112 protein-coding genes, 6 pseudogenes and 1 riboswitch (1 of these 119 cut by a window edge) are annotated in these 110,431 nt (G+C 61.4%); of the genes and pseudogenes, 60 read left to right on the forward strand and 58 right to left on the reverse strand.

Annotated elements, in window-relative coordinates; translation table 11 throughout:
• Nucleotides 1-84 precede the first annotated feature (84 nt).
• Nucleotides 85-1,773 (forward strand): hypothetical protein, encoded by a 1,689-nt coding sequence (locus tag WF331_RS16435; RefSeq protein ID WP_340623109.1) that lies wholly within the window; start codon nt 85-87, stop codon nt 1,771-1,773.
• A 792-nt stretch (nt 1,774-2,565) separates the two neighbouring features.
• Here WF331_RS16435 and WF331_RS16445 read toward each other — a convergent pair.
• Nucleotides 2,566-2,928 carry an HAD family hydrolase gene (locus WF331_RS16445; RefSeq protein WP_338402280.1) on the reverse strand — a complete coding sequence of 121 codons (363 nt, stop codon included), beginning with the start codon at nt 2,926-2,928 and terminating at the stop codon, nt 2,566-2,568.
• Nucleotides 2,843-3,256 carry a hypothetical protein gene (locus tag WF331_RS16450; protein ID WP_308451377.1) on the reverse strand — a complete coding sequence of 138 codons (414 nt, stop codon included), beginning with the start codon at nt 3,254-3,256 and terminating at the stop codon, nt 2,843-2,845. Before WF331_RS16450 ends, WF331_RS16445 begins: the two co-directional genes overlap by 86 nt.
• A gap of 207 nt (nt 3,257-3,463) precedes the next feature.
• On the opposite strand from WF331_RS16450, the gene WF331_RS16455 reads away from it, so the two are divergent.
• Together WF331_RS16455 and WF331_RS16460 are read left to right on the forward strand one after the other, a co-directional pair.
• Nucleotides 3,464-3,673: a hypothetical protein gene (locus WF331_RS16455; RefSeq protein WP_103447337.1), complete on the forward strand. Its 210-nt coding sequence runs from the start codon at nt 3,464-3,466 to the stop codon at nt 3,671-3,673.
• 21 nt (nt 3,674-3,694) lie between these two features.
• Nucleotides 3,695-3,859 (forward strand): annotated as a pseudogene (locus tag WF331_RS16460) (transcriptional regulator); the annotation flags it as partial.
• Nucleotides 3,860-3,913: 54 nt separating this feature from the next.
• Here WF331_RS16460 and WF331_RS16465 read toward each other — a convergent pair.
• Nucleotides 3,914-4,324 (reverse strand): helix-turn-helix domain-containing protein, encoded by a 411-nt coding sequence (locus tag WF331_RS16465; protein WP_103447338.1) that lies wholly within the window; start codon nt 4,322-4,324, stop codon nt 3,914-3,916.
• A 321-nt stretch (nt 4,325-4,645) separates the two neighbouring features.
• Between WF331_RS16465 and WF331_RS16470 the strand changes: the two genes are divergently transcribed.
• The gene (locus WF331_RS16470) at nt 4,646-4,855 is read left to right on the forward strand and encodes a hypothetical protein (RefSeq protein ID WP_103447339.1); all 210 of its coding nucleotides are present in this window, start codon (nt 4,646-4,648) and stop codon (nt 4,853-4,855) included.
• Nucleotides 4,856-5,057: 202 nt separating this feature from the next.
• Here WF331_RS16470 and WF331_RS16475 read toward each other — a convergent pair whose 3' ends face one another.
• Nucleotides 5,058-6,104 carry a hypothetical protein gene (locus WF331_RS16475; RefSeq protein WP_232896491.1) on the reverse strand — a complete coding sequence of 349 codons (1,047 nt, stop codon included), beginning with the start codon at nt 6,102-6,104 and terminating at the stop codon, nt 5,058-5,060.
• Nucleotides 6,105-6,385: 281 nt separating this feature from the next.
• Nucleotides 6,386-6,613: a DUF7693 family protein gene (locus WF331_RS29335; RefSeq protein WP_422121536.1), complete on the reverse strand. Its 228-nt coding sequence runs from the start codon at nt 6,611-6,613 to the stop codon at nt 6,386-6,388.
• Between the two features lie 14 nt (nt 6,614-6,627).
• On the opposite strand from WF331_RS29335, the gene WF331_RS16480 reads away from it, so the two are divergent.
• Both WF331_RS16480 and WF331_RS16485 read left to right on the forward strand, forming a co-directional pair.
• Complete coding sequence (locus tag WF331_RS16480; protein ID WP_103447342.1) at nt 6,628-6,879, forward strand: hypothetical protein; 252 nt, start codon at nt 6,628-6,630, stop codon at nt 6,877-6,879.
• Between the two features lie 151 nt (nt 6,880-7,030).
• Nucleotides 7,031-7,348: a hypothetical protein gene (locus tag WF331_RS16485; RefSeq protein ID WP_103447343.1), complete on the forward strand. Its 318-nt coding sequence runs from the start codon at nt 7,031-7,033 to the stop codon at nt 7,346-7,348.
• Between the two features lie 415 nt (nt 7,349-7,763).
• On the opposite strand, the gene WF331_RS16490 is transcribed toward WF331_RS16485, so the two are convergent.
• Both WF331_RS16490 and WF331_RS16495 read right to left on the reverse strand, forming a co-directional pair.
• Nucleotides 7,764-7,982 carry a hypothetical protein gene (locus WF331_RS16490; protein ID WP_103447344.1) on the reverse strand — a complete coding sequence of 73 codons (219 nt, stop codon included), beginning with the start codon at nt 7,980-7,982 and terminating at the stop codon, nt 7,764-7,766.
• Nucleotides 7,983-8,322: 340 nt separating this feature from the next.
• Entirely contained in the window at nt 8,323-8,793 is a 471-nt protein-coding gene (locus WF331_RS16495; protein ID WP_103447345.1) for a hypothetical protein, read from the reverse strand.
• Between the two features lie 478 nt (nt 8,794-9,271).
• Between WF331_RS16495 and WF331_RS16500 the strand changes: the two genes are divergently transcribed.
• On the forward strand, nt 9,272-10,555 hold the full coding sequence (locus WF331_RS16500) for a hypothetical protein (protein ID WP_103447346.1): 1,284 nt from the start codon (nt 9,272-9,274) through the stop codon (nt 10,553-10,555).
• Between the two features lie 248 nt (nt 10,556-10,803).
• On the opposite strand, the gene WF331_RS16505 is transcribed toward WF331_RS16500, so the two are convergent.
• Complete coding sequence (locus WF331_RS16505; protein ID WP_103447347.1) at nt 10,804-10,998, reverse strand: hypothetical protein; 195 nt, start codon at nt 10,996-10,998, stop codon at nt 10,804-10,806.
• A 984-nt stretch (nt 10,999-11,982) separates the two neighbouring features.
• Between WF331_RS16505 and WF331_RS16510 the strand changes: the two genes are divergently transcribed.
• Both WF331_RS16510 and WF331_RS16515 read left to right on the forward strand, forming a co-directional pair.
• Entirely contained in the window at nt 11,983-12,225 is a 243-nt protein-coding gene (locus WF331_RS16510) for a hypothetical protein (RefSeq protein WP_103447348.1), read from the forward strand.
• Between the two features lie 61 nt (nt 12,226-12,286).
• Complete coding sequence (locus WF331_RS16515; RefSeq protein WP_103447349.1) at nt 12,287-12,676, forward strand: H-NS histone; 390 nt, start codon at nt 12,287-12,289, stop codon at nt 12,674-12,676.
• Between the two features lie 66 nt (nt 12,677-12,742).
• Here the strand turns inward: WF331_RS16515 and WF331_RS16520 are convergent, their stop codons facing one another.
• A complete protein-coding gene (locus WF331_RS16520; protein ID WP_146048979.1) occupies nt 12,743-13,870 on the reverse strand; it encodes a hypothetical protein in 1,128 nt (375 codons plus the stop codon).
• Between the two features lie 431 nt (nt 13,871-14,301).
• Here WF331_RS16520 and rfaD point away from each other — a divergent pair, with 431 nt between their 5' ends.
• The gene (rfaD, locus tag WF331_RS16525; RefSeq protein WP_284362344.1) at nt 14,302-15,333 is read left to right on the forward strand and encodes an ADP-glyceromanno-heptose 6-epimerase; all 1,032 of its coding nucleotides are present in this window, start codon (nt 14,302-14,304) and stop codon (nt 15,331-15,333) included.
• Nucleotides 15,334-15,563: 230 nt separating this feature from the next.
• On the opposite strand, the gene WF331_RS16530 is transcribed toward rfaD, so the two are convergent.
• Nucleotides 15,564-16,451 carry a MerR family transcriptional regulator gene (locus WF331_RS16530; protein WP_284362342.1) on the reverse strand — a complete coding sequence of 296 codons (888 nt, stop codon included), beginning with the start codon at nt 16,449-16,451 and terminating at the stop codon, nt 15,564-15,566.
• Between the two features lie 154 nt (nt 16,452-16,605).
• Here WF331_RS16530 and WF331_RS16535 point away from each other — a divergent pair, with 154 nt between their 5' ends.
• From WF331_RS16535 to WF331_RS16560, 6 genes and pseudogenes are all read left to right on the forward strand, one after another.
• The gene (locus tag WF331_RS16535) at nt 16,606-17,052 is read left to right on the forward strand and encodes a PAS domain S-box protein (RefSeq protein WP_016499701.1); all 447 of its coding nucleotides are present in this window, start codon (nt 16,606-16,608) and stop codon (nt 17,050-17,052) included.
• A 250-nt stretch (nt 17,053-17,302) separates the two neighbouring features.
• Nucleotides 17,303-17,501 (forward strand): annotated as a pseudogene (locus tag WF331_RS16540) (SDR family NAD(P)-dependent oxidoreductase); the annotation flags it as partial.
• Between the two features lie 6 nt (nt 17,502-17,507).
• A complete protein-coding gene (locus tag WF331_RS16545) occupies nt 17,508-18,755 on the forward strand; it encodes an NAD(P)/FAD-dependent oxidoreductase (RefSeq protein WP_340623110.1) in 1,248 nt (415 codons plus the stop codon).
• Nucleotides 18,752-19,561, forward strand: a complete 810-nt coding sequence (locus WF331_RS16550; RefSeq protein ID WP_016499699.1) for a DUF1365 domain-containing protein — start codon at nt 18,752-18,754, stop codon at nt 19,559-19,561. Before WF331_RS16545 ends, WF331_RS16550 begins: the two co-directional genes overlap by 4 nt.
• Entirely contained in the window at nt 19,536-20,798 is a 1,263-nt protein-coding gene (locus WF331_RS16555) for an SAM-dependent methyltransferase (protein WP_016499698.1), read from the forward strand. Before WF331_RS16550 ends, WF331_RS16555 begins: the two co-directional genes overlap by 26 nt.
• On the forward strand, nt 20,798-21,286 hold the full coding sequence (locus WF331_RS16560) for a DUF2878 domain-containing protein (protein ID WP_016499697.1): 489 nt from the start codon (nt 20,798-20,800) through the stop codon (nt 21,284-21,286). The genes WF331_RS16555 and WF331_RS16560 overlap by 1 nt, the downstream gene beginning before the upstream one ends.
• On the opposite strand, the gene WF331_RS16565 is transcribed toward WF331_RS16560, so the two are convergent.
• From WF331_RS16565 to WF331_RS16585, 5 genes are read right to left on the reverse strand one after another with little or no spacing between them, the layout of a single operon-like run.
• A complete protein-coding gene (locus tag WF331_RS16565) occupies nt 21,224-21,406 on the reverse strand; it encodes a DUF2256 domain-containing protein (RefSeq protein ID WP_080642791.1) in 183 nt (60 codons plus the stop codon). The two genes, WF331_RS16560 and WF331_RS16565, sit on opposite strands and share 63 nt — an antisense overlap.
• The gene (locus tag WF331_RS16570; RefSeq protein ID WP_016499696.1) at nt 21,403-22,929 is read right to left on the reverse strand and encodes a cryptochrome/photolyase family protein; all 1,527 of its coding nucleotides are present in this window, start codon (nt 22,927-22,929) and stop codon (nt 21,403-21,405) included. Before WF331_RS16570 ends, WF331_RS16565 begins: the two co-directional genes overlap by 4 nt.
• An 8-nt stretch (nt 22,930-22,937) precedes the next feature.
• Entirely contained in the window at nt 22,938-23,243 is a 306-nt protein-coding gene (locus tag WF331_RS16575; RefSeq protein ID WP_016499695.1) for a DUF6482 family protein, read from the reverse strand.
• Entirely contained in the window at nt 23,240-23,776 is a 537-nt protein-coding gene (locus WF331_RS16580; RefSeq protein WP_016499694.1) for a DUF3833 domain-containing protein, read from the reverse strand. Before WF331_RS16580 ends, WF331_RS16575 begins: the two co-directional genes overlap by 4 nt.
• Nucleotides 23,777-23,786: 10 nt before the next feature.
• Nucleotides 23,787-24,314 (reverse strand): chalcone isomerase family protein, encoded by a 528-nt coding sequence (locus WF331_RS16585; protein WP_340623137.1) that lies wholly within the window; start codon nt 24,312-24,314, stop codon nt 23,787-23,789.
• Nucleotides 24,315-24,473: 159 nt separating this feature from the next.
• Between WF331_RS16585 and chrA the strand changes: the two genes are divergently transcribed.
• The 5 genes and pseudogenes from chrA to WF331_RS16605 all read left to right on the forward strand — a co-directional run bounded on the left by chrA (nt 24,474) and on the right by WF331_RS16605 (nt 27,284).
• The gene (gene chrA / locus WF331_RS16590) at nt 24,474-25,691 is read left to right on the forward strand and encodes a chromate efflux transporter (RefSeq protein ID WP_016499692.1); all 1,218 of its coding nucleotides are present in this window, start codon (nt 24,474-24,476) and stop codon (nt 25,689-25,691) included.
• A 25-nt stretch (nt 25,692-25,716) separates the two neighbouring features.
• Nucleotides 25,717-25,820, forward strand: a pseudogene (locus WF331_RS29340) (phosphoribosyltransferase); the annotation flags it as partial.
• A 27-nt stretch (nt 25,821-25,847) separates the two neighbouring features.
• The gene (locus tag WF331_RS16595; RefSeq protein ID WP_016499691.1) at nt 25,848-26,060 is read left to right on the forward strand and encodes a hypothetical protein; all 213 of its coding nucleotides are present in this window, start codon (nt 25,848-25,850) and stop codon (nt 26,058-26,060) included.
• 28 nt (nt 26,061-26,088) lie between these two features.
• A complete protein-coding gene (locus WF331_RS16600; RefSeq protein WP_016499690.1) occupies nt 26,089-26,514 on the forward strand; it encodes a potassium channel family protein in 426 nt (141 codons plus the stop codon).
• Between the two features lie 200 nt (nt 26,515-26,714).
• Entirely contained in the window at nt 26,715-27,284 is a 570-nt protein-coding gene (locus WF331_RS16605; RefSeq protein WP_016499689.1) for a GNAT family N-acetyltransferase, read from the forward strand.
• A gap of 139 nt (nt 27,285-27,423) precedes the next feature.
• On the opposite strand, the gene WF331_RS16610 is transcribed toward WF331_RS16605, so the two are convergent.
• Entirely contained in the window at nt 27,424-28,791 is a 1,368-nt protein-coding gene (locus tag WF331_RS16610; protein WP_016499688.1) for an MBL fold metallo-hydrolase RNA specificity domain-containing protein, read from the reverse strand.
• Nucleotides 28,782-29,708: a universal stress protein gene (locus tag WF331_RS16615; RefSeq protein WP_016499687.1), complete on the reverse strand. Its 927-nt coding sequence runs from the start codon at nt 29,706-29,708 to the stop codon at nt 28,782-28,784. Before WF331_RS16615 ends, WF331_RS16610 begins: the two co-directional genes overlap by 10 nt.
• Nucleotide 29,709: 1 nt before the next feature.
• Here WF331_RS16615 and WF331_RS16620 point away from each other — a divergent pair, with 1 nt between their 5' ends.
• A complete protein-coding gene (locus WF331_RS16620; protein WP_284362450.1) occupies nt 29,710-30,024 on the forward strand; it encodes a GNAT family N-acetyltransferase in 315 nt (104 codons plus the stop codon).
• On the opposite strand, the gene WF331_RS16625 is transcribed toward WF331_RS16620, so the two are convergent.
• The gene (locus WF331_RS16625; protein WP_284362330.1) at nt 29,942-30,868 is read right to left on the reverse strand and encodes a universal stress protein; all 927 of its coding nucleotides are present in this window, start codon (nt 30,866-30,868) and stop codon (nt 29,942-29,944) included. The genes WF331_RS16620 and WF331_RS16625 overlap by 83 nt on opposite strands.
• A 390-nt stretch (nt 30,869-31,258) precedes the next feature.
• On the opposite strand from WF331_RS16625, the gene WF331_RS16630 reads away from it, so the two are divergent.
• Nucleotides 31,259-32,068 carry a helix-turn-helix domain-containing protein gene (locus tag WF331_RS16630; RefSeq protein ID WP_016499684.1) on the forward strand — a complete coding sequence of 270 codons (810 nt, stop codon included), beginning with the start codon at nt 31,259-31,261 and terminating at the stop codon, nt 32,066-32,068.
• A 64-nt stretch (nt 32,069-32,132) separates the two neighbouring features.
• Here WF331_RS16630 and paaX read toward each other — a convergent pair whose 3' ends face one another.
• Complete coding sequence (gene paaX, locus WF331_RS16635; RefSeq protein WP_016499683.1) at nt 32,133-33,056, reverse strand: phenylacetic acid degradation operon negative regulatory protein PaaX; 924 nt, start codon at nt 33,054-33,056, stop codon at nt 32,133-32,135.
• Nucleotides 33,057-33,133: 77 nt separating this feature from the next.
• Nucleotides 33,134-33,733, reverse strand: a complete 600-nt coding sequence (gene paaY, locus WF331_RS16640; RefSeq protein ID WP_016499682.1) for a phenylacetic acid degradation protein PaaY — start codon at nt 33,731-33,733, stop codon at nt 33,134-33,136.
• A gap of 351 nt (nt 33,734-34,084) precedes the next feature.
• On the opposite strand from paaY, the gene paaF reads away from it, so the two are divergent.
• The 16 genes and pseudogenes from paaF (at nt 34,085) to WF331_RS16720 (ending at nt 50,044) form a co-directional block, all read left to right on the forward strand.
• Nucleotides 34,085-34,858 carry a 2,3-dehydroadipyl-CoA hydratase PaaF gene (paaF, locus tag WF331_RS16645; protein WP_041168025.1) on the forward strand — a complete coding sequence of 258 codons (774 nt, stop codon included), beginning with the start codon at nt 34,085-34,087 and terminating at the stop codon, nt 34,856-34,858.
• Between the two features lie 34 nt (nt 34,859-34,892).
• Nucleotides 34,893-35,684: a 2-(1,2-epoxy-1,2-dihydrophenyl)acetyl-CoA isomerase PaaG gene (gene paaG, locus WF331_RS16650; protein ID WP_049277884.1), complete on the forward strand. Its 792-nt coding sequence runs from the start codon at nt 34,893-34,895 to the stop codon at nt 35,682-35,684.
• A gap of 2 nt (nt 35,685-35,686) precedes the next feature.
• Complete coding sequence (gene paaH, locus WF331_RS16655) at nt 35,687-37,204, forward strand: 3-hydroxyacyl-CoA dehydrogenase PaaH (RefSeq protein ID WP_340623111.1); 1,518 nt, start codon at nt 35,687-35,689, stop codon at nt 37,202-37,204.
• Nucleotides 37,197-37,637 (forward strand): hydroxyphenylacetyl-CoA thioesterase PaaI, encoded by a 441-nt coding sequence (gene paaI / locus WF331_RS16660; RefSeq protein ID WP_016499678.1) that lies wholly within the window; start codon nt 37,197-37,199, stop codon nt 37,635-37,637. Before paaH ends, paaI begins: the two co-directional genes overlap by 8 nt.
• The gene (pcaF, locus tag WF331_RS16665; protein ID WP_016499677.1) at nt 37,630-38,850 is read left to right on the forward strand and encodes a 3-oxoadipyl-CoA thiolase; all 1,221 of its coding nucleotides are present in this window, start codon (nt 37,630-37,632) and stop codon (nt 38,848-38,850) included. Before paaI ends, pcaF begins: the two co-directional genes overlap by 8 nt.
• Before the next feature lie 121 nt (nt 38,851-38,971).
• Nucleotides 38,972-40,291 carry a phenylacetate--CoA ligase PaaK gene (gene paaK, locus WF331_RS16670; protein WP_059394932.1) on the forward strand — a complete coding sequence of 440 codons (1,320 nt, stop codon included), beginning with the start codon at nt 38,972-38,974 and terminating at the stop codon, nt 40,289-40,291.
• A 216-nt stretch (nt 40,292-40,507) separates the two neighbouring features.
• Nucleotides 40,508-41,497, forward strand: a complete 990-nt coding sequence (paaA, locus tag WF331_RS16675; protein WP_049276226.1) for a 1,2-phenylacetyl-CoA epoxidase subunit PaaA — start codon at nt 40,508-40,510, stop codon at nt 41,495-41,497.
• 25 nt (nt 41,498-41,522) lie between these two features.
• Nucleotides 41,523-41,804 (forward strand): 1,2-phenylacetyl-CoA epoxidase subunit PaaB, encoded by a 282-nt coding sequence (paaB, locus tag WF331_RS16680; RefSeq protein WP_004374528.1) that lies wholly within the window; start codon nt 41,523-41,525, stop codon nt 41,802-41,804.
• 8 nt (nt 41,805-41,812) lie between these two features.
• Nucleotides 41,813-42,571: a 1,2-phenylacetyl-CoA epoxidase subunit PaaC gene (gene paaC, locus WF331_RS16685; protein ID WP_284398276.1), complete on the forward strand. Its 759-nt coding sequence runs from the start codon at nt 41,813-41,815 to the stop codon at nt 42,569-42,571.
• Nucleotides 42,558-43,091 carry a 1,2-phenylacetyl-CoA epoxidase subunit PaaD gene (gene paaD / locus WF331_RS16690; protein WP_016499673.1) on the forward strand — a complete coding sequence of 178 codons (534 nt, stop codon included), beginning with the start codon at nt 42,558-42,560 and terminating at the stop codon, nt 43,089-43,091. The genes paaC and paaD overlap by 14 nt, the downstream gene beginning before the upstream one ends.
• Before the next feature lie 15 nt (nt 43,092-43,106).
• Nucleotides 43,107-44,183, forward strand: a complete 1,077-nt coding sequence (paaE, locus tag WF331_RS16695) for a 1,2-phenylacetyl-CoA epoxidase subunit PaaE (protein ID WP_049276231.1) — start codon at nt 43,107-43,109, stop codon at nt 44,181-44,183.
• 169 nt (nt 44,184-44,352) lie between these two features.
• On the forward strand, nt 44,353-44,661 hold the full coding sequence (locus WF331_RS16700; RefSeq protein ID WP_016499671.1) for a DUF485 domain-containing protein: 309 nt from the start codon (nt 44,353-44,355) through the stop codon (nt 44,659-44,661).
• Nucleotides 44,652-46,220 (forward strand): annotated as a pseudogene (locus WF331_RS16705) (cation acetate symporter); the annotation flags it as partial. The gene WF331_RS16700 and the pseudogene WF331_RS16705, both read left to right, overlap by 10 nt.
• 39 nt (nt 46,221-46,259) lie before the next feature.
• Nucleotides 46,260-47,492: an OprD family porin gene (locus WF331_RS16710; protein WP_340623138.1), complete on the forward strand. Its 1,233-nt coding sequence runs from the start codon at nt 46,260-46,262 to the stop codon at nt 47,490-47,492.
• A gap of 37 nt (nt 47,493-47,529) precedes the next feature.
• The gene (gene paaZ / locus WF331_RS16715; protein ID WP_016499668.1) at nt 47,530-49,584 is read left to right on the forward strand and encodes a phenylacetic acid degradation bifunctional protein PaaZ; all 2,055 of its coding nucleotides are present in this window, start codon (nt 47,530-47,532) and stop codon (nt 49,582-49,584) included.
• Between the two features lie 160 nt (nt 49,585-49,744).
• Nucleotides 49,745-50,044, forward strand: a complete 300-nt coding sequence (locus tag WF331_RS16720; RefSeq protein WP_043201192.1) for a hypothetical protein — start codon at nt 49,745-49,747, stop codon at nt 50,042-50,044.
• 32 nt (nt 50,045-50,076) lie between these two features.
• Here the strand turns inward: WF331_RS16720 and WF331_RS16725 are convergent, their stop codons facing one another.
• Nucleotides 50,077-51,699: an ATP-binding response regulator gene (locus WF331_RS16725; protein ID WP_340623113.1), complete on the reverse strand. Its 1,623-nt coding sequence runs from the start codon at nt 51,697-51,699 to the stop codon at nt 50,077-50,079.
• A 116-nt stretch (nt 51,700-51,815) separates the two neighbouring features.
• Between WF331_RS16725 and WF331_RS16730 the strand changes: the two genes are divergently transcribed.
• Nucleotides 51,816-52,430: a LuxR C-terminal-related transcriptional regulator gene (locus WF331_RS16730; protein WP_241800843.1), complete on the forward strand. Its 615-nt coding sequence runs from the start codon at nt 51,816-51,818 to the stop codon at nt 52,428-52,430.
• A gap of 38 nt (nt 52,431-52,468) precedes the next feature.
• Here the strand turns inward: WF331_RS16730 and WF331_RS16735 are convergent, their stop codons facing one another.
• The gene (locus WF331_RS16735) at nt 52,469-52,738 is read right to left on the reverse strand and encodes a DUF6555 family protein (RefSeq protein ID WP_016499664.1); all 270 of its coding nucleotides are present in this window, start codon (nt 52,736-52,738) and stop codon (nt 52,469-52,471) included.
• 177 nt (nt 52,739-52,915) lie between these two features.
• Complete coding sequence (locus WF331_RS16740) at nt 52,916-53,128, reverse strand: con-10 family general stress protein (RefSeq protein ID WP_016499663.1); 213 nt, start codon at nt 53,126-53,128, stop codon at nt 52,916-52,918.
• A gap of 259 nt (nt 53,129-53,387) precedes the next feature.
• Here WF331_RS16740 and WF331_RS16745 point away from each other — a divergent pair, with 259 nt between their 5' ends.
• A complete protein-coding gene (locus tag WF331_RS16745) occupies nt 53,388-53,786 on the forward strand; it encodes an NUDIX hydrolase (RefSeq protein WP_016499662.1) in 399 nt (132 codons plus the stop codon).
• 70 nt (nt 53,787-53,856) lie between these two features.
• Here the strand turns inward: WF331_RS16745 and WF331_RS16750 are convergent, their stop codons facing one another.
• Nucleotides 53,857-54,408 carry an ATP-dependent Clp protease proteolytic subunit gene (locus WF331_RS16750; RefSeq protein ID WP_340623114.1) on the reverse strand — a complete coding sequence of 184 codons (552 nt, stop codon included), beginning with the start codon at nt 54,406-54,408 and terminating at the stop codon, nt 53,857-53,859.
• A 178-nt stretch (nt 54,409-54,586) separates the two neighbouring features.
• On the opposite strand from WF331_RS16750, the pseudogene WF331_RS16755 reads away from it, so the two are divergent.
• Nucleotides 54,587-54,772 (forward strand): annotated as a pseudogene (locus tag WF331_RS16755) (hypothetical protein); the annotation flags it as partial.
• Between the two features lie 137 nt (nt 54,773-54,909).
• On the opposite strand, the gene WF331_RS16760 reads toward WF331_RS16755, so the two are convergent.
• From WF331_RS16760 to WF331_RS16800, 9 genes are all read right to left on the reverse strand, one after another.
• Nucleotides 54,910-55,497 (reverse strand): 5'-methylthioadenosine/S-adenosylhomocysteine nucleosidase family protein, encoded by a 588-nt coding sequence (locus WF331_RS16760; RefSeq protein WP_340623115.1) that lies wholly within the window; start codon nt 55,495-55,497, stop codon nt 54,910-54,912.
• A 56-nt stretch (nt 55,498-55,553) separates the two neighbouring features.
• Nucleotides 55,554-56,660: a carboxylate-amine ligase gene (locus WF331_RS16765; protein WP_016499658.1), complete on the reverse strand. Its 1,107-nt coding sequence runs from the start codon at nt 56,658-56,660 to the stop codon at nt 55,554-55,556.
• A 6-nt stretch (nt 56,661-56,666) separates the two neighbouring features.
• Nucleotides 56,667-57,620 (reverse strand): class I SAM-dependent methyltransferase, encoded by a 954-nt coding sequence (locus WF331_RS16770; protein WP_340623116.1) that lies wholly within the window; start codon nt 57,618-57,620, stop codon nt 56,667-56,669.
• The gene (locus WF331_RS16775) at nt 57,620-58,951 is read right to left on the reverse strand and encodes an iron-containing redox enzyme family protein (RefSeq protein ID WP_340623117.1); all 1,332 of its coding nucleotides are present in this window, start codon (nt 58,949-58,951) and stop codon (nt 57,620-57,622) included. Before WF331_RS16775 ends, WF331_RS16770 begins: the two co-directional genes overlap by 1 nt.
• Before the next feature lie 18 nt (nt 58,952-58,969).
• A complete protein-coding gene (locus WF331_RS16780) occupies nt 58,970-59,167 on the reverse strand; it encodes a hypothetical protein (protein ID WP_016499655.1) in 198 nt (65 codons plus the stop codon).
• A 60-nt stretch (nt 59,168-59,227) separates the two neighbouring features.
• The gene (locus WF331_RS16785) at nt 59,228-59,404 is read right to left on the reverse strand and encodes a con-10 family general stress protein (RefSeq protein ID WP_016499654.1); all 177 of its coding nucleotides are present in this window, start codon (nt 59,402-59,404) and stop codon (nt 59,228-59,230) included.
• Nucleotides 59,405-59,551: 147 nt separating this feature from the next.
• Nucleotides 59,552-60,835 (reverse strand): NTP/NDP exchange transporter, encoded by a 1,284-nt coding sequence (locus tag WF331_RS16790; protein WP_340623139.1) that lies wholly within the window; start codon nt 60,833-60,835, stop codon nt 59,552-59,554.
• A gap of 4 nt (nt 60,836-60,839) precedes the next feature.
• Entirely contained in the window at nt 60,840-61,751 is a 912-nt protein-coding gene (locus tag WF331_RS16795; protein WP_284398266.1) for an aldo/keto reductase, read from the reverse strand.
• 89 nt (nt 61,752-61,840) lie between these two features.
• Complete coding sequence (locus tag WF331_RS16800) at nt 61,841-62,701, reverse strand: Dyp-type peroxidase (RefSeq protein ID WP_229608924.1); 861 nt, start codon at nt 62,699-62,701, stop codon at nt 61,841-61,843.
• Nucleotides 62,702-62,885: 184 nt separating this feature from the next.
• Between WF331_RS16800 and WF331_RS16805 the strand changes: the two genes are divergently transcribed.
• Entirely contained in the window at nt 62,886-63,779 is an 894-nt protein-coding gene (locus WF331_RS16805) for a bile acid:sodium symporter family protein (protein ID WP_016499650.1), read from the forward strand.
• A 51-nt stretch (nt 63,780-63,830) separates the two neighbouring features.
• Here the strand turns inward: WF331_RS16805 and WF331_RS16810 are convergent, their stop codons facing one another.
• The gene (locus WF331_RS16810; protein ID WP_340623118.1) at nt 63,831-64,298 is read right to left on the reverse strand and encodes a beta-carotene hydroxylase; all 468 of its coding nucleotides are present in this window, start codon (nt 64,296-64,298) and stop codon (nt 63,831-63,833) included.
• Nucleotides 64,299-64,695: 397 nt separating this feature from the next.
• On the opposite strand from WF331_RS16810, the gene WF331_RS16815 reads away from it, so the two are divergent.
• The 4 genes from WF331_RS16815 to WF331_RS16830 all read left to right on the forward strand — a co-directional run bounded on the left by WF331_RS16815 (nt 64,696) and on the right by WF331_RS16830 (nt 66,851).
• A complete protein-coding gene (locus WF331_RS16815; RefSeq protein WP_306729641.1) occupies nt 64,696-65,409 on the forward strand; it encodes an MgtC/SapB family protein in 714 nt (237 codons plus the stop codon).
• 17 nt (nt 65,410-65,426) lie between these two features.
• On the forward strand, nt 65,427-65,936 hold the full coding sequence (locus tag WF331_RS16820; RefSeq protein WP_016499647.1) for a GNAT family N-acetyltransferase: 510 nt from the start codon (nt 65,427-65,429) through the stop codon (nt 65,934-65,936).
• 154 nt (nt 65,937-66,090) lie between these two features.
• A complete protein-coding gene (locus WF331_RS16825; RefSeq protein WP_049276250.1) occupies nt 66,091-66,591 on the forward strand; it encodes a DUF4142 domain-containing protein in 501 nt (166 codons plus the stop codon).
• Nucleotides 66,592-66,599: 8 nt separating this feature from the next.
• Nucleotides 66,600-66,851 carry a hypothetical protein gene (locus tag WF331_RS16830; RefSeq protein ID WP_016499645.1) on the forward strand — a complete coding sequence of 84 codons (252 nt, stop codon included), beginning with the start codon at nt 66,600-66,602 and terminating at the stop codon, nt 66,849-66,851.
• A gap of 95 nt (nt 66,852-66,946) precedes the next feature.
• On the opposite strand, the gene WF331_RS16835 is transcribed toward WF331_RS16830, so the two are convergent.
• Both WF331_RS16835 and WF331_RS16840 read right to left on the reverse strand, forming a co-directional pair.
• Nucleotides 66,947-67,111 (reverse strand): DUF6021 family protein, encoded by a 165-nt coding sequence (locus WF331_RS16835; protein WP_284362274.1) that lies wholly within the window; start codon nt 67,109-67,111, stop codon nt 66,947-66,949.
• A 55-nt stretch (nt 67,112-67,166) separates the two neighbouring features.
• Complete coding sequence (locus tag WF331_RS16840; protein ID WP_016499643.1) at nt 67,167-68,153, reverse strand: DNA-binding protein; 987 nt, start codon at nt 68,151-68,153, stop codon at nt 67,167-67,169.
• A 238-nt stretch (nt 68,154-68,391) separates the two neighbouring features.
• Between WF331_RS16840 and WF331_RS16845 the strand changes: the two genes are divergently transcribed.
• The 3 genes from WF331_RS16845 to WF331_RS16855 all read left to right on the forward strand — a co-directional run bounded on the left by WF331_RS16845 (nt 68,392) and on the right by WF331_RS16855 (nt 71,049).
• A complete protein-coding gene (locus WF331_RS16845) occupies nt 68,392-68,997 on the forward strand; it encodes a helix-turn-helix transcriptional regulator (protein WP_284362269.1) in 606 nt (201 codons plus the stop codon).
• Between the two features lie 106 nt (nt 68,998-69,103).
• A complete protein-coding gene (locus tag WF331_RS16850) occupies nt 69,104-70,105 on the forward strand; it encodes a threonine/serine dehydratase (RefSeq protein WP_284362267.1) in 1,002 nt (333 codons plus the stop codon).
• Entirely contained in the window at nt 70,102-71,049 is a 948-nt protein-coding gene (locus WF331_RS16855; RefSeq protein WP_284362264.1) for an ornithine cyclodeaminase family protein, read from the forward strand. Before WF331_RS16850 ends, WF331_RS16855 begins: the two co-directional genes overlap by 4 nt.
• 13 nt (nt 71,050-71,062) lie before the next feature.
• Here the strand turns inward: WF331_RS16855 and codA are convergent, their stop codons facing one another.
• From codA to WF331_RS16880, 5 genes are all read right to left on the reverse strand, one after another.
• Entirely contained in the window at nt 71,063-72,304 is a 1,242-nt protein-coding gene (gene codA / locus WF331_RS16860) for a cytosine deaminase (protein WP_016499639.1), read from the reverse strand.
• Between the two features lie 4 nt (nt 72,305-72,308).
• The gene (locus tag WF331_RS16865) at nt 72,309-73,526 is read right to left on the reverse strand and encodes a PucR family transcriptional regulator (protein WP_016499638.1); all 1,218 of its coding nucleotides are present in this window, start codon (nt 73,524-73,526) and stop codon (nt 72,309-72,311) included.
• Nucleotides 73,523-74,788 carry a cytosine permease gene (codB, locus tag WF331_RS16870; protein ID WP_016499637.1) on the reverse strand — a complete coding sequence of 422 codons (1,266 nt, stop codon included), beginning with the start codon at nt 74,786-74,788 and terminating at the stop codon, nt 73,523-73,525. The genes WF331_RS16865 and codB overlap by 4 nt, the downstream gene beginning before the upstream one ends.
• A 359-nt stretch (nt 74,789-75,147) precedes the next feature.
• Entirely contained in the window at nt 75,148-75,813 is a 666-nt protein-coding gene (gene tenA, locus WF331_RS16875) for a thiaminase II (RefSeq protein ID WP_016499636.1), read from the reverse strand.
• The gene (locus WF331_RS16880) at nt 75,810-76,457 is read right to left on the reverse strand and encodes a TenA family protein (protein ID WP_016499635.1); all 648 of its coding nucleotides are present in this window, start codon (nt 76,455-76,457) and stop codon (nt 75,810-75,812) included. Before WF331_RS16880 ends, tenA begins: the two co-directional genes overlap by 4 nt.
• 78 nt (nt 76,458-76,535) lie before the next feature.
• A riboswitch (TPP riboswitch) is annotated at nt 76,536-76,650 on the reverse strand.
• Between the two features lie 250 nt (nt 76,651-76,900).
• Between WF331_RS16880 and WF331_RS16885 the strand changes: the two genes are divergently transcribed.
• The 4 genes from WF331_RS16885 to WF331_RS16900 all read left to right on the forward strand — a co-directional run bounded on the left by WF331_RS16885 (nt 76,901) and on the right by WF331_RS16900 (nt 84,892).
• Nucleotides 76,901-80,296: an Ig-like domain-containing protein gene (locus WF331_RS16885; protein ID WP_016499634.1), complete on the forward strand. Its 3,396-nt coding sequence runs from the start codon at nt 76,901-76,903 to the stop codon at nt 80,294-80,296.
• Between the two features lie 99 nt (nt 80,297-80,395).
• Nucleotides 80,396-81,379: an SCO family protein gene (locus WF331_RS16890; RefSeq protein WP_016499633.1), complete on the forward strand. Its 984-nt coding sequence runs from the start codon at nt 80,396-80,398 to the stop codon at nt 81,377-81,379.
• 81 nt (nt 81,380-81,460) lie between these two features.
• On the forward strand, nt 81,461-83,785 hold the full coding sequence (locus WF331_RS16895) for a putative bifunctional diguanylate cyclase/phosphodiesterase (RefSeq protein ID WP_340623119.1): 2,325 nt from the start codon (nt 81,461-81,463) through the stop codon (nt 83,783-83,785).
• A gap of 156 nt (nt 83,786-83,941) precedes the next feature.
• Nucleotides 83,942-84,892, forward strand: a complete 951-nt coding sequence (locus WF331_RS16900) for a site-specific integrase (RefSeq protein ID WP_041168023.1) — start codon at nt 83,942-83,944, stop codon at nt 84,890-84,892.
• Here the strand turns inward: WF331_RS16900 and WF331_RS16905 are convergent.
• Both WF331_RS16905 and WF331_RS16910 read right to left on the reverse strand, forming a co-directional pair.
• A complete protein-coding gene (locus WF331_RS16905; RefSeq protein WP_231859030.1) occupies nt 84,882-85,991 on the reverse strand; it encodes an SMP-30/gluconolactonase/LRE family protein in 1,110 nt (369 codons plus the stop codon). The two genes, WF331_RS16900 and WF331_RS16905, sit on opposite strands and share 11 nt — an antisense overlap.
• Before the next feature lie 45 nt (nt 85,992-86,036).
• A pseudogene (locus WF331_RS16910) lies at nt 86,037-86,606 on the reverse strand (SDR family NAD(P)-dependent oxidoreductase); the annotation flags it as partial.
• 126 nt (nt 86,607-86,732) lie between these two features.
• Here WF331_RS16910 and WF331_RS16915 point away from each other — a divergent pair.
• Complete coding sequence (locus tag WF331_RS16915) at nt 86,733-87,632, forward strand: LysR family transcriptional regulator (RefSeq protein WP_016499628.1); 900 nt, start codon at nt 86,733-86,735, stop codon at nt 87,630-87,632.
• Nucleotides 87,633-87,761: 129 nt separating this feature from the next.
• On the opposite strand, the gene WF331_RS16920 is transcribed toward WF331_RS16915, so the two are convergent.
• Together WF331_RS16920 and WF331_RS16925 are read right to left on the reverse strand one after the other, a co-directional pair.
• Nucleotides 87,762-88,901 (reverse strand): glycerate kinase, encoded by a 1,140-nt coding sequence (locus tag WF331_RS16920; RefSeq protein ID WP_340623120.1) that lies wholly within the window; start codon nt 88,899-88,901, stop codon nt 87,762-87,764.
• Between the two features lie 224 nt (nt 88,902-89,125).
• Nucleotides 89,126-90,223, reverse strand: coding sequence for a sugar diacid recognition domain-containing protein (locus WF331_RS16925; protein WP_016499626.1), 1,098 nt, complete (start codon nt 90,221-90,223; stop codon nt 89,126-89,128).
• A 163-nt stretch (nt 90,224-90,386) separates the two neighbouring features.
• On the opposite strand from WF331_RS16925, the gene WF331_RS16930 reads away from it, so the two are divergent.
• The 4 genes from WF331_RS16930 (at nt 90,387) to WF331_RS16945 (ending at nt 95,857) form a co-directional block, all read left to right on the forward strand.
• Nucleotides 90,387-91,715: an MFS transporter gene (locus WF331_RS16930; RefSeq protein ID WP_340623121.1), complete on the forward strand. Its 1,329-nt coding sequence runs from the start codon at nt 90,387-90,389 to the stop codon at nt 91,713-91,715.
• A gap of 196 nt (nt 91,716-91,911) precedes the next feature.
• Nucleotides 91,912-93,432 carry an FAD-dependent oxidoreductase gene (locus WF331_RS16935; protein WP_340623122.1) on the forward strand — a complete coding sequence of 507 codons (1,521 nt, stop codon included), beginning with the start codon at nt 91,912-91,914 and terminating at the stop codon, nt 93,430-93,432.
• A 72-nt stretch (nt 93,433-93,504) separates the two neighbouring features.
• Entirely contained in the window at nt 93,505-94,515 is a 1,011-nt protein-coding gene (locus WF331_RS16940; protein ID WP_340623123.1) for an aldo/keto reductase, read from the forward strand.
• Nucleotides 94,516-94,729: 214 nt separating this feature from the next.
• Complete coding sequence (locus tag WF331_RS16945) at nt 94,730-95,857, forward strand: alkene reductase (RefSeq protein ID WP_016499622.1); 1,128 nt, start codon at nt 94,730-94,732, stop codon at nt 95,855-95,857.
• A gap of 126 nt (nt 95,858-95,983) precedes the next feature.
• Here the strand turns inward: WF331_RS16945 and WF331_RS16950 are convergent, their stop codons facing one another.
• The 13 genes from WF331_RS16950 to WF331_RS17010 form a co-directional block, all read right to left on the reverse strand.
• Entirely contained in the window at nt 95,984-96,196 is a 213-nt protein-coding gene (locus WF331_RS16950) for a cold-shock protein (protein ID WP_016499620.1), read from the reverse strand.
• Nucleotides 96,197-96,394: 198 nt separating this feature from the next.
• Nucleotides 96,395-97,306 carry a LysR family transcriptional regulator gene (locus tag WF331_RS16955; RefSeq protein ID WP_049273818.1) on the reverse strand — a complete coding sequence of 304 codons (912 nt, stop codon included), beginning with the start codon at nt 97,304-97,306 and terminating at the stop codon, nt 96,395-96,397.
• A gap of 77 nt (nt 97,307-97,383) precedes the next feature.
• A complete protein-coding gene (locus tag WF331_RS16960) occupies nt 97,384-98,076 on the reverse strand; it encodes a TraX family protein (RefSeq protein ID WP_284362241.1) in 693 nt (230 codons plus the stop codon).
• A 3-nt stretch (nt 98,077-98,079) separates the two neighbouring features.
• Nucleotides 98,080-99,156 (reverse strand): metal-dependent hydrolase, encoded by a 1,077-nt coding sequence (locus WF331_RS16965; protein ID WP_340623124.1) that lies wholly within the window; start codon nt 99,154-99,156, stop codon nt 98,080-98,082.
• Nucleotides 99,157-99,261: 105 nt separating this feature from the next.
• Complete coding sequence (locus WF331_RS16970) at nt 99,262-100,512, reverse strand: OprD family porin (RefSeq protein WP_016499616.1); 1,251 nt, start codon at nt 100,510-100,512, stop codon at nt 99,262-99,264.
• A 54-nt stretch (nt 100,513-100,566) separates the two neighbouring features.
• On the reverse strand, nt 100,567-101,766 hold the full coding sequence (locus WF331_RS16975; protein ID WP_340623125.1) for a benzoate/H(+) symporter BenE family transporter: 1,200 nt from the start codon (nt 101,764-101,766) through the stop codon (nt 100,567-100,569).
• A 181-nt stretch (nt 101,767-101,947) separates the two neighbouring features.
• Nucleotides 101,948-103,279 (reverse strand): MFS transporter, encoded by a 1,332-nt coding sequence (locus WF331_RS16980; protein ID WP_340623126.1) that lies wholly within the window; start codon nt 103,277-103,279, stop codon nt 101,948-101,950.
• Between the two features lie 56 nt (nt 103,280-103,335).
• A complete protein-coding gene (locus WF331_RS16985) occupies nt 103,336-104,097 on the reverse strand; it encodes a 1,6-dihydroxycyclohexa-2,4-diene-1-carboxylate dehydrogenase (RefSeq protein ID WP_016499613.1) in 762 nt (253 codons plus the stop codon).
• Nucleotides 104,098-104,290: 193 nt separating this feature from the next.
• Nucleotides 104,291-105,301 (reverse strand): benzoate 1,2-dioxygenase electron transfer component BenC, encoded by a 1,011-nt coding sequence (gene benC / locus WF331_RS16990; protein WP_059394918.1) that lies wholly within the window; start codon nt 105,299-105,301, stop codon nt 104,291-104,293.
• A 72-nt stretch (nt 105,302-105,373) separates the two neighbouring features.
• Nucleotides 105,374-105,859: a benzoate 1,2-dioxygenase small subunit gene (gene benB, locus WF331_RS16995; protein ID WP_016499611.1), complete on the reverse strand. Its 486-nt coding sequence runs from the start codon at nt 105,857-105,859 to the stop codon at nt 105,374-105,376.
• Nucleotides 105,856-107,214 (reverse strand): benzoate 1,2-dioxygenase large subunit, encoded by a 1,359-nt coding sequence (gene benA, locus WF331_RS17000; protein WP_340623127.1) that lies wholly within the window; start codon nt 107,212-107,214, stop codon nt 105,856-105,858. Before benA ends, benB begins: the two co-directional genes overlap by 4 nt.
• Nucleotides 107,215-107,413: 199 nt before the next feature.
• Complete coding sequence (gene benR, locus WF331_RS17005) at nt 107,414-108,370, reverse strand: benABC operon transcriptional activator BenR (RefSeq protein ID WP_174370355.1); 957 nt, start codon at nt 108,368-108,370, stop codon at nt 107,414-107,416.
• A 322-nt stretch (nt 108,371-108,692) separates the two neighbouring features.
• Nucleotides 108,693-109,490 carry an RHS repeat-associated core domain-containing protein gene (locus WF331_RS17010; protein WP_340623128.1) on the reverse strand — a complete coding sequence of 266 codons (798 nt, stop codon included), beginning with the start codon at nt 109,488-109,490 and terminating at the stop codon, nt 108,693-108,695.
• Nucleotides 109,491-109,867: 377 nt separating this feature from the next.
• Here WF331_RS17010 and WF331_RS17015 point away from each other — a divergent pair, with 377 nt between their 5' ends.
• Nucleotides 109,868-110,431, forward strand: the 5' portion of a protein-coding gene (locus WF331_RS17015; RefSeq protein WP_284398232.1) for an alpha/beta hydrolase. It continues 321 nt past the right edge of the window; 564 of the gene's 885 nt are visible here — the first part of the coding sequence; the start codon lies at nt 109,868-109,870; its stop codon lies off the right edge, out of view.

The raw sequence follows: 110,431 nt of genomic DNA on the forward strand, positions 1-110,431 counted from the left end.
GTAGAGTATGAGAAACGCTATTTCCTGAGCTTGGAGAGTGTCTAGAAAACCAGGGGCGATTCACCGATCGAGCAACTGTCGATTATGACGGGTACCGTTCTTCGCGATTTACAGAAGTGGGGCAGGTTCGCAGACCTTTCGGCCATCATGCATGAGGAGAAATCCGAGCCAGGCTCTCCACTTGCGGATGCAGGCGGTTTAGGTCAACTCAATAAGCCTAGAGTGATGTTCTTTTTGGCCAACGCCGGCTGGGACGCCAGCGCTAGGCAGGCTATAAATTACGCAATGTCCTACACAAAACGCTTTGCTGTGCAGGGCGACTACCAGGTAACCGAGAACGCCTTCTCCAAGATCTTGGAGATCAACGCTGCATACTGCCAGGCCAAGCTTGGCACCTTCATAGCTACAAATCCTCTTGTCGAGCTTCCTGGAACCACCGACGCTTTTATTAACCATACGCTTGAGCATCAGCGCCAGGCGATGCAGGCTGCATTGATTGATAGTGATGAGCGCTTGGCGCAAAACGCTCTTTGCACCTTGGGCGGACTGCACGCCGTGTACTTGCAGATTGAGTACCCGGGCTTAGCCCCCACAAAGCACCATGCAATGCTTGCTGCCGGGTACCTATCATCCGCAGTGGAGAGTGTCTCAGCACGGGAGTTTCCTGACGTCATGATGGAGGGTATTCGCCAGATGGGACGTGCGGCGAGGGTAGCGATCCACCATACCGATTCCGCAGAGATTGTTAGCTTAGTTCAGAAGATAGGCACGCTGTCGTACGTGGGGGCGCTCAAAACCAGTCACCAACCCGTCACTCGTATCGCCATGGAGCAGCTTTCGCTGATTACCTACGAACTTCTGACTAAAGGCGAACACAACATTGACTACCCCGTTCGTGAGTTGCGTTCAAGTGTCCGTGCCGCAGCGAAGATTTTTCTGCATACCGCTGACTCGCCGCTTGCCGGCGTCCATAGCAGCACTCTGGGCCCTTATTTCTCAGCTACCCAACTCCCGTCTTTCTTAATGCAACTCCAACACCTGGCGAACCAGATCCTGGCGGCGCCAGAGAACGATGAGCTGGCTAATCGGATCATCGACAATATCGAAACCTGGGCTGACCAGCTCTACGACACTCAGAAAGATCTCCTATTGCTTGCAGTGGAAAAGCGATCTCAATTCACCTTCGATGCCATCACTTGGATCATTGAGGTGTCGAATTTACTTAATGCTGTGTCGAACGCACCGGCGTGCTCTGAGGGAGTAGATGAAGATCTGCGAAAGCATGCCGGGTGGCTTGTTTCTACGCTGTCTTGGTTGCCTGAGGACGAAGAGTCCCTGATATTCGTCGAAACCTTTTCGCTGACAGAAAGCTTGTTCAACGCTGCGCTGGAAGGCTACCGACGTGACTGCATCGAGTTCTATCTGGATTGCCAAAATCTGTTACTTGGCTGGGCGAAGAAAGCCGGAAACCATGAGCGCGGCAAAGATATCGTGGCAGGCTCGATTAAAGCGCTTCTGGCGCTGGCGCTCATTGAAGGAACGCCTGAAGCGCTGGATCGCATGAAAAACCGTTTCAGTAAGACGCTTGCGAGCAAAGGGGCACCCACTGAATACATGCGCGTCCAAGCTGCGCAAACCATCAGAGATTCAGCTTATCGATTAGGCCAACACTGGGTCGGTCGAGCATTTGATCACATCCTTCTCAAGCAAGATCACGCAAAGGTGGCAGCATTGCTTGGGGACATTGCAGACATTCTGAACCCTAAAACCTAGTCGCGCTGCTGATTACCCTTCAGATCTGTGTTCATAGACTATGACCTCAGGCGTGCGCCATCCTTAACTGAGGGCAGGGCCCCACCCTTTGCCAGGAGCGAGCATGCCAACTTGCTAATGATCAGCGGCCTGTCCCGTTGCTCAGAGTGATGAGCGTACTCGCTGCCACTCCGTCCAGCACTCTTCCGGGACGATGTCCTCATAACCCCGCTCCTTTTCCAACGCATAGGCGGCACTGAAGGGCACAGCTGTCGCGGTTGCATTGTCTCGAATCTCAAGCACCTCGGTCTCGCTGAGCGGTGCGCCTTTGCAATCCTCGGCCGCCTTAAGCAGGCATACAAGCGAAGGCACAAAAACGAGACATAGTGGATCTGTAGACAAAGGCTTGCCTCTTGGTAGGGATTGGACGCCACATTTTACCTGTCTAAGACTGAGGTGCGAAGCGCATCAATGTCCAAGCGGCGCCGCTCCCCGATGGTTGACTGATTACCAACTGATCGTGACGGCCCATTAACGCAACGATGCGGCGGCGGGGATCGATAGCGGGATCCGCAGAAGAGTCCCTTGAGCCAACGCCCCAGTGTTCCGTACTTACCCAAGCCTGAGTCAGCGGCGCAGCTGCCGCGTCAATGAGCTTCGCCAGACAGCTGGCGGTTTGGGGCGCAATAAGGCCATTCAATTCCGCGGCCTTTCTTGCCAGCTTCTCAGCACTGGCCAAGATGGAAGGCGGGATGATCAGCGAGGGAGGTATACCCCCGTAGTTACCGCTCGTATTTGGAGATGGATGCTGACTCATCGCCCCAGCTCCCTAGGTGTGTTCCATTTGAATGAGCCTGGCAACTGACCGGTCTCTGTAGACTGCGCGACGACCAGCTCCGCAAACTGCACGAGGTTTCGGATGGCTCCGGTACCTGATCGATCAAGATGAAAGCCTTTGATGCCAACACTGCGAGGGCCATCTCGGTCGCAGTGCGGCGAATCGCCGATCATTGCTACTTGTGCCGCATCTCCGAATAGGTGGCCAGGTACGACGCCAAGATCACGGCATACGGCGCGGTAGATTGTAGGGTCAGGCTTGGTGACTCCGAGCTCGTAGCTGAACGCGTAGGCATTGAGATCTGGCAGGAGTCTCTTTACCGCCGGCCCATAGAGCAGCTAGGTTGCTGCAGACGGTAGTGGCGATCCCGTGCTCACGGAGGAGGGTGATTGCATCGAGAGCATCCTGGAAGACCTCGATCGATTCAATCTCGCGTTGAAGTTCAGACTCGATTTCAGCCATGCGCGTCGCTGCGATCTGGATGCTGAGGAGGTCAGCAGCTTCTCGAATCCCAGCATCGAGGGTGAGCAGTTTGTGGGCATCGCCAGAGGTAGGGCGACGGCCAAGCTTTGCACCTTCTCGCAATAACTGGCGATACGGATGCGAGGGGGAGGTGATCCGGAGGGTTGTGCCGAAGGCGTCGAAGATAACTGCTGTGATTGCCATGCCTATCTCCATATCGACTGTCGGTGCGGATTTCTCAGAACTCTGAAGGCCCTGGTTTGCCGGGGCTGTAGCGAAGAAACTGCCGAAAATTTGCAGATTTTTTTGCGGATATTCTTCAGCGCCATCTGGGCTTGGTGTGAACGATCCCTCGGTACATGAGTACACTAAGCACCAACACTAGGATGCCACATCACTGAGGCTCAAGAAGTGAAGAGAACGCTGTTGGGTATGGCTGAAGCCGGCGAGCCACTGTTGAGGCAGGCTCTGGACGCAATTCGAGCTCATAACGAGGCGCAGGCTAGTGCGAGGCCGGCAGCAGAAATTGAACGCCTACGCCTTGAGGCTGACCACCTGTACCAGACGCTCATCGACTATCAACTGCACAAGGCCGGCACCCTTGGTGAGCCGATTCATTAGGTAGAGGGCCCTACTGCGGAGATTCGTCCAATCCGTAACGATGATGATTACCGAGCAGCCCTCAAAAAGGTCTCGCCCCTTTTCGACCACGAACCAGAACTTGGTACCGAACAGGCTAAGGTTTTCGAAGCCATGGTCTTGCTGATCGAAGCATACGAGGCCGAGCATTATCCAGTTGGTTCTCCGGCTTCTCCCTGAGCAATCGTGTCGGTACGTGAGGAGTTGAGCTGGGGCGTACTTTTAGTCCGCGAAAGTGAGCTCTGCCTGCCTAGACTCCCAGACGCCTGCTTGAATCGCCTTTGGAGCATTCAAACGAGGACGGCGAGCAGCCTCAGGTGCTTCCACCTTAATACGAAGGCCTGGCAGCCCACCATCACGCTGCAATTCGGCAAGCTCTTCCGTTAGCTTTGACATCAGGTCTACGGGCGTTCGACCTGTGTCCTCACTGAGTGTCAGGGTGAGGAGCGTCAGTGGGCTCAGTTGGAGACGACTACTGATCTGTTCGAGCTTGTCCAGGGTGATGCTGGATTTACCTAGCTCGAGTTTCGAGAGGTACGTACGACTTGTTGTGTCGGCGAAGTCACGCTGACTGATGTTGCGCTTGCTGCGCAGCGAGCGAAGTACACTGGCGAAAGAGGTCTTAAGAGTCATCAGGCTGGCTCGTCGGCTCGGGCGTGGATGTACATTTCCTTTTACTCCGTTCAAGGAGAAGCGGTCATCTGGAAGGCGCTTTCGATAGCAAGCTATGCATGCCATCAGAGCCTACCATGATTGGAAATTCGAACAACCGACGCGTATGCCTAGATCATGGGACGGTAGAGGGCTCTGTCGTATCCCTCGGAGACGTCGTGAGCAAGGGGCGGATCATCGGATACGAGTTGCTCAACTGGGATACAGTTGAGCTCGACGCACCAGTCTCGAGCCATTGTCTGCGACCGAGCTATCCATACACAAGGCATCGGAGTAATCAAGATGAAGAAGAATCTCAGCAAGGTTTTGCTTCCAGACCATCCGATGTACACCGATGCAGTGGATGCTTTGAAACGGTACCACCAGGCTCAAGCAGATGGTGTGACGGGGGCTGAACTGGAGCGCCTTCGTCTGATGGCGGAGCATCGGTTTCAAGCTGTCACCGACTATCAGTTGCACGCGCTCGGTGGGCCAGCAGAGGCCAGTCACTAGTGATGCCTGCTAGGCGCCGTACGGCTTAGGCCTCGACCGCCGCCTTACGTGGTAAGCGGAATGCAAATGATTGATATAGCGGTGAATCGACTTTGAGCACATGCCCCTGTGACTACACTACAGATGTGTGATGGGTGGGACACCCAGCCCCCCCCCACCTAGCAAAAAAGCTAGATTGCCTGGGCTAGGGGGCAGTGTGAAATCACAATCCAGCTTCAGCCGCTTTGCCATCACGATCGCGGAAAAGCTGGGTAATGTCTTGTGGGGATGGTGGGTTAGCGACTGTCAGTGGTTTGAGCTTGTTCTTAATGGGGGCGCCCATGACGATATGGTTAACGTACATGCGACGCTCATCGCATGGCTCGTCCCCTTTAGCCCATGCGCTCTGGAAGGCCGATTGCATGATGTAGCTATAAGCCGCTTTGCATGACGCTCTATAGCTTCGTTCCTGTTCTTTCCAGAAGTCCTTCTTCTGCAGGCTGGTAACGTCCGAGGGTGTCCAACCCTCTTTGGTCGTCCGCTCAGTCCAGTAGTCGTTGATGCAGCTCCGGATATTGTCTTCGCTGGCCCTTATCGCCGCTTCGAATGCCGACTGCCAGTCGGCATAGACGGGTGCAGGACATACCAGGTCTTGTTCATACTTGACTAGGCCATCTTGGTAGTTCCGCGCCAACAATGCATCCAAGGCTCCCCCGGGAGCCCGGGCTTGTTTGGTAGCCTCAGTCTGCAGTTGGGTTAGGGTAGTCTTCGCAAGGTCGACGGGCTGCAGATCCAAGGATTCTAGCTTTTGAGCTACAGCGCCTGCTTCTTCTTCTTTAAACACATTCAGGCTGTACGTGCTGTCGGTTCTGGTCAGGATTTGAACAATGCTACCTGGCAGTTTCAGATCACCCAAAAGGCTCTGTAGCTTCAACGCATAATGCTGGTTTTGCAGCATGGACAGGGAAGACTCAGCCGTTTTGGCCTCGGCTACAGCCTTGCCGGCCCGGAGCTTTGCGTCACGAGCCGACTTCTCAGCGTCGACTAGTTTCTGGTTTAGCGTCGCGATCTGGCCCTCGATGGCAGAACGCTGATCAGCCAGTTCTTTGTTTCGCGCTTCGCCTGCAGCCAAGGACTCGGTCTGCTTATCCATCTGTTGCTGAAGCTTCCGCTGCTCGATCTGAAGGCGGGCGAGATCCTCGGAAACGACCTCTTTTTGGAAGACGGGCCTGACGGTAAAAATGTAGCCAACAACGACGACGATCAGCATCAGAACCTGGGAAAGGTTGGCTATGACCGCTGTGTACGATAGGGCTTTATCCACCCGTGAGATGCCAGCAACTGGGGTCGGATGCTGCGGTGCATTGCTGTTTGAGCGCCGTTTTCCCAGAAATCGTGCGTATCGGTTACGGGCTGCCACTTTTTTTCCTAATGGGTGTACATATCTGAGGGCTGGCGCTATCGCGCGGCTGGCAAATGGTACGGAAATCTGCGGCCTTTCGCCGATTTTTTAGCACGCCGAAAGCAAGCTACCTCGCCAGGTCAGGTGCTCTAACTGCCGAACCGCCATTCCCCCACATCGACTTCGAAATGACAGGCGTAGAGCTGCTCCCAGAGCTGGCTACCGACCTTGGTCATTGTCCGGCGTCCGAGAACGACTTCTCGCAACACCTGGCAGACTTCCCGAGCTGTCACTGCGCCGGGGGAGTGGGCATCACAGTGGTCTAGAGTCATACGCAGCTTTCCTCGCTCATTCGATCGAGGATAATACCTTTGCATAGAGGGGCGACGTCATGGCTTCAATCGACGAAAGCTTGGATGAGGCTCGCATCATTGAAAGGGCCCTGCTGCGTATCAAAGCCATCGGCTTAGCCAAGGGCGTAGACGAGGTCACGTACAGGTTTGGCCTTGCTACTGGATATATCGCGGCAGCCCTAGACTGCGGGATTTTGAGCAACGATCAGTGGGAGCGGCTTCTGGTTCTTGCGGAACAGACTCAGGAATCACATCCTCGCTCGAACGGTAGCTCTGGCAGGTTCGATTGATGGAAATGCCAGCGGAGTACAAATGTACTCTTAGCGGATGCAGCAGACTCATTGCTGCTCCTCGGCTGGCCTTTCTGCATGGAAGAAAGCCTTTTGCTGCTTCTGGCGCGCATCGGCTGCCAGGAAGGTAACAGCTCACGAGATTTGCGCCATGCATCCAACAACACCAGACGGTCGCTACTTCGTAGTTAAAGGTCAGCTCTGGCGCTGCAGCAATTCCGCGCTGTCTGATGAGGAGCGTCAGCACCTGGTGCATGATCTGATGGAAGCACGGCGAGCCGTGAAGGAAGCCAAAGCACTGGATGACGAAGACAAGCTGCATGCCGCTCGAGCAGCGGTGAATGTGGCGAAAGTGGCGCTAGGGGAGAGGGGCCCGGTATGGTGGGATGACGGTAGCCCGGATTACAACCGCCACAAGGCAATTAACACGCCCTATGCTGAGTGGTACCGCTCTTTGCCCGAGCCATAGCGATCGTATGCGGGGAGCTGATTTAAGGCGTCGTGGCACACAGGCACTAAGGTGGCGCTTGCCGAAGCACCATCTTCCTTTCTGCACCGAGTTCAAGGTGCCCATCAGCGGAGACGATTGCGTCTGCCCTAGGCGTTGACCCGTTTCTTGGTGACGGTCTACCCGGCAGCGAACCGGAACCTGTTGCTCAGAGAAATTATCGCTAGGAGATAATTATTGCTGAGCCATAATTTCAAATAATTTCCCGGCCTCCTGATCGGCCCTCCTGCTTTTGGCTGGTGATCCGATCAGATAGGGACTGAAGCAATCCAATGTGGTGGCGTCATAGCCGGCGTTCAGCCGAATTCTCGAATGGCGTGCTGCAGCTGCATCCTTACGTCTCAGCCCTGCATCGATTGTTCGGGCGGGAGCCCGCCTAAGGCTTTACGCTCGCCGCTACTAGTTCCGCTATGCCTTCGCGCACGGCATCGATGTTGTCGTCCAGGGTGGCAAGGGCTCCATTGACGTTGCCCACAACCGTTGCAGCTCCTCGGTCATCAACCCATTTGGCTAGCTCTTCGACGGCGGCGCGTAAGGCATCCTGGTTATGGCTGAGGCGTTCAAGGACTTCAGCGGCTGTCCGTAGCTCTTTCATGAATGGTGTGTCCTGGTGAGGTTGGCAGCAGACCTTGTATCACGATTTCGCTCAGTGAGTAGTTAGCGGAGCGAGCGTCAGCATCTAGTGCTCAATCTGATGAATGCACAGCGAGCCGTGAAAGAGGCGTAGGCAGCCAGCGATGCAGATCGGTTGCGGACTACTCGCGCGGCGTTGCGTGACACAAAGGTGACCTGAGGAGAGCGGAGCAGCGTGTGATGGGGTGATGCCAGTCCAGACTTTGATCACCACCAGGTAGTGAATGGTACCGCTCATTAGCCATTCAAGATGAACAGCTTCGGCCGAAACCGGGCTGATGAGCCCGGTCGGGTTCAAGTTTTTACGCCGGTAGGGCTGGCTTTCCAGCAGAAGGAGGAACAAGCCCGAGCTCTGCCAGCGCCTTGAGTCCGTTAGCGTCTACCACTTGAGTGATATCCGAGGTTTTCCAACCGGCTATCTCGTTTTTGAAGATCTCCGCCGAGCGGAATGGCAGTGTGGAAACAGCCTCAAGCATGCCAACGCAGCGGTTTTGGTAACGGTCGAAGTCATCTACCTGCAGAAAATAACAGCCGCTGTAAGATGAGAAAACGAGCTTAGCTGAAGTGCGAAGACGCAGCTGCTCCCTTAGAAGTTCGAGGGCGAATCCTGTGCCGCGCACAGCTTCAACGGCAATGATCAAGCGATTCGGGCACAGAGGCAGCTCATGAGTTGCTCCGTCCTGAGGAGCATGCGACGAGTGACGCTCACCAGTATCAGCGACGCCCACCTGAGGTATGCTTGATCCAGACTCATCGACCTGATTGTTTTCCATGTTTCTTCATATCCTGAGTTTGGTAGGTGGCAATCGCTCACAAGTGATCAGGGTATACGTGACTCCACTCGCTGACAACGAAGGGACGTGGGGGTGCGCATGAGACTTCGATCAGCTTTAAGCGGGACTTCTAGCCAGGCAGAGGTCACGGCACACGCCGGAGGCTCGGTTCACGACAGCCGGCTCCGAAAGGGCACAGTCCCGCTTAAAGAAGCCGTGGGTGAGATGGGCCCTCAGCTCCTTCCGGGTAGCAGCGGACAGGTGCCTGGCCGGCATCCGGATCGAAGAAGCGTTTTCATCCATACTCCCTCATCACCGTGATCGAGACGCTTTGACCCATCGGCTCCTAGCGCTCTGCCGTCGCTAGAAGGTTTTCCTGCGGCTGGAGCTCAGTCACTAGAGCAGCAAGCGAAAAGCGGCTACTGTTCGCTGCGCTTCGCAATGCACCTCGTCTGATCGCTCTCGAAATGGATAACGAATGAACATTAACAAGCTGTTGATCTGCGAGACCTGTACCGCAGAAATTCACTGCCGCATTGGCATGTCCAACCGAGCCATCCAGCCACTCTCGTTTCTCTGTCCTGAATGCGGCACCGCAATAGGTCTCGTCATCGGGGGGCATCAAGGACTAGAACTGACGAACGCGTCTGAGGCGGAAGTGGATCACGAGCGAGCCATTGCCGGTGAGTATCTCTTCCAAGACTTGCATCTCGACTTCCCTATCTGGAGCGAGGGCTACGTATTAGGCAACACGCCGTTCCTGACTGCCATGACGATGGTAGATCGTGACAAGCTCATGATCCACGGCACCCACGCTGGCGCGGTGTTCAGGGATCGCCTGGATGTGCTTAACCACTACGGGAGTCGGTTCGAGGAAGTAAAACAGCTGCTGAAATTGTATCCGCGGACAAACAAGGATCTGTTCCGCCGTAGGGCATCAGAATTCCTCGACCGGGCGCAGAATCCTTCTCTTAAGCAGGAAGACCTCAACTTGCTGCTCTACTCAGTGCTATCCAGAGTCACGGCAGCCTTTTTGGAAGAGGAGACAGTAGAGGAGCTCGTGCAGCGCTACCCTGAGATCCTCATGGGGCTTGCTCAAAATGATTGGGATGCATACATCGCCTTCCACAACGAAATTCGAGACTCAGGATTTCTGCACAGCCTGCAGAAGGATTGCCTGAGCCTGTATGGCAAAATCTTTGAGCTTGAGCTTTATATCCGCCCAGCCATTTTTCTGGACTTCTGTACGGGTAAGGAACACCTGAAGACCTCGGCAAAAATCTCGCGCCTGGGCTTCGAGAACTGCAAGGACACCTACAAGGATTTGGCTGAAGTGTTCGCTCGGCAGCTTTCCTTGGTAGCCGGTATCAACAACCTGATGCACCGAGGTGGCCATAATGCGTTTCTGGCAAAGGACGGTGGTGCCTTGTCGAGTCTTGCCAAATTCACGGACAAGAACCTTTCGGAAAAACTTAAATACCTGGACGACTGCTGGTACAAGATCGACTCGAGCGTACTCAACGCCGGCGTACGCAATGCAATCGCCCATTACTCGTTTGAGTACGACGAAACCACCCAGATCATCACATGCTATCCCAAAAAGGAAGGTCTCAAGCGTGAGGACGGTGTCGAGCTCTCATTCCTTGCCTTCATGCGGATGATTCTTGTGCTATTCCGAGAGATGCATTATTTGCATCACCTCATCAAGTCCATCTACTACTTCGAGCACCTCATCATCTCAAAAAAACAGACTCAGACTTGAAAAAGAGGTGGGCGATAGGTGGGAATCACCAGGCTGCCGATCCAATCGCCCGCCCAGCACTCTCTTGGATAAACCTCTCTAGTGAAGATCACGGAGAGGATGCGATCACATACGTTGTAATGCTGCAAGCAGGTGCTAGAGGTTTGTTTAGGAATAGAAATTGGGTGAGTACGCTGAGCCACCGCCATGTACTTGGTTCGCTGGCTAGCTATGACTGGCTTGTTGGGCCAAACCGGCATTCAGGATGATTATCGATCGTAGGTGTTGCCACCAGTGCTGATCTTGTAGATGGTCTCGGAGTAGGGGAGGCGCGCAATGATGGTGGTAGCTTCCACTACACGTACCATCGTCATGCCACGGCAAAGCAGGTTCACACAGCCCTGAATACAGACGCACATCGCATCAGCGCTATCAATGAAATTCGTTTTGTTGAGTCGGAGCATGACGACTGTCCTTCCCTCAGGTACCGCTCCAATTGGGGGTACAGCGAAAATCGTAATCTGGGTCTACACGACCAAGCAGAGTACCAAGTGCAAACGAACGGCTGACATGACTCGTTGACTTCACTCAAGCGGGCCGAAACCCGGACGTTTCCATGGAGGACGGATTCTCGATGAGGTAACCTGCGCGCTAAAATATTCGGCTAGTAATGACATGCGAAAAGTTGGCAGCTTACGGAGTGTCAGCTGTACAAACGCACTTTATTGACAGTAGCGCTTAAAGGAGGACATGAATAGGACGCGTCAAGGTTCTGATTTCACAAGGAACGGTGTTTTGTGAAAAGCGGCCTGAGGTTAGCGGAAATGGACAGGATTTTGATCAAGGTGAAACGGCCTGCGCAGACTTGATCGCAAGCGGAGCGCACAGGCCTGCGACCGGAAGGCGTGAGGCTGGAAGCCCGAAGGGCCGATCCACCAGGGTACTTGGTGGCTTGGCTCACGACAGCCGTCCCCGAGCGGGGCACACAAAAGAATCGCTCCCAACTCGCCTGCAGCGTGAATATCGATTGGCAAGAATTGACAATGCTCAGAGACACCTGCGGTTTGGCGCTGTATTCAGAAAAAGAACTGCCGCCTTGCATTTTGGTCGGGTTTAGAACCGATGCTCTCGAAAATTGACGATCCGAGAGGTTCCGAAAAACTCTTCACGCCCCCAAAACTGCTCGTTTGTAGATTTCACCTGTATTGACAAAATTTCACCGTATCAGCCCTAGGCTTCCAGCGCCAATAGGAAAGACTCATTGGTAAGTCGACAACAATCCACATTAGCATATGCTCCTAAATAGCGGATTTTCGTCGACAAGACACACTAGACTTACCTTACCGGCACCCACCCCAAGAGACATCGGCGATCAATGAAGACTCTCGTGAACTGGGCTTTGCGCTACAATCTAAGATGAGTGTTGGCCGCTGGACAGGGTGATTACCATGACTAGACCCCACATCATGGTCGAAATTAAGAGGGCAGAGCGGCGTCTTGCTCAAGTCATCAATGAGATCGAACAACTGAAAGCTATGCCCGAATATGAGCGTGATCTCAGATTCTACGAGGAGCTGACCACACTTATGAAAGAATTTGGGTACGAGCCAAAAGAGGTGATTGAGATGCTTCACGCCCGTGGATCAATTGGTGATGTACGCGTCTCGGCGGACTTAACGATGCAAAAATAAAACGTCTAAATTGACCTAAACAATTTTAAATTTAGCACGGGCAAGAATGTAGGATTGAGCGATGACCAAATTGTCAAAGATATTCAAAGCCAACCAAAGAGTTGACATGGGATGTGAGGCGGTTACGCGACCCATCCATGATGACGAGGTCGTTCGATCCATCAGCTTCTTGCATAAGCTAGACACCCTTGCGGCTAACTACGATTACACCGTGAAAGAGATTGTCATGCTTCTTGACGCTGACGAGTTCACGACTGAGACAGCCGCGGGCGCGAATGCAAAAGCAGACGCTCCAGTTCACGTTGCGCGTACCAGCCGTAAGCTTCAACCAAAACGCTATCAGAGCCCTTATACCGGTGAAATTTTGGAGACGGCTAGTGCAAAACACAAAACCCTGAAAACTTGGCAGAGCATCTACGGTGTCGCCGAGGTAGAGACCTGGCGTATCTGAGTTTTTGACAGAGTGAATTAACGACAAGGGTAGGGGAGATGCCAATGCCAATCTTCAGATGCCTCTTTACCGATGCCTACATGGAGGCTGCAGTCCCGACCGACGCATCATGCGGTAGCTAAGATCACCAATTTGCGCAGCAATTTTTTGAATCTCTATATCGCAACACTCTCGCGCTGCACTTGATGCAGCACGTCGAAAACGATAGAGATGACGCAAGATGGTATCCGCGTGGTATCCATCACCACCTTCGGGCTTCGGAAACAGCGGTATCGTAGGAAGTTCAGAAATAGGATCGACCCCGATCGACCTCAAGTGCCCATCGAATATTGGGGTGAACGCCATAGGCATGCAAAATGAATTGCCAGTGCCCAACGCTGTATCTGGCGAAAATAGCCATTGGCCATTATTGCTTCGAGTAAACTGGGCAAGAGAGCTTGAACTTTGGTATGTACCGATGACAGTTGCAGGTGGGAAATCAGTCCACCGAGCGAAGCTCATCAGCACCCCAATCTCCAGAGCCTTATCGGACTGTCGGCCATCCTCAAGTGCAAATTTGAATAGCCAGTCCATTTGATGGTCTGTGAAAGTCGGTAGTCCATGATTTTTAGGCAGTTTTGGAGGCGCATGCATTCTTCTACTGACGGGATTCGGCCGAGCACTCATTGTCATTGAATGATAAAAACCAAAGAACTCCCTTGCGCAGTTGATTCTGCGATTGTGAGACGTGGCTACGATTTTTTCCACGCCTCCGGTATCACACACCTTACGCTTGAACGGGCGCCACTCTTGATTAATTGGCCAATCGTAAAACGGAGTATGAGGTGCCTCAGCATACTTTTGATGTGGCGCAGAGCTCGTCCATGACTCGGGCGGTTGAGCGCAAAACATCGCGTATGAATCCACATGGCGCTCATCCCAGTCCAACAGTGAAATCCTTTGAGAGAAGCTCCAGAGCAGCATTGCTTCCAGCGATCGTGTCATAACCGAGTAAACTTGTTCGTCCATATGAACAAATCCACGCCAAGTAAGGTATTCATTGCAGTACCAGGCGCTCATAAACGGTTGCGCACGCGGATCAATGGCTTCCATGTGAACATTCACATACCGGTTTGCAGGAAAGGCCTGTGCGCTGTTAGGAAACCAATGCTTGTAGGGAGGAAAAATAGGAAACACGATGGGTGGGTGTTCCATAGCCGCCACCGTTAGATAAAATCAATAAGAGGATAAACACGTTGACGCTGTAAGGTTAGTCAGATTTTAAGAGCCGTCAAATCTGCAGAATACCGCCCGCAGTAGGTCGGTCATTGCTGAACACCTTGCTAGGATTCCTTGCAGATCCTGGCGCTAACCGATTGATTCGATGACGGTCGGTGATTCGTGAACGGGAAGGTCGGCGAATGGTGAAAGGTTGCACCAGCCAGACACATCTACCTAATATGTGATTTAACATAATATGCATTATCCGAACCTTCGTATTTTACCGCTGCACCGTGGTTGCCCAGATGGTGAGCCTGCTCAAGGCCCTCATGCGTCAAACCCGGTTCATTCGTTGACCCAGGTTAAGGTTGGCCCTTGTTCCCTTGATTAAAATGCGGGCACCGTACCCTCACGGGGAATCTGTCATGACCATCATCGTAACCGGTGCCGCAGGATTCATCGGTAGCAATCTCGTACAGGCGCTCAACCAGCGCAACGAAACCGAGATCATCGCCGTCGACGATCTGACCGATGGCGACAAATTCCGCAACCTGGCCGACAGTGAAATTGCCGACTACCTGGACAAGGACGATTTTCTCGATCGCTTTGCTTGTGGTGAGTTTGGCAACGTGCGTGCTGTGCTGCACCAGGGAGCGTGTTCAAGCACCGTCGAAGCTGATGGACGTTTCATGATGGATAACAATTACCGGTTCAGCCGTGAATTGCTGGCGTCTGCGCAGCAACAACGGGTCCCGCTTTTATATGCGTCATCGGCAGCTGTGTATGGCGCCGGGCAGGATTTTCGCGAAGAACGTGAGTGTGAGCGCCCGCTAAACGTCTATGGCTATTCCAAGTTCCTGTTTGATCAACAGGTACGCCGGCAGTTGATGACAGCCAGGAGCCAGGTCGTCGGCTTGCGTTATTTCAACGTCTACGGGCCCCATGAACAGCATAAAGGTGCGATGGCGTCAGTGGCCCTGCACTGCTTCAACCAGTACCAGTCCCATGGAAAAGTCAGCCTGTTCGGCAGCTATGGTGACTATCCCGGCGGTGGCCATCTGCGTGATTTCGTCTCTGTGGATGATGTGGTCAAGGTCAATATGTTCTTCCTTGAGCGCCCACCGTTGAGCGGTATCTTCAATGTCGGCAGTGGTCGCGCCCAGCCGTTCAATGACGTTGCCTTGGCTGTGATCAATCGGCTGCGTGAGCAACAAGACCAATCGCCCTTGTCACTTGAGATTGCCTTGCTTGAGGGGGTGCTTGAGTACAGCGAATTTCCTGATCATTTGCGTGGCAAGTACCAGTGCTACACCTGTGCTGACCTGGAGCGCTTACGCGCTGCCGGTTACCAGGCGCCCACATTGACCGTCCAGCAAGGCGTGGCCCGCTACTGCGACTGGTTGCAGGGTATCAAAAGCCCGCCGCCTACTCCGTTCAAGCAGACGGCGCAAGCTTGATATTGCTTGCATTAACGGAAAGCCAGTGATTTTATCTCTGTGTTTTTCGTGTTTTTCGTGTTTTTCGTTGTTTGGGCAAGAATTGCTGATAACTACACTAAATAGACATTTAGTGTAGTTATTGACGTGCTGTTCTTCAAAACGCTTACGAGCCATCTGCCCTACTCTTCACGACCTCAAGTTAAACAACCGCTGCGGACGCTCAGCCAGTCTGGGGGCAAGCCCCTCGGTCAAACGTCAAGAGCACCCCGGTGCAAGGCGTTCAGCATGCGCGCGGCGTCGGCGCCCGCCTCGTCCAGCAGGCATAGCGGGATTCCGCTCAGGGCGGGTTGCGAATCGACCAGCCCCTCGCCTATCAGGGCCAGCGGGCACGCGATTTCCATCTGCAACGACCGCAAGCGCTTGGCCAAGCCGGGGCCCACCGGCACCTGGACTTTTATCACCAGTGCCGCAGGCTGCATGGCCGCACAGACGATGGGTAGCTCTTCAAGTGGCTGCCCGCAACCGAGCACGTCGATACGCTGTAGCTCACTGCTCAACAGTAGCCCGGCGCACAACACACTGAGTTCGGCTTGCCCCTCGCTACCGGCTAGCAAAACCTGCGGCGCATCGACCTGGTTGACCTGCAGACGCAGCAGCAAGCGGGCGCGCAGGAAAGTGTCGAGAAACAACCACTGGCTGCGCTGGCCTGGCGCAGTGCCTGAAGCTAGGTCATGCCACACTGGCATCAGCACTTCACGCAGCACGGTGGCCTTGGGCAAGAGTGTGAACAACTGACCATGGATCCCCTCCAGTGCCGGCCGATCGAATGCCTTGGTTGCGCGCACAACGGCCGCTCGCCAATCGTCAAAGGCCGAATGCTGCTGCACAGACGCCTCAGGCTGGGCTGCGAGCAGATCACCGACCTTGCTGACGGACAGGCCGCTTGCTGTCCAGCGCAAGATGTCGCGTATGCGCTGTACATCCCGCGCCGTGTAAAGTCGGTGGCCACCCTCGGTGCGCTGCGGACGTATCAACCCATGGCGCCGCTCCCAGGCACGCAGGGTCACCGGATTGATGCCGGTCAAGCTGACAACATCGCGCATAGGTAGCAAATCGGGTGGGGTAGCGTCAGTCATAACGAGGGGATATCCGAGTGGTAGGCCATTCTAAACCCATATGCACCTTCTGCGGCGAGCCTCCTTGGTCCATCATGCAACAAACAGCGCCGATACCTTCTGCACAGAAGCTACGCTGCGCATATCGCATACAAAACGCCTGTAGGTGGGCCCTATGATCACCGCGAAACTCCTGCAACTGATGGTCGAGCATTCCAACGATGGCATCGTCGTCGCCGAGCAGGAAGGCACTGAAAGCATCCTGATTTACGCCAACCCCGCCTTCGAGCGCCTGACCGGCTATTGCGCCGACGATATCCTCTATCAGGACTGCCGTTTTCTTCAGGGCGAAGATCATGACCAGGCGGGCGTGGCAACCATCCGCGAGGCGATCCGCGAAGGCCGCCCCTGCTGCCAGGTGCTTCGCAACTACCGCAAGGACGGGAGCCTGTTCTGGAATGAGTTGTCCATCACGCCCGTGTACAACGAAGCGGACCAGCTGACGTACTACATCGGTATTCAGCGCGACGTCACCGCGCAGATATGCGCCGAGGAGAAAGTACGCGCGCTGGAGGCTGAAGTGGCTGAATTGCGCCGGCAACTGGGACAGATAGAGCATTGACAAAAACCTATACAAGATCGTCTTTCTGTATAGATTAATGCTTGGCTTTCAGCTATACCTGTACAACAAACAACTTTTGTACAGGATTTCCTGGGGCCCAGCATGCCAGCGTACCTACAGCAATTCGTCGTGCGCCTCGTCAGGTTCGATGGGGCTAACATCGACACGCGGGAAAAACTGTACGACGAGCTAAGACCACGGCAAGGCTACCTGCACTGGACGCTGCAGTTTTGCCACCCACGCCTGGCCTGCGGTCACCCTGGTCAGCCCTGGCTTCGTCGACACGCCACTCATACGTCGCAACGATTTCCCCACGCGGCTGCCCTGCCCCATCCCTGGAAATCAACTGTCCCGGTCTTTTCACATTGGTGTTGCGCCTGTCAGGGGCACTACCCGCGCGCCTGCGTTTGGCACTCGGCCAACGCCTCGCCCGTCATGAACAGGAATGATGATCCATGCGTATCGCAATCATCGGCAGTGGCATCGCGGGGCTGACCTGCGCCCATCTGCTGTCACGCAAGCATGAAGTAACGGTGTTCGAAGCCGAGCAATGGATCGGAGGGCACACGCACACGCTCGATGTGGTCTGGAAGGGCCAGCGTCATGCAATAGATACCGGCTTCATCGTTTTCAACGACTGGACCTACCCCAACTTCATACGCTTGCTCGACCAGCTCCAGGTCACCTCGCAGCCGACCGAAATGAGTTTTTCCGTGCATGATCCGGCCATTGGCCTGGAGTACAACGGTCACGATCTGAACACACTGTTTGCTCAACGCCGTAACCTGGTGTCGCCAGGTTTCTGGGGCATGATAAGGGATATTCTGCGCTTCAACCGCCAGGCGCTGGCCGACCTGGACAACCAGCGAATCGATACAGACACCACCTTGGGCGCCTACCTTCGGACACAGCGCTACGGGCAGCGCTTCATCGACCACTATATCGTGCCGATGGGGTCTGCGATCTGGTCGATGTCCCGCGCCGACATGCTCCATTTTCCCCTTGAGTTCTTCGTCCGTTTCTGTCGCAACCACGGCTTGCTGTCGGTCAACCAACGGCCGCAGTGGCGGGTGGTTGAAGGCGGTTCACGCAGCTATGTCGCGCCGCTGTGCAGACCGTTTGCTGAACGCATACGCCTCAACTGCAAGGTATCCCGGGTCAGCCGCGACGAGGGAGGCGTGACTCTGGTGAGCGCGGCCGGCACCGAACGCTTCGACAATGTGGTGTTCGCCTGCCACAGCGACCAGGCTCTTGCGGTATTGGAAACCCCAACCATGCTGGAGCGCGCTGTACTCAGCGCCATTGGCTACGCCAGCAACGATGTGGTGCTGCACACCGATACCCGCCTGCTGCCACGCCGCAAGAGCGCCTGGGCCAGCTGGAACTACCGCCTGGGCGGCCCCGAGCAGGCTCCCGCCGCGCTGACCTACAACATGAACATCCTGCAAGGAATCCAGGCGCCGACAACCTTCTGCGTAAGCCTCAACCAGACCGCACTGATAGACCCGGCGCAGGTGATCGCGCGCTTCCAGTATGCCCATCCGCAGTACAGCATTGCCGCGTCCGCTGCACAGGCGTGCCAGGCACAACTGCAGGGTCAGCAGCACAGTTACTTCTGTGGCGCTTACTGGGGCAACGGCTTTCATGAGGACGGGGTGGTCAGCGCGCTGAAAGTGGCTGCGCACTTCGGAGAGCAATTGTGAACAGCAGCCTTTGTCTGGGCTGGATCAGTCACCGTCGGCTGACCCCGCGGCGCCATGCTTTCCGTTACCGGATTGGCATGTTCTACGTGGACCTGGACGAACAAGCCTGGCTCATGGGCCTGTCACGCTGGCTGGGGCGCTGGCGCCTGGCACCGCTGTGCTGGCGCGAGACCGACTACCTGCCAGCGCAGACCCGGCACGGCAAAACCCTGGCACAGGCAGCACGCTTGCTGGTGTGTCAGGCCACTGGGCATATGCCCGAAGGCCCGGTACGGCTGCTCACGCAACTGCGTTGCTGGGGGCTGTCGTTCAATCCGGTGAGCTTCTATTTCTGCCACGACCGCGACGGCTGCCTGACGGCAATCCTGATGGAGGTGCGCAACACCCCGTGGCGTGAGCGTTTTCATTACGTACTGCCGGTGCAAGAGAACATTGCCAAGCCGTTCACCGTGGCCAAGGCCTTCCATGTTTCACCGTTCATGCCGGTGGACATGGACTATCACCTGCGCTTTTTCCTGAGCGCAGACCATGTACGCATCCACATGCAGAACTGGCAGGACGGCCACAAGGTGTTCGAGGCCGACCTCGCCCTGCACCGTCAACCACTGGATGGAACTGCACTACGTCGATATGTCATGACCTTCCCATGGATGAGTCTGCGCACTGTCTCGGCCATCTACTGGCAAGCGTTACGCCTGCTACTCAAACGCACCCCCGTGCATGACCACACCACCAGCCAGAATGACCTGGCGCTGGGCCAACCTTGCGAGGACCCTGATGATGTCAAATCCCACACTGAGCGTTAGCAAGTTCGCAGGCCTTGCGCCCTTGCTCGGCGGTCTGGCACGCAGCGCCGTGCTCGCCCAGCTGGGCAAGCTTCGCCACGGCCACCTGCGCCTGCTCTGCCACGGGCAGCAGTGGAGTTTCGGTGATGTCGACAGCCCGTTGCAGGCCGAGGTGGAGATCCTCGATGACGCCTCCTGGAGCCTGATCGCCGGCAATGGTTCGATCGGTGCTGGCGAGGCCTACATCCACGGCTATTGGCGAAGCCCCGACCTGGCGCTGGTGACCCGCCTGTTCGTCGCCAACCTTGAAGTGCTCGACGCGCTCGAGGGTGGCCTGGCCCGTTTCGGCCGCCCTGCCCTGCGCCTTCTGCACCGGCTCAACCGCAACAACAGACGCGGTGCCCGGCGCAATATTCTGGCCCATTACGACTTGGGCAACGCCCTGTTCGAGCGGCTGCTGGACCCCACCATGATGTATTCGGCGGCCCAATTCGAACATGCTGGGCAAACACTGGAGCAAGCCCAGTTGCACAAGCTGGAGCGCATCTGCCAGAAGCTTGAACTGCACCCCGACGATCACCTGCTGGAAATTGGCAGCGGCTGGGGCAGCCTGGCAATCCACGCGGCCACCCGTTACGGCTGCAGGGTCACCACCACAACGCTCTCCGAGGCCCAGTACAGCCATACCCTGGCGCGTGTTCGGGCCTTGGGGCTTGAGCAGCGCGTGAAGGTGCTGCGCGAAGACTACCGCGACCTGCAAGGTACCTTCGACAAACTGGTTTCGATCGAAATGATCGAGGCAGTCGGCCATCGTTACCTGCCTGCGTATTTCCGCCAATGTGCCTCGCTGCTCAAGCCCGACGGCCTGATGCTGCTGCAGGCGATCACCATCCGCGACCAGCGCTATGCCCAGGCGCGGCGCTCTGTCGACTTCATTCAACGCTATATTTTCCCAGGTGGCGCCCTGCCTTCGCTAAGCGTGTTGCTCGACACCGCCAGCCGGCACACCGCACTCAACCTCGTGCACATGGAGGACTTCGGCCAGGACTATGCCCTCACCCTGCAGCACTGGCGTGAAAACCTGCGCCTGGCGCGCACGGCACTGACGGACCTGGGCTACGACGACATGTTCCAGCGCCTGTGGGAGTTCTACCTGTGTTACTGCCAGGGCGGTTTCGAGGAACGCACCATCGGCGTTGCACACCTGCTGTGGGCAGCGCCACTGGCGCGTCGCGCTCCATTGCCTGACGGTGCCTGATGCCGGGGCGCTGGCTCGTCGCCAATGCCGTCTGGTTACAGGCAGGCTGGTGGATCTGCGTGCTAGGCGCCGAACGCCCCTGGCTATTGCTCCTGGTGATTGCAGGTGTGGTGGTGCACCTGCGCCTGTGCCCGGATGTTAACGCTGAGGTCAAGGCGCTGTTGCGCGTCACCTTGGCGGGGTGTGTGCTCGATAGCACGCTGGGGGCGCTGGGCGTGTTCGGTTTCGACGGCTGGCCGCTGCCACTGTGGCTGGCGCTGCTGTGGCTGGTGCTGGCCAGCGGCATGCGCCACAGCCTGGCATGGGCCGGCAGGCACTGGCAGATCGGTGCGCTGATCGGGGCACTCGGCGGCCCCTTGGCCTACGTAGGCGGCGCAAGGGTTACACAGGTCGCCCTGCCGTTGGGCACGCTGGAAACCGGCCTGCTACTGATGCCGATCTGGGCGTTGGCCCTGCCCCTGCTCGCGCGCCTCGCGGCGCGGCGCTGACCTACGGCATCGCTCGGAGCAGTAGCGCACCTGCTCCCAACAGCGTGCCCAGCGCTTGCGCCAGTTGAACGGCCGGCCACACACCACGCAGACCTTGCTGGGCAAAAGACTCTTTTTCATAGCGGCTGCCGCGCATCAAGCTGCGCCAACAGCGCCTGGCCACGCTGCCACACAGCGTCGCGCCGGCTAGCCGTCATGCCATCCAGGCTGCGATACACCAGGGTCAAACGCGGGTTCGTCGACAGCAGCGGACGATGGCGGATAAGAAAATGCCAGTACAGGGCATTGAACGGGCAGGCATCGTCCTCGATTACATGATCGACCTTGTAACTGCAAGCCTTGCAATGATCGGACATGCGCTGGATGTATCGACCACTGGCGCAGTACGGCTTGGACCCCAGGTATCCGCCGTCGGCGTGCATCACCATGCCAAGCGTGTTGGGCAGCTCGACCCAGTCGAAGGCATCCATGTACACCGCCAGGTACCACTCGCAAATCGCGGTGGGCACGATACCGGCCAGCAAAGCGAAGTTGCCGGTCACCATCAGCCGCTGGATATGGTGCGCGTAGCCCAACCGCAGGGTCTGCCCGATGGCTTGCTCCATGCAGCGCATGCGGGTGCGCCCGGTCCAATAGAATTCAGGTAAAGCTCGGTCGTTGCCCAGGTGATTGAGCCCGGCATACTCCGGCATGCGCAGCCAGTAGATACCGTGCACATACTCGCGCCAGCCGATCAACTGGCGAATGAAGCCCTCAGCTGCATTAAGCGGCACCCGCCCCTCGCGCCAGGCCTGGTCGACCTCCTCACACAGGCATCGCACATCCAGAAGCCCGATGTTGAGCGCCGCACTGATGCGCGCATGGAACAGGTATGGCTCGCCCTCGGCCATCGCGTCCTGGTAGTCGCCGAATGCCGCCAGGCCAAAATCCAGAAAATGCTGCCACAGCTGATGTGCCTCGGCATGGGTCACGGGGTAGTCAAAGCCGTCGATGTCCCCGTAGTGGTCGCTGAAGCGCCGACGGACCAGGGCGACCACCGCTGCCGTGATCCCGTCCTGCGCGAAATGCGCAGCGAACGGCCCACGCAACTGGCGAGGTAATGGCTTGCGGTTTTCACCATCAAAGTTCCAGGCCCCACCTGCCGGGCTGCCGTCCGGCTCCATAAGCAGCCCGGTTCGCTTGCGCATGCCACGGTAGAAGTGCTCCATACGCAGTTGACGACGCTCATGGGCCCAGCGCGCAAAAGCTTCGCGGGAGCACAGAAAGCGCGTGTCGCGATGCCACACGAGGGGCAATGCGGCATCATGCAAAGCCTGCTCCAGGCGCCACTCTCCGCACTCGGTCAGGTGAATGTGCGTGGCGCCCAAGGCGTGTTGCCAGCGGTGCAACTCGCCAACGATGCTGCCGCTATTGCCGTCAGCATCGAGCTCGACGTAATGCACCTGCCAACCCCGCTCACGCAGGGCCTGGGCAAAGTGCCGCATGGCGCTGAAGATGAGCACGATCTTGAGCGGATGATGCGGCACATAGCGGGCTTCACCCTCCACCTCCGCCATCAGAACAGCATCGCGGGCGGGGTCAAGGGCAGCCAGGCTCGCCAGGTCGAACGACAGCTGGTCACCCAGCACAAGGCCCAGGCGCATCGTTCAGGCTACCATTGGCTGGTGAGCGTTACCGGTACGCGCAGCGGCGCAATGGGGCCGTCACGTTGCCCGCACATCTCATCATGCACCACCTGCTGTACCAGCATGCACGGCACGGTTGGCAGGTCGGCCAACAGCTGGCGTAGCTCGGTAGTGGAGCGCACGCGAACGGGCTGCCCATGGGCATCGCTCAATGTCACAGGGCCGGCGTCGGTCAACGCACGCAGGAGGTAGAAGCCACCCTCCAGCGACAGCAGTTCAAGTTCCTTTGCTTCGCCGGTCGAGACCAGCTGGGTAAGCGCGATCAGGTTCATGGTGTACCCTCTGGCAGGCGGCGGAAGAACAGGGTGATCTGGCCGATTTCAACGCCCAGCTTGCTCATGCTTGAACGGTTGATCAGGGTGTCGTCATCCATGAGGTACATCCAGTCGTCCAGGTCTACCTGCCAGTGCCGCCCGTCCACTGGCAGGTCCAGCTGGTACCGCCATCGCAGCGCGTTACCCGCCACTTCGCCGCGCGCCTCGCCGATCACGTCCCCCGCGGTACCGCGCCAGCGCCCCGGGCCGTCTGGCACAAGTGTCCATGTACGCTGCTGGCGAGTGCCATCACTGTAGAGAAAATGTTCGTCGAGGATCAGCCGCTCACCCTCGCGGCGGCTGTCGATACGTACGTGGAAGCGCTTGACCACTTCGCCGGAACACTTCTGGAACATCCCCCAGGCCTGCACCGGTCGCGAGAAGAATGCGGCCAGGTCCAGTTTCGGTTGCTCCTGGGCATAGTGCTCAACACCGACATTGCCACAGCTGCCCAGAAGCAGGCACGACACCAGCAACAGCACTTTGTACATGTCATGTTCCTCAGTCGTTACCAGCCAGCCCAAGCAGGCGCTGGCGCAGTTGTGTATCCCGGGCTCCGGGGTCGAGCCAGATGGCAAAAAACGCCTTGGCAAAGACCGGGTCGGCGATTTCGCGGCTGAATTTACCGTCGACGTAAAAGCGGCAGCCCTGCCCCGGCAGGTACAAGCCGGTAATGCGCATGCCGGGGTGCACATCCACGAATGCCTCTTCAAGCCCATGGGTCCACGCCGTGCGTTGTTGCGGCGTTATGCTGCTACCGTTGAGGCGGCGCATTTCCTCAAGGCTGGCCTGTACCAAGGTGCCCCTGGACAAGGAGCGGTGGTAGAGCAGCTCAAGGGCGAATGGCTGGTTCCAATCATGAACTTGCCCTGCCGTCCATAATTGCGCTGTATATAGACGCAGACCAAACCAGGTGAACTTACCACTCCCAAGCCGTTGCGCCCCAGTAAGATCCGCCCTCCAGTCCGCCACCGTCGAAAAGGCAGCCAGTAGCAGACAGAGGCAAGCCCAACGAGCACGGTGCGCCATACTGACCTCGATCACGCGTAAATACTGTACAACGATAGCATCTTGTATAGATATTGCGTTAATACTGCATAGGTTTTTCATGCGCAGCGCCAGATCAGGCCTCATGGCAGGCTGTCCCAACTATAAAAACTACAGCGTCACTAGCCCAAGGAGCCTGCCGTGTCAGAACACACTCAGTGCGGCGTGAAGCCCAGCGACTCTGCCTGGTCGGTGTTTCTGGTGTTCTTGCGCCTGGGGCTGACGTCTTTCGGTGGCCCCATCGCGCATCTGGGTTACTTTCGTGAAGCATTTGTCGCGCGCCGCCGGTGGCTCAGTGAGCGCAGTTATGCCGAGCTGGTCGCCGTGTGCCAATTGCTCCCCGGCCCCGCCAGCAGCCAGGTCGGCATTGCTCTGGGCCTTTCACGGGCGGGGTTCGCGGGCGCTGTCGCCGCGTGGGCAGGGTTCACATTGCCATCGGCCCTCCTGTTGACGCTGTGTGCTCAAGGCCTGGGGGCATGGGGAGGTGGCGCCCCAAGTGGCCTGTTGCATGGCCTGAAAATCGTCGCAGTCGCCGTGGTGGCCCAGGCGGTGTGGGGCATGGCGCGTAGCCTTTGCACCGATGTTGCGCGGGTAACCATCGCCCTGTTCGCTGCCTGTACCGCGCTGCTGTGGCCCAACGCAATCGGGCAGATAGCCGTGATCACAGGGTCGGCCATCACAGGCTTGATCCTGCTCAAGCCTCCGGGCTCCCCTGCAGGGGAAGAGCTGCCGTTTTCAGTCAGCCGAAAGGCCGGGCTGGCTGCGCTGGTAGTGTTCTTTGTCTTGTTGGTCGGCTTGCCGCTATTGACCCGCATCTGGCCCTCGCAAGCACTGGCAATGGTCAACGCCTTTTATAGCGCAGGCTCACTGGTATTCGGCGGCGGGCATGTGGTTCTACCGTTGCTTGAGTCGGCCACAGTAGCCCACGGCTGGGTCGCAAATGACACCTTTCTGGCTGGTTATGGCATGGCGCAGGCCATACCGGGCCCACTCTTCACGTTTGCAGCCTTTCTGGGCGCATCGATGAGCGTGCAGCCATCCGGCTGGGTGGGCGCGACTGTTGGCATTCTCGCCATTTTCACCCCCTCCTTCCTGTTGGTGATCGGTGTGGTTCCCTTCTGGGAAACACTGCGGCGCAGCGCCCGCAGCCAGTCAGCGCTTGCCGGGGTAAACGCCGGCGTGGTCGGGCTTCTGCTGGCTGCCTTGTACCAACCGGTGTGGACGAGCGCCATCGCCAAGCCAGCAGACTTGGCATGGGCGCTGATCGCCTTGATGGCCCTGATGTTCTGGAAGTGGCCTGCATGGGTGGTTGTCCTGGGCTGCGGCGTGTCCGGTTGGCTGCTGAGCGGCACCTTATAGCCGCGCTCTGTTTCCTTTTTCGTCAATGCAGGTCGCGGCGCAGGATATCGTCGAATGCCATGTCCCGCCCTTCGAGGCAGCGTCTGCCTTGAAGTGATACGCCACGGCCGGCGCGACGAAGCACTCTGACTCTGCTGGCAGGCGCAGGCCTGACATTTGTCAACCGCGCAGCGTCTGTTCGCCGAGTTTGACCTTTATCAATCGCCCCGCCCGGTGCAGGGGGTAGAAACAAGGACGCAGGGCACTCCAGCCCCCACTCTCGGTCTGCAAACGGAGCCCATCATGAACGACATCGATTTGCGGGACCTTGTAATCGAAGAGCTGGAATCCAATCCCGATATCAATGGCGCCAGCATCAGCCAGCCGTGACCCTGCAACCCCGTGCCGAGTAACGACGATGTTCACTGTCACTCTGATCAACATGCTGATCGTGATCCTGGTGGTGGTAATTCATTACGAATGCCTGCTGCGCCTGAATGACTGGCTACCGCGCCTCAGGCTGTGGAGCCGGTTCCGTATCGTCGCAGGGGTGTTCGGGGCGTTGCTGGCCCACGCGGTGGAGGTCTGGTGCTTCGCCCTGGCTTATTACCTGATGGCCCATACCGAGGGCTGGGGCACGCTCAGCGGCAATTTCGACGGTAGCTTTCTGGACTGCGTATATTTTTCCTTCACCACCTACACCACCATAGGCTTCGGCGACATCGCCCCCACCGGCCATCTCAAGTACCTCACCGGCCTGCAGGCGCTGACGGGCCTGGTGATGATCACCTGGACCGCTTCGTTCCTGTTCCTGGAAATGCAGAAGTACTGGAAAGCCAAATAGGGCTGATCAACCACTTGGGAATTGAGGACCACATCCAACAGGTCCTCGTTCAGGTTCGCGGCGATCAGAGGCCGAGGCAGCACATCGACCGCCTGCAGGTTTGACAGGTCATGAGTGAAGCATTTGACAACTGTCAAGTCAGGGCAAGGCCCGCTGCCGAAACTGACCTTCCTTGTTCATTCAACACAGAGGACATTGCCATGGCGCCCGCCGAGACTTCCCGTGTGCACACAAACCCTTCGTTTCCCAAACCTTCGGGTGAATACTGGATCGAAGCCCTTGAAAACGGCGTTCACGTGCTGATCAGGCCCCTGCAGGCCAAGGACCGAGAACGCGAAAAAGCCTTCATCGAACGGCTGTCGCCCGAGTCGCGGCATTTCCGCTTCCTGTGCCAGCTCAGAGAGCCCAGCAAAGCCATGCTCGACCAGCTGATGAAGGTCGACCAGGACCGCCAGGCAGCCTACGTCGCTCTCGCCCACGTGGATGGCGAATTGCAGGAAGTGGGCATTTCCCGCTACGCCACCGCCAGCGGCAAGGACGAATGCGAATGCGCCGTTACTGTCATGGACAGCTGGCAGCACCACGGCTTGGGTCGCCTGCTGCTCAACCACCTGATCGACCATGCGCGGGCCAAGGGCTTGCGGCAGATGTATTCGGTTGACCCAGCAGCCAACCAAGCGATGCGCGAGCTGGCCAAAGCGGCGGGGTTCACCACCGTCGCTGACCCAAATGATCCCAGCCAGGTCATCCACCGGCTCTCCCTGATCTGACCCAGGGCCGCCGCACCCTGACAGGTCAAGGCGCGGCGGCGCGACGACGGGAGTTTTCCCCTGAACGGCCCTTCGAATAAATTGATGGAAAAACTGTGCGGCAAGCAGTATCAGGTCGACACTACCTCCCGCGCCGGGTTCAGCGCACCGGGTCGATGGCAACGGTTTCCTGATATTCCGGCACACTCACCTGCCAGCCCAGCTCCAGGCTGATGCGCCGTCGCAAGGTGTCGGCAGCGTGTGGCTCGCCATGAATGACGTAGGTCTGCCGCGGTGGCCGGGTGAAACCACGCAACCACTCCATGATCTCGTCGGCGTCGGCGTGGGCGGAGAGGTTTTCCATGGCGTGCACCTGCGCCCGGATGGGCACGTCTTCGCCCTGCAGGCGTACGCTGTGGGCGCCAGCGACGATATCAGCCCCGCGCGTGCCTCCCGCCTGAAAACCGGAGAACAGGATGCTGTTGCGCGGATTGGGGGCCAGCGCCTTCAGGTGATGCAGCACCCGACCACCGGTGGCCATGCCACTGGCGGCAATGATCACCGCCGGCTCGCGCAGCTGGTCAAGGTGGCGGGACTCATCGACCGTGCGGATGATCCGTGTGCCCTTGCACATCGCCGCACACTCCGCCGCCGGTAGCCGATGTTGATTGCGAAACTGCTGATACAGGGCCGTGGCATCGGTGGCCATCGGGCTGTTCAGGTACACCGGGATATCCGGGATCAGCCGGTCACGCTTGAGCTTGTAGAGGTAATACATCAGCAGCTGGGCGCGCCCGACAGCGAATGAAGGAACCAGGACGATGCCATGGCGCAGGAGTGTCTGGTTGATGACCTGGGCCAGATACTGCTCGGTCGATTCTGTCGGGTGCTTGCGATCACCGTAGGTGGACTCCACAAGCAGCACATCCGCCGTACGGACCAGCTCCGGTGCCCGCATGATCGGGTCTTGCGGCCTGCCCAGGTCACCCGAGAAGACCAAGGTCTGGCCCTGTGCACTGATCTGCACAGTCGCCGCGCCCAGGATATGGCCAGCCGTGCGCAGCAGCAGGTCCATGCCTTCGGCAATCGGCGTTCCCTGATGCAGCTCCACCGGGCGCAATAGTGCCAGCGCCTGTTTGGCATCCTGCTCGGTATAGAGCGGCCGCGCCGGGGTGTGCTTGGAATAACCGTGGCGATTGGCATGTTCGGCCTGCTCCTCCTGCAGCCGCGCGCTGTCGAGCAGGAGCACTTCAGCCAGGGCGCAGGTTGCCGGGGTGGCATAGATCGGTCCGCTATAGCCTTCCCTGGCCAATACTGGAAGGTAGCCACTGTGGTCGAGATGGGCGTGGGTCAGCACGACTGCATCCAGCGCCCGCAGTGCCGAAGGCAAGGGTTCCCAGTTGCGCAGGCGCAATTGCTTGTAGCCCTGGTACAGCCCGCAGTCCACCAGGATCCGCGTGCGGTCGCGGGTCAACAGGAATTTGCTGCCGGTCACCGTCCCGGTGCCGCCGAGAAAGGTCAGTTGCATGGCCAAGGCTCCTGGGTTTCGAACACATGAGGATGGACCGCGAGCACACTGCACGGCGGATGGCCGACCATGCGTTCAGTAGTGTCGCCCAGCAGCTTGTCCAGCCCTTTGGGCTGCACCACGCCCATCACCACGGCGTCGACTTCAAGGGCCACGACCTGTTCGCGAATCACCTGCACCGAGCCGCCCTCCACGAAGTGTCGGCGGTCCGGCGCCACACCTTCTGCCTCTGCCAAGGCGTTGAAGGGTTCCTGCAGCGCCGCGCGCAGCTCGTCAATCCACGCCTCGGTGACGTTCATGTCCGCGGCGAACACACCGGCCAGGTTGTAGGCCGACAGCAGATGCAACGCAGCATCGCACTGCAGTGCCAACGCCTGGGCGACGCGAATCAGCCCTCGATTGAACCGTTCCTGAACCTCTGGCGTCTCGCTGAAACAGGTATCCACGGCGACCAGAACGCGCCGAGGCAATGAAACGGCCGCTTTGGGCACGAAGAGGGTGAGCCCCTTGAAACCTCGCATCAGCGCACTGTCCAGCGGGGTACCGAACAGCCGCGCCAGGGCCGACGCGGATTCGCTGTCCTTGATCACCAGGTCCGGCTGCAGTTCGCTGATGTAGGGGATGGCCTCGCTGCGGATATCGTCGGCGGCAAGGCTGTCGACCGTCAGTGTCACACCGGTGCCGGGGTGCCGTTCGGCCAGCGCCCGCAGTTGCACGCAGTAGTGGTCGTACTGGCGTTTGATATCAGCCTCGTTCAGGCGCTCTTCGCGCAGCAGGTGCTCCTCGCTCGGCTCGAACAACCCCAGCACATGCACGCTGGCACCGCTGACATGCGCCAGCGCCAGCCCACTGCGCAGTGCGGCTGAATGGGGATCGACTTCAGTAAGCAGCACCAGCAATTGTCGAAACTGACCCATGATGAACCTCCGTAGCTTTCGTGAGGACTGGCAGCGCAAAGGCCTGGGTGCGCGCTTGCTGCGGTCCCTGCTCGGCGCGGCCCGGAGCAGTGGCTATGAGTGGATGATTTCCAGGGACCTGGCGAACAATTACGCCATGCACCGGCTGACCAAGGGGCTGGGGTTCAGCTCACGGTACCTGGGCGGCGATGTCAGCGAGATAGTCCACGAACTGGACCTGCGGGCCTTGTACCTCACCCCTGGGAATGCTCGGGGGAAATCACCAGCACACTGCGGGACAAGCGATGCAACACCCGCTCGGCAGTACTGCCGATGAACCAGCCGATGCCATGGTGGTGATAACTGCCCATGACCAGTACGTCGATATCATTGTTGTCCATGAACACGGCCAGGGCTTTGGCCGGGTCGCCGATGCGCATGTGGCGGTGCTCGGCGGCAATGCCATTGCGCTCGGCAAGAGCCTGGAAGGCGTCGCTCTGTGCTTCGTGTAGCGTCCGGGCGAGGTTGGAATCGAACAGGAACGAATGCGCCCGGCTGCCGCCCGCGTCCAGGTACATGGAACCCAGGTCGTAGGCATACAGCAATTCGATCTGCGCGCTGCACTGCAGAGCCAGTTTCAGCGCCTCACTGATGATCTGGTCGTTGAAGCCTTCGAACTGATCCTCGGGCCTGGACAGGTCCACGGCCGCCAGGATCCTGCGCGGTAACGCATGGCTGGCGTTGTGCACCAGATGCAGCGGTATGCGGGTTTCGCGCAGCAGCTGGATATCCAGGTTGGTGAACATGGCACGCGCCCACCAGGGCTCATGCTCGAACTCCTTGATCAGCAGGGCGAACGGCTGTTCGCGCAGGTGCACCAGGATCTCGTTCAAGGGATGCTGCACCCACACCACTTCAGTCGTGACTGTGACGCCGTTGCGCCGCATCGGCTGCGCCTGGTTTTCCAACCACTCCCGGTGTTGCTGCACGTAACCTTCGCGCATCACTGCCAGCGCCTGGTCATTGACCAGGCCCGCCGTGGCAAGCCCTTCCACATAATCGAAAGCCACGATGTGCAGCGCCATGCCCTTGGCCTTGGCCAAGGCTGCGGCTCGGTCGTAGACGGGGGTACGGCGCATCAGGGGCGATGCGATCAACAGCAGTCTTTGCGGGGTTTCCATGGCACACCTCGACGGTTGCGATACGTAACCGAAGCATCGTTTACCCGTGCTTTGCGGACTTGACGTTTGTCAACTGACGCCCCAATGGACCAACGGTATTTCCCACAGCACAAAAACTTGACGAGGATCAACGTATCGCCGATTGCCGGGCGCACGCTACGCGCATATCAACAACAATTTCCAGCCCCGGAGGCGTGCCATGGCCCTAATGAAAGCAGCGGTGTTCGTCGAAAAAGTGGCGATCACCCCCTGGCCCTCGCGCACTGGATGCAGGGACCCCTTTGTTTGCATCGTTCCGCAGTTTTCTTGCCCATGCATGCTCTTGGACTGGTCACCGCGCCCAGTTGCGCAGACTCGGGCTGATTTCCGATGTGCGAAGGAGGCCTGAACATGTCTGGCCAACTGAAAGTCACGCTGCTCGAACAGCCTGCTTCGCCTCCGGTTCACCTGAAACCGCTGGCGACGCTGTGCCGCGATTGTCGGGTCAGCGGCTTGTGCCTGCCCACCGGTTTGCCCCTGCACGACAATAACTGCCTGGGCTCGCTGATCGGGCCACGCATGCGCATCCGCAAAGGCACGGCGCTGTTCAATGCCAATGATCCCTTGACCATGCTCTATGCCGTGCGCTGCGGCAGTTTCAAGACCAGCCTCAACAGCGTCGAGGGCCAGGGTGTCGTGATCAACTTCTGGATGCCGGGCGACGTGCTCGGGCTGGATGCCATCGCTACCGATCACCATGTCTGCGACGCGATCGCCCTGGAAGATAGCGAAGTCTGCCCGGTCCCCTATCGTCGCCTGCAAGCGCTGGCGCGCGACTTTCCGGCCTTGCAGCAAAGCCTGAACCGCTTGATGAGCCGGGAGATCGTACGTGAACACGAGCGCGTGCTGATGTTGTGCAACCTCACCGCCGAACAGCGCCTGGCCAGTTTTCTGATCGGGCTGTCCCGGCGCTTCGTCAACCGTGGCTACTCCGCCCATGGCTTCATGTTACGCATGTCGCGCGAGGACATAGCATCCTACCTGGGCCTGCGCCTGGAGACCGTATGCCGATCGGTCGCCCGCTTGCGTGCGCAAGACGTCGTCAGCCTGCACGGCAGGCTGGTGGAAATACTCGACATGCCAGCATTGATGGCGTTCGAGCAAGGCGGCCTTGACGGTGAACGCAAGCACTCCCTGAAAGCATCATGCTCGACACCCTGAAGCCCTGCCTCCGCCGGGCTGAGAACCTTCGCCATCACCGACCTGCAGGGTGTAGCATTTTTGTTCAGGCCAGCCCGCCAAAGCGCTGGTAGAAGCCCTCGTTCACATCCGGCAAAGGCCCGTCGGCCGTCTCCAGCGCCGCATTCAGCCACTCCTCTGCCTTGGCAAACACCAGCCGATACAGGTTGCGGCACAACTGTCGCGCGGCCCTTCCCTCCCAATCCCCTGGCAGCAGCTCGTCTGGCAGTTGCGGGTCGCGCAACAGCAGGCGGCGGTACTCGTGAATCAGCAGGGTGCGCGCCAGGAAACAATCTTGCGCATCGAGCAGTTGCTGCTCTTTCAGGCTCTGCCACAGCGGCCTGAACAGCTGGATGAACTCGCTGTACTGCTGCCCCAGCTCATCGATACGCCAGCTCTCCCGCACCTGGGCGCGCATGGCCTTGGACGCGAGCACTTCCTGGGTGTGGGTTTCGAAGACGATACTGTCGTCGCTGGCTTCCAGGTCACGCAAGGTTGCGGTCAGATCAGCGCGGTCTGCCCGTGGGCAGCCAAGCAGGTTCGGCGCCATCACGCCAAACCCCTGCCATTCCAGCTCTTCACGCAAGGCCTTGCGCTTGCCGGCCTCAAGCTGCGACAGCAACACCAGCGTCCAGGCGCCATCCCAGGCCGGTTGGCTCGGGCTGTAGACACGTTTGAAGGCTTTTTCGAAACGGCGGCGGCCAGTGCCCGTCAGGCTGTAGTAACTGCGTCGGCCAACTTTTTCAGCGGTGAGCCAACCCTCTTTGGTGAGGCGAAAGATCGATGTGCGGATCAGTCGTTCGTTGATGCCGATCGGCTCCAGCAGGTTGATCAGGCTACCCAGCCAGACGGTCCCCCCATGGGGCTCGATGGCATCGCCGTACAAGGTGATGATCAGTGAGCTGGCGCGGATTGGCGTCTGCTCCTGAAAGCGAGTGATCAGGTTGTTCAGTGGGGCAAGATTGCTCATGGGCGAACTGTGCGCGGATAAAGCACCGACTATACCTGTGCGGCGGGCCGCCTGACCATTGCGTGACGCTACCAGGCTCATGCCGAAGCCTGGCCTTTGGGCCGTACACCGGTATCTTCCATGCGCGGGCGCCCTGGTTCGGCTTCGGCCAATGGCGGGCATTCGACCATGCTGTTCATGCAGCGCTGCGCCAGGTGCTGATACTCCGCAGTACCGCGCTGCTTCCAGGCCAACTCCTGTTCGCTCAAGGGACGTTTGACCTGGGCCGGCGACCCCATCACCAGGCTCTGCGCTTCACATGCGAAGCCGGCTTTGACGAACGCCGTCGCCGCGACGATGCAGCGTGGTGCGACATGGGCGCCATCCATCACCACTGCGTTCATGCCGATCAAGGCGTCCTCGCCCACTTTGCAGCCGTGCAACACCGCGCCATGACCAACATGCCCGTTTCGTTCGACCACCGTGTCGCCACCCGGAAAACCATGCATTACACAGGTGTCCTGCAAGTTGGCGCCCTCTTCCAGCACGATGCGGCCGAAATCGCCCCTGAGCGATGCCAAGGGCCCTATGTAGCAACGTGGGCCGACGATGACGTCGCCAATCAGTACTGCGCTTGGGTGCACGTAGGCTGTGGGGTGAACCACAGGCGTCAAGCCGTCCAGTCGATAGCAAGGCATGAAAGCTCCAGAAATGATTTGAAATGGCACCCGATCTTGTATCAAAAAATATTTCGTCGTCAATCAGCGTAGTCGTGTATCGCTTTCTTGTGGCTAACATCCCCCTGCAAACCTAGCAAAAAAATCAGCAATTTCGCCATTATCAGCGCTGAATACGGCATTTGCACCGCACGACAGCAACACTATCGTTGGCACAACGAGATACACGAAACAATTTTCTATGTTGCATTTCCGTATCACGTAATGCATATACTCACCCCACCTGGTCGTGATCCATCGTCACGCCCCTGCAAACAATTCCAAGAAATGCCGGCCCACGATGTGCCGTGCGTGCAGCCAGAGGAACCCGACATGCCGCGATATCTCGACGTGCAGGCGCCGGAAAAGGGCGTTCAGCTCATTATCCTGCAACGGCCCGAGGCACTGAATGCCCTGTGTACCGAGTTACTGGCAGAGCTGGCCACTGCGCTCGACGCAGCCGCCCGGGATGACCAGATAGGCGTTGTTGTGCTCACCGGCAGCCGCAAGGCGTTCGCCGCAGGCGCTGACATCCGCGAAATGGCCGAGCGCGACCTGGTCGGCATCCTCAACGACCCTCGAGTAGCCCACTGGCAACGCATCGCCGCCTTTGCCAAGCCGCTGATTGCTGCGGTCAACGGCTACGCCCTGGGTGGCGGTTGCGAATTGGCGATGTGTGCCGACATCGTCATCGCCGGCAGCGACGCCCGCTTCGGCCAGCCGGAGATCAACCTCGGCATCATCCCCGGTGCTGGCGGCACACAGCGCCTGTTGCGTGCCGTGGGCAAGCCGCTGGCCATGCAGATGGTGCTGACCGGCGAAGCCATCACCGCCCGTCACGCCCAGCAAGCCGGCCTGGTCAGCGAAATAACCCAGCCCGAATTCACCGTAGAACGCGCCATGCAGATCGCCCGCAACATCGCCGCCAAGGCGCCGCTGGCAGTGCGCCTGGCAAAAGAGGCGCTGCTCAAGGCCGGTGATACCGACCTGGCCAGTGGCCTGCGCTTCGAACGCCATGCATTCACCCTGCTGGCCGGCACCGCCGACCGTGACGAAGGCATTCAGGCCTTTCAGGAAAAGCGCCCGGCGCGCTTCCAAGGCCGCTGATCATTTACCCCTCGACTGACGGAGCGAGTCTGTCATGACTTTCCAGCACATCCTGTTTTCCATCGAGGACGGCGTGGCCTTCCTCTCCTTGAACCGCCCCGAGCAGCTGAACAGCTTCAACGCCGCCATGCACCTTGAAGTGCGCGAAGCCCTCAAGCAAGTTCGCCAGAGCAGTGATGCACGGGTGCTGTTGCTGACGGCTGAGGGCCGCGGCTTTTGCGCCGGCCAGGACCTGTCCGACCGTAACGTCGCCCCAGACGCCGAGGTGCCAGACCTGGGCGAATCGATCGACAAGTTCTACAACCCGTTGGTGCGCACCCTGCGCGACCTGCCGCTTCCGGTGATCTGTGCGGTAAATGGTGTGGCCGCCGGCGCCGGTGCCAACATCCCACTGGCCTGCGACCTGGTGCTGGCTGGGCGATCGGCCAGCTTCATTCAGGCATTTTGCAAGATCGGCCTGGTGCCGGACTCTGGTGGTACCTGGTTGCTGCCGCGCCTGGTCGGCATGGCGCGGGCTAAAGCACTGGCCATGCTGGGCGAGCGGCTTGGTGCCGAACAGGCCCAGCAATGGGGGCTGATCCACCGCGTGGTGGACGATGCCGCACTGCGCGACGAAGCCCTCACCCTCGCTCGCCAGCTCGCCAGCCAGCCCACCTATGGCCTTGCGCTGATCAAGCGCAGCCTCAATGCCAGTTTCGACAACGGCTTCGATGAACAACTGGAACTCGAGCGCGACCTGCAACGCTTGGCCGGGCGCAGCGAGGACTACCGTGAAGGCGTGAGCGCCTTCATGAACAAGCGCACACCCGCATTCAAGGGGCGCTGAACATGGGCGCACTCGCAAGCACAGTGCAAGTAGCGGTGATCGGTGCCGGTGCCATGGGCGCCGGCATCGCCCAGGTCGCCGCCCAGGCCGGTCACCCGGTAAAGCTTTACGACAACCGCCCGGGGGCTGCCGCCCAAGCAGTGGCCGGTATAGACCGGCAACTCGCCCGGCTCGTGGAAAAAGGCAAGCTGCAGGCCGTAGAGCGCGAAATGATCAGCCTTCGGCTATGCCCGGTCGACACGCTCGAAGCATTGGCTGATGCCGGCCTGGTGATCGAAGCCATCGTCGAGAACCTGCAGGTCAAGCAGGCGCTCTTCAGCCAGCTAGAAGCCCTGTGCACGGCTGATTGCATCATTGCCAGCAACACTTCGTCGCTGTCCATTACCAGCCTGGCTGCAGGCCTTGCACGCCCGCAGCAGGTGGTGGGCATGCACTTCTTCAACCCGGCACCGCTGATGGCGCTGGTCGAGGTGGTGTCAGGCCTGGCAACCGAACCGGTCGTGGCCGCGTGTATCTACGACACCGCCCAGGCTTGGGGCAAACAGCCGGTGCACACGCGCTCGACACCGGGCTTTATCGTCAACCGTGTGGCACGGCCTTTCTATGCCGAGAGCCTGCGCCTGCTACAGGAAGGAGCAGCGGACTGCGCCAGCCTTGATGCGCTGCTTCGCGATGCGGGTGGTTTCCGCATGGGGGCGTTCGAGCTTACCGACCTGATCGGCCACGACGTCAACTACGCCGTTACGTGCTCAGTGTTCGATGCGTTCTATGGGGACTTCCGCTTCCAGCCTTCACTGGTGCAAAAAGAGCTGGTGGATGCCGGCCGCCTCGGCCGCAAGACTGGGCAAGGCTTCTATAGCTACGCCGAAGGCGCCGAGCGCCCTGCACCGGTCGAATTGCACAGCTCCACCATGGCCGAAGCCTGCGTTATCGAGGGGCAACTGGGTGTACTTCAGCCACTGGTCGAACGCCTGCGCCAGAACGACATCGTCGTGACCCAGCGTGCCGGTAGCGGCGTGATCCAGGTCGGTGATGCCACCCTGGCATTGTCCGATGGCCGCCTCGCCAGCCAGCGCGCCCGTGAAGATGGGCTGCGCAACCTGGTGCTGCTCGATCTCGCGCTGGACTACAGCACTGCCTCGCGGATTGCCATCAGCTGGTCGGGCGATACCACCGAAAGCGCCCGCGACCAGGCGGTGGCCCTGCTGCAGCGGGCCGGCCTCAAGGTCACTGCGGTCGCCGACCTGCCCGGCCTGGTGGTACTGCGCACCGTGGCAATGCTCGCCAACGAGGCCGCCGATGCAGTGCTGCAGGGCGTCGGCAGCGCCGCCGACATCGACCTGGCCATGCGCGCCGGTGTCAATTACCCCTGCGGCCCGCTGGCCTGGGCGACGAACATCGGTATTGCCCACACCCTGCGCGTGCTCGACAACCTGCAGCGCAGCTATGGCGAGAGCCGCTACCGCCCTTCCCTGTTGTTACGTCGCTGCGAGGCCAAAGGAGGCACCCTGCATGACTGAACTCGAACTGGCACACGCCTGTGCCGACGCCATGTATGCCCGCGACCCGGCCACTCAGGGCCTGGGCATCAGCCTGCTGGATGCCGGCCCGGGCCGGGCAAGCCTGCGTATGACGGTACGCGCCGACATGATCCAGGGCCACGGCACGTGCCATGGCGGGTTCCTCTTCGCCCTGGCCGACTCGGCGTTTGCTTTTGCCTGTAACAGCTATGACCAGGCCACCGTGGCGCTGGGCTGCAGCATTGACTACCTGGCCCCGGCGTTGCGCGATGACGTGCTCACCGCCGACGCCAGCGAGGTCAGCCGCAAAGGCCGCACCGGCCTGTACGACGTGCGCATCCACAACCAGCGCGGTGAGCTGGTGGCGATGTTCCATGGCAAATCCTACAAAGTGCGCGGCACCGTGCTGGCGCAGGAGACACAACATGACTGAACCCACCCTCGCCGATGCCTTGATCATCGACGCCGTGCGCACCCCCATCGGCCGCTATGCCGGGGCCTTGAGCGGCGTACGTGCCGACGACCTCGCCGCCATCCCACTGAAGGCCTTGATCCAGCGCCACCCCGAGCTTGACTGGAAAGCGATCGACGACGTGATCCTCGGCTGTGCCAACCAGGCCGGCGAAGACAACCGCAACGTGGCGCACATGGCCAGCCTGCTGGCCGGGCTGCCGATGGAAGTGCCCGGGACCACGATCAACCGACTGTGTGGGTCGGGCCTGGACGCCATCGGCAACGCGGCCCGCGCCCTGCGCTGCGGTGAAGCCGGGCTGATGCTGGCTGGCGGCGTAGAGTCGATGTCGCGTGCGCCCTTCGTGATGGGTAAGTCGGAGCAGGCGTTCGGCCGCGCAGCGGAGTTGTTCGACACCACCATCGGTTGGCGCTTCGTCAACCCACTGATGAAGGCTGCCTACGGCACCGATTCGATGCCGGAAACCGCCGAGAACGTGGCTGAACAGTTTGGCATTTCCCGCGTCGATCAGGATGCCTTCGCCCTGCGCAGCCAGCACAAGGCGGCTGCAGCTCAGGCCTGCGGCCGGCTGGCGCAAGAAATCGTACCGGTCGAGATCCCGCAGCGTAAAGGACCGGCCAAACGGGTGGAGCACGACGAGCATCCGCGCGGCGACACGACGCTGGAACAACTGGCCCGCCTCGGCACGCCATTCCGTGAGGGCGGTAGCGTCACCGCCGGCAATGCCTCCGGCGTCAACGACGGCGCCTGTGCCCTGCTGCTGGCCAGCAGCGCCGCTGCCCGGCGCCATGGCCTGAAAGCCCGCGGCCGTATCGTCGGCATGGCGGTGGCCGGGGTTGAGCCGCGGCTGATGGGCATCGGCCCGGTACCCGCAACCCGGAAGGTGCTTGAGCTTACGGGATTGTCGTTGGCCGACCTGGACGTCATCGAACTCAACGAAGCGTTCGCCGCCCAGGGCTTGGCAGTGTTGCGCGAGCTGGGCCTGGCCGACGACGACCCCCGGGTCAACCGCAACGGCGGAGCCATCGCCCTCGGCCATCCGCTGGGCATGAGTGGTGCGCGGCTGGTTACAACCGCCCTCCACGAGCTGGAAGCAACCGCCGGGCGCTATGCCCTTTGCACCATGTGCATCGGGGTTGGCCAAGGCATAGCCATGGTCATCGAGCGCCTCTGAGCGGATCAGACCATCAGCCTGTTACCGAACCGAACGCAGCCGTATATGCTGCGCTCATGACACTCACCGCGTGGCTTGCAACCGCTGGCGCGCGGCGTACAAGAACAATTCGAGTGAAGCCATGAACATGTACCATGATGCCGACCGTGCCCTGTTGGACCCGATGGAAACCGCCAGTGTCGACGCCCTGCGCCAGCACCAGCTGGAGCGCCTGCGCTGGAGCCTGAAGCACGCCTACGACAATGTGCCGCTGTACCGCCAGCGCTTTGCCGAATGCGGCGCCCACCCCGACGACCTCACGTGCCTGGAAGACCTGGCGAAGTTCCCCTTCACCGGCAAGAACGACCTGCGCGACAACTACCCCTACGGGATGTTCGCCGTCCCCCAGGAAGAGGTGGTGCGCCTGCATGCTTCCAGCGGCACCACCGGCAAGCCGACGGTGGTCGGGTACACCCAGAATGACATCAACACCTGGGCCAACGTCGTGGCGCGCTCGATCCGTGCGGCCGGCGGGCGCAAGGGTGACAAAGTGCATGTTTCCTACGGCTATGGGCTTTTCACTGGCGGGCTTGGTGCGCACTACGGCGCCGAGCGCCTGGGCTGTACGGTAATCCCGATGTCGGGTGGCCAGACCGAGAAGCAGGTGCAGCTGATCCGCGACTTTCAGCCCGACATCATCATGGTCACACCGTCCTACATGCTCAACCTGGCCGACGAGATCGAGCGCCAGGGCATCGACCCGCATGACCTCAAGCTACGCCTGGGCATTTTCGGTGCCGAACCTTGGACCGATGAACTACGTCGCTCGATCGAGCAGCGCCTGGGCATCAATGCCCTCGACATCTATGGTTTGTCGGAAATCATGGGCCCCGGGGTGGCCATGGAATGCATCGAAACCAAGGACGGCCCGACCATATGGGAAGACCACTTCTACCCCGAAATCATCGACCCGGTCACCGGCGAAGTATTGCCAGACGGTCAGCTGGGCGAACTGGTGTTCACCTCGCTAAGCAAAGAGGCGCTTCCGATGGTGCGCTACCGCACCCGTGACCTTACCCGCCTGCTGCCCGGCACCGCCAGGCCGATGCGGCGGATCGGCAAGATTACCGGGCGCAGTGACGACATGCTGATCATTCGCGGCGTCAACGTGTTCCCGACCCAGATCGAGGAACAGGTGTTAAAAATAAAACAGCTTTCCGAGATGTATGAGATTCATTTGTATCGCAATGGCAACCTGGACAGCGTAGAGGTGCATGTTGAGTTGCGTGCGGAGTGCCAGCACCTCGATGAAGGCCAGCGCAAGCTGGTTATCGGGGAGCTGAGCAAACAGATCAAGACCTACATCGGCATCAGCACCCAGGTGCACCTGCAGGCTTGCGGCACGCTCAAGCGTTCCGAGGGCAAGGCGTGCCACGTGTACGACAAACGGTTGGCCAGCTGATTCATTCGGCTGCCTCTTCGGCCCCGGCATAGTCCGGGGCTTTTTTTTTGCGTTTTATGCGCGCTTGCAGGTGCCGCGCAACCCCTGTGAGAGCGGGTTTACCAGCGAAGGGGCCGAAAAGCGATACACAAATCTTATGTGATACACCTAAAACTGTTTGACGTTGTGTTTTGTATCGCTTACAAATGACTCATGCCTTAGCAGGAGTCGCCGCACATGTACGCACAGCTAGTGGAAACCGGAGTCAAGCGCGTCAAGTCGCTGGAAGAAATGTCCCCCGAGGAACGCAACTTCCAGGAAAAGATCGACGCCGAAATCAAGATCGAAGCCAAGAACTGGATGCCCGAGGCCTACCGCCAGACCTTGATCCGGCAGATTTCCCAGCACGCCCACTCGGAAATCGTCGGCATGCTGCCCGAAGGCAACTGGGTCACCCGCGCGCCTAGCCTCAAGCGCAAGCTGCAACTGATGGCAAAGATCCAGGACGAGGCCGGCCACGGCCTGTACCTGTACAGCGCCATGGAGACCCTGGGCGCCGACCGCGACGAGGAGATCGCCAAGCTGCACAGCGGCAAGGCGAAGTATTCGAGCATCTTCAACTACCCCACCCTCAGCTGGGCCGACATGGGCGCAGTGGGCTGGCTGGTGGATGGCGCCGCAATCGTCAACCAGGTGGTGCTGCAGCGCACCTCCTATGGCCCCTACTCCCGCGCAATGGTCCGTATCTGCAAGGAAGAGAGCTTTCACCAGCGCCAGGGCTACGAAATCCTCCTGACCATGATGCGTCACGGCACACAGGCCCAGCGCGACATGGTCCAGGACGCGATCAATCGCCTGTGGTGGCCATCGCTGATGATGTTCGGCCCCAGCGACGAACACTCCCCGAACAGCGCACAGTCCATGGCCTGGAAGATCAAGCGCCAGACCAACGATGAACTGCGCCAGCGTTTCATCGACCAGACCGTGCCGCAGCTCGAACTGCTCGGCTGCACCGCCCCCGACCCTGAACTGAAGTGGAACGCCGAGCGCGGTCACTACGACTTCGGCGAAATCCAGTGGGACGAGTTCTACGAAGTGATCAAGGGCAACGGCCCGTGCAACCAGGAACGTGTCGCCACCCGCCGCAAGGCCATCGAGGACGGCGCCTGGGTGCGCGAGGCCGCCGTGGCCTACGCGCGCAAGCAACAGAACAAGAACGCCGCCTGAGCGGCGATTGATGCGGAGATCGAAAATGTCTGTCTGGACCCTCTACGAAGTGTTCGTGCGCAGCAAGCACGGCCTTAACCACAAGCATGTCGGCAGCGTGCACGCCGCCGACGCCGCCATGGCCATCGAAAATGCCCGCGAGCTGTACACCCGCCGCAGCGAGGGCGTCAGCCTGTGGGTAGTGCCTTCGGCGCTGATCACCGCCTCCTCCCCCGACGAGAAAGACCCGCTGTTCGCTCCTTCGGACGACAAGGTCTACCGCCATGCCAGCTTCTACGAGCTGCCCGATGAAGTCGGACACATGTGAGGTTGGCCATGCACAACGAAGCCCTGATCCCTTACCTGTTGCTGCTCGGCGACAGTGCCCTGGTCCAAGGCCAGCGCCTCTGCGAATGGTGTGGCCACGCCCCTGCCATCGAAGAAGAGCTGGCCCTGATGAACGTTGGCCTCGACCTGGTCGGCCAGGCCCGCAACTGGCTGGAATACGCAGCCGAACTGCTTGACGACGGTCGCGACGCCGACGCCCTGGCCTTCCGCCGAGACGAGCGCGCCTACCGCAACCTGCTGCTGGTCGAGCAACCCAACGGTGATTTCGCCGTGACCATGACCAAGCAGTTCCTCTACGACGCCTGGCACTTCGCCGTGCTACAGGGCCTGGTCGGGTCCGGCGACGAGCGTATCGCCGGTATCGCCGCCAAGGCACTCAAGGAAGTCACCTACCACCTGCGCCGTTCCAGCGAGTGGGTACAGCGTATGGGGGGCGGTACAGAACAAAGCCGCCAACGCATGCTCGCCGCCATTCCGGCACTGTGGCGCTTCACCGTCGAACTGACGGCCGCCAGCGACAACGAGGTGCGGTTGGCCGAAGCGGGTATTGCCGCTGCCCCGGCAACTGTGGGTGCCGCGTGGCTCAAACAGGTGAGCGAGACTTTCGCTTCGGTCGAGCTGCCGCTGCCCAAGGCTGCCAGCCACTTCTACCTGGACAGTCGCAAAGGCCTGCACACCGAGCACCTGGGCCTGCTGCTGGCCGAGATGCAGTTCCTGCCAAGGGCTTACCCCGATGCAACCTGGTGAGCTGATTGCCGGCGACCGTGGCGCGCGGCCGCCACGCGGCGACGACCTGGCCCGGGCCTGGGAGGTCCTTGCCCAGGTCATGGACCCGGAAGTGCCTGTGGTCAGCGTGGTCGACCTGGGAATAGTCCGCGACCTCGACTGGCGCGCCGGCCACCTGCACCTGGTGGTCACGCCGACCTACTCCGGCTGCCCGGCCACCGAGGTGATCGAGGGTGATATCCGCCAGGCGCTGGAGCAGGCGGGCTTCCCCGCACCGGATCTTGAGCGCCGGTTGACCCCGGCCTGGAGCACCGACTGGATCAGCGAGCTGGGCCGCGAGCGCCTGCGCCTCTACGGCATCGCTCCGCCGCAAGGCAGCGCCAGCAAGCGCAGCCTGCTAGGTGAAACACCCCAGGTGTGCTGCCCGCAGTGCGGCAGCGCCCATACCGAATTGCTCAGCCAGTTCGGCTCCACCGCTTGCAAGGCGCTGTACCGCTGCCGCGAGTGCCTGGAGCCGTTCGACTATTTCAAATGCATTTGAGCCGTGGAGAACGCCATGAGCCAGTTTCACAGCCTGACCATCAAGCAAGTGCGCAACGAAACCCGTGATGCGGTTTCGATTGCCTTCGACGTGCCCGAGCACCTGCAGGCGCAGTTCCGCTTTACCCAGGGCCAGTACCTGGTCATGCGCACGCAGCTGGACAACGAAGAGGTCCGCCGCTCTTACTCTATCTGCAGCGCCGTGCAGGACGGTGAGCTACGCGTGGCCGTCAAGCGCGTGCCAGGCGGGCGTTTCTCGGCGTTTGCCAATGAAGTGCTCAAGGCCGGCCAGCAACTGGAGGTGATGCCGCCAGCGGGCAGCTTCTTCGTGCCGCTGGACGCTGCCCGCCAGGGCAATTACCTGGGCGTGGCCGCTGGTAGCGGCATTACCCCAATCCTGTCGATTATTGGCACTACCCTGGACAGTGAGCCGCACAGCCGCTTCACCTTGCTGTACGGCAACCGCTCCAGCTCTGGCGCGCTGTTCCGCGACAAGCTCGAAGACCTGAAAAACCGCTACCTCGACCGGCTGAACCTGATTTTCGTGTTCAGCCGCGAGCAGCAGGATGTCGACCTGTACAACGGTCGCATCGATGCGGACAAGTGCGGCCAGCTGTTCTCCCGTTGGCTGGATGTGCCAGGCCTGGACGCCGCCTTCATCTGCGGCCCCCAGGCGATGACCGAAACCGTGCGTGACAGCCTGCAGGCCAATGGCCTGGGCAAGGAGCGCATTCATTTCGAGCTGTTCGCCGCCGCCGGCAGCGAAACCCGCCGCGAAGCCCGTGAGGCTGCGCGCCAGGTGGATTCCGCGCTCAGCCACATCACCGTGATCAGCGACGGCCGTGCCCTCACCTTCGACTTGCCACGCAACACCCAGAACGTGCTGGACGCTGGCAATGCCATCGGTGCGGAACTGCCCTACTCGTGCAAGGCCGGCGTGTGCTCGACCTGCAAATGCCGGGTGATCGAGGGGGAAGTGGAAATGGATAGCAACCATGCCTTGGAAGACTACGAAGTGGCAGCCGGGTATGTGCTGTCGTGCCAGACCTACCCGGTGAGCGACAAGGTGGTGCTCGACTTCGACCAGCTTTAAGACCGCCCCGCCTGCTTCGCGGGCGCGCCCGCTCCCACAGGCACCGCACAAAGGCTGAGGGCAACATCCTCCCTGTGGGAGCGGGCATGCCCGCGAAGAGGCCCTTTGCAATACCGCAACACCCGCGTGACCTCAACAAAACAATTACAAAACCAAGAGATCGCTTGCCATGACACCCGAACGCATAGAAAGCATCGCCAACCACCCCGATTTCCAACACCTGGTGCGGCGTAAACGCCGCCTCAACGGCAGCCTGACCCTGGCCATGCTGGTGATCTACTACGGCTTCGTCCTGTTGGTGGCGTTCTCTCCCAGCACGCTTGGCCAATCCCTTAGCGGCGGTGTGACCACAGTCGGCATGCTGGTGGGGGTGCTGATGGTGCTGCTGTCCTTCGCCCTGACCGGCATCTACGTACACCGCGCCAACAATGTGCTCGACCCGCTCAACGAAAAGGTCAAGCAGGAGTGCGCACAATGAACTGGACCGCCATCTCGATGTTCATGGTGTTCGTCTGCTTCACCCTGCTGGTCACCCGCTGGGCGGCCTTGCGCACCCGTTCGGCCAGCGACTTCTATACCGCCGGTGGGGGCCTGACCGGCATGCAGAACGGCCTGGCGATTGCCGGCGACATGATCAGCGCCGCCTCCTTCCTGGGCATTTCCGCGATGATGTTCATGAACGGCTATGACGGCCTGTTGTATGCCCTGGGCGTGCTGGCCGGCTGGCCGATCATTCTGTTCCTGATCGCCGAACGCCTGCGCAACCTGGGCAAGTACACCTTTGCCGACGTAGTCAGTTACCGCCTGGCACAAACCCCGGTGCGCCTGACTTCGGCGTTCGGCACCCTGGTGGTGGCGCTGATGTACCTGGTGGCGCAGATGGTCGGCGCCGGCAAGCTGATCGAGCTGCTGTTCGGCATCAGCTACCTGTACGCCGTGATGCTGGTCGGTGTACTGATGGTTGCCTATGTCACCTTCGGTGGCATGCTCGCCACCACCTGGGTGCAGATCATCAAGGCGGTGATGTTGCTGTCGGGCACCAGCTTCATGGCCTTCATGGTGCTCAAGCACTTCGGCTTCAGCACCGAAGCCATGTTCGCCAGCGCCGTCGCCGTGCATGCCAAGGGCCAGGCCATCATGGCCCCGGGGGGCCTGCTGTCCAACCCGGTGGATGCCATTTCCCTCGGCCTGGGCATGATGTTCGGCACCGCCGGCCTGCCGCATATCCTGATGCGCTTCTTTACCGTCAGTGACGCCAAGGAAGCCCGCAAGAGCGTGTTCTACGCCACTGGTTTTATCGGTTACTTCTACCTGCTGCTGATCGTCATCGGCTTTGGTGCCATCGTGATGGTCGGCACCGAGCCGTCCTACCGCGACGCCACCGGTGCAATCATTGGCGGCGGCAACATGATCGCCGTGCACCTGGCCCAGGCTGTCGGTGGCAACCTGTTCCTTGGCTTCATCTCCGCTGTGGCCTTTGCCACCATCCTGGCCGTGGTCGCCGGCCTGGCGCTGTCCGGCGCATCGGCGGTCTCCCACGACCTGTATGCCTGCGTGATCCGCCAAGGCAAGGCCACCGAGCAGGAAGAAATGCGCGTATCGCGTATCGCCACCCTGCTGATCGGCCTGCTGGCGGTGCTGCTTGGCCTGATGTTCGAGTCGCAGAACATCGCCTTCCTGTCCGGCCTGGTGCTGGCGGTGGCTGCCTCGGTCAACTTCCCGGTACTGCTCCTTTCGATGTTCTGGAAGGGCCTGACCACTCGCGGCGCGGTGTGCGGCAGCATGGCCGGCCTGGCGTCGGCGGTGCTGCTGGTGGTACTGGGCCCGGCAGTGTGGGTCAACGTGCTGCATCACGAGAAAGCGCTGTTCCCGTACAGCAACCCGGCGTTGTTCTCCATGAGCCTGGCATTCCTCAGTGCGTGGGTGTTCTCGGTTACCGATAGCTCCGAACGTGCCAGTAAAGAGCGGGGCCGCTACCTGGCCCAGTTCATCCGCTCCATGACCGGTATCGGCGCTGCCGGCGCCAGCAAGCACTGACCTCAAGGACGAACAACCATGTCGGGTAAAACAACAACAATGAACCGCACTCACTTCATGTCAGCTGCCTGCCTGGCCACCCTTGCGTTGCCAGTGCCGGCGATGGCCGATTTCATCGGTGACAGCCACGCACGCCTGGAGCTGCGCAACCACTACATCAACCGCGACTTTCGCCAGAGCAACGCCCCGCAGGCCAAGGCAGAGGAATGGGGCCAGGGCTTTACCGCCAAGCTGGAGTCCGGCTTCACCGAGGGCCCGGTCGGCTTTGGCGTTGACGCCATGGGCCAGCTGGGTATCAAGCTCGACTCCAGCCGCGACCGCCGCAATACCGGGCTGCTGCCCTTCGGCCCGAACAGCCACGAACCGGTCGATGATTACAGCGAACTGGGCCTGACCGGCAAAATCCGCGTGTCCAAAAGCACCCTGCGCCTGGGCACCTTGCAGCCAATCTTGCCGGTGGTGGTCTACAACGACACCCGCCTGCTGCCGTCCACCTTCCAGGGCGGCCTGCTGACCAGCCAGGATGTCGATGGCCTGACCTTCAACGCCGGCCGCCTGACCAAGGCCAACCTGCGCGACTCCTCGGGCCGCGACGACATCGGCTACGGCGCTGCCAGCAGTGACCACCTGGACTTTGGCGGTGGCAGCTACGCCATCACCCCGCAAACCAGCGTCAGCTACTACTACGCCAAGCTCGAGGACATCTACCGCCAGCAGTTCGTCGGCCTGATCGATACCCGCCCCTTGAGCGAAGGCGTGAGCCTGCGCAGCGACCTGCGCTACTTCGACAGCCGCAACGACGGCGCCGAGCGTGCCGGCAACATCGACAACCGCAACTTCAACGCCATGTTCACCTTGGGCGTGCGCGCGCACAAGTTCACCGCCACCTGGCAACAAATGTCCGGCGACAGTGCCTTCCCGTTCGTCAACGGCGGCGACCCGTTCACCGTCAACCTGGTGACCTACAACACTTTCACCCGCGCCGGGCTGGACTCCTGGCAAGTGCGCTATGACTACGACTTTGTCGCGATGGGCATCCCCGGCCTGAGCTTCATGACCCGCTACACCGACGGCCGCCACGCCGAAACCGCCACTGTCAGCAATGGCCGCGAGCGCGAGCGCGACACCGACATCACCTACGTCATCCAGAGCGGCCCGTTCAAGGACGTGAGCCTGCGCTGGCGCAACGTCACCTTCCGTTCCGGCAATGGCCTGACCAACGCCGTGGACGAAAACCGCCTGATCATCGGCTACACCCTGGCGCTGTGGTAACAGCGCCCCCTTAAATTTGAAAAGCATGGAGAACAGCATGTCTGCCGCCCCTACCCTGCAAAGCTTCATCGCCGGCCGCTGGCTCGGCCAGCACGGCGCCCAGGCCCTGCGCAGCGCCCTTGACGGCCACGTACTGGCCTACAGCCACGAAGAGCGCCCGGACTTCGCCGAAGCCGTCGACTTCGCCCGTGCTCGCGGCCTGGCCAGCCTGATGGCCATGGACTTCCAGCAACGCGCTGCACGCCTGAAAGCGCTGGCCCTGTACCTGGCCGAACGCAAGGAACAGCTGTACACCCTGTCGCACCATAGCGGCGCCACCCGTGCCGACAGCTGGATCGACATCGAAGGCGGCAACGCCACGTTGTTCGCCTATGCCGGCATCGGCAGCCGCGAGCTGCCGTCGGGCAACCTGGTGCACGAGGGCCCGGCCATCCCGCTGGGCAAGCAAGGTCACTTTGCCGGTAGCCACATCCTGGTGCCGCGCGCCGGGGTGGCGGTGCACATCAACGCCTTCAACTTCCCCATCTGGGGCATGCTGGAAAAGTTCGCCCCGACCTTCCTGGCGGGCATGCCGTGCATCGTCAAGCCGGCCACTTCCACCAGCTACCTGACCGAAGCCGTCGTACGCCTGATGAACGCCTCCGGCCTGCTGCCAGAGGGCAGCCTGCAACTGGTGATCGGCAGCACCGGCGACCTGCTCGACCGCCTGCAAGGCCAGGACGTGGTGACCTTCACCGGTTCCGCCGATACCGCCGCCAAATTGCGCGTCACGCCGAACCTGATACGTAATTCGGTACCGTTCACCGCCGAAGCCGACTCGCTGAACTGCGCCATCCTCGGCCCGGACGTAACGCCAGACAGCGAAGAGTTCGACCTGTACATCAAAGAGGTGGTGCGTGAAATGACCACCAAGGCCGGGCAGAAGTGCACCGCCATCCGCCGCGCCATCGTGCCGGCCAAGCACATCGACGCAGTTGCCACGCGCTTGCGCGAGCGGTTGAGCAAGGTGGTAGTGGGTGACCCGTCGCTGGAAGGCGTACGCATGGGCGCCCTGGCCTCTCACGACCAGCAGCACGACGTGGCCGAGCGGGTGCGCAGCCTGCTAAACAGTTGTGATCAGCTGTTCGGCGCCAGCGATGGCTTTGCTCCGCGTGGCGAGGGCGTGGCCGAGGGTGCATTCTTTGCCCCAACCCTGCTGCAGGCCCGCGACCCGCATGCCGAAGGCGGCGCCCACGATATCGAAGCGTTCGGCCCGGTCAGCACGCTGATGGCCTATGACGATCTCGACGAAGCTTTGGCGCTGGCCGCCCGAGGCAAAGGCAGCCTGGTGGCGACACTGGTCACCGCCGACCGCAGCATCGCTGCCAAGGCCATTCCGGTGGCGGCTGCCTGGCATGGCCGCCTGCTGGTCCTCGACAGCGAAGCCGCCAAGGAATCCACCGGCCACGGCTCGCCTCTGCCGCAGCTCAAGCATGGCGGCCCGGGCAGGGCCGGTGGCGGCGAAGAGCTGGGTGGCTTGCGCGCGGTCAAGCACTACCTGCAACGCGCCGCCGTACAGGGCTCGCCAAGCATGCTTACGGCAGTCACCGGCGAATACGTACGCGGTGGTGAAGTGATCGAGACCGAAGTGCACCCGTTCCGCCGCTACTTCGAGCAGCTGCGCATCGGTGAATCCCTGTTAACCCATCGCCGCACCGTCACCGAAGCAGACCTGGTCAACTTCGGCTGCCTATCGGGTGACCACTTCTATATGCACTTCGACGAAATCGCCGCCAAGCAATCGCAGTTCGGTAAACGCATTGCTCACGGCTATTTCGTTCTGTCGGCAGCTGCCGGCCTGTTCGTATCGCCTGGCGCCGGGCCAGTACTGGCCAACTATGGCCTGGACACCCTGCGTTTCATCAACCCGGTGGGCATCGGCGATACCATTCAGGCGCGCCTCACCTGCAAGCGCAAGATCGACCAGGGCAAGACCAGCCCGCTGGGCCAGCCGCAGGGTGTGGTGGCGTGGGATGTAGAGGTAACCAACCAGCTGGGTGAGCTGGTAGCCAGCTATGACATCCTGACCTTGGTGCTGAAACAGCCTGAGTGACTTGTTGACCTCGCGTGCCTCTTCGCGGGTACATCGGACCGCGAAGAGGCACGCACAGGTTACATAAAGGCCAAGGGCCACCTCGTACATCTGCCCTAATCGCCCACCTCGTCCCTCGGCGTTATAGTCCAGCGATAACAACGCCAAGGAAGCTCCCATCATGCACGCCCTCAAGCTCGTCCTCAGTGCCGCCCTCCTTGCCGGCGTCGCCGGCTGCCAGACCATCAAACCCTCCGAAGACACGCTCAAGCAGCGCACCGAGTTCATTCTGAACACCAAGGTTTCCAACGTCGCCGACGTGCGCAGTGACAGCACCATCACCTACTACACCGCCACCACCGCCAAAGGCCGGTACGAGTGCCAGATGCCCAGCGGTGGCATCGTCGCGGTGGCCGGCATGGGCCTGTACGAGCCCACGCCCTCCTGCATGAAGGAAGGCCAGGCGGTCATCCTGCAATAACCCACGCACAACCCCTGCGCCCTTGCGCCGGTCTAAAGCGCCGGCGCCGCAGGCTCCTCGCGCAATGCGCGCAGGGCCGCACGCAGTTCAGCTGGGCGTACCGGCTTGGAAAGCACGGCGATATTGCGCTCATGCACCGCTGCCTGAATCTTCTCCGGGTCGTGCCCGGTCATGATCAACGCGGGTACGTCCCAGCCGCGCTGGGCCCGCAACCGGTCGATGCAGTCGACCCCGGTTGCCTCCTGCCCCAAGTCATAATCGGCAACGATCACTTCACAATCACTGCTCAAACCAGCAGGCGAACTGTGCGCCTCTACTTCACACCCCCAGCGCTGCAGCAGCGCCGAGGTCGCCTGCAGCACATTGTGGTCGTCTTCCACCAGGCATACCCGCAAGCCGCCAAGCAGGCCGGCCGCTGCCGGCGAGCGCTCGCCCACAACCAGGGCTGGCTGAGCGCTGAGGCGCGGCAAGCCTTGCAGGCTGACCGCCGTGCCGTGGCCTGGCCGCGAACGCAGCTTTACTTTCAGGCCCATCAGATGCCCCAGCCGCCGCACAATCGACAAACCCAGGCCCACACCCTCGACATCGTTGTCGCGTACCTGGCGTACCCGGTAGAACTCTTCGAACACCAACCGCTGGTGCGCTTCGTCTATGCCTCGCCCCTGGTCATAAACGACGATGGCAAGGCCTTCGTCGCAGCGCCGTACCGCCAGCAGCAGCGGGCGATGCGCCGCATATTTGAAGCAGTTGGACAGTATGTTCTGCACCATGGTCGTCAGCATGCCGCGGTCGGTGCAGGTCCAGTACGCGCAGGGCCGCAAGCGTATCTCCACCCCGGCCCAGCGGGCGGGCTCGGTGTTCTGACGCACCAGCTCCGCCAGAAATCCGGCCAGGGCGAATGTCTCGCTGCGCGGTTGCACGCGCCCGTTGTCCAGGGTGTAAAGGTCAAGAATCGAGCGAAAAAGCTGCGATACATTGAGCAGCGAGCGGTCGATGCTGTCCACCAGTCGCCGCTCTTCTTCGCCCAGCTGCGCCTCGCGCAGGCATGCCGTGAACAGGCCGATAGAGTGAATCGGTTGGCGCAGGTCGTGGCTGGCCTGCGCCAGGAAGCGGGATTTCTCGCGGTTGGCCGCCGCAGCCTGTTCAGAGGCCTTGCGCGTGCGCTCCAGCAGCAGGTGCGCATACACCGGGATGACCGTGCTGGTGGTAAGCAACATCAACACCATGAACGGGTTGGCCTGCCAGTAAGGCGTGATCTGGTACACCACCAGCAACGCCGCCAGCGCCAGCACCGTGGCAATCGCCAGGTAGCGCGAGCCGAAGCGCATGCCGTTGCCCAGGTTAACCCACACCATCACCGCATAGATCGGCAACGCTGCCTCGCCACCTACCACCAGGCCGAAGCAGGTACCGGTGTAGTCATGCACCATCCCCAGTACCCGTCGCCAAGGGTAATTTCCGGGCCAACGGGCAATGGCCTGGCGCAAACCGATGGACACCAGCACAAAGGTGACGATGTAGTAGATGACCGGCAGATAAGGGGCAGGCGAACTGCCCGGCAGAAAGCCAAGCACGGTCATGTAGACCAGCGCACAGCATGCGACGATCACGCGCAAGTTGGCTTGATCGAGTTCGTTGTTCTTGTCCAGGTCCATGGCCAGCCTCCCTGTGCACGGGGTCGCATTGCTGCCATCCGTAGGCAGCACCCTTTCTCCGAGGCTGCTAAATTAGCATGGCCTTCTACACTTGCGGCTACAGGGAGTTGCCAAGCGTGACGTGTCGCATCATCGTGGCGGATGACCATCCGCTGTTCAGGGAAGCCCTGGCGCGCACCGTAAAGCGCGTGGTTGCGGGTGCATGCATAGAAGAGGCCGGCAACCTGGATGAAGTAATGGCCTTGGCTGATGGCGGGGAGGTACCTGATACCCTGATCCTCGACCTGCGTTTCCCCGGGCTGGTGGACATCCAGTGCCTTGCGCGTTTACGCCAACAGTTTCGACGCACCACGCTGATCATCGTGTCGATGGTCGACGACCCCGCTATCGTCGAGCAGGTGATGGCTACGGGAGTCGAGGGGTTCATCGGCAAAAGCATCGCCGCAGATGAGATAGGGGCGGCAATCCTCGCCATACGCAATGGCGAGGTGCTGGTCAGGTATGCGCCCTCAGGCTTGCTGCCCAACCTCGGTGGCGAATGTGCAGTGGAGCACCTTACCCACCGTCAGCAAGAAGTACTCCGGCTGATTGCCCAGGGCAAGACCAACAAGGAAATTGCCAAGGCCCTGAATATCTCCCCGTTTACCGTGCGCATACATGTTTCGTCGCTGCTCAAGCTGCTTGGGGTCAGCTCGCGTACCGCTGCTGCGGTGAAGTACACCGGCAGCTGACACCCTTGGTCAGGGGCTGCCGGCGCTCGGATGGCGGGTTAGACCGTCGCCGCCGGGTCCCCCACTGACTGGTTCGGCTTGCTCCCCGAAATTCGCCAGCTCACGGCGGTAATCCCGTAGCGCTCGGCCATCGGCCGGCTGATCTTCCTGATCTTCTCACGCCCGAACTTGGGAATGATGCCGATACCCGCATCGCAACTTGCCCAATGCCAGGCCTCGGCATTGTCCAGGCGTTCCAGGCGAATGATGAAACTGCGCGGTTGGCCATGCAGTTGGTAATCGATGATGTAAAGCTGTGGGCTAGGCATCGCAGGGGCCTCCTCTTCTCCATGGATGACTCCCTGATTGATCAGGCCATCGCCAGAAGATTCAATATTTTGTCGAGCAATTGGCACCAGCGGCCGTTACCGGGTGCTAGAGCAGGCCAGGTCATGGGGCGATTCCGGGTCGGCAAACCCGGAATCGCTGCGTGTCAGCAAGGGTGTTCACTGCTGACTGCGACCGCTGCCGTGGCTATTCTGACCACCTTTGCGCCCCGCTTCCGAAGCCCGCTGGCGGTCGTTGGCGAAGTTGCCGCCAGAAGCCTGCCCGCCCTTGTGACCCGCGCGCGAAGCCCGTTCCCGGTCGTTGGCAAAGTTGCCCGGGTTGGTTTCCTTGGTGCCGCCGCGCCGGCTTGTTCGCTCTTGGTCCTGCGCCATTTGGTTTCTCCTTGCGATGGATTGGCTGGTCGCATGAGCATGTGCCCTGCCTTTGTTCCGAGCGGGCTATTGCCAGGTCTGCTCAAAGCTTTTGATTGCAGCTGGACCAGTGGCACGAAAAGGACGCCGACAAAATGTTTGCGTGGGTGCACGATTAAAGGACAAATCCCTGTCTTGACCGTTCGTCGGGTTAAACGCAACGTTTGTTTCTGCCAAGGGCCGAATCCTCATAAAACAAGCGCATCGCTCAGGAGGCCTGATGAAGTTGAACAAGGACCGCGCCACCATCATCTGCCGACATGGCAAGCAAACCCATAAATGGTTATGGGTGAGAAAGTCCAAAGGCGCCTGGACCCTTCCCGGTGGCAAGATTGAACCTGGCGAAACGCCCATGCAGGCAGCTGAGCGTGAATTGCTCGAAGAAACCGGGTTGCAGGCCGATTCCCTGACCTTGTTGATGCGCCACGAAACCTCCGAGCGAATGCACTACGTATTCGAAGCAGAGTTTGCAGACGCACCGCAGCCCAAGGCACGGCATGAAATTGCCGATTACCGCTTCGCCCACCTGGACCAGGCACCCGGGCTCAAGGGTGAGATCAAGTCGCTTATCCGCTCGCTACTGGCTTGCGACAGAACCACTGCGGCGTCAGTCCGGTAAGCCTGCGCGGAATGTTTTCGCCGTACCTCGGGAGCGGGTTTACCTGCGAAGAGGCCCGCCAAGGCAAACGCTAGGCATGCACACTCCACTGAACTGACTCCGGCTCGATCGGCATCTCGTCGACGGCATGGATCATCCCGTTCTCCAGGGCCTCGCGTGGGCTCAGAATCCGCGGGTGGGCCATCAGGTATCGCGGCACATCCAGCACCTGCGCCGCACCCTCGGTCCGTTCGGCAACGATCTGCGCATACAACTCCAGATCGTAATCGAGGCTCATTGCATATTCGGCCATCCGCGCATGGTCAACCGAACCATGCAAGGTCCAGTGAAACGGATGGAACAGGAACTTGCTGAAGCTGCACGCCGTGCGCCGCTCCCCCGCCAGGAACAGGATATTACCCATGGATTCCACCGTGCCCAGGTTGTGGGTATGCACCGCTACCGGCAATGCCCGCAAGAAGTTGTACAGGGTAAACCCGTAACTGCATTCGCCGCCCATGGTGGCGATGTTCAACTGCAGGATCCCGGCGCCCTGTTGCAACGCCCGCGAGCAGGTGTTGATCAGGTTGCCACAGGTCGACGAATTGATCGGCCCGGTGAAATGAATGATATGTCTGGCCATGCTTTCCTCCAGGGTTGGCAGGCATCCGTTGCTCTGGCATCGTCCCCTGCCAAGGCTGACCTTCCAAAAGCCTGATATGCGGTGGAAACGCCAGAGGCTGCAAAGTTCAACCCGGCATCGGTCTATCCGTTGGTCAAGCGCGTTGAACCCCCGCCACTCATCACGACTCGACCGATTCGGGACCGCAATGAGCTGCATCGCGCCCTTGACTCAGGAAGCGCTGGCCAATCCCAAAGCCGTCGGTGGCGACAAGCCGGCTTTGCCCAAGGATGCCCGCGTGATCACCGACTACTACGATACTCCCAGCCTTGGCCAGGCACGAACCGACTGCGAGCGTAACAACGGGGTCTGGCAGACTCATTAAATCTTCTAACCCATGCCTGTCCCACTCGCAGCAACTACCGTGCTCAGCAACTACACGTCAGGGGGTGCGCTGTGGGACCGGTTCTGGCCGCGAACACCGGCAACGCCGGTGCCATCCATCGCGTTTTCGATCAGCGCTCAAACCTGGCTGAACAGCACCCGCTTGAATGCCTCGGCCGCCAGGTGCACCTGCACGGCCCAGTCCCCTGCGGCATCGCTGCCGGCATCATCGGATATGTATTTCAGGCACACAAACGGAATGCCTTCGCCGCGTGCGATCAACGCCAGCACATAGGCTTCCATGTCGACCACGTCATAAGGCGCGTCGGCATGGTTGATTTCGAAGCTGTCACCGCTGCCACAGGTTTCCAGCGGCAGGCCGGGGATTGCTGCGCCATGTTCCAGGACTACCGGGACAGCCGACAAGGGCGTTTCGTAACGGGCAAAGCCCAGCGGTGTCACGTCCATGTCGCGTTGTACGAAACGGTTACAGCACACCACCTGGCCCTTGCCATGGCGCTGGCTGCCCGCCGAGCCAAGGTTGACGATAAGTCTGGGCCTGCGGGTTGCAATTGCCTTGGTCAGTGCGATCGCCGCATTGACTTTGCCAATGCCGGTGAACACGGTGTTCACCTCTGTGAAAACATCGCCAGCCTCGGCCTCGAGGGCGAATACGAACAGCGTGTCATCCAGGGAAATGTCGGGGAATTGCTTGATCAGCATCATGGAGCAGGTGTTTCCGCGTGGCTGCAAGAGGCGCGGCCATTGTCGGCCAACCCCGGCTAATTGCAAGTCCCGGCCGCCACCACGGCCTGCAGCGCCTGTGCCTTGTCGAGCCCGCCCTCGATGGCCTGTGCCAGGCGGTGCAACTGCTGGTCGGCATGGGTGCCGTCGCGCAGCAGGTGCCGGGCATGCTGGCAGGCACGCTCGGCATCCACGCTGTCGACCGGCACCTGCTCTTGCAACTGGCCAAGCCAGCCTTCGGCCGTGACTGGCTGTTGCTCGTGCATACCAATGAATTGTGCATGGCGCCCATAGCGCATGGCGCGCCAATAGTTCTCCTGGGCGATCCAGCGCAGTTCGCGGTTGCTGGGCAACAGGTCATGGCGACCAGTAATGGCGTGCTCCACCAAATGGCGAAACAGCGCGGCGATGCAGAGGGCATCTTCCAGTTGCGGGCAGCCATCGCAGATACGCAACTCCACCGTAGGGAAGCGCCGCGAAGGCCGAATGGCCCACCAGAAGTCGCCATCCGCAGCCAAGGCACCGGTTCGCTGCAAAAAGGCCCGGTAGCGTTCATAGGCGGCCCAGTCCGGCAAGGCTTCGGGCAAGCCCATATGCGGCCACTCCCCGCAAATCACTCGGCGGTAGCTCATGTAGCCGGTACGCTGGCCAGCCCAAAAGGGCGACGAAGTGCTCAGTACCAGCAACAACGGCAGCCAGACCAACACGCGGTTGATCAGTTGCATGCGGTCACAACCTGGAGGAACCCCAACGTGCACATGCAAGCCGTTGAGCAGGCTTCGCCGGGCCACATGCCGGTAGTCATCGAACAGTTGCTGATAATGTGCCGGGGCTGCAGCCTTCTGCCGCAGCCAGGCTGCACTGGGGTGACTGGCCGCACCGTACAGTCCCATCCCCTCCTCGGCCAGCGCCACGCTCAAACGCTGCCGCCTGTGCTGGAAGAACTCACGTGCTTCATGAAGGTTGTTGAACACCGGCGAGGCCAGCTCGATCTGGCTGCGGAACATTTCCTGGGCAAAATATTGGCCCAACGCTTCGCGACAACGCCCTATTACCGCAGGTGACGGTGTTGCAGGGACCTGCCCTGAGTCCAGCCTCACCAGCAGGTATTCCTCCTCGATGCCAAATGTGCAGGCCCGGGCCATGTTGCCTCAGCGATGACGGGTTACCGTGAGCGCCACGGCGGCGATGCGTTCGACCTGCTCATAGCCCGGTTCGGCCAGTTGCTCGCCAAACACGTCAGGGTCGATCTCGCGGTATACCCACGCCCATTGTGGCCCTGCCAGGCGCAAGCGGACAGCTTCGAGCAGGGCGTCGCGGCCATCGACAATGGCCACGCCGGTGTATAGCAGCAAGGTGCCATGGCGGGTCAGGCGTTCGCATGCCTGCTCAACGATGCGCAGCGACAGTTCAGCGCCCAGCGCACCACCGCCGTGGCGATAGGTGCGGGCGCTGCGGTCGAGCATGTAAGGCGGGTTGGCGACAATCAGGTCGAACGTACCGGTGATGCCGTCCAGCAGGTCGCTGGACGCTATCGACACATTACCCACCCCTGCCAGCGCCGCGTTGATCGTGGCGTAGCGCAACGCCAAGGGGTTGATGTCCACGGCGCTGACCTGCGCATGCCGGGCGGCGCGAGCGATCAGCAACGCACCCACCCCGCTGCCGCAGCCGATATCGACTGCATGCTCGACCGGCATGGGGTTGTGCTGCAGGTGCTGGTGGATGACCTGGGCAAAGCGGTAGCTGTCCGGGCCGAAGAACACCGCATCGCTGGCCTCGGTGGGGAACGCTGAATGCACCAGCAGCAGGTCTTCCAGGGTGGACCAGCGCACCGAACTGCCCAGCAGTTCGCCCCTGGGTGCCAGCACCTGCGCGCGTTCGAGCAACTGAAGTTCATCATTTGATAACAAGCCTGGGGCGAAAGGTCGGCTCCAGCCGAACACGTCGCGCAAGCTGCTGGCCTGTCTGTAACCCTCGCGGGCATTGACGCGGCTGTGGGTCGCGGGTGTCACGCAGGTAAATCGGTAGCCGTCGGCGCGTAACCGCTGGCCCAGTTGCAGCAACGCCTGGTCGGCCTCGACTTGTCTGGCATCAAGCATCATCAGCGGGGTTCCTCCTGAAGCAGCCCGGTGGTGCGAATGTATGCCCGGGTCGCCGCCAGGCCCTCAGGTGTGGCATGACGGTTGCCGGCCATTTGCCCTATCAACGCGGCGGGTGCTTCACTGGGCATTTCGCCTTCTGATTCCCCCGGGGATTCGGGCAGGCCCCAGCTACCGGGCGCGACACGGCGGATCGTGGGGCGCCAGGTGTCGGCTATCCAGTCGTGCCACAGTTGTTTCTCGTAACTGTTGAACACACCGAACATAACCGCCGCAGGCCCTTCGATTAGCTTCCACCAGCGGCTGTGGGCCGGGTCCTGGCCCCGCACAATCCAGCCTTGGGCCTGCAACGCGGCAACGAACTCGGGCATGGCGCCCGGTGTGGCCAACCACTGATTGATAGTGCGCTGCTGCAGGCGGCAGCGGTCGGCATGCATGAACTGGCCGTAGATACGCTTGCGTTCCAGGGCTGCGAACAGTTCACCCTGCAGGTTGAACTGGCGGATCAGGTCAGCTGCCGCAGTACCCAGCTCGTTCAGGCGATAACCGTTGCGCACCCTGTCGTAGAACGCTTGCTGGTCGTGCTGGGGGCTGAGCTGGCGCAGGGCCTGAAGCGATAGCTGAGCGTGGCCGCTGGCGGCATTGTCGATCGTCACATGCAACTGGAAGTAGTGGCCGTCGATGCCGAGCTCTGCCAGCTCGTAAGTGGTGATCAGCAGGTGCAGCGGTGGTTGTTCATAGCCGAGGTTATAGCCAATGACCTCAGGCAGGTGAGTGTTGCAATGCTGCCCCAGGGCCAGCTGCAGGCTGCCTTGGAGATACCGTGCATCGTCCAGTGGCATCGCCTCTACACACCCCAGGCGACCCAGCAGACGCTGGTAGATCAGCACATGATTGCAACGCGGGTCACCATTGCCGAGCTCTTCCAGGTAAGTCCGGATCAGCCCGTGAAAACGTGGGTCGCCCCAGTGCTGCAGCGTGCCGTGCAGCCAGGCTCCATCCACCGCCTTGGTCGGTGCAACCTGTTGCAGAAACCACAGCGCATGGGCACGGCAGGTAAAGAAGCGGCGTGGTGCGCCTTGCCGGCGTTGCTCAAGGTACTCGGCGTAGCCGGCGGCTACATCACTAGCGCACCGCGCGCTCCAGGCTGGCAAATTCGAAGGTGAGTCAGGCAGGTCATCCGGCAGGCGTGCAGCACGTGAAAGTTGTTCGTCGAGCCATGCGGCGCTGCCGTCATAGTGGCCTGTCAGCATTGCCTGATAGCGCTGTTGCACGCTGGACCGCTCGGCGGCCATGGGCAAAATTGGAGCGGTGTCGCGGTTCATCACCCTCATGCCGTGCTCCTTGTGGGCCTATTGGCTCGGTTTCTGCCCCGGCATCGGTTCCGGGTCGGGCGCAGGCTGCGGTGCCGGCTTGGTATCGGGTTGCTGCATCTGCAGTGATGGCTTGCTGGGGTCGGCATCCTTGCCCGGGTGGTCATTGTCGCGGTCAAAGCAGCCGCCGACCAAGGTCAGCGAGCCCATGAGGATGATCAGTGGAGTCAGTCGCATGGGTATTCCCCCTTTGGCTGATTGCAGTGCCAGGTCGCCCCGGCACTGCGCGTCGGTCAATTACGAGCGGCCGCCTTTGCGGCCCGACTCGTGCGGCATGTCCTTGCCAGAGGACTGGCCGCCCTTGCGTCCGGCTTCGGAAGCCTTGTCACGATCGTTGGCGAAGTTGCCTGGGTTCTTGTTACCGCCTTGGCTGCCTTGTTGGTTGCCGGTACGGCTGTTGTCTTTAGTGGCCATGGTGTTCAAACCTCGTATGACTTCGGAATGCACGGCAAGCTGCCGTACACAGGTTGGGAGTTCGGCGATATCGCGGGATTCGTTTTATTGCGAAGGGTTCGGACCGGTGGCGTTAAATAAGCGGCAACACCATATTTGGTGCGCCTGTCAGTCGTGCGCCGGGTTATCCAGATGGGCCTGGCGGCGGCCCAGCCAGCTACCGGTTGCAGCCCAGCCCAAGGCAATCACGGCGCCGATCAGCATCGCCAGTTGCGGGTGCTCACCCATTACGTCCAGCGCACGCTTGACCCAGCCGCTGAGGGCATCGCCGCCTCGGTAGACCACCGTGTCGATGAAGTTCTTGGCCTTGTACTTGTCCTCGGCGGGCAGCACGGTGAACAGCATCTCCCGCCCTGGCCGCACCAACGCGTACTCGCCGGCCCGGCGCACCACCATCACCACGACGAATACCGCGAACACCGGGGCCAGTGCCAGCCACAGGAAACCCGCAGCCATTACCAGCGGCACTGCCACCAGCAACACCCCCACACCCAAGCGCCGGGCCAGGCGCCCGGTGAGGAATACCTGAGTGAGGATGGCCAAGGCCTGCACCACCGTATCGATCAGGCCGAAGACCTGGGTTTGCCGGGTGCGATCGGTGAAGGTTTCACTGACGATGCGCGCCTGCTCGAAATACAGGAAGGTGCTGACACTGGCCAGCAACACCACGAACAGGGCGATGCCCAGCAGATACGGGGAGCGCAACACGGCGGTAGCGCCGGCAAACGGGTTGCCACCCAAGGGCCGCGAGCCAGCCCGCTCGGCCTGTTCTGGTAGTGGGTGGCGCAGTCGCCAGCGTTGCAGGAACAGCGCGGCACCGATACTGCCCAGCAGAAACACTGCTGCCAGCACCAGCAGCCCGGAATGGCCCAGCGGGGCCACCAGCAAGGTGCCAAGGATTGGGCCACTGAGCCCGCCCAGGCTGGCCCCGGCGGCCAGCAGGCCGAACAGACGCTTGCCCTGCGCAGTGGAAAACAGGTCGGCGAGCACGCTCCAGGCCAGAGAAATGGTCAGCAGGTTGAAAACCGATAGCCAGATGTAGAAGGCTCTGGCGGTCCAGAGATCGTCCGGGTTGCCGGCAAACAGCGCCGCGAACAGCAACAGGTTGCTGGCAAAGAAACCGTAGGTCCACGGCAGGATATGCCTGCGCTGCACCTTTGCCGCCAGCCAGCCAAACAGCGGCATGCAGGCCAGTGTGGCGATGAAGGTGCCGGTGAATAGCCATTGCAGGTTGTCTACCCCACCGGCGACGCCCATGGTTTCTCGCACCGGGCGCAGCATGAAGTAGCCGGTGAACAGCAGGTAGAACAGCAGCAGGCCGGCGATTACTGCTGGCCCCTCGCCGGGCTGAATGTTCAGCCCTTGGTCCAGGCGCCGCCGCCAGCCATGCATGATGTCAGGCAAACTGCTTGATCAGCGCCTGTTGCTGCGCCTGGGTGAGCATGGGTGCTTGTCCGGCCTTAAGCTGGTCGAGCTGGCGATCGGGCCGGCCGGTGGCGGGGATTACCGTGGTCACTGCCGGGTGGCTGATGGCGAACTTGAGAAACAGCTGCGCCCAGCTGCCAATGCCTGCCTCAGCAGCCCAGCCGGGTAACGGCAGGTCCTTGACCTTGGCGAACAGGCGGCCATCGTCGAAAGCCCGGTTGATGAGCACCGCAACGCCCTTGTCCTGGCACAGCGGCAGCAGTTCGCGGGCAGCGTCGGGGGCATTGACCGAATAGTTGATCTGGATGAAGTCCAGCGGCTCGCTGCGCACGATACGGGCGACTTCGTCTTGCCCGCTGTTCAGGTAATGGGTTATGCCGACATAGCGGGTCTTGCCCTGCCGCTTCAGCTCGCGGGCATAGGGCAGTTGGGTCTGCCAGTCACGCAAGTTATGGATCTGCAGCAAGTCGACCTTGTCGGTGCGCAGGCTCTTCAGGCTGCCGGCCCATTGCGCTTCGGCGTCGGCACGGCTGTCGGCGGCGATTTTGGTGGCAATGAAGCACTGCCTGTGCCAGCCGCCCTCTTCCAGCAACTGCCCCAGGATGCTGTCGGCACCGCCGTAGTTGGGCGAGGTGTCGATCACCCGGCCGCCCCCTTCGAAAAATGCCTTGAGCACCGCTTTGAGCTGCTGATATTGGGCCGAGTCGGCCTGTACCTCAAAACTGCCGGAAGTGCCGGCACCGATCACGGGTAACGCCTCACCGGTGGACGGTACTTTGCGGGTCAGCAAACCCGCCGGGGTGGCGGCGTGCAGCCAGGGGCTGACGGCGGCCAGCACCCCCAGCGTGGCACCCGCGCGTAGGACATCACGACGTGCGTACATGGAAAAGCTCCCGTCATGAATCGGAAACTTTCAATGCTAGCCGCACTATCCCGTGCCGGCAGGTGTTTCTGTATCTGGATGTTTAGTGATCAGGCCAGCAGCAGGCTCAGGTCAACACCCGTCTCGCCCATCGGCGGGCACCAGTAATAGCCACCGGTCAGTGGCCGACTGAAGCGATACAGGCCGTCGATGATGCCATCCTCCAGGCCGCTCATGCGCCGCAGCTGTACTTCAAATGCATCGAAGCTGTGGCCCAGGGCAACGAAGGCAAGGCCGGCGCCACGCTGGTCTGCCCAAGCCACCGAGCGACGGACCATGAATGCTTCGGGCTCAAAGCTTTCCTGAGCGGTGCGTTTGACGTGCGCAGACTCGGGCGCATCGTCCAGCTCTTCGTTGTCGCTCAGGCGGCGGCCGATGATGTTGTCCTGGTCAGCCTGGGGCAGCGACTTGAAGTACTCCAGGTCGTGCTTCCACAGCTGAAACGCCGCAAAGCTGGAGCCGTCGGCAGCAATGGCCGCCTGCACAGCGTCTTCGTCCACCGGGTTTTCGGTGCCGTCTTCATAGCCGGTCAGGTCATGGCCGCCACGGTGCAGGAAGCCGTCAACGCTGTCCGTCAGGCGCAGGGCTGGTGCCAGCGCGTGCTCCAGGGCCTGGGCGCGCAGTAGCAGATCGCCGCGCTCGTTACCGCGCAGCCACAGCCACAGCGCGTGCTGGGTGCTGGGGTTCTCCACGGCGGCGTCCAGCAGCGGGAAAGCTCGCAGGCCAGGCACGGCTCGGCCCAGGGCCTTGGCCAGCGGTGCACCGACACCCAGGATCAGCTGCTCGCCATCGACCTGTGGCAGCAAGGCATCCAGAGCGGCGGGCAGCGCCTCGGGCGATTGCAGGGTGAAAAACAGGTGACGGGCATGGGCCGGCACCGGGGTGGCAAGCAGCCCTTTCTGGAACGGCATGACAGGCTAATCCTCGGATAAAAGCGGAATGCTACTGCGCCTGCAAGCCTGCTGCAATGCGGCATGCAGCCTCGCCAACTGCCGCAGCTGGTAACAAACGGTTACCAATAGCTGGCCCTTTGCGATTAGCTATCAATCAGGCTCGACCTACACTGCTCGAGATCCTTCGCCCGAGAGACTGCCCATGACCGCCTCGCCCTTGCTCACCGCCTTTCTGCCGCTTGCCTTGGGCATCATCATGCTCGGCCTTGGGCTGTCGCTGACCCTGGCCGACTTCGCTCGTGTGGTGAAGTACCCCAAGCCAGTGGTGGTGGGCCTGGCCTGCCAGATTCTGCTGCTGCCGCTGGTGTGCTTCCTGATTGCCAACGGCTTTGGCCTGGAGTCGGCCCTGGCGGTGGGGCTGATGCTCCTGGCCGCTTCGCCGGGTGGCACCACGGCCAACCTGTTCAGCCATCTGGCCCATGGCGATGTGGCGTTGAACATCACGCTCACGGCCGTCAACTCGCTGATCGCGATTTTGACCATGCCGTTGCTGGTGAACTTGTCGCTGAGCTGGTTCATGGCCTCGGACCAGGCCATTCCACTGCAGTTTGCCAAGGTCTTGCAGGTATTTGCGATTGTCCTGCTGCCGGTCGCCCTGGGTATGCTGATTCGCCGTTACGCCCCTGCTTTTGCCACACGCATGCAGAAGCCTATGAAACTGGTGGCGGCACTGTTCCTGGCCTTTACCATTGTCCTGGCGCTGGCCAAGGATTGGCAGACCGTGGTCGAGTACGCACCGGTGGTGGGCCTTGCTGCGCTGTTGTTCAACCTGCTGAGCCTGGCCGTGGGCTACTGGGTGCCGCGTCTGTTGAACATCCCCAAACGTCAGGCAATTGCCATCGGCATGGAGATTGGTATTCACAACGGCACGCTGGCGATTGCCTTGGCACTGAGCCCGTCATTGCTGAACAACCCGACCATGGCGGTGCCGGCGGCACTTTACAGCCTGATCATGTTCTTCACGGCAGCAGGGTTTGGCTGGTGGGTGAGCCGCGGGCATGTGGCCGCGCAGCCCGAGGGTGAAACCGCAAATTGATGGTGCAGACCTGCACTGCCCTTTGTAGGAGCGAGCCAACCGCCCGGGTCGTTATTGCCGGCCGCGCTCGCGCCGAAGCTGCTGCTTCAACGCCTTCAACGGCGGCGCATAGAAAAACCCGAACGACACACTCCCCGTGCGCCCCTTCACCGCGTGGTGCAACTGGTGCGCACGGTGCAGCCGCTTGAGGTAACGGTTGACCGGCCGCGGCGCGCGCGGCCAATGCCGGTGAAAGAACCCGTCGTGGGCCACGACATACAACATGCCGTACCCCGCCACCCCGCCACCAATCCACTGCAAAGGGGCATAACCGCTCTTGCCCAAGGCGACCAGCGCTGTGGCGATCAGCCCCAGCGCCACCAGGTACAGGTCGTTGGTTTCGAGCATGCCCAGGTGTGGCTCATGGTGCGAGCGGTGCAGCCACCAGCCCCAGCCATGCATGATGTACTTGTGAGCCAGCGTGCCAACGCCCTCCATGGCCACCAGGGTGCCGAACAATACGGCGAGATTGAACAGCATGGAACGGTCCGGTGGATGGCAAAGGGAGGCGCAAGGTTACCGGCTGCCCAGGTTTTTTTCCATGCGGGCGTGACCGGTTGCAGGCCACCCACGGATGAAGCCATCGTCATGTTTTCACCCTTGACCTGCTCTGCCACGCGGCGTATGGTCCGCGACGCAATTTTGCCTTCCTCAACAGGAGACCTGCCTTGGACAGTAGCCCCAGTCGCTTGCGACAGGCCCGCGTGGCGCGCTAGCCCGGCAGTGTCCTGCACTGTCTGGCCGCTCTGGCAAGACGGTGGTTTCCTGTAACCCCCGCTTCTTCTCCCCTCCTCGTGGTCCTGCGCATTTTTCTGGTTTTTCAACCACGCCAACTGATGGCGTTCATGCGGGCGTGTGCCTGCGGAAGAGGTTTGCTATGGATTGGAAAGTATTTCTGCTGCGCGTGAGCATTGCCCTGCTACTCGGAGCACTGATCGGCGCCGAACGGCAATTGCGCCAACGCCTGACCGGGCTGCGCACCAATGCGCTGGTAAGTACCGGTGCCTGTCTGTTCGTGCTGATGACCCAGGCGGTGCCAGGCATGGCACCTGCCGATGCGTCGCGCGTCGCCGCCTATGTCGTGTCGGGCATCGGCTTTCTCGGTGGCGGTGTGATCATGCGCGATGGTTTCAACGTGCGCGGCCTGAACACCGCGGCCACCTTGTGGTGCACAGCTGCGGTCGGCGTGCTGTGCAGCTTGGGGCTGTTGCTGGAGGCAGCATTGGGTAGCCTGGTGGTGCTATGCGCCAATATCCTGTTATGTGACATCGCCCAGCGCCTGGACCGACAGGACGTGGTGCCGGCCAGCGAAGTGGAACAGCACTTCGAAGTGCGCATCGTCTGCCGCGCCGAGGACGAAATCCAGGTGCGCAGCCTGATGCTGCATAGCCTGGGCGATCCGCAGCTGCGCTTGCAGTCACTGCAGAGCGAAGACCTGGACACCCCTGCGCGCCTTGAAGTGCGCGCCGAACTGCTGGGCACTGCGCAGGCGCCGGCGCAACTGGAGCGGCTGGTCAGCCGCGTCAGCCTGGAAAAAGGCGTAAGCTCGGTGCGCTGGCAATTACAGCCGCAGGTGTTGGCGGCGGACTAGAACGACAGGAGTGATTCATGCTTATCCGCCCTACCCTTGAACACGATGTTCAATTCCTGCCGGACATCGAGCGTTCCGCAGCCCAGGCATTTGTCGGCTGGCCGGTACTGGCCTGGCTGGCGCAGGGTGATGTGATGGATTGCGCTGCACACAGGGCTTTCGTCGAGGCTGGTGGTAGCTGGGTGGCTGAGGATCCTGCCGGGCGTATTGTGGGATTTGCGTGTGCCCGGCTTGTGGGCCAGGCACTGCACCTGCATGAGATATCGGTGTGCCAGGAGGCCCAAGGGCGGGGTGTCGGGCGCGGATTGCTGCAGCAGGTGGTTAATGCTGCCCGCTGCGCCGGTGTGCGCGAGCTGACGTTGACCACCTTTGTCGATGTGCCCTGGAATGCGCCGTTTTATGCACGGCTCGGGTTTGAGGTGATCGATGAGGGGCTGTCAGGCGAACGGCTTCAGGGCATTCTTGCCAGCGAGCGCGCTCACGGCCTTGAAGGGCGTTGTGCAATGCGCCTCTGCGTTGCGCGTTAGGCGTTGGGGCTGCTTCGCAGCCCATTGCCACAGCCATCCCACCGGGACAAACGCCCGCATCGAAAACGGCGGCAAAAAAGATTAAACCTTTACCGCTCCCTCACCCTCAACCGTACGCGACACTGAGGTCGCGCCACGGTTTAAGGAGTGAAGCATGAGCAATCTCTTCATCAAGCGCGTAGGTTTCTCCATGGTGTTGGGCCTGGCATCGGTGCATGCACTGGCGGCGAGTTCCGATGACTTCGTCGATGCGGCTACCGAAGCCGGCATTGCCGAAGTGGTCACCGGCAATCTGGCCAAGGAAAAAAGCCAGAATGCCGATATCAAGGCATTCGCCCAGCAAATGGTCACTGATCACACCCAGGCTAACCAGAAACTCGGCGACATCGCCCGCAAGCTGGACATTTCCGTTCCGGATGACGCAGCCATGACCGACAAGGTCAAGAAAATGATCCTGGAATGGCGGGATGAATCCTTTGACAAGTCGTACCTCAACAACCAGGTCGATGCGCACGAAAAAGCGGTGGAACTGTTCAAGAAAGAAGCGGCATCGTCCGACAAGGCCGAGCTGAAAGCCTTCGCCAGTGAAACCCTGCCCAAACTCGAGCAGCACCTGGAGCATGCCAAGGCGCTTCAGGCCAAGCACGCCAAGTGAGGTTCGACATGAGTAACGATGCATTGAAAACCGAAGTCCTTACTCGCCTGCTGCATTCGCACCCTGAAGGCCTGGGCAAGGAAGTGCTGGACAACTACCGCGGAGAGAAAGCGGTGGCCGGCATGCTGAAGACACTGCAGGAAGCAGGCCTGATCCACGACGGCAGTGTGGTAGTGGGTAGTGATCACCAGATCAGCGTGCACTACCCGATCAAGCTGTCGGCGTCGGGGGTCGAAGCGGCGCGAAAAGCCGAAGCCTGAATACTCGCCCGTCGGGCTATAAGGCCGCTATTACGGCAAACCTGCTAGCTCAATGAGCTAGCAGGGCGCTGTTGGAGCGCTGGGCATAGCCGCACTCACTTGTCCTTCTCAATGTCTCCGGGCGCCTTGGCCGGCCCTTGCGGGTCCACCTGTGGGTCGTCAACATCCGGGGAATCAGGGTCGAAACCAAGGTCGTCCGGTTTATCCGACTGCTCCGTCGAGTGAGGCCCCTCTTTGCGTACCGGTTCAGAATCATGCATGGTGTTTTCTCCCGTGAGTGTCAAAGGAAGAACACGCCAGCCACGGAAAGTTTGATTAATCTCCAACGGGTGCCAGCTGTGCGCGACATTGCGCCAGCGCCTGGTCCCGTTCCTTCAACTGATCCTCAAAGCGCTGCAATTGCCGCGCTTGTTCGGCGCACAGGTCTCGTCTGGCCTCCAGGCTTTGCGCCTGCACATCCAGCTGCCGGCGCATTTCTTCGCTGGCGCCCTGAGCTTGGGCCAGGATCGTGCGCAAGCCCTGGATCTGCGCATCGCGTTGCTCCAGCAACTCGTCCTGCGCCCGGCACTCGCTGGCCGCCTGGCGGTGTTCGCCCAGCAAGCGCTCGTTGTCGCGGTGCAGGCGGGTCAGTTCATCCTGCTTGACGATCATGCCCTGCTGCAACTGGCGCACTTCCACCTGCATCTGCTGCAACTGCGCTTCGTGGCGGCGCTGCTCCTGCTCGCGCTGCTCACGGCTGGCATTGCGGTAGTGCTCCAGAGCATCGCGGGCATGGCGATGCTTGTCTTCCAGCGATTTGACCTGTTCGTCCTTGTCGGCCAGACGCACCTGCATCTCGCCCAGTGACTGGTTGAGGCTGGCACTGCGCAGCTGTTCGGCCTGCAGGGTGCTTTGTGTGGACAGCAGCTTTTCCGTTTCGGCGGCCAATGCCGCTGCATCGATCTTGTGTTGCTGATGCGCTGCCGCCAGCGCCTGCTGGGCAATCTCCAGCTGCGCTTCAAGCGTTTCCCGCTGTTGGGTGAAGGTGCTTTCGGCCTGCTCAATCGTCAGGTCGGCCTCGTCCTGCAACTGGGTTGCCAGTTGCCCGACCAGGCGGCTCAGCACATCGCTCAGCGCGGCGCCGCCTTCGGAAGCCACGGGCTGCTGGCCGTTCAACTCCTTCAGGTAACGGTGAATGGTGGTCTTGGAGCCGGTATTACCCAGCTCGATACGTATGGCATCGATGCTGGGGTTCTCGCCCCGGGCAATCAGCGCCTGACGCGCCTGCTGCACTACCACCTTGTTGATACCGCCCCGGGCCATGCTTGCTCCTACGATTTTGTACTGTGTTATGTACCATGTAATTACGTACTAATTATGGCGATATCCAATCGCTCCTGCAAACAGTTCCTGACATGGAATAATCACGGCTTATCGCATGTGATAAGCAAAATGTTGTTGTTTTCGACGCTGGCAGCCGTACGGAGGCGCAGGGGCACGACCTTGTGCCGGTTACGCTTTGCCGCCACCATGGGCGTCCAGCACTGATTACCGACAGAAAATGAACCTGGAAAACTACAAGGCAATCGCCGACAGCATCGCCCTGCTGCTGTACCCGCACGCCGAAGTCATCGTCCATGACCTGCGCACCCAGACGGTGGTGCACATCGCCAACAACTTCTCCCAGCGCAAGCTGGGCGATGATTCGGCGATCGATCACGAATTGGGCGACCTCCTTGACGGCGCCAACCTGGGCCCGTACGAGAAGCTCAACTGGAATGGGCAGAAGGTCCGTTCCATCAGTACCGTCCTGCGCAACGCAGAAGGCGAAGCCGAGCACCTGATGTGCATCAATCTGAACGTGTCGGTACTGGAGCAAGCCCGTGTGGCGCTCGATGCGTTCTTCCAGATGGGCCGGCTGGTACCGCAACCTGACTCGTTGTTCCGCAACGATTGGCAGGAACGTATCAACACCTTCCTGCACGCGTGGCTGCAAGCACGCAACCTGTCGCTGCAGACACTGCAGATGAAGGACAAGCGCAGCCTCGTGCAGGCACTGCACGCAGAAGGCGCGTTCGAAGGGCGAAGTGGTGCTGACTATGTCGCCAACGTGCTGAGCATGGGCCGCGCCACCGTGTACAAGTACCTGAAAGAACTGAAGCCCTAGCAGCGCGAAGTTGACCGACAGGAGGTCGCCAAGCGGGCCTGCTCGTACACTTGTCTGGCATGGATAATTATTCTACTGTGGACAGATATTCCATACGGAGCACAGCATGCCAGCCACTACAGCCTCACCGACCTCTGCCGACAGCCTTTACCTCGATGCACTCTACGAATCCATCAAGGAAGCACACAGCGCACTGCGCCCCGCCGTCTGCATTACACCACTCACCTACAGCGCCCGGTTGTCGGCATTGAGCGGCTGCGAAGTCTTGCTGAAATGCGAACACCTGCAGCACACGGGGTCGTTCAAGTTCCGTGGCGCCAGCAACAAGATCCGCCTGCTGCCGACCGAAGCACGCAAGCGCGGTGTAATCGCTGCCTCTTCCGGCAACCACGGGCAGGCACTTGCACTGGCCGGCAAAACGGCTGGCGTGCCAGTGACTGTCTACACCGCCACTTCCGCCTCGCCATACAAACTGGAGGCGATGCGGGCGCTGGGCGCCGAAGTGCTTTGCCTGCCCACGGACCCGCTAAGTGCAGAGCTGGAGGCAGCCAGGCAGGCCAAGGCTCAGGGTGTACCGTTCGTGTCCCCCTACAACGACCTGCAAGTCATTGCCGGCCAGGGCACCATCGGCATGGAGTTGTTCGAGCAGGCACCCGACCTGGACGCGGTATTTGTCGCCGTCGGCGGTGGCGGGATGATTGCCGGCATCGGTGCCGCCCTGCGTGTACTCAAGCCGGGTACCGAGATAATCGGCTGCTGGCCGGCGAATGACCCTGCGCTGGAGCAATCCCTCAAGGCCGGAGTGATTGTCGAGGTGGACGCCCGCGAAACGCTGTCGGACGGCACAGCTGGCGGCGTCGAGCCCGGCGCTGTGACCTTGCCGCTGTGCCAGGCGTTGCTCACCGATACCGTACTGGTCAGCGAAGACGAGATTCGCGCCGCCATGCGCGTTATCGCCAGCACTGAACGCTGGATCATCGAAGGCGCTGCAGCGGTTGCGGTCGCCGGCATGCAAAAGCTCGCCGAGCGCTATCAGGGCAAACGTGTCGCAGTGATCCTGTGCGGCCGTAACATCGTGCTGGAAAAATTCCTCGAGGCCGTGCAATGAAAGTCTTCAGCAAGGCGCAGATCACCGCCAGCTTCAATCCCGAGCTGGCGGTTAGCCTGCTGGAAGAAGGCTTCATCGCCTACTCCAACGGCAAGGTCCAGGTGCCGCCCGTGCAGGCCTTCGCATTTCAAGCGGCGAACGGTGACTGCTGCGTGAAATCGGCCTACATCGAAGGCAGCCCTACCTTCACCGTCAAGCTTTCAACCGGTTTTTATGACAACCCTTCCAAGGGCCTGCCGAGCAACGATGGCCTGATGCTGGTGCTCTCGGCGCTCACCGGGCAGCCGCTGGCACTGCTGCAGGACCAGGGCTGGCTGACCGCCATGCGCACCGCGCTGGCCGGGCGTATCGCTGCCCGGCTGCTGGCACCGGCCGAGGTCAAGGCCATTGGCATCCTCGGCACCGGCATGCAGGCGCAGATGCAGCTTGAACAGCTGCGCGCCGTTACCGATTGCCGCCAGGCCATTGTCTGGGGCCGGCATGAAAACGGGCTTGCGGCCTATGCAGCATTTGCCCGTGAACTGGGCTTCGAGGTCCGCACCACACGGGATGCGGCAGAGGTCGCCGGCGCGGCAAACCTGATTGTCTGCACCACCCCTTCCCGCCAGGCGCTGCTGCACAGCGAGTGGGTCCGACCGGGTACGCATATCACTGCCGTCGGCGCCGATGCACCCGGCAAGCAGGAGCTGGACCCGGCACTGGTGGCCAGGGCAGACCGCATCATCGTCGACTCGGTCGCCCAGTGCAGCCAGTACGGCGAAGTGGCTCACGCGCTCGAGAGCGGTCAGCTACGCGCGAACCGGCTGATCGAGTTGGGTGCGCTGTTGGCCGGGCGCGCCAAAGGGCGCGAGCACGACGGCCAGATCACCCTGGCAGACCTGACCGGCGTGGCTGTGCAGGATGCTCAGGTTGCGAGCTGCGCCCTGGCAGCACTGAGCACCTGAGCCCATAGCGAAGTCAGAGCAACCGCTGCACCTGCGCCGGCGTACGCTGCATCAGCACCTTGCCATTGCGTACCGACACCAGTGCATGCCCCTGGGTACGGACCATTTCGTAATCATCAGGCGCCGACAACAGCAACAGGTTCGCCGGCCGCCCCACCTCGATGCCATAGCGCTCGCCAAGGTTCAAGGTGCGGGCGCTGTTATCGGTGATCAGGTCAAGGCAACGCTGCAGGTCTTCGTAGCCGAGCATGTGGCAGATGTGCAGGCCGGCTTCAAGAATGCGCAGGATGTTGCCATTGCCCAACGGGTACCACGGGTCGACGATGGAATCCTGACCAAAGCACACGTTCATCCCGGCACGGTCGATCTCGGCAACACGGGTGACGCCACGGCGTTTGGGGTAGTTGTCGAAACGCCCTTGCAGGTGAATGCTCTCGGTCGGGCACGACACGAAGTTGATGCCCGACAGCTTTAGCAGGCGGAACAGCTTGTAGCAGTAGGCATTGTCATACGAGCCCATGGCCACGGTATGGCTGGCCGTCACCCGGGCACCCATGCCGCGCACCCGGGCCTCTTCGGCCAACACTTCAAGAAAACGTGATTGCGGGTCATCGGTCTCGTCGCAGTGCACGTCCACCAGGCAACCGGTACGCTCGGCCAGGTCCATCAAGAACTTCACCGACGACACGCCCTGGTCGCGGGTATTCTCGAAATGCGGAATGCCGCCGACCACATCGGCGCCGATGGCCACCGCTTCGGTCATCAGCGCCCGGCCGTTGGCGTAAGACTCGATCCCCTCCTGCGGGAAGGCGACAATCTGCAAATCGACCAGTTCGCGTACTTCGTCACGTACTTCGACCATGGCCTTGAGCGCGGTGAGTTTCGGGTCGGTCACATCGACGTGGGTGCGCACATGCTGGATTCCGTGGTCCACCAGCATGCCGATGGTCTTTTTCGCACGGGTCTTGATGTCTTCATGGGTGGTGATTTCCTTGCGCTCGGCCCAGCATTCGATGCCTTCGAACAGGGTACCGCTCATGTTCCACCGGGGCTCGCCGGCAGTCAGTGTGGCGTCGAGGTGGATATGCGGTTCGACGAAGGGCGCCACCACCAGGTTTTGCCCTGCGTCCAGGTCATGGGCGGCAACGGGCGCCACCACCTCGGCCTGCGGCACGATGGCGGCAATGCGCTCGCCGTTCAGTTCGATGCGGAACAGGCCAGGCTTGCCGCGCAGCCGTGCGTTGATGATGTTCATGCTGTTACTCCTTGCCGTGGGCTTCGCTCATGCGCCATACCAGCATGGCGACCGAAGCATTCATGCGAAAAAGCGGGTCATCAATGGACTGCCCGCTCAGGTGTTCGATGCGCTGGATGCGCTGATTGATGGTGTTGCGGTGCAGCCCTAGCCGCTGTGCAGCCTTGAGGCCGTTGCCGTTTTCCATGAGCAAGGCGTCGAGGGTGTGCACCAGAGCATTGGCCTGCTTGCGGCCAGGGGCGATCAGCGGGCCAAGCGTACGGCTGACGAAATCGTCGATCAGCGAGCGGTCGACGATGCCTTGCAGCAGGCGCAGCACGCCCAGTTCGCTGAAGTTGCAATAGCCGTTGGCTGGGCGCAGGTGCTGGGCGACGTCCAGGGCCTGACGCGCCTCGTTGAGGGCCTGTCGATAGTGCGCGCAATCGTCGGCGACGCTCGACAAACCCATGTGCAAACTCAGTTCACCCGTCGTGGCCTGCAGCTGCCGGTAAAGCGCAGCCAACGTCTCGGGCAGGTCGTGTGTATCGGCCAGCAGCAACACGAACAGATCACCCGGCAGCTGCGCGGTAACGCTGCCTGGCCGTTGGCGGCACCAGGCTTCGAGCTGGTCTTCCAGGGCCTGCCGGCTAGCTTGCCAGGTACGCTCGCCGTGGGCCAGCCCGTGGCGCTCGAACAAACCGTCCACGCCCGCCAGGCGCAAAGCCAGCAAGCGACGCGGCTCGTCCAGTGCCAGCTGTAGGTGCGTTGCGCGCTGCCGGGCAATCGCCAGGCTTGGGTAGTCGCCCGTGAGCAGCTGGCCAAGGATATCGTGACGCGAGCGGCGTACCTGGCTCATCTGCACCAACGCCGTGCCGATCAGGTGGGTAACCACCACCATCTTCAGCGCGTAGGGCTGCTCGATCAGCGGCAGGCCAAGTTGCTCGGCTCGTGCGATGACAGACGCCGGGACGCTCTGGATAAAGCTGCCGCCGGTGAGGATCACCATGCCGGCGATGCCCACGGCGTCGCCGTCTTCCAGCAGGCTCAACAGGTTGGCCTCACCGCGCGGGTGGTTGATGCCGGTAACGAACACCAGTTCACCGCCCATTACCCATTCAGCGATGCCTTCGTTTTCCGCCACATACGGCCAGCGCACCCGCCGCTGAAGGTTACGTGCGCCGGCCAGCACACGCATCTCGTGCAGGCCAGGCAAATGCAGGATCTCGTCCAGCGCCAGGCTCACGGCTCCACACCTGCCTGGCCCGGCGCCCGGCGGCGTGCGCCCAGTTCGAGCATGACGATGTAGCACAGGGCCGAGGCGCCTATACCCACCAGCGGAGCGACCCAGGGCGAGGCGTACGCCAGTACTGCGCCCACGGCATAGGCAAACAGCCCGGTGAGGTTGTAGCGTGGCAGGCTTGCGGTGCCCAGTGCCGGGTATTGGCCGCGGTGTCGGTACCAGAAATCAGCCATTATCACCCCGCCCACCGGGGGAATGATCGACCCCAGCAGCACCAGGAACGGGATCAGCATTTCGTACATACCACCAATCGCCAGCACAATGCCGACCCCGGCCGCCACCAGCGTTGCCGTGCGCCGGCGCTCACTGCGCAACAAATGGCAGGCGGCCGCCGACACGTTGTAGATGGTCGGCCCCTGAATGGTCCACAGGTTCAGGCACAGCATCACTACCGCCGCGAACGACAGGCCCTGCAGCATCATCACTTCGACAATATCGGCCTGCTGGTAAACCATCGCGCACCACGCACCGGCCACCACCATCAGGCCGTTGCCAAGCAAGAATGCCACCACGCTGGCGATCACCGCCACCCGGCCGCTACGCGACAGCCGTGTCCAGTTGGTGGCTTGGGTGGCACCACTGGCGAAGGTGCCGAACACCATGGTCACTGCTGCGGAAAAGGTCATGGTCTCGTGCGGCACTACTGCAGCCAGCCCGGCAAAGCCACCGGCATCGCGGGTAGCGATGTACATCGACACCAACAGCAGCACGAACATCAATGGCACCGACACGCGCGACAGCACATCCAGCCCCTTGAAGCCGATGATGGCAGTAATGCTGAAACCCAGCCCGAAAAGCACCATCAACGGTAAACCGAAGCCTTCCGCCAACCCCAACAGCTTGACCAGCACGATGGCCACCGTGGCCGTACCCCAGGCGTACCAACCCAGCTCAGCGAAACCCAGCAGAAAGTCCGAGAGCCGGCTACCTGCCTCACCGAAACAGAAACGCCCCATCAGTACGGTATTCAGCCCGCTGCGCGAAGCGATGAATGCCAACGCTGCGGCATACATCGCCAGCAGGCTGTTGCCGACGGTGGCCACCCACAACATGTCGACAAAATTGAAAGCCATGCCCAGCTTGCCACCGGCGAACATCGTGCCGGTGAAAAAGGTAAAGCTGAACAAGACCATGGCAATCGGCAGCAGGCCCTTGCGGGCAGACTGCGGGGCTTCGCTGAGGGGAAATTCGCTGGGTGAGCTCATTGCACGGGGCTCCGGGTGGTAGTTGGGAGCTGGAAGAGCAATATGCGGGCCGCTTTTTCGAGGGCCGAAACCCGGAATCAAATCGGGCAGGCAGCCCAGAAGGTGATGTGCACTGTGAACATTAAAGTCGCATTTTGGCTTTATGAAGGTGTGCTGAACGACTTATTTTGAGGCATTCATGCACCAAAGCAGGCTTGGGCTGGGTAGGATTCACCCAGTCGACCAAGCACTTTGGGGCTGCTGCGCAGCCCATCGCCGGCAAGCCGGGCTCCCACAGGTACGGTGCAACCCTTCAAGCATCGCGCGGTCTCTGTGGGAGCCCGGCTTGCCGGCGATGGGGCGCAAAGCGGCCCCGGGGGCTACGCCACCCCGTCCAAACCCATCTGCCAGAAGTCCGCCTCCAGGCTGGAAGCCTGGCCAAAGATCCCCACCAACTCGGCAAACCGCTGCTCGGTCATGCTCCGCGCTGCCAGCTCATCCAGGTGCTTGCGCGCTGCGGCCGCCACCCCTTGGTAGCCTTCACCGGCATACTCGCCAATCCACTCGCGGTACGGGTGGTTGCTCAAGTCGCCAATGCGCTCGGACAAGGTCCGGCCGATCTCCGCATAGCCGATCACACAAGGCGCCAGCGCCACATGCAGTTCCAACAGGTCGCCAGCGGCGCCACAGTCCAGCACGTAACGTGTGTATGCCACCGTGGCCTGGTGCTCTGGCGCGGCCTCGATATCCGCCTGGGTCAGCCCCCAGCGCGCGCACAGGCGCAAGTGCAGGTCGGTTTCATCCAGAATCGCCGCCAACCCGGCCTGCGCCGCGCGGATGTCGGCCGGGCGCCGGCTCTTGTAGGCCGCCAGTGCCCAGGCGCGGGCGAACTGGATGAGGAACAGGTAATCCTGTACCAGGTAGGTCCGGAACGCTTCCTCGCTCAGCGTGCCCTCGCCCATCTGCCGCACAAAGTCATGGTCTACATAGCTGTGCCACTGTTGGGTGGCTGCGGCCTTGAGGCGCTCGAAGATATCCATGCTCATTTGCCCTCCGGGTAGACGGCATCGAAGAAGGCCAGCTCCAGCGCAACGGTGCGCTGGTAGAAATCGCTTGCCAGTGCCGCTTCCTGCGGGCCGACACGGTCCAGCTCAGACTGCAGGAAGGCAACAAAGGCCTGGAATGCCGGGTTGTCGTGCAGGGTGATCCACTCGGCATGGACAAAATTGTCTGGCATCGGCTTGGGTGCCTTGAGCGCCCAGTCGAGGTAAAGGCCTTCGGCAACGTTGAGCACTGCCAGCGCCGCTGCATAGGAGCGGGTCGCTGCCGCTTCACGCATGATCGCCTTGAACCCTGCGGTTGGCACGGTATCAGCGGGTGCGCTGCGTTGTGCGGGGCTCACGTCCAGGGCCTCGAAGGCACGCAGGAAGTAGGTGTTCTCATCGCTGGAAATCATCCCGGCAAAGCGGCCGAAGCGCAGACGCGCCTCGAACGTATCGGCGGTGGCGATGGCCGCACCCAGCAAGGTCAGGAAACTGTCGAGAAAGCGATGGTCCTGCACCAGGTAGTCGACCATGATCGGGTCCGGCAGGCTGCCTTCGCACAATTGGGTCACGAAACGGTGGCCAACGGCCGCCGACCAGGTCGGCTCGCTTTGGCTGCGCAGGGACTGGCTGAAACGTTCGGTCATGTTGCTGTCCTTGATGAAGGTGACAGCGAGACCTTGGCAATTGACATGGACGGGCCTCGCAGTGAGGCCGGCAAAAAGGCAGGTTACAAGCCCCATCCCTTCGCCGGCATGATCCGGATCAGGTTCGAAGGGTCACCGCGCTGCTGCTTGCAGCGGTTTCTCAGCCCTTTGCCGGGCTCCCCTTGGTGGCGAACAGGTATACCCGAGCAGGTCGGGGCTGTCACGCCCCAATCCACCCAATTAGTGGGCATTGGGCCCCCGCTTGTGGGGAGTTATACCCATTCTTGACGCCCCGTTATTTAGCGCACATCAGGCGCCACAAGGATTTGTTTAACAAAGCATTACTGAAACTTTTGTTGGCACAGCCGTTGCTCAAGGCCTTTTACCGGGCAAAACGCCATTGATGGCTATAAGCCATACAGCCGCGAGCGAGGCACAAGGCAATGAAAACACCTGCCGTGATTCACCCTACCAGGCACGCATTCCAGCTGTCTTCGGTCACTGCGCTGATGCTCAGCCTCGGACTGATCACGGCCATGGCGTCCCCCCTGGACGACAACAGCCAGCCGCCGCCGACCGACTCATCGGCCTATACCGACCAGCCGGCTGACCCGACCCCGGCCTTGCTCAACCTGAACACTTTGCCAGAAGCCAACCAAGGCTCACTGGAGCTGATCAATGGTGCGTACGGCGACCGCAATACAGTGCGGATCGACAACGTGCTGCCGCCCGCCTTGCAAACCTCGGACAGGTACCCCACCAACGGCAAACCCAGCCCGTTGTTCGGCGCGCAGCCCTTCACCCAGCAATTGCTGCTGTTCGAAGAGTTCGGACCAGAGAAGCTCGACCCGACCACGCCGGCGCCAGAGCTGACCTTCCCGGTCCCCACCCTCGGCGCGGCCCCCGCGCAAGACCCCAACGTAGTGGCGCGCAGCGGGCCAAGTGGCACCGCACTTGAAGCGTTCCTCAAGCAACCCGGCCTGTACCCCTTCCCGACCCAGTACTCCAACGTGCTGGACCGCAACCCATGGAAGGCGCAGATCGAGATGTTCCTCAACCGCCAGCCGGTCGGTTCGCCTGCTGAAGGCCGGCCACCAGGAAAAGGCTGGTCGCACCAGCGCTGGAATGAGTTCTACCCGCAGGCGGCGTTCAAGACTGCCCAGGCCGGTGCGCGGATCAACCTCGGCCTGCGTGACCGCAAGCAACTGCACAACTATGCGTATGGCGAGTTCGCACCCGGCGGCCTGTACTACCAGACCTCCGACATCCCGACCACGCTGGGCACCACTAAAGGCATCGATACGCGCTTCCACCCGAACATGCCCTTGCAGAACCACAAGTCACTGTGGACTTTCGACGGCACCTTCCCGCCTAAACTGTTGATGGTGCGCTACGGCCAGCCGATCCTGATGCGCCATTACAACGCCCTGCCGATCGACCCCTCGGCCAACGGCGGCTTTGGCCTGCACACCATCTCCACCCACGAGCACAATGGCCACTCCCCGGCCGAGAGCGATGGCTTTGCCAATGCCTACTTCTTCCCGGGCCAGTACTACGACTACCGTTGGCCAGTGCAACTGGCCGGGTACGACACCATCAACACCCGTGCCCAGGACCCGCGTGCCGCCTTCCCCTGCTCACCGGGTGAAACCCTGTTCGTCAACGACGGCACGCCGGGCCTTAAAACCTGCCAGAACGGCAGTATCAAGATTCGCGGTGACTGGCGTGAAACCATGAGCACCCACTGGTTCCACGACCACATGATGGATTTCACGGCGCAGAACGTCTACAAGGGCAACGCCGTGATGATGAACTACTACAGCGCCCTGGACCGCGGTAACGAGGCCCTGCAGGATGGCGTAAACCTGCGTTTCCCCAGCGGCTCGGGCATGCCATGGGGTAACCGCGACTACGACGTCAACCTGGTGATCGCCGACAAGGCGTGGGATGCCAACGGCCAGCTGTGGTTCAACCCGTTCAACACCGACGGCTTCCTCGGTGACCAGATCCTGGTCAACTGGCAGTACCAGCCCAGGCTCAAGGTGCGTGCGCGCAGCTACCGCTTCCGTATCCTCAACGGCTCGGTATCGCGCTACTTCAAGTTTGCCGTGGTGCGGGAAATTGCCGGTACCAGCGGTGAGTTCAAAGGCCCGTCCGGTTCCAACCTGTCGTATGCGCGGGTCCCGTTCCACATGATCGCCAACGACGGCAACATCATGGAACACGCCGTGCCATTCGACGGCACCATGGACCTCAACGGCGACGGCAACCTGCAAGACAACAACGGCATCCTTCCGCTGCAAGGTATCGCCGAGCGCTATGACATCATCATCAACTTCGCCAAGAACGGCATCAAGGCGGGCGACAAGCTGTACTTCGTCAACCTGGAGGAGCACCGCACCGGCAAGGGCCCGGAAGGTACCATTGCGCTGGCCGACGTGCTGTCGGGGAAATACAAGGCGGTGATCAAGCAGACCAGCAAAGGCCCGCAGTGGGACAACGGCGACCCCGCAGTCGGCAAGTTCCTGCAACTGCTGGTGCAGCCCTACACCGGCCAGGACGTGAGCATGGACCCGGTGGCCTATGAACCGGCCAAGCCAGGCAAGGCCGCAGGCCTGAAAATGCTGCCGCTGCCAATTGACCGCGACTCGGCCACCGACCAGGCCAAGATAAAGAACGCCCGCCACCGCGAGTTCATCTTTGGCCGCTCCGACGGCACCGACACCAAGCCGTGGACCATCAAGACCGACGGCGCTTTCGGCTACAGCATGGACCCACGACGCATCAGTGCGGCGCCGCAACTGGCCAACCAGTCCACCGACGGTGGTTTCAGCGGCGACGGCACCCTGGAAGTGTGGAAAATCGTCAACGGCGGCAATGGCTGGAGCCACCCGGTACACGTGCACTTCGAGGAGGGCGTGATTCTCAGCCGCGACGGCAAGGCCCCACCAGAGTGGGAAAAATGGGCGCGTAAAGACGTGTACCGCATCGGGCCGGATGCCGACTCTTCGGAAGAGGTGGAAATGGCCATCCGCTTCCGCGAGTTCGCCGGCACCTACATGGAGCACTGCCACAACACCCAGCACGAGGACTCGTCGATGCTGCTGCGCTGGGACATCGAGCACCCGGGGCAGTTCCAGGTGATGCCGACCCCGCTGCCAGGATGGGATGGCGTGCAATACATGGCTTCGGTGGGCCTGCCGACCTTCCGCACCAAAGGCCATGACGACATCGACGACCCGGCCAACAAGCCACCCGTCGCGGCCAATGACAGTGCAGCCACTACCGCTGGCAAGCCGATCACCCTGAACGTGCTGGCCAACGACACCGACCCGGACGGCAACGTGCCGCTGACCGTGACCGGCCTCAGCCAGCCAGACTCCGGCCAGGGTACCGTCAGCACCGACGGCACCACGGTGACCTACACCCCACCCGCCACGGTCGCCACGCCGTTCACTGCCAGCTTCAACTATACGGCGCGTGATGCCAAGGGTGCCGAGTCGGTGACCCCGGCCACGGTCAGCATCGCCGTAACCGCAGCGGCAGCGGTCGACCAGATCCAGGTCACCAGTGCCACAGTGCAGGTGCGCAGCGGCAACCGCTTCACCTGGGATGTGCAAGGGACCACCACGGTGGCCACGGGCAACAGCATCAGCGTGACAGCGGCAACCACCGGCGGCCCGGTAAGCCTGGGGAACGCCACGCTGACAGCTGCAACCACGGGCGCCCGTTGGCGGGTATCGGTCACCACCACCGGCTTCGGTCCGGCCACGCCAGCGACGGTCACGGTGAAGTCGGCGTTGGGCCAGACGGTGACTGCGCCAGTGAAATATCAGTGAGTGCACCGCTCCCACAGAAATCACGCAGCTGCGGCTCTGTGAAGTTTCTGTGGGAGCGGGCGTGCCCGCGAAGGGCTGCACACCATCGAGGACCCTATCATGCCTGGCTCATGGCGTTTCCTGCTGGTACTCGCGGTATTTGCCGCCAGCATCCCGTTCTGGCCACTGCAGCCGCAACAACCTGTGGCCGAAAAAACCGCAAGCCCATGGGGCGCTGACTACTTTCCCAACATCCCCCTGCTCACCCAGGACGGCGAGAAGCTGCATTTCTTCGACGACCTGATCAAGGACAAGGTGGTCGCCATCAACTTCATCTTCACCGGCTGCACTGACTCATGCCCGGTGGAAACCGCGCGGTTGCGCCAGGTGCAAAAGATTCTGGGTGACCGGGTTGGCAAGGACATATTCCTCTACTCCATCAGCATCGACCCCTACAACGACACCCCCGCCACCCTGAAACGCTACGCCGAAAAGTTCGGCATCGGCCCTGGCTGGACGCTGCTCACCGGCGAGCCCGACGACATCGAGCAATTGCGCCGTAGCCTGGGTTTGTGGATAGACGGCCTGGAAAACGGCCGCTCCAAAGACCACAACCTGAGCCTTATCATCGGCAACCAGGCCACCGGTCGCTGGATGAAGGCCTCGCCCTTCGAAAGCCCGTACATCCTCGCTGACCGGCTGGGCAACAGCTTGCACAACTGGAAGCAGGCCAGCGCCATGAACAATGATTATGCCCAGGCCCCCGAGATACGTTCGCCCAGCAGTGGCGAGCAGATTTTCCGTACGCGTTGTTCTTCCTGCCACACCTTGGGCAACATCGAGCCAGGCCAGCCAGGTATCGGCCCCGACCTGCTGGGCGTAACCCGCCAGCGTGACGCCAACTGGCTGACCCGCTGGCTGAAGGAGCCCGACCAGATGCTGGCCGAGAAAGACCCGCTGGCCATGCTGCTGTATGAGCAATACAACCGCCTGGCCATGCCCAACATGCGCCTGGGCGATGCCGAAGTCAGCGCATTGATGAGTTATATCGAGGAAGAAACCGCGCGCCTGCAAACACCCGTCGCGAATAGGGAAAACCCTTAAAGGCTATTAGCCATTAGTCATCAGCCTGTCATCTCCTTGTCGTATTTTTTGAGCATCACCCAGGGTCGGGAACTGTCAGCAGTGATACGCCGTTCGCTTTCATCCGCCAGCCCCCTGCGGCTGCTGATCCTGATGCTCTGTGCGGCCACCCTGGCCTTTCTCTGGGGGCTGCACATCACGCAGAAAGCCGCCGCCCGCCAGGACGCGTTGTCGGCCAAGGCCGCCGAGCACCTGAACCTGGCCAGCATCGTCGGTGAAAGCCTGCGCCAGCTGGTCGACCGCGCCCAGGCCGTTGGCCGGGTCACCCAGGACGACATGAAGGTGCTACGCCAGGGCAACATCAGCCTGGCGCGGATACTGGCCGTGGACCCGGTGTTCAAGCGCATGAGCCTGTACGACCGGCAAGGCCGGCTGTTGTCAGCCAGCCATACCGACGAAGCTTCCGCACTGCCCGAGGACTGGTTACGCCAGCTGCAACGGCACGTTGCCCGCTATGGTTTCAAGCCCTTTCTGCCCAGCGTGCAGGCGCCGGACCAGCAGGCCACCCTCCCCAACTGGCGCCTGCCGTTTCTGCTGCCGTTGACCGACCTGCCAGGCCGCGAAATCGAAAACATCCTGGTGGTGCAACTGGACATCGGCTACCTCGCGGTACTGTTCCAGCATATCGACCTGGGCAGCAGCGGGCTGGTGCGCCTGCTGCAGGATGACGGGCTGGAGCGGCTGCGCATAGATACCAGCGGCGTGGTGGTGGCCGGCGACGGGTTGCAGCCTGAACTGCCGGATACCGGCAGCGACGCGGGCATGCTGACCCAATACGCGGCCGGCGACGCGTACCAGAGCCTGTACCGACATGTGCCAGAGCGCGGGTTCAGCGTAGTGGTCAGCCAGCGCCAGGATGAAATCCTCGCGCCTTCGACCCTGGCCTATTCCCGGCAATTCTGGTTGAACCTGAGCATGACGCTGATGATCATCGCCAGCCTGCTGTGGACCTTGCGTCTGCTGCGCAAGCGGCAAGAGGCCTTCAGCGCCCTGGAACATGCCCAGCAGGTCAATCAGCAGCTTATCGGCCGCCTTGAGGACGAACACCGGCGCAGCAGCCATGCCGCCGCCACCGATCACCTCAGCGGGCTGCACAACCGCCGCCAGTTCGTCGAGGTGGCCGCCCAGGCGCTGACCCGCCAGCGTGGCAAGCGCCGGTTGATGGCGATTCTGTTCATCGACATGGACCGCTTCAAGTCGATCAACGATTCGCTCGGGCACAAGATCGGCGACCTGCTGCTGCAGGCCGTGGCCGGCCGCATCCAGCGTTTGCTGGAGCTCGGTGACGAGGCTTCGCGCTTTGGCGGCGACGAATTCGTGGTGCTGCTGGCGGGCGAGCGCAGCGAAGACCAGATCAATGCCTGGGTCCGTGAACTGGTCCAACGCTTGTCGGCCACTTATGCCCTTGACGGCCAGGAGGTCAACACCAGCCCGAGTGTGGGCGTAAGCATCTGCCCGCGCGACGGCCAGGACATCGACAGCCTGATCCGCAGTGCCGATGCCGCAATGTATTCGGCCAAGCAGGCCGGCCGGGCCCAGTACCGCTTCTTCGACCCCTCGCTGAACCTGGCCGACATCCAGGCCTTTACCCTTGAACAGGCGTTCGGCAGCGCCTTGGCCGAGCGCCAGTTCGTGCTGCACTACCAGCCGCAGATCCGCCTCGACACCCAGCAGGTACTGGGCTACGAAGCGCTGGTGCGCTGGGACCACCCCGAGTTCGGCCTGCTGTACCCAGACCGCTTCATCGACCTGGCAGAGCGCAGCGGCTTCATTGTCGATCTGGGCTGGGAGGTGTTGCGCCTGGCCTGTGAAGCCTTGGCCGGCTGGGACGTGCAGGGCCGGGAAACGCGGTTGGCCGTGAATGTATCCGCCCTGCAACTGCGCCAAGGGGACTTCGCCATGCGGCTGCTGAACGAACTGCAAAGGTATGCCATCGCCCCGCAGCGGCTGGAGCTGGAAATTACCGAAACCACCATCCTCGACCCCGAAAGTACGGCCGTGGAGCACCTGCATACCCTGCGCGGCGCCGGCCTGGGCATCAGCCTGGATGATTTCGGCCGTGGCTACGCCGGCTTCGCCCATCTGCATTCGCTGCCATTGAGCAAGCTGAAGATCGACCGCTCGCTGATCGCCCCGCTGTCCAACAGCCCTGATGACAGCCCGATCGTGTCCTCCACCATCATCCTGGCCAAGCGCCTGGGCCTGGAAGTGGTTGCCGAAGGCGTGGAAACCCGCGAACAGGTGGTGTGCCTGAAGCTTGCCGGTTGTGATATCGCCCAGGGCTACCACTTCAGTCGGCCACTGTCGCCGGCGCAGTTACGCGAGTACCCGCCGTTCAATGGTGTCGAGGAGAAAGCGTGCGTGTAATGCGAACACTGGCGCTGCCCCACTGCCCCCCAGCTGACAACCTGGGCCCGCTTCGCGCGCCATCGCGACGCAAGGCCGCTCTACAGAGACCGCGCTGGCATGCAATATCCCTTGATTCGGTTTATGGTGTGCCCATTACCCATCGACACCCGTACCATGACCGATATCGAGCGCTACCTTCGCGCCGCCACCCGTGACAACACCCGGCGCAGCTACCAGGCTGCCATCGAGCACTTCGAAACCCACTGGGGCGGTTTTCTCCCTGCCACTGCCGAGAGCATTGCCCGCTACCTGGCCGACCACGCCGACCAGCATGCCGTCAGCACCCTGCGCCAGCGCCTGGCTGCGCTCAGCCAATGGCACGTCGCCCAAGGCTTCCCCGACCCGACCAAGGCGCCTCTGGTGCGGCAGGTGCTCCGCGGTATCCGCACCCTGCACCCGACGCCGCCCAAGCAGGCAGCCCCGCTGTTGTTGCAGCACCTGCAAACTGCGGTGACCTGTTTTGAAGAGGAGGCCCGCCAGGCACGTGAACATCACGACCTGGCCGCCCTGCGCCGGGCCCGCCGTGACAGTGCGCTGCTGTTGCTGGGTTTCTGGCGTGGCTTTCGTGGTGATGAACTGGCGCGCCTGCGCATCGAACATATCAAGGCCGAAGCGGGTGTCGGTATCACGTTGTTCCTGCCGCGCAGCAAGGGCGACCGAGAAGCCCTGGGCGTGCAACATCGCACCCCTGCGCTGAAAGCCTTGTGCCCGGTCACGGCCTACCTGCAATGGCTGGAGGTTGCCGGCATTGCCCATGGGCCGGTGTTCCGCAAGCTCGACCGCTGGGGCAACCTCGGTGACAGCGCGCTCAACAGCAACAGCCTGGTCGGCCTGCTGCGGCGCATGCTGGAGCGTGCCGGGGTACCGGCGGCGCTGTATACCGGCCATTCGCTACGGCGTGGCTTCGCCACCTGGGCAACCGCCAATGGCTGGGAACTGAAATCGCTGATGAGCTACGTGGGTTGGAAAGACGCCAAGTCGGCCTTGCGCTATATCGACTCGGCGCAGCGCTTTGGCGAATTGGCCGTTTTACCGGCCAGCCAGATGCAACGGCTTATTCCTTGAAGCTGAGCCTGGCAACGCCGCCAGTTTCCGGGCGGATGGCATACAGGTCGCCAGCATCGGGGTAATGGTGCAGCTCTTCAGGGCTCATGTCGAAGCGCGCGGTGCTGATGTACAAGGTGTTCAAGCCCGGCCCACCAAAGCAGCAACTGGTGGGGCACGGTACCGGCATCAACACCTGGTCGGTCAGGTGGCCGTGGCGGTCGTAACGCAGCAGGCAGCTGCCATGGTACTGGCACACCCACAGCCCGCCTTCGCGGTCCAGCGCCAGGCCATCCGGCCGCCCCAGCTCGGCAGGGGTTTCGGCAAACAGCGTCACCGCACCCAGTCGGCCTTCGACGAGATACTCGGCGCGGTAGATGGCGCGCGCCGCCGAATCGACGAAGTACACCGTATGGCCGTCCTGCGACCAGGCAAGCCCGGTGGGCAAGGCCATGTCGTCGTGGATCACCTGGTCGTTCAACTGTCCGTCGAAGCGGAACAGCGCCCCGGTATTGCCGCTCAAGGCTTCGTCCATCAGCCCGGTAACGAAGCGTCCTTGCGGGTCGCAAGCGCCGTCGTTGAAGCGGTAGGTTGAACGCGGGTGGACAGATGCAGAATGCTGGAGCACCTTGCGCGCCGGCACATCGAAGATGGCCACGCTGGCATCTTCTGTGAAAATCAGGTTGCCCCGGTCGGTCAGCGCCAAGGCGCCAATGCGCGCGGCTGACGCGTAAAGGCTGTGAACTTCGCCATCCGGCGTCAGGCAGTTGATGCGCCCGCCAGAAATATCGACGAAGTACAACGCGCCGCTGCGCTCATCCCAGACCAGGCTTTCACCCAGGTCCGCGCGCGTGTTGGCGACTTTGACCGGCACGTAGTTGCATTCCTTGATGCGGTTCCAGCGCTCGGCCACTTCGGCCAGGTCGGCGGCCTGCACACGGCCCAGGTCACGGGGGTAGCTGACGCCGCTGTTTTCGTTGAAGCGGGTGGCGGTGAACTGGCCGTTGCTGGCGCGCAAGATGTAGCCGGTGTCATGGCACAGCGCACTGGCCAGGTACAGCACGCCAGGCGTAACCCACTCGGGCTTCAGCTCTTCTGGCGGTTGGCTGATGCCCCACATGCGGGTCTTGGCCACCGGCGATATGGCATTGACCAGGATGCCGTGCTCCTGGCCCTCCATGCTCAGGGCGTTCATGATGCCGACCTGGGCCATCTTGCCGGCGGCATAGGCCACCAGCCCAGGCTGCGCATAGCGCTGGTACATGGCACGGTCCGAGGTGGTCAGCACTACCCGTGGCGCTGCGGAGCGCTTGAGGTGGGGCCAGGCATGCTTGGCCAGCCACACGGGCGCATGCACATTGATGCCCAGCGCGCGTTGCAGGAAGGCGGATTCATGATCTTCGATACGCTGGTAATCGACCCAGCCGGCATTGTGGATGAGGATATCCAGCGCGCCAAACTGCTCGATGGCCAACTCGACCAGTTGCTTGCAGGTGCCCTCGTCCTCCAGTTGCCCGGCGTGCCCAACCACCGCAAAGCCTTTGCCACGCATGGCCGTCAGTGCGTGTTCGAGTGCCGAAGCGTCCTGCCCTTGCCCCGATCGGTCGGTGCCCAGGTCGCTGATGACGACCTGCGCACCACGTTCGGCCAACGCCATGGCATAGGCCAGGCCCAGGCCTTGTGCGGCACCGGTGATGACCGCAACTTTATTGTGAAAAGGGTCTGTAACGGGCATTTCTGGCTACCTTCAATTCTCCTTTTTACGATATCAACAAACAAATCTATGACTTAATATTAAAAGCATGCACCTTTGATATCTCATGGATATCACCGACGAGTAGCCACGCTGCAGGAATAGTGGATGATCGAAACACGTTTGCTCAGGCAGTTCATCGCTGTGGCCGAAGAATTGCACTTTCACAAGGCCGCCGAGCGCCTGCACATGGCGCAACCACCGCTGAGCCAGGCGATCAACCGCCTTGAAGAAAAACTGGGCTTCAGCCTGCTGCTGCGCAACAAGCGCGGGGTGCGCCTGACCGCAGCGGGTGCGGCGTTTCTTGACACGGCCTACCGCACGCTGGCTGAGCTGGAACAGGGGATCGAGTACGCCCGCAGTGTGTCTGCGGGGGTCAGCGGCAAGCTGACCATCACGGCCATTTCCATCGCCTATTACGACTCGCTGCTCAGCAGCTTGCGCCGTTTTCGCGAGACTTATCCGAACGTGCAGTTAACCATCCGCGAGATGCCATCGGCGTCACAGGCCAAGGCTTTGCTGGCCGGTGAGGCAGATATCGGTTTCATGCGCAGGCTGCCGCTGCCGGCTGGCACCCTTGAAGCACGGTTGTTGCTTGATGAACAGATCGTCATGGCCTTGCCCGCCAGCCACGGGAAAGCGCAACAGGGGGAAGTCGACCTGCGCGAGTTTGCCGATGAGGATTTCGTATTCACCCCGCAAGCCTTGGGCGGTGGCTATCACGCGCAGTTGCTTGCGCTGTGTGAGGCGGCGGGTTTTTACCCCCGGGTGGTGCAGGAAGCTGCGCAGATTCACACTTTGCTGGGCCTGGTGGCATGTGGTTTTGGCGTGGCCCTGGTGCCGGCCTCGTTCGTCGGTTCCACTGCGCGTGAGCGGGTGCAGTTTTGCCCGATCCGGCCGATCGATAAGCAACCCGCACCCGGGATCGGCCTGTACATGAAATGGAACGCCCAGAACGCTTCGCCAGCACTGGCCAACTTCATTGCCATGTTCGAGACGCAGGAGTGACGCTTTTGTAAGAGCGGCCTTGTGTCGCGAAAGGGCTGCATAGCAGCCCCAGGATTTCTGCATTGACGCGAATACGCCTGGGTCTGCTACGCAGCCCTTTCGCGACACAAGGCCGCTCCTACCCGATGTTCATGCTCGCTTTGCAGCGCGCCACAGCCGACCAATGTCACAAGCCCGCGCCTGCAGCAACTGCGCAGCATTGGCACAAGCCTGCTCCAGGCTCATCGGCCCGCTGGCCAACGCAAATGCAGCATCGACCCCATGGGCATACAACTGCTGATAACCCTCACCCAAGGTCCCGGCCAGCACCACCACCGGCACGCCATGACGCTTGGCTACCCGGGCCACACCCATCGGTGTCTTGCCACGCAGTGTCTGGGCATCGAAACGGCCTTCACCAGTCACCACCAGATCTGCCCCCTGCACCAATTCATCGAGGCCGGCCAACTCGGCCACTACCTCCACCCCAGGGCGGAACTGTGCGCCCATGAAGGCCCGGGCAGCGAAGCCCATGCCACCGGCAGCGCCGCAACCTGGGTAGTCGCGCACATCCTTAGCCAGCACCTGTGCACAGATATCGGCAAAATGCCCCAGCGCCTGGTCCAGCGCCTGCACTTGCTGCGGGTTGGCCCCCTTCTGCGGGCCGAAGATCGCCGAAGCACCATTGGCGCCACACAGCGGGTTGTCGACGTCAGCCGCCACTTCAAATTGCACTTCGGCGAGCCGTGGGTCGAGGTCGCTGGCGTCGATGCGGGCCAGCTTGGCCAGGGCCAGGCCGCCCTCCTCCAGCGCTTGCCCGTCAGCGTCCAGCAGGCGCAGGCCAAGTGCGCGCAACATGCCGCTGCCGGCATCGTTGGTGGCGCTGCCACCGATGGCCAGTACTACCCGCTGCGCACCGGCGGCCAAGGCGGCTGCAATCAGCTCGCCTGTGCCCCAGGTGCTGCTGCGGCAAGCGTCGCGCTGGCCGGTCGGTACCAGTTGCAGGCCACTGCCCTGGGCCATTTCGATGATTGCCGTACGGCTTTGTGGCAACCAGCCCCACCCGGCCTCCACGCTCTGCCCCAGCGGCCCGCGCACGGTCTGGCGGCGCAATTCGCCGTGGCTGGCGGCAAGGATCGCCTCCATGGTGCCTTCGCCGCCGTCGGCCATCGGGCACTCGACCAGTTCAGCGTCCGGCCACGCCTCGCGCAGGCCCACGGCGATAGCGCGGGCGACACCGGCAGCGTCGAGGCTGTCCTTGAACGAGTCGGGGGCAATGACGATCTTCATGGGGATTCTCCTGTCCTGATGAGCGGCATGCTGACAGCTGTTCGCCAACGGGGCCTCGGTCAAATGCACAAAACGCCGGACGGGTTGTTTGGGCGGATGCCTTCTTGCCTGCACTGGCCCTATCGCCGGCAAGCCAGCTCCCACAGGTGCGACACAGCCCTGAGGGCAGCATGCATCCTGTGGGAGCTGGCTTGCCGGCGATAGGGCCAGTGCAGGTGAATAGTTCAGGCTGCTGGCAACAGCTGTAACCCTAGATACAAGCTAAGCATCCCTTCCATGCGTAGCGGGTCGACCTCGCCCAGTTCGGCAATCCGCTCCAGGCGGTAGCGCAGGCTGTTGCGGTGGATGCCCAGGGCATCGGCACAGGCCTGGCTCTGGCCGTCATGGGCACACCAGGCGCGCAGGGTGGTGAGCAGCTGGCCGCTGTTGTCCCTGGCGCGAATGCGCTGCAGCGGCTCCAGCAGCTCATCCAGCGCATCATCATTGCGGTGGCGCCACAGCAGCGCCGGCAGCCGGTAGCGCTGCAGGCTGAGCAAGCGTTCGGCAGGCAATACCTCGCGGCCATAGGCCAGCAAATCGCGTACCCGGCGGTAACCCCGGCGCAACTGCTCCAGGCTCTGCGCGGCACTGCCCAGGGCCAGCCGCTCCACGTCCCAACCGTGACGTTGCAGGCGCTCCAGCAGGCGCGGTTCATCCAGTGCCACGCTGGCCGGCCGGCACCACAGCAATGACTGGCGTGCCGGGCTGACACACCAGCTGTCCGGGTACCGGCTCATCAACCACGCCGACAACGCCTCGGCGGGTGGCCCCGAGGCCAGTTCAAACAGGCAAGGTACCCGCGGCAGCTGAGGCTTGAGGCCCAATTGCCGGGCTTCGTCGAGCAGCCGAGGTGAATCACCGCTGCCGCCCAGCAACAGTGCCAGCAAATCATCACAGCGCTGCCTTCGCCATTGCTGGTCGGCCTGTAGATGGCGCTGGGCCAACAGCATCTCGGCAGTCATGCGTACCAGCTCACCATAGGTGCGCACCTGCTGCGGGTCCCCGGTCAGGCCCAGTACACCCATCAGCCGGCCATCAAGCATCAGTGGCAGGTTCACCCCGGGCTGCACACCCTTCAGGCACTTGGCCGCGTCAGTGTCCAGTTCGACGATCCGGCCATTGGCCAAAACCAGTTGCGCCCCCTCGTGACGGGTGTTGATGCGCTCCGGCTCGCCGCTGCCCAGGATCAAGCCCTGGCTGTCCATGACATTGACGTTGCACGGCAGAATGGCCATGGCCCGGTCAACGATATCCTGTGCCAGGTCATGGTCGAGTTCGAACATTGCGTGGTCCTTTAGGTGTTAGGCTTTTGGGCTCGGGCACAGCAGCCTGGGCCGAGCGCTGTGCAAAAGCACAAAGACAGGCTAGCCGCAGTCCCCGAGACTCGTCAGGGCGAGCGCCGGAACAGGCGACGCGGCAAAAACCATAACAAAAGAGAACCCGATCATGGCACACAGCCCCGCCCCTGACCAAGGCTCGGACACCACCCGCAACGCGTTGTACCGGCGCATCACCCTGCGGCTGATTCCGTTCATTTTCATCTGCTACCTGTTCAACTACCTGGACCGCGTCAACGTCGGCTTTGCCAAGCTGCAAATGCTCGACGCCCTGAAATTCAGCGAAACGGTGTACGGCCTTGGTGCCGGCATCTTCTTCATCGGTTACGTGCTCTGCGGCCTGCCGAGCAACCTGGCACTCAACCGCTTCGGCCCGCGGCGCTGGATTGCGCTGATGATGATTGCCTGGGGCAGCCTGTCCACCTGCCTGCTGTTCGTCACAACTCCCACCGAGTTCTACGCCCTGCGGCTGCTTACCGGCGCTGCCGAAGCCGGCTTCTTTCCGGGCGTGGTGCTGTACCTTTCGCGCTGGTTCCCGGCCGCCCGTCGCGGCCGCATCATGGCCCTGTTCATGTCGGCAATCCCGGTGTCGGGCCTGCTCGGCGGGCCGTTCTCCGGCTGGATCCTCCAGCACTTCGCCGCTGGCCAGCACGGCCTGGCCGGCTGGCAATGGATGTTCCTGATCCAGGGCCTGCCCACCGTTGCCTTGGGTGTGCTGGCGGTGTTCCTGCTCAGCGACGGTTACCAGAAAGCCGCCTGGCTAACCCCGGCCGAACGCCAGCTGATCGCCAACGACCTCGAAGCCGACGCTGCGGGTAAGCCGAAAACCACGGGCGATGGCGTGCTCGCCGTGTTGACCAACCCGCTTATCTGGACCTTTGGCTTCATCTACTTCTGCATCCAGAGTGGCGTGTACGCGATCAACTTCTGGTTGCCGTCGATCATCAAGAACATGGGCTTCGACAACCCACTGCTGATCGGCTGGCTCAGCGCCATCCCGTACCTGCTGGCCGGTGTGTTCATGATCCTTTGCGGCCGCTCGGCAGACCTGCGCAACGAGCGCCGCTGGCACCTTGTGGTGCCGATGCTGATGGGCGCCGTTGGCCTGCTGATTGCGGTGAACTTCGCCGGCAACCCAGCCATCGCCATTCTGGGCCTGTCGATCGCCACCATGGGCGCGCTGACCGAGCTGCCGATGTTCTGGCCGATGCCAACCGCCCTGCTCAGCGCCGGTACAGCAGTTGCCGGGCTGGCGATCATCAACTCCGTGGGCCAGATGGCCGGTTTCCTCAGCCCGTACCTGGTGGGGTTCATCAAGGACCAGACCGGTTCCACCGATGCCGCGCTGTATTCGCTGGCGGCGTTGATCGTGCTGGGTAGCCTGGTGGCCCTGCGTGTCACGCGGTCGGGTGCGCTGAGTTCTGCACGTGCCAGTTGAGCCTGTTCGCGGGTAAGCCCGCTCCCACAGGCATGCCACAGCCTTCGAGGCTGTGGTGATCCTGTGGGAGCGGTTTCACCCGCGAAGAGGCCCGCCCGGCCACCCTACATTTCCCTCCTCCACCGATCGTCGGTTCAACGCATCCCCTCCCTACCCCAGGCGTCAAATGGTTCCAAAGGCCCCTTTGGAGAACTCCATGACCCAGCACGCCGTGGCCCGTCTGGCCCAGCTCGACGAACATCGCCCCTGGCGCGTCCAGGCCGGCAATGAAGAGCTCATCCTCATTCGCCAGGGCGATCAGGTGCATGCCTACCAAGGCAACTGCCCCCACGCAGGTGCCCCACTGGATGAAGGCCTGGTCTGCGGCGGCCTGCTGGTTTGCCCTTGGCACAAGGCTGCATTTGCCGTCGATGACGGAGTGGTCTGCGAACCCCCGGCGCTGGCTGACCTGCGCCGCTACAAGGCCTGGGTGAAGGACGATGAAGTCTGGGTCGACGACCAACCGCTGCCCGCCATCGCCCCCCCCAGGCACAGCGATGCCCGCTGCTTCGTTGTGGTCGGCGCTGGTGCGGCCGGCAGCGCCGCGGTAGCCACCTTGCTGGCCCATGGCTTCGCTGGCCGGCTGGTGTGGATCGACCAGGAGCGCCAGCCGGCCTACGACCGCACCGCGCTGAGCAAATTCGTGATTGCAGGGCAGATGACGCCCGATGAAGTACCGGCGTTGCTCGAAGCCGACGCCCTGCGCAAGGGCCAGTTGGAGCGCAAGCACGGCAAGGTGCGCACCCTGAACAGCCAGAAACGCCAGATTACGCTGGTCGATGGCCAGCAGATCGGTTACGACGCCTGCCTGCTGGCCAGCGGCGGCAAGGCACTATGCCCTGATATCCCCGGCGCCGACTTGCCCGGCGTGTTCACCTTGCGCTCGCGGGAGGATGCCGCACAGCTGCTCGACGCAGCCGAACCCGGCCAGCCGGCGGTGATCGTAGGCGACGGCTTCATCGGCCTGGAGGCGGCCTCGGCCCTGCGCAGGTACGGCGTTCAGGTGCACGTGGTGACTCGCCATGAAGTCCCGCTTGCCAGGCAGTTAGGTGATCGCATCGGGCGCAGTATCCGCGAACTGCATGAGCGCAAAGGGGTCACCTTCCACGGCCCTACGCAAGTCCAGCGGTTCGAAGGCCGGGACAAGGTCGAAGCGGTGCTGCTGGCCAACGGTGAACGCCTGGAGACGCCACTGGTATTGCTGGGCACCGGCGTGATACCGGCCACCGCCTTCCTGCAGGGCGTGCAGTTGAACGAGGACAAGTCGCTGCGGGTCGATGCAGAAATGCGCGCCGCTGACGGTTTGTGGGCTGCAGGCGACATCGCCACGTTCCCGCTCTCGGGTCGCCCTGTACGCATCGAGCACTGGCGCCTGGCCCAGCAACACGGGGTGATCGCTGCCGCCAACATGCTCGGCGAGCAGCGCCGCTACGCCGATGTGCCATTCTTCTGGACCTACCAGCACGGCCGAACCTATGAAGTGCTCGGCCACGCACGAGAGTGGAACCGGATCGAGTTTGTCGGTGAGCCGGAAAAAGGCGATTTCATTGCCTTTCAGTGTGTGGGTGAACAGGTCGAGGCCGTCATCGCCAAAGGTTACTCCGATGCCATGGCGGCGCTGTCGCAGCGCCTGAAACGCCCATTGAACCTGCAGGAGGCGATCACGCTGCTTGACTGACAGCCGCCTTTAAAAGCGCCCCGGTTGTGTGTAAAACAGGTGGATCAGCCGACTGCAAAAGGACCCACGCGCATGATCTACCGCCCTCTCGGCCACAGTGGCCTGCAGGTTTCCGCCCTTACCCTGGGCAGCATGATGTTCGGCGAGCAGACCAGCACCGAGGACGCCCTGCGCATCATCGACAAGGCCTGGGACCAGGGCATCAACTTCATCGACACCGCCGACGTGTACAACGCCGGGCGCTCGGAAGAAATCGTCGGAGAAGCAGTGGCGCGCCATCGCCAGGACTGGATCGTTGCCAGCAAGGTCGGCTTCGGCCCGGCCGACGGCCTGCCGAACCGCAGCGGGCTGTCACGCAAGCACATCTTCAACGCGCTGGAAGCCACCCTGACGCGCATGGGCATGGACTATCTGGATATCTACTACCTGCACCGCGAAGACCACAAGGTGCCGCTGGAGGAGACCGTCCAGGCCATTGGCGACCTGCTGCGCCAGGGCAAGATCCGCTACTGGGGCGTGTCCAACTTCCGTGGCTGGCGCATTGCCGAGGTCTGCCACGTTGCCGAGCGACTGGGTGTGCCCAAGCCGGTGGTCAGTCAGCCGCTGTACAACATCGTCAACCGCCAGGCCGAACCCGAGCAGCTCGCTGCAGCCGCCGCACACGGTCTGGGCGTGGTGCCATTCAGCCCATTGGCCCGGGGCGTACTCAGTGGCAAGTATGCGCCGGGTGCCGTGCCCGATGCCGGCAGCCGCGCCGGGCGCCAGGACAAGCGCATCATGGAGGTGGAGTGGCGCCAGGAGTCGTTGGCCATCGCCCGGCAGATCCAGGCTTATGTAGAGGCAAAGGGTATAGGCATTGTCGAGTTTGCCACTGCCTGGGTGTTGAACAACCAGTGGGTGAGTTCGGCGATTGTCGGGCCGCGTACCGAGGAACAGTGGGATACCTATGGTGGTGCATTGGCGGTGAAGATCACGACGGAGGATGAAGCGTTCATCGATTCGCTGGTGACGCCGGGGCATGCGTCGACGCCAGGGTTCAATGATGTGGCCCACTATGTGAGCGGGCGGTTGGCCCGTAGCTGATTGTTCCCGTACCGGCCTCTTCGCGGGTAAACCCGCTCCCACAGGATCTGCGATGGTTTCAAGGCAAACACAAGCCCTGTAGGAGCAGCCTTGTGCTGCGAAGAGGCCGGTACTGACAACGCCATTGGGGAGCCCTGCGCCGGGCTTCCGGTCCCCCCTTTCCCCAATCATCTCGGTATCGTGCGCACCATTGGTTTTCACCTCTGGAGCTGCAATGAAACTCTTCCAACCCCTGCAAATCGGCCCGCTCACCTTGGCCAATCGGGTGTTCATGGCCCCCCTCACCCGCCTGCGCAGCCTCGAGCCGGGCGATGTGCCGACCACCATGATGGCCGAGTATTACCGCCAGCGTGCCAGCGCCGGGCTGATCATCACCGAAGCCACCCAGATCTCCTTCCAGGCCAAGGGCTATTCCGGCTCGCCAGGTATTCATAGCGCCGAGCAGATTGCCGCCTGGAGGCACATCAACGAAGGCATTCATGCCGACGGTGGCCACAGCGCCGTGCAGGTGTGGCACACCGGCCGGGTGTCGCACACCTCGTTGCAACCCGGCGGCGAAGCGCCTGTGGCGCCCTCGGCGCTGCCGGCCGGCGCACGTACCACTCTGCGTGACGAGCAAGGCAACCTGGTACGTGTAGAAACCTCCGCACCGCGCGCCCTGAACGAGAACGAAATTGCAGGCATCGTCGCCGACTTCGGCCAGGCAGCGGTGAACGCCCGCGAAGCCGGCTTCGACTTCATCGAACTGCACGCTGCCCACGGGTATTTGCTGCACCAGTTCCTTACCCCGAGCGCCAACCAGCGCGAGGACCGCTACGGCGGTAGCGTCGAAAACCGGGCGCGCATAGTGCTTGAAGCAGTGGACGCGGCAATTGCCAACTGGAGTGCCGAGCGCGTGGGTATCCGCGTGTTCCCGCTGGGCGGGTTCAATGGCGTGGACAATGGCGAAGACCAGGAGGCCGCAGGGCTGTACCTGATCCGCGAACTGGCCAAGCGCAACCTCGCCTACCTGCACCTGTCCGAGCCGGACTGGGCCGGCGGCAAGCCGCTGCGTGACGAGTTCCGCCAGGCGATCCGCGATGCCTATCCGGGGATTATCATTGCTGCGGGTGCCTACACCGCCGAGAAAGGCGAAGACTTGATTGGGCGCGGTTTGATCGATGCCGTAGCGTTCGGGCGCAGTTACATTGCCAACCCGGACCTGGTACAGCGGCTGCGGGTGCAGGCGCCTCTGAACGAACATCGGGCACAGTTCGATTACGCCAATGGGCCCGAAGGCTATACAGATTATCCGTTTCTGCACCAGGCCATGGGCGCTGGTGAAGCTTGGGCTCACCGATAATCAGGGTATTCACCGGGTACAGACGGCCATCCTGCCCCTGGATCTGAAAGACAAAAAACGGAGCCCTCCAGGGGCTCCGTTTTCCAGTGGCCGGGCACGCCTCAGCGTACCAGTCACTCAGGCATGTTACTCGGCGCGCACTTGCGCAGCCTGCATGCCCTTCTGGCCCTTTTCGGCAACGAAAGACACTTTCTGGCCTTCTTTCAGCGACTTGAAGCCGTCCGATTCAATGGCTTTGAAGTGGACGAAAAGGTCGTCGCCACCGCCGTCGGGAGTGATGAAACCGAACCCCTTCTCATCGTTGAACCACTTGACCGTTCCTGATTGTCTGTTGGACATACTCTAAATCCTCTAATGCTGGCTGGTGCGTTTACGTGGGTAGCTGAGCCGCCAGTCGATCGACTGGCATCTTCACACTCCATCTTGGGCGATATGAAGCCAACTAGCCACTCACACTTTTACCAGTACACAAAAAAGTCGCCGATGCCAGCGATAAACCCAGATGCAGGCTCGGCATGGGGGCCTGATAATCCCCAATCAGTGCTCCCAAGGCCCGCCCGATTCCCAGCTGGCGACCAACAAGTCGATGAAACCGCGTACCCGAGGGGACAGGTGGCGCTTGCTCGGGTACACGATGCGAATCGGGTCCGCCGGTGGCCGGTAGGCGTGCAGTACTTCCACCAGGGCGCCAGCGCGCAGGTCGTCACCGGTGATGTAGGTGGGCAGGTGAATCAGCCCGAAGCCGGCCCGGGCGCCGTCGAGCATCGCCTCCGAGCTGTCGATGTTCAACCGGCCAGGGTCTTCGCACAGGTGCAGGCCTGCTTCAGTGTCAAAGCGCCAAGGCATGGCTTTCTCGCCCGCGAGGAAGGCAATCTTGTCGTGACCATAAAGGTCGGCAGGCACCAAGGGAATACCTCGCGCTTCGAGGTACGCGGGCGAAGCGCAGGTGACAAACTGCTGCCAGGCCACCGTGCGGGTCAACAGCTGCGAGTCTTCCTTGGGTGCGCCGATACGCACCGCAACGTCCACGCCTTCCTCGACCAAGTCGACGAAACGGTCGGTGAAGCGGATGTCTGCGCGCAGTTCAGGCCACTGCTTGAGGTACTGATCCAGCACCGGCAGCACATGGCGCTGGCCGAGCGACAGCGGCGCAGTCAGGCGCAAGGTACCGGTGGGCTTGCCGCGGCGCTGGGCCATGGCACTTTCCACCTCGTCCAGGTCATCCAGTATCTGTCGCCAGCGATCGAATGCCACCAGGCCTTCATCGGTCAGGCTCAGCTTGCGCGTGGTGCGATTGAGCAAACGCACCGCCATGCGGGCCTCCAGCCGAGCAATGCTCTTGCCCACCGCCGACCGGGTCAGGCCCAGGCTTGCGGCGGCGGCAGTGAAGCTGCCGGCCTTGGCGGCGCTGACGAAGGCGGCGATATCGCCGAAGCGGTTGGGTTCCATGGACGGTTCCTGAGTGTGATGCGGCCGGTTTAGATGGGTCTGGATCTGTGAATTGCAAGCGCCAGGAACGGCAAGCCTCACGACAAGCCTTTGATCACGAGCAGATGCACGGGATAGAACAGGTATCCCCACCGCCCTACGGCAGGTACCTGCCAAGCATCATGGCGCAACAACAGCCACCCGACAGGCACTGCCAGCACAGCAGCAAACAGCGTCAGCAGGGTAATGGGTGCCAGAAAGTGCTCGCGCAGCCAGTTGTTGGTCAGGTTGCCACCAATGGCCATGAGGCAGGGTAGCAACCAGGCCAATCCGCCCTGCCTGCGTGCCACCAGCCAGGCGCCAGGTAGCAACACCCCCGCCAGCCCGTACATCAATTGATCACTGAACAACCACCCCGCCAGCAGGCCTGCAAGGCCAAGCACTCGCGCCGACCGCAATGGGTGGTGCACACCCCAGGCAACCAGCAATCCCAGTACCAGTGTCGGCATTACACTGAACGTCTGCGAACCACTGTCCAGCCAACGATAGGCAGGCTCCGAGAGCACCGCGAACAGCAGCATCAGCGACAGATAGCGCAGATTGGCGCGGGTATGGAACAGCTCTGCCCTGGCGCGCCCCACATTCACCGCAATGGCCAGGCAAAACAGCGGAAACGCCAGGCGGCCGAGCACGAACAAACCCTCGGCCTCCGGCCATATGAAGCGCAGGTGGTCGGCAACCATGGTCAGCATCGCTGTCCATTTGACCAGGTCCAGCCCGGCCGAACGCATGCCTCAGTGCCCGCGCTCGACCGCACCTGCCCCCAGGTACCGGTCGGTCCAGGCAGCCAGGGGCAAAGGTGGCTGCTGGTCGACGATACGACGCCAGATCAACGCCAGGTCATTGCCGTTGAACATTGACCCGGGCCCGGCGCCGTCCCACGCCGAAGGCACATCGACAATCCAGTGGCCCTGGGTGTCGCGGTGCGCCATGTTGAAACGGAAGGTATAGTTGCCCGGGATGCCCATGCGCAGGTCGGTGACCACCAGCGCATCGCCTATCTGGTCATACCGCAGCCAGTCGCCGGTGAACCAGCGCAAGCGCTGGTGCAAAGGGTCGCCTGCCAGCGCGTTTGCCAGTTCCAGGTTACGCGGCAAGCGTTGCATTTCCGGCGCCTGCCGGTCGAACCCGCTGCTGATGCCTTCGTAGTAGTCACCATTTTGGGTCTTGGCCATTACCCGCCAGACCAGGCTGTTGAACGCGATATGCACGGCGCGAACCTCGCTCACGACGATGCCTTGCTGGTCCAGTGCCGCCTGGAAGCGTTGCTCGGCTGCCATGCGCCCGGCAAGGCCGAAACCCAGGTAGGCGGTACTGAACACCAGTGCAAGGGTCAACAGGCGTGTAGCCCGGCCGGTAACGCCCTTGATGCTTGTGTAGATGACCGCCGCCAGCAGCGGCAAGGTATAGACCGGATCAATAATGAACACTGCGGCCCAGCTTTGGGGGGTGGGTTGCAGTGGCCAGAACAGTTGCGTGCCATATACGGTAAAGGCATCCAGCAACGGGTGGGTGACGAGTACCAGCCAGAAAGCAAGGAACAGCCTGGGCAAGGTGTAGCCTTTGCCGGGCCAGCATTTATTGACCAGCCAGGCCAGCAGCAAAGCCAGCCCGGTGAGCACGAACAGCGAGTGCGAGAAGCCGCGATGGTAGGTCATCTGCGACACAGGGTCTGCATAGCGGATGATCACATCGAGGTCGGGCAGCGTGCCCAGGGCGGCGCCATACAACAATGAGCGGCGGCCCTGGATGCGGCCAAGCACGGTGCCTTGCAGGGCAGCGCCGAGTACGGCCTGGGTAATGGAGTCCACGGATAGCATCCCTGAAAGGTGGTTCCTGAAAGCTACCCCCAACCTATGCCGATACGCAATTCCTGTGTAGTAGCGGCGAAATGCTCGTGATTTTGTGTATACCTTTCAGAACAACTGCCAGGTGTACACCAGGGTAAGCCGGTTCTCGTCGATATCGCTGCGGTAATTGGAACGTGCCATGGCGTTCCTCACCCGAATCCCCAGCCCTTTCAGTACCCCGCTCTGTACCGCATAACCGATGTCCAGGTCGCGCTCGCGATCACGGCCTTCATAGCCCAGCCCGGTATCGACATTGTTACCGGTGATGTAGCGCACGGTCGCCGTCAGGCCTGGCACGCCCATGGCGGCGAAGTTGTAGTCGTAGCGCACCTGGTACGAGCGTTCGTCTGTGTAAGCGAATTCATAGGTCGGCACCTCGTTACCCAGCGGCGAAATATTGGCGAACACCCGTGGGAACGGGCTGTCGCCATAGATGCCCTGGTAGCCCGCATGGAAGCTGTGTCCGCCATGCCGGGCGGTGAACATCGAGAAGAACGCCTGGTTGTCGATGTTGCCCAGCAACGCCTCGCCATCCTCACGCGCGGTGAAGTAGCCCAGATTGGCACTGAGCACCCAATCGCCCACTGGCTTGCTGTGCTTGAGGCCGACAAAGCCCTGTTCGTAGATATCCTCCAGTTGCCCGTACCACAGGCTGACGCTGCTCTGGTTGGCATTGAACGCATAGTCCCCGCCCACGTAGTTAAAGGCATCGCTCTCGGCCTGGCGCATCGGCACATGGCCGAGCATCGCGTTCATCTTGCCGTCGCCGCCTTCGTTGCGCAGGTGGGTGCTTTTCAGATGCCCGGCCTGCACGGTCAGCCCGTCAATTTCAGACGAGCTCACGCTGGCGCCCTGGTAGGTCGGCGGCAGCAGGCGGATGTCGCTGAAGGTCAGTACCGGAAGGTTCGGTTGCAGTTCACCGACGCGCAGTTCGGTCTTCGACAGGCGGGCCTTGAAGGTGGGCGCAAGTCGGCTGTACTCGTCGGCAGCACGGCCGTCACCATGCACCGGCAGCAGGCCGGTGTTGGTGCGGTCGGGGCTGCTGTCGAGCTTGATGCCCAGCAGGCCCAGGGCGTCCATGCCAAAGCCCACCGTACCGGGCGTGTAACCGGACTTGAAGTCGAGGATGAAGCCCTGCGCCCACTCCTCGGCCTTGGACTGCTTGTTGGCCCCGACAATGTCGGAAAAATCACGGCTGAAGTAATAGTTGCGGGCGCTCAGGGTGGCCTTCGAATCCTCGAAGAAACCGCCTTCGGCGGCCAGTAATGGTTGGCTGAGCAAAGTCAGGCCCAGGGCTACGCAAGGGGTGTTGTTCATTCCGAAGCTCTCTTGATCTTGTTTTTATGGATAAAGCGTTGGGAACACGGCAGTTCATCTGGTGCGGCGCAGCACCTCCCCGGCAAGCGGCTGGCGCAGCCTGAGCAGTGCATGGGCCAGCAGGCCGAACAGCAGCCCCCAGAACGCTGCCGACAGGCCAAGGAAGGCGACCCCCGAAGCGGTGACCAGGAAGGTGAACAGGCCTGCATCGCGCTCGGCCGGTTCCGCCAGGCTGCGGGCCAGCGCCTCGCTCATGGCGCCGTACAGGGCCAGCCCGGCCAGGGCCGCGATCAGTGCGGCGGGAAAGGCTGCGAAGAGCGACATCAACGTGGCACCGGCAATGCCCAGCAGCAGGTACAGCGTGCTGCCAGCCACTGCCGCCACATAGCGCCGTCGTGGGTTTTCGTGGGCCTCATGGCCCGTGCACAGGCTGGCGGTAACCGCCGCCAGGTTCAGCCCGTGGCAGCCGAATGGGGCCAGCACGGCACCGGCCAGGGCACTGGCGCTGATCAACGGGCTGGCCGGTGTGGCGTAACCCGCATTGCGCAGCACCGCCATGCCCGGCATGAACTGCCCGGTCAGCGCCACCAGCACCATCGGCAGCGCCAGGCTGAATACCGCTGGCAGGCTGAACTGAGGGGTGATCCACTGCGGCGAAGCCAGTTCCAGCACCAGCGCCTCGCTACGGAACGCACCGCTGGCCACGGTCACCAGGGAGCCCACGCACAGCACCGCAGCCACTGCGTAACGGGGCTGAACCCGGCGCATCAGCACGTAGGTGACGAACATCGCCAGTACCAGCAACGGCTGCACTGGCAAGGCGCGGAACACTTCGATACCAAAACCGAACAGGATGCCAGCCTGCATGCCAGCGGCGATGGACCCCGGCAAGCGCGCGATGATGCGGTCGAAGGCCCCGCTGATGCCGATCAGCAGCAGGACCAGGTTGGCCACCAGGTAGGCACCTACGGCCTGTTCCAGGCCGAGTTGCGGCAAGGCAGTGACCAGCAGCGCGGAGCCTGGGATCGACCAGGCGATCACTACCGGCACGCGGTAGCGCAAACTGAGCAGCGCACCAAGCACGGCACTGCCCATGGACACGGCCCAGACCCAGGATGACAACTGCTGGTGAGAAAGCCCGGCCGCTTCGGCGGCGTGGAAAATGATCACCAGCGGGCCGGCGTAAGAGATCATCGTGGCGATGCAGCCCGCGACAATGGCGGACAGTGAGCTGTCATTGATCAGGGTTTTCATGGCGCATCCCGCAAGGCAGTGGCCGGTCTTTGTGGCTGGCTCTTGTTCTGTGTTGGCTCCTTCGTGGGCGTGCCCGCTCCCACAGGTCCAGTGCAGTGCACCGACTGCGCGCAATCCTGGTGGAAGCGGGCAAGCCCGCGAAGAAGCCAACGCGGTGTATCCTGGTCTTGTTCTTTTCAGGTCATGCCTGCGCCGCGATGGCCCGGGCCTGCCGACGGCCGCTGGCCAGGTGCACGGCCATGGCCAGTGCGGCAATCGCGCCAGGGATGGCGAAGGCGATGAAGTTGAGTTGCAGGGGCAGGTTGATGCCCATCAGTGCGCCGCCCAGCAAGGGGCCGACGATGGCGCCGTTGCGGCCGATACCCGAGGCCCAGCCAAGCCCCGTGGAACGCACCGACAGCCCGTACATTTGCGCGGCGCCGGCATACAGCAGGATCTGCGTACCAATGGTGGTGGCGCCGGCAATGAAGATCAGCAGGTACAGCACCGGCATCGGGCTATTGACGCCCAGCAAGCTGATCGACAGCGCGGCGGCAATGAAGAACGCCACCTTTACCTTGACCAGGTTGTAGCGATCACCCAGCCAGCCGCCGAGGATGGCCCCAGCCATGCCGCCGAAGTTCAACGCCAGCAGGAACGACAGGCTGGAACCCAGGCTGTAGCCAGCGTTGGCCATCAGTTTCGGCAGCCAGGAGCTGAGTGCATAAACCATCAGCAGGCAGCAGAAGAACGCCAGCCACAGTGCCAGGGTGCGGATGGCGAGGCCGTTGCGGAATAGCTCCAGCACTGACGCCCCGCCACCCGCTTTACGGTCAGCCGCCTGCAGCACGTCATCGGCCTGCACGTCGCATTGCGGGTCGAGTCGTTTGAGCAACGCCCGCGCTTCCTCGGTACGCCCCTTGCGCACCAGAAAACCAATGGACTCTGGCAGGTAGTAGAGGATCACCGGCAACAGCAGCAGTGGTACAGCAGCTGCGAAGAACATCGACTCCCAGCCGAAACGCGGCAGCATGAAAATACCGACGCCCGCCGACAGCATGCCGCCCAGCGAATAGCCGCTGAACATGATGGCGACCAGCGTGCTGCGCAAGCGCTTGGGCGCGTACTCGTTCATCAGCGCCACAGCGTTGGGCATCAGGCCGCCACAGCCCAGGCCGGCAATGAAGCGGTAGATGCCAAACTCGCTCGGGCTGCTGGCAAAACCATTGAAGATGGTCGCCGCCGAGAACAAGGCGAAACAGATGGCAATGCCCTTCTTGCGCCCGATGCGGTCGGCCAGGCTGCCGAACGCCAGGGCGCCGAACATCATGCCGAACAGCGCGTAACTGCCCAGCGCGCCGGCCTGCAACGGGGTCAGGCCCCACTCTTTCATGATCACCGGCAGTACCACGCCGTAGATGAACAGGTCATAGCCGTCGAAGATCAACAACAGGCCGCACCAGGCCATGACCATCCAGTGAAACGGGGTAAAGCGCGCGTTATCGATGATCGGGTGTACGTCAAGGGTTCGCATGGCATCTGTCGCTCTTGTTTTTGTTGTGATGGAAAGCTGTTGCCTTGGGGTGTTGCTCAGCCGAGGTCGCCGCCCCCTACCGGCAAGGTCACGCCGGTGATGTAAGAGGCCTCGTCGGAAGCGAGGAACAGGATCGCCCCCACCTGCTCGTCGATGCTGCCGTAGCGGTGCATCAGGCTGCTGTCGAGGGTCTGGTCGACGATCTGCTGGTACCAGCGTTTTTCCTGTTCGCTTTGCTCGGCGCTGTTGCGTGGCACACGCCGGGGTGGCGCTTCGGTGCCGCCGGGCGCAGTCGCGTTGACACGGATGCCGCGCCCTGCAGTTTCGAAGGCCAGGCATGCGGTAAGCGCGTTGACGCCGCCCTTGGCTGCGCCATAAGGCACCCGGTTGACGCCACGGGTGGCGATGGAAGAAACGTTGACGATGGCGCCGCTGCCGCGCTCAAGCATGTACGGCAGCGCGGCATGGCAGCACCACAGGGTGGGGAACAGCGAACGGCGCACTTCGGCCTCGATCTGCTCGACTTCGTAGTGCTCGAAAGGCTTGGCCCAGATGGTGCCACCGACGTTGTTCACCAAGATGTCGAGGCGGCCGAAGGTTTCCACCGCACTGGCCATGACCCGGGCGCAATCGGTGTGTTGCTCCAGGTCGGCGGTGAGGGTGAGCATGCCTTCGCCGGCCAGCTCGTGGACCAGTTCGGAACGGTCTACCGCCACCACTTGCGCGCCTTCGGCCTTCAGCCGCCAGCACACGCCCCGGCCGATGCCTTGAGCGGCACCGGTGACCAGGGCAACCTTGCCTTGGAATCTGTTGTTCATATGCAAATCTCCAGTTCGCGAGAGACCCTGTGGCAGCAATTGTCTTGCTCAAAGCCGAAAAGGCTGCGCGATCACTGTGGGAGCGGGCATGCCCGCGAACACGGGCGAAGCCCGTGCCATCCACCGCGCTGCCTGCTTCGCGGGCTCGCCCGCTCCCACAGGGTCGGCGTATTGCTTTGAATCAGAGGGGCTGTCAGGCCGCCGCCGCAAACTTCTCGTAGTAGAAGTTGGCCGGGGTAATACCCTGCTCGCGCACGTACTGGCTGACCGCCTCGACCATCGGCGGTGGCCCGCACAGGTACAGGTCCACATCGCCGTCGTTGAGGTGGCGTGGCTCGATGTGCTGGGTCACGTAGCCCTTTTGTGGGTACTGGCTGTCCGGGTTGGCCACACAAGCGCTGTAGGTAAAGTTGGGGATGCGCGCCGCCAGCGCTTGCAGGCGGTCGAGCTCGACCAGGTCGAAGTCGTTGGTCACGCCATAGATCAGGTGCAGCGGGTGCTCACTGCCCTGCTCGGCGATTTTCTCCAGCATCGCGGTGAACGGCGCCAGGCCGGTACCGCCAGCCAAAAGCAACAGCGGGCGCTGGATCGGCCGCAGGTAAAAGCTGCCCAGCGGCCCTGCCAGGCTCATGCTGTCGCCGGCTTTGGCAAGGTTGGTCAGGAAGCTGCTCATCAACCCACCCGGTACGTTGCGGATCAGGAAGCTGACTTCGCCGCCCTTCTGCAACGAACTGAACGAATAGGCGCGGCTCTGCTCGCTGCCCGGGACCTTGAGGTTGACGTACTGCCCCGGCAGGAAGGCCAGGCGGCTTAACGCTTCACCCTTGATCGACAGGGCAATGGTGCTGGCCGACAGTTGGCGCACATCGCTGATGGCGGCCTCGAAGCTGGCCTGTTCGGTCTTGCACAGCTGCGACGAAGCAGGGATGCGGATGACGCAGTCGCTTTCAGCCCGCATCTGGCAGGTCAGTACGTAGCCTTCGGCGATTTCGTCTTCGTTCAGGGCATCTTCGATGAAGTTATCGCCCAGGTCATAGCGGCCGGATTCGGCCTTGCACTTGCACGTACCGCAAGCGCCGTCGCGGCAGTCCAGCGGGATGTTGATGCCCTGGCGGTAGGCAGCGTCAGCCACGGTTTCATGGCCGGCAGCTTCGATGAAGCGGGTAACCCCGTCTTCGAAATTCAGTGCGATCTGGTAGCTCATGTTGCACCTCGCAGGCGAGCCGGCCCACGGCGCGTCGCAGGACGCACCGGGCAGTACTCGCAAAAACCTGTATCAGATGTGGTAGATGTCGATGACCTGGCGCACGTAGTCGTTCTTCAGCACCACCTTCTTGGCCTTGATCAGCGGCTGTTCGCCGCGCAGGTCGAGGGTGTAGAAGCTGGTGCCGAAGTAACTGTCCGTGGTCTTGTAGCGGAAGCTCAGGGTATGCCAGTTGAAACGCACCTGGCAGCTGCCCTCGGCCTGCTCGACGATCTCGATGTTGCTGATGTTGTGCGAAGTACGGGTGTCGGGCACGGTCGCACTGGAGCGCTCGGTCTTGATGCGGAACACGCGGTCTTCCAGGCCGCCACGGTTGCCGTACCAGATCAGCGAGATTTCGCTTTGTGGGTCTTCGGTGAGGGTGTCGTCATCGTCCCAGCTCGGCATCCAGAAGCTGGCATCGCTGGCGTACAGTTCCAGCCACTGGTCCCACTGGGCGTCGTCCAGGTAGCGCGCTTCGCGGTAGAGGAAGTCGCGCACGGTTTCATACAGGCTCATTGCACGGCCTCCACAGGGATCAGCTGCTGTTCGTCCTTGAGGGCCTGGATCATGGTGTCCTGCCAGTACTTGTGCTGCAGCACGAACAGGCCTTCGTCTTCGGTACGCACGCCAGACAGCAGGGGTTCGAGGTCAATCTCCCTGGCTGCCTCATCGGCGCCTTCGACCCAGTGCTTGGCGCCACGGGACATGTCGTTCCAGCCAGTGCCGCCGCCATAGCCGGTCTGGCACGAGCGGAACTCTTCCAGGTCGTCCGGGGTGGCCATGCCGCTGACGTTGAAGAAGTCTTCGTACTGGCGGATGCGCTTGGCTTGGGCATCGGCACTCTCGCCTTTGGGGGCGATGCAGTAGATGGTGATTTCGGTCTTGTTCACCGAAATCGGCCGGGCAACGCGGATCTGCGAGCTGAACTGGTCCATCAGGTACACGTTCGGGTACAGGCACAGGTTGCGCGAGTTCTCGATCATCCAGTCGGCACGCGCCTGGCCGTAGTCGGCAGCCAGCTGGTCGCGGCGCTCATAGGCCGGGCGGTCTTCCGGGTTGGCCCAACGGGTCCACAGCAGCAAGTGGCCGTGGTCGAAGGAGTAGAAGCCACCACCCTGCTTGGCCCAGGCGCCGGCGCTCATGGTCTTGATCTCGTCGCCCGCCTCGCGCTGCTTGCGCTGGTTCTGGGTAGCAGCGTAGTTCCAGTGCACGGAGCTGACGTGGTAGCCGTCAGCGCCGTTTTCGGCGGTGAGCTTCCAGTTGCCTTCGTAGATGTACGAGCTGGCACCGCGCAGCACTTCCAGGCCTTCCGGCGACTGGTCGACGATCATGTCGATGATCTTGGCCGATTCGCCCAGGTGCTCCACTAGCGGTTTCACATCGGCGTTCAGGCTGCCGAACAAAAAGCCCCGGTACGACTCGAAGCGCGCCACCTTGGTCAGGTCGTGGGAGCCGTCGCAGTTGAAGCTGTCGGGGTAGCCGGCGTTGCTCGGGTCTTTCACCTTCAGCAGCTTGCCGCTGTTGTTGAACGTCCAGCCGTGGAACGGGCAGGTATAGCTGGAGCGGTTGCCGCGCTTGTGCCGGCACAGCATGGCACCGCGATGGCTGCAGGCGTTGAGGAAGGCATTGAGCTCACCGTCCTTGTTGCGCGCGATGAAAATCGGCTGGCGCCCCATGGTCAGGGTGAGGAAGTCATTCTTCTCGGGGATCTGGCTTTCGTGGGCCAGGTAGATCCAGTTGCCCTCGAAGATGTGTTTCATCTCCAGGTCGAACAGGCGTGGGTCGGTGAACATCTCGCGCTTGCAGCGATAGATGCCCTTTTCACGGTCGTCCTCGAGCATGGCATTGAGGTAGTCGAATCCCAGGGACATGGCCAGGGTCTCCATTGTTATTGTTAAGACCTGGTCAGGTTAGGGAGACGACTGGCGGGGAGCTATCCGGATTGTGCAGAGTGTTATCCAGTTCTGCCGGGATCTACTGTTGGAGGATATAGGGGCCGCACCAGGGTTGACGGTATGGCCCGCGGCCAGCTTCAAGCTTTGAAATATGAGGTGATATCGGTACCGCGCCTCACCCCCGACGCTTGAACGTCTGCGAAGGCAACTCGCCAAATTGCTGCCGATACACCTCGGAAAACCGGCCTAAATGAAAGAAGCCGTAATCCAGGGCAAGTTCGGTCACACTGCGCACACCGCAAGTCGGGTCGCTCAGGCACGCATGCACCCGCTCAAGCTTGCGCTGGCGCACGTAATGCTTGGGCGTGGTGCTCAGGTGCTGTTCAAACAGCGCATACAGCGAACGCAAACTCATGCAGGCCTGCTCTGCCAGCACCTCGGCCGACAGCTCCAACTTCAGGTTGCGCTCTATGTAATCGAGAATGCGCTCAAGGCCGGCCTGCGGTGCGCTCAGGCTTTCGCGGCGGATATTGGTGGTCATCAGGGTCAGCAACTTGCTGGCGACAATCTGGCTGTAGTGCCCCTGCACCCTGGGCAGCGACTCGCTCACTTCCGCCTCATGACAAACCATGGCCAGCAGGTTGACGAAGCCATCCAGCTCATCCAGCCGGTAATGATTGCGCAAGAACCGCACGCCCCCATCAGGCCGCTGCCAGCGCTGTTCGTCGCAGATCGAATCCAGCAGCCGGGTTGGCACCTTGAGGATGAACTTCTCGCAATCTTCCGAGTAGGTCAGGTCAACCGGGTCATCCGGGTTGATCAGCAGCAACTCGCCCGGCACCAGATGCTGCTCGTGCTTATACCCACGCCACAGGCAGTTGCCGTTGAGCAACACTTGCAGGTGATAAATGGTTTCCAGTGCTGGAGAAGTCACGCGAACGCTGCCGCCGTAGCTGATGCGGCACAGGTCGAGCTCGGCAAACTTGCGGTGGCTGAGGCTAGCCTGGGGATGGGTGGTACGGGACAGACCGATGCAATGCTGGCCTACATGCTGGTTCACATAATCGGACACAGCATAAGGGTCGGCGTGGTGAAACACGCTACTTCGCTCGCTCAGCAGGCGGCTTTCCATAGGCAAGGCACTCGGAATCGTTATTGTTCTGGTCGCCGCTTCCTACGGCCTTGTGGGCGGTGGTTGCGGTCATCACGGTCATTCTATCGGGTCGGTTGCGGATAGCGGGGGCAGGCGACAACCGGTGAATGGCCACACTACAGCAAAAAGGCTGCGGTTGAGCAATGCGGCGATGGGATTGGATGGGCGGATAGCGGACACGGCGAGCGGGAGATTCGTTCGATTATCGAACGCTGTAATCTCTTCTTGCGTCGTTAATCAGTCCCTGCAGGACTTTACATAATTTGCGTCCATGGTCGGCGGTATTCTTGAAGCATGGGGTTCACGTGGTAGTGCCAGTATACTTTCTTATGTGATCTGCATAAATTGTAGTCTCACCTACCTCCATGTCGGTAATATTTCGATAGACAGAACGCAGTACAGACCTTGGGTCCCTCGCATTACCAGCTGTTGTCATGTAAATCACCACCCTCGTTCTAAACGATACGGGGTCGGCAACAGGATAATCTAAAGTAATCGAAGCGGCCAACCGCTTTGATTCTTCAAATATTTTACTTGGTTCGGCCATGCCTCTTGCCCTGAAAAAGTCCGGCCAGCTGAGCGCTGATGATGAGTTAGTATTGTCGAACGCAAGCGGATTACCTGGTCGCCACGCTGAACCTGTGACGGGTGAGTTATGCAGAAAATCAAGAGGGAAGTCAATTTCTTGACCAGCGTATCCCGAGAGTAAATCTGCTACGTCGACAGAGTTGGCAGATCCTGATCTGCTGTTTGAAGCGCTTCTCGAGGAACTCGGCCAGCTCGGAGGTGAACGCCTTTGCATCGTCTGGGGCTCAAGATGTCTCGCATAAGGTGGCGGGGTGCGCATGTGGCCCGTGCGGTCAACATGGTTAACAGGATCGTTTTTACAATAGGCGTATGTATGATGACCGCCTTTGCCAAACGGACTGAGCGTATCGGGGGATAAGAAACGCATCAGGCTGGGGCTGTACATGCGATAACCCAAGCCTAAGGCATAACCGCCGGGAATGGGGTCGTAATTCTCGCCATTGAATCCGAGACATATGCCAGTCAAATGTGGTGCTCGCGCACCATAGGCGGTATACGGTGGAAGTTTCATCGAGGACCTCCAGACTCAAGATTTCATATTGTGCAGCTTGCATGTTCAAGATCTGGAATGCACCTGATAAAAGTAACAGTTTTGCATGCGTAGAGTTTGAGTCGGCTGGCGTCGATTTCAGGTGTCCTGGCCATTGCGCTGCCTATGGAAGCAAACAGGTAACCGAGGTTTTTTCAGTTTCAGCCGTTAAATCACAAAGTGCATATGAGCCCAGCGGCCGGCGACTGCGGGACAGGTCGCTTTACGAGCTTCCGCCACCGTTGGAGTTTTTGCACAACCGATGGCCCAGTTCTTGTAGAAACAGCTTGCAACCAAACCACCCTGCCATTCGGTCACTTTTTCAACACCCGGCGCAGAGCTTCTGCTAGAAAGCGCACATGCCTACCCTCTTCCTTACCCACCTGCGCCGCCGTTGGTTCACCTGGCTGTGCGCCGCCACACTGGTCATCGGCTTGCCGTCCAGCTGTGCTGTCTTGCAGCACAAGGAGCGCGAGCTGGTGTTCCGCATCGAGCCCGGCCAGGCCAGCTGGTTCCGTGGGCTGCCCAGCGGTGTGCAGGAACTGGACCTGCGCCCGCGCAGCTTCGCCAGTAACCAGAACCTGCACGCCTGGTGGTGGCCGGCCAAGCGAGCCAACGCGCCGGCCATCCTCTACCTGCACGGTGTACGCTGGAACCTTACCGGCCAAATGTTCCGTATCGAGCAACTGCATGCCATGGGCTATTCGGTGCTTGCGGTGGATTACCGAGGCTTTGGCAAGAGCCGGGGCGACCTGCCTTCCGAAGCCACGGTATATGAAGATGCACGCATTGCGTGGGAGCGCTTTGCCCAGCTGCAGCCGGATGCCGGCAAGCGCCTGATATTCGGTCATTCGCTGGGCGGCGCGGTGGCGGTGGAACTGGCCAGTGAACTGAGACGTGAAGCGCAGCAAAGCGGTGTTGCG

The organism is Pseudomonas sp. YNh (genome assembly GCF_037993085.1).
GTDB lineage: Bacteria > Pseudomonadota > Gammaproteobacteria > Pseudomonadales > Pseudomonadaceae > Aquipseudomonas > Aquipseudomonas putida.

What these genes read in the sequence shown, in the direction of transcription:
- WF331_RS16435 (WP_340623109.1), top strand. Translation starts at nt 85, where the DNA reads ATGACGGGTACCGTTCTTCGCGATTTACAGAAGTGGGGCAGGTTCGCA.
- WF331_RS16450 (WP_308451377.1), bottom strand. Translation starts at nt 3,256, where the DNA reads ATGGCAATCACAGCAGTTATCTTCGACGCCTTCGGCACAACCCTCCGG.
- WF331_RS16465 (WP_103447338.1), bottom strand. Translation starts at nt 4,324, where the DNA reads ATGACTCTTAAGACCTCTTTCGCCAGTGTACTTCGCTCGCTGCGCAGC.
- WF331_RS16470 (WP_103447339.1), top strand. Translation starts at nt 4,646, where the DNA reads ATGAAGAAGAATCTCAGCAAGGTTTTGCTTCCAGACCATCCGATGTAC.
- WF331_RS16475 (WP_232896491.1), bottom strand. Translation starts at nt 6,104, where the DNA reads ATGCTGATCGTCGTCGTTGTTGGCTACATTTTTACCGTCAGGCCCGTC.
- WF331_RS29335 (WP_422121536.1), bottom strand. Translation starts at nt 6,613, where the DNA reads ATGCAAAGGTATTATCCTCGATCGAATGAGCGAGGAAAGCTGCGTATG.
- WF331_RS16480 (WP_103447342.1), top strand. Translation starts at nt 6,628, where the DNA reads ATGGCTTCAATCGACGAAAGCTTGGATGAGGCTCGCATCATTGAAAGG.
- WF331_RS16485 (WP_103447343.1), top strand. Translation starts at nt 7,031, where the DNA reads ATGCATCCAACAACACCAGACGGTCGCTACTTCGTAGTTAAAGGTCAG.
- WF331_RS16490 (WP_103447344.1), bottom strand. Translation starts at nt 7,982, where the DNA reads ATGAAAGAGCTACGGACAGCCGCTGAAGTCCTTGAACGCCTCAGCCAT.
- WF331_RS16495 (WP_103447345.1), bottom strand. Translation starts at nt 8,793, where the DNA reads ATGGAAAACAATCAGGTCGATGAGTCTGGATCAAGCATACCTCAGGTG.
- WF331_RS16500 (WP_103447346.1), top strand. Translation starts at nt 9,272, where the DNA reads ATGAACATTAACAAGCTGTTGATCTGCGAGACCTGTACCGCAGAAATT.
- WF331_RS16505 (WP_103447347.1), bottom strand. Translation starts at nt 10,998, where the DNA reads ATGCTCCGACTCAACAAAACGAATTTCATTGATAGCGCTGATGCGATG.
- WF331_RS16510 (WP_103447348.1), top strand. Translation starts at nt 11,983, where the DNA reads ATGACTAGACCCCACATCATGGTCGAAATTAAGAGGGCAGAGCGGCGT.
- WF331_RS16515 (WP_103447349.1), top strand. Translation starts at nt 12,287, where the DNA reads ATGACCAAATTGTCAAAGATATTCAAAGCCAACCAAAGAGTTGACATG.
- WF331_RS16520 (WP_146048979.1), bottom strand. Translation starts at nt 13,870, where the DNA reads ATGGAACACCCACCCATCGTGTTTCCTATTTTTCCTCCCTACAAGCAT.
- rfaD (WP_284362344.1), top strand. Translation starts at nt 14,302, where the DNA reads ATGACCATCATCGTAACCGGTGCCGCAGGATTCATCGGTAGCAATCTC.
- WF331_RS16530 (WP_284362342.1), bottom strand. Translation starts at nt 16,451, where the DNA reads ATGACTGACGCTACCCCACCCGATTTGCTACCTATGCGCGATGTTGTC.
- WF331_RS16535 (WP_016499701.1), top strand. Translation starts at nt 16,606, where the DNA reads ATGATCACCGCGAAACTCCTGCAACTGATGGTCGAGCATTCCAACGAT.
- WF331_RS16545 (WP_340623110.1), top strand. Translation starts at nt 17,508, where the DNA reads ATGCGTATCGCAATCATCGGCAGTGGCATCGCGGGGCTGACCTGCGCC.
- WF331_RS16555 (WP_016499698.1), top strand. Translation starts at nt 19,536, where the DNA reads ATGTCAAATCCCACACTGAGCGTTAGCAAGTTCGCAGGCCTTGCGCCC.
- WF331_RS16560 (WP_016499697.1), top strand. Translation starts at nt 20,798, where the DNA reads ATGCCGGGGCGCTGGCTCGTCGCCAATGCCGTCTGGTTACAGGCAGGC.
- WF331_RS16565 (WP_080642791.1), bottom strand. Translation starts at nt 21,406, where the DNA reads ATGAAAAAGAGTCTTTTGCCCAGCAAGGTCTGCGTGGTGTGTGGCCGG.
- WF331_RS16570 (WP_016499696.1), bottom strand. Translation starts at nt 22,929, where the DNA reads ATGCGCCTGGGCCTTGTGCTGGGTGACCAGCTGTCGTTCGACCTGGCG.
- WF331_RS16575 (WP_016499695.1), bottom strand. Translation starts at nt 23,243, where the DNA reads ATGAACCTGATCGCGCTTACCCAGCTGGTCTCGACCGGCGAAGCAAAG.
- WF331_RS16580 (WP_016499694.1), bottom strand. Translation starts at nt 23,776, where the DNA reads ATGTACAAAGTGCTGTTGCTGGTGTCGTGCCTGCTTCTGGGCAGCTGT.
- WF331_RS16585 (WP_340623137.1), bottom strand. Translation starts at nt 24,314, where the DNA reads ATGGCGCACCGTGCTCGTTGGGCTTGCCTCTGTCTGCTACTGGCTGCC.
- WF331_RS16600 (WP_016499690.1), top strand. Translation starts at nt 26,089, where the DNA reads ATGTTCACTGTCACTCTGATCAACATGCTGATCGTGATCCTGGTGGTG.
- WF331_RS16605 (WP_016499689.1), top strand. Translation starts at nt 26,715, where the DNA reads ATGGCGCCCGCCGAGACTTCCCGTGTGCACACAAACCCTTCGTTTCCC.
- WF331_RS16610 (WP_016499688.1), bottom strand. Translation starts at nt 28,791, where the DNA reads ATGCAACTGACCTTTCTCGGCGGCACCGGGACGGTGACCGGCAGCAAA.
- WF331_RS16615 (WP_016499687.1), bottom strand. Translation starts at nt 29,708, where the DNA reads ATGGGTCAGTTTCGACAATTGCTGGTGCTGCTTACTGAAGTCGATCCC.
- WF331_RS16620 (WP_284362450.1), top strand. Translation starts at nt 29,710, where the DNA reads ATGAACCTCCGTAGCTTTCGTGAGGACTGGCAGCGCAAAGGCCTGGGT.
- WF331_RS16625 (WP_284362330.1), bottom strand. Translation starts at nt 30,868, where the DNA reads ATGGAAACCCCGCAAAGACTGCTGTTGATCGCATCGCCCCTGATGCGC.
- WF331_RS16630 (WP_016499684.1), top strand. Translation starts at nt 31,259, where the DNA reads ATGTCTGGCCAACTGAAAGTCACGCTGCTCGAACAGCCTGCTTCGCCT.
- paaX (WP_016499683.1), bottom strand. Translation starts at nt 33,056, where the DNA reads ATGAGCAATCTTGCCCCACTGAACAACCTGATCACTCGCTTTCAGGAG.
- paaY (WP_016499682.1), bottom strand. Translation starts at nt 33,733, where the DNA reads ATGCCTTGCTATCGACTGGACGGCTTGACGCCTGTGGTTCACCCCACA.
- paaF (WP_041168025.1), top strand. Translation starts at nt 34,085, where the DNA reads ATGCCGCGATATCTCGACGTGCAGGCGCCGGAAAAGGGCGTTCAGCTC.
- paaG (WP_049277884.1), top strand. Translation starts at nt 34,893, where the DNA reads ATGACTTTCCAGCACATCCTGTTTTCCATCGAGGACGGCGTGGCCTTC.
- paaH (WP_340623111.1), top strand. Translation starts at nt 35,687, where the DNA reads ATGGGCGCACTCGCAAGCACAGTGCAAGTAGCGGTGATCGGTGCCGGT.
- paaI (WP_016499678.1), top strand. Translation starts at nt 37,197, where the DNA reads ATGACTGAACTCGAACTGGCACACGCCTGTGCCGACGCCATGTATGCC.
- pcaF (WP_016499677.1), top strand. Translation starts at nt 37,630, where the DNA reads ATGACTGAACCCACCCTCGCCGATGCCTTGATCATCGACGCCGTGCGC.
- paaK (WP_059394932.1), top strand. Translation starts at nt 38,972, where the DNA reads ATGAACATGTACCATGATGCCGACCGTGCCCTGTTGGACCCGATGGAA.
- paaA (WP_049276226.1), top strand. Translation starts at nt 40,508, where the DNA reads ATGTACGCACAGCTAGTGGAAACCGGAGTCAAGCGCGTCAAGTCGCTG.
- paaB (WP_004374528.1), top strand. Translation starts at nt 41,523, where the DNA reads ATGTCTGTCTGGACCCTCTACGAAGTGTTCGTGCGCAGCAAGCACGGC.
- paaC (WP_284398276.1), top strand. Translation starts at nt 41,813, where the DNA reads ATGCACAACGAAGCCCTGATCCCTTACCTGTTGCTGCTCGGCGACAGT.
- paaD (WP_016499673.1), top strand. Translation starts at nt 42,558, where the DNA reads ATGCAACCTGGTGAGCTGATTGCCGGCGACCGTGGCGCGCGGCCGCCA.
- paaE (WP_049276231.1), top strand. Translation starts at nt 43,107, where the DNA reads ATGAGCCAGTTTCACAGCCTGACCATCAAGCAAGTGCGCAACGAAACC.
- WF331_RS16700 (WP_016499671.1), top strand. Translation starts at nt 44,353, where the DNA reads ATGACACCCGAACGCATAGAAAGCATCGCCAACCACCCCGATTTCCAA.
- WF331_RS16710 (WP_340623138.1), top strand. Translation starts at nt 46,260, where the DNA reads ATGAACCGCACTCACTTCATGTCAGCTGCCTGCCTGGCCACCCTTGCG.
- paaZ (WP_016499668.1), top strand. Translation starts at nt 47,530, where the DNA reads ATGTCTGCCGCCCCTACCCTGCAAAGCTTCATCGCCGGCCGCTGGCTC.
- WF331_RS16720 (WP_043201192.1), top strand. Translation starts at nt 49,745, where the DNA reads ATGCACGCCCTCAAGCTCGTCCTCAGTGCCGCCCTCCTTGCCGGCGTC.
- WF331_RS16725 (WP_340623113.1), bottom strand. Translation starts at nt 51,699, where the DNA reads ATGGACCTGGACAAGAACAACGAACTCGATCAAGCCAACTTGCGCGTG.
- WF331_RS16735 (WP_016499664.1), bottom strand. Translation starts at nt 52,738, where the DNA reads ATGCCTAGCCCACAGCTTTACATCATCGATTACCAACTGCATGGCCAA.
- WF331_RS16740 (WP_016499663.1), bottom strand. Translation starts at nt 53,128, where the DNA reads ATGGCGCAGGACCAAGAGCGAACAAGCCGGCGCGGCGGCACCAAGGAA.
- WF331_RS16745 (WP_016499662.1), top strand. Translation starts at nt 53,388, where the DNA reads ATGAAGTTGAACAAGGACCGCGCCACCATCATCTGCCGACATGGCAAG.
- WF331_RS16750 (WP_340623114.1), bottom strand. Translation starts at nt 54,408, where the DNA reads ATGGCCAGACATATCATTCATTTCACCGGGCCGATCAATTCGTCGACC.
- WF331_RS16760 (WP_340623115.1), bottom strand. Translation starts at nt 55,497, where the DNA reads ATGATGCTGATCAAGCAATTCCCCGACATTTCCCTGGATGACACGCTG.
- WF331_RS16765 (WP_016499658.1), bottom strand. Translation starts at nt 56,660, where the DNA reads ATGGCCCGGGCCTGCACATTTGGCATCGAGGAGGAATACCTGCTGGTG.
- WF331_RS16770 (WP_340623116.1), bottom strand. Translation starts at nt 57,620, where the DNA reads ATGATGCTTGATGCCAGACAAGTCGAGGCCGACCAGGCGTTGCTGCAA.
- WF331_RS16775 (WP_340623117.1), bottom strand. Translation starts at nt 58,951, where the DNA reads ATGAGGGTGATGAACCGCGACACCGCTCCAATTTTGCCCATGGCCGCC.
- WF331_RS16780 (WP_016499655.1), bottom strand. Translation starts at nt 59,167, where the DNA reads ATGCGACTGACTCCACTGATCATCCTCATGGGCTCGCTGACCTTGGTC.
- WF331_RS16785 (WP_016499654.1), bottom strand. Translation starts at nt 59,404, where the DNA reads ATGGCCACTAAAGACAACAGCCGTACCGGCAACCAACAAGGCAGCCAA.
- WF331_RS16790 (WP_340623139.1), bottom strand. Translation starts at nt 60,835, where the DNA reads ATGCATGGCTGGCGGCGGCGCCTGGACCAAGGGCTGAACATTCAGCCC.
- WF331_RS16795 (WP_284398266.1), bottom strand. Translation starts at nt 61,751, where the DNA reads ATGTACGCACGTCGTGATGTCCTACGCGCGGGTGCCACGCTGGGGGTG.
- WF331_RS16800 (WP_229608924.1), bottom strand. Translation starts at nt 62,701, where the DNA reads ATGCCGTTCCAGAAAGGGCTGCTTGCCACCCCGGTGCCGGCCCATGCC.
- WF331_RS16805 (WP_016499650.1), top strand. Translation starts at nt 62,886, where the DNA reads ATGACCGCCTCGCCCTTGCTCACCGCCTTTCTGCCGCTTGCCTTGGGC.
- WF331_RS16810 (WP_340623118.1), bottom strand. Translation starts at nt 64,298, where the DNA reads ATGCTGTTCAATCTCGCCGTATTGTTCGGCACCCTGGTGGCCATGGAG.
- WF331_RS16815 (WP_306729641.1), top strand. Translation starts at nt 64,696, where the DNA reads ATGGATTGGAAAGTATTTCTGCTGCGCGTGAGCATTGCCCTGCTACTC.
- WF331_RS16820 (WP_016499647.1), top strand. Translation starts at nt 65,427, where the DNA reads ATGCTTATCCGCCCTACCCTTGAACACGATGTTCAATTCCTGCCGGAC.
- WF331_RS16825 (WP_049276250.1), top strand. Translation starts at nt 66,091, where the DNA reads ATGAGCAATCTCTTCATCAAGCGCGTAGGTTTCTCCATGGTGTTGGGC.
- WF331_RS16830 (WP_016499645.1), top strand. Translation starts at nt 66,600, where the DNA reads ATGAGTAACGATGCATTGAAAACCGAAGTCCTTACTCGCCTGCTGCAT.
- WF331_RS16835 (WP_284362274.1), bottom strand. Translation starts at nt 67,111, where the DNA reads ATGCATGATTCTGAACCGGTACGCAAAGAGGGGCCTCACTCGACGGAG.
- WF331_RS16840 (WP_016499643.1), bottom strand. Translation starts at nt 68,153, where the DNA reads ATGGCCCGGGGCGGTATCAACAAGGTGGTAGTGCAGCAGGCGCGTCAG.
- WF331_RS16845 (WP_284362269.1), top strand. Translation starts at nt 68,392, where the DNA reads ATGAACCTGGAAAACTACAAGGCAATCGCCGACAGCATCGCCCTGCTG.
- WF331_RS16850 (WP_284362267.1), top strand. Translation starts at nt 69,104, where the DNA reads ATGCCAGCCACTACAGCCTCACCGACCTCTGCCGACAGCCTTTACCTC.
- WF331_RS16855 (WP_284362264.1), top strand. Translation starts at nt 70,102, where the DNA reads ATGAAAGTCTTCAGCAAGGCGCAGATCACCGCCAGCTTCAATCCCGAG.
- codA (WP_016499639.1), bottom strand. Translation starts at nt 72,304, where the DNA reads ATGAACATCATCAACGCACGGCTGCGCGGCAAGCCTGGCCTGTTCCGC.
- codB (WP_016499637.1), bottom strand. Translation starts at nt 74,788, where the DNA reads ATGAGCTCACCCAGCGAATTTCCCCTCAGCGAAGCCCCGCAGTCTGCC.
- tenA (WP_016499636.1), bottom strand. Translation starts at nt 75,813, where the DNA reads ATGAGCATGGATATCTTCGAGCGCCTCAAGGCCGCAGCCACCCAACAG.
- WF331_RS16880 (WP_016499635.1), bottom strand. Translation starts at nt 76,457, where the DNA reads ATGACCGAACGTTTCAGCCAGTCCCTGCGCAGCCAAAGCGAGCCGACC.
- WF331_RS16885 (WP_016499634.1), top strand. Translation starts at nt 76,901, where the DNA reads ATGAAAACACCTGCCGTGATTCACCCTACCAGGCACGCATTCCAGCTG.
- WF331_RS16890 (WP_016499633.1), top strand. Translation starts at nt 80,396, where the DNA reads ATGCCTGGCTCATGGCGTTTCCTGCTGGTACTCGCGGTATTTGCCGCC.
- WF331_RS16900 (WP_041168023.1), top strand. Translation starts at nt 83,942, where the DNA reads ATGACCGATATCGAGCGCTACCTTCGCGCCGCCACCCGTGACAACACC.
- WF331_RS16905 (WP_231859030.1), bottom strand. Translation starts at nt 85,991, where the DNA reads ATGTGGGGCATCAGCCAACCGCCAGAAGAGCTGAAGCCCGAGTGGGTT.
- WF331_RS16915 (WP_016499628.1), top strand. Translation starts at nt 86,733, where the DNA reads ATGATCGAAACACGTTTGCTCAGGCAGTTCATCGCTGTGGCCGAAGAA.
- WF331_RS16920 (WP_340623120.1), bottom strand. Translation starts at nt 88,901, where the DNA reads ATGAAGATCGTCATTGCCCCCGACTCGTTCAAGGACAGCCTCGACGCT.
- WF331_RS16925 (WP_016499626.1), bottom strand. Translation starts at nt 90,223, where the DNA reads ATGTTCGAACTCGACCATGACCTGGCACAGGATATCGTTGACCGGGCC.
- WF331_RS16930 (WP_340623121.1), top strand. Translation starts at nt 90,387, where the DNA reads ATGGCACACAGCCCCGCCCCTGACCAAGGCTCGGACACCACCCGCAAC.
- WF331_RS16935 (WP_340623122.1), top strand. Translation starts at nt 91,912, where the DNA reads ATGACCCAGCACGCCGTGGCCCGTCTGGCCCAGCTCGACGAACATCGC.
- WF331_RS16940 (WP_340623123.1), top strand. Translation starts at nt 93,505, where the DNA reads ATGATCTACCGCCCTCTCGGCCACAGTGGCCTGCAGGTTTCCGCCCTT.
- WF331_RS16945 (WP_016499622.1), top strand. Translation starts at nt 94,730, where the DNA reads ATGAAACTCTTCCAACCCCTGCAAATCGGCCCGCTCACCTTGGCCAAT.
- WF331_RS16950 (WP_016499620.1), bottom strand. Translation starts at nt 96,196, where the DNA reads ATGTCCAACAGACAATCAGGAACGGTCAAGTGGTTCAACGATGAGAAG.
- WF331_RS16955 (WP_049273818.1), bottom strand. Translation starts at nt 97,306, where the DNA reads ATGGAACCCAACCGCTTCGGCGATATCGCCGCCTTCGTCAGCGCCGCC.
- WF331_RS16960 (WP_284362241.1), bottom strand. Translation starts at nt 98,076, where the DNA reads ATGCGTTCGGCCGGGCTGGACCTGGTCAAATGGACAGCGATGCTGACC.
- WF331_RS16970 (WP_016499616.1), bottom strand. Translation starts at nt 100,512, where the DNA reads ATGAACAACACCCCTTGCGTAGCCCTGGGCCTGACTTTGCTCAGCCAA.
- WF331_RS16975 (WP_340623125.1), bottom strand. Translation starts at nt 101,766, where the DNA reads ATGAAAACCCTGATCAATGACAGCTCACTGTCCGCCATTGTCGCGGGC.
- WF331_RS16980 (WP_340623126.1), bottom strand. Translation starts at nt 103,279, where the DNA reads ATGCGAACCCTTGACGTACACCCGATCATCGATAACGCGCGCTTTACC.
- WF331_RS16985 (WP_016499613.1), bottom strand. Translation starts at nt 104,097, where the DNA reads ATGAACAACAGATTCCAAGGCAAGGTTGCCCTGGTCACCGGTGCCGCT.
- benC (WP_059394918.1), bottom strand. Translation starts at nt 105,301, where the DNA reads ATGAGCTACCAGATCGCACTGAATTTCGAAGACGGGGTTACCCGCTTC.
- benB (WP_016499611.1), bottom strand. Translation starts at nt 105,859, where the DNA reads ATGAGCCTGTATGAAACCGTGCGCGACTTCCTCTACCGCGAAGCGCGC.
- benA (WP_340623127.1), bottom strand. Translation starts at nt 107,214, where the DNA reads ATGTCCCTGGGATTCGACTACCTCAATGCCATGCTCGAGGACGACCGT.
- benR (WP_174370355.1), bottom strand. Translation starts at nt 108,370, where the DNA reads ATGGAAAGCCGCCTGCTGAGCGAGCGAAGTAGCGTGTTTCACCACGCC.
- WF331_RS17010 (WP_340623128.1), bottom strand. Translation starts at nt 109,490, where the DNA reads ATGAAACTTCCACCGTATACCGCCTATGGTGCGCGAGCACCACATTTG.